This window comes from Mesorhizobium caraganae (genome assembly GCF_016836705.1).
Lineage (GTDB): Bacteria > Pseudomonadota > Alphaproteobacteria > Rhizobiales > Rhizobiaceae > Mesorhizobium > Mesorhizobium caraganae.
Genome location: NZ_JAFCGY010000003.1, coordinates 218,024 through 331,046 on the forward strand (window position 1 = coordinate 218,024; position 113,023 = coordinate 331,046).

A 113,023-nucleotide genomic window follows, 5' to 3' on the forward strand; every position below is an offset into this window, starting at 1 on the left:
GGCAGAAAGTCGACGTTTCCCTGCGCCGCGTGATTGAGCGCGCTTTGATCAGACGCGATGCAGCGGTCCGGATGCTCACGCAGAAACCTGATTGCCGACGACGCTATGGAATTCCACGCGTTTTTCGATGCATATATTACGCCTGAATTGAAATATGCAGTCGGACTGCAGCCCAAATCTCTCAGATGGGCTATGTCTTTCCCTTTAGACAGGCTCAATTCATCAATGTATATTCTCATGAAGTCCGGTACCGCCATCAGACCGTGCTCGGGCGGCGAAATTGCCAGCAGGCTGTCGAGCTCGTCATCCACCATGGTGTCGCCGTCGATGTACAGAAGACGCCCGATATCCTCTTCCAACAACGAGCCGATCCACAACCGTGCCAGCGCTATTGGGGGAACGACGTCGCGGTGAAATCGGGAGAGTTCAGCCAGCTGCGGGAAGCTCGCTGGCTTGATTGATATCTTCGTCCCGGCAACAGCCGCGCCGAATTGCTGCAACCACGCCTGTTCCGCATTGACGACGAATAGATAAATGGAGATGTCGCCGCCAGTATGGGCATCGGCGGACAATGCCGTTGCGAACGTCGGAAGAAAGTAGTTCTGGTCCGTGACCAGAACCACCGCCGCCTTTCCGGACGTTTTTGCGCTTTGGTCTTGTTCGGCAATTGGCAAGGTCACGATCCGATCCGACATCTATTGCCCAATCGATGTTGAGCGCTTTGCAAAATTCCGAGAAACAGCGCTAAGGGCGCGTCGCTCCAAGTACCTCCAAAATGACCCGTCTCGCACGTTTGAGGGAGCCGTCCGCCGTGAACAAGTGGCCGATGGGCGGCAGAAGCATTATGGAGGCCGGGTCAAGCCTCCGGCCGAATCTGAAAAGTTTGGCGCCGGCCGCGCGCTTGCCCCTTATCAGATGCGATAGTGCCGACCAGTAGGCGGCCGCCGCCAGATGGCGCCGGACCGTGCGATGAAGCGCCGGCGCGTTCGGCATGGTGCTGCCTTCATGAGCAAAGAAACTCTCCAGCACGGTTTCATATTCCTGCAGCCTACGGAGTCCGTCCTGCCACATGACTTGAGAGATGTTGGTCGTGTGTTCGCGCGTTATCGCCAGCGGCACGGAAAGCTCCGCAACGGATCCGAATCGGGCTAGGCGCAGAGCCATCTCCAGATCGTCGAGCAGCGGGACGGACGGCCGATAGTGGCCGACCGCCTTCTGCACGGATGTCCGCACGAGCATTGCATGGGCGGTCAGGTTGAATTTCATCTTCCGGCAGCAGGTCTCGATCAAACGGCTGCCATCCGTCAGTGTCCAGCCGTCGGCCTGCGCAGGCAGGGTGGGAAAGTCGTTCCCGACCCATGGCGCCATCTGCTTGCCCAGCACGAACGATACCTCCTGGAAGCGATCGAGGAGCGCCATCCCAAGGCGAAGGGCTCCCGGCATGAGCAAGTCATCGGCGCAGAGGATCATGAAATAATCGGCGCGGGCCAGATCCACGCCTTCGTTGAACGAGGCGTGGGAACCGACATTCACCGGATGGCAGATGACCTCGATCCTGTCATCCGTCGCCGCCAGCCGATGCGCCACCTCGACGCTGTTGTCGGTGGAGGCGTTGTCGATGATGACGATCCTGACATCCTCGACCCCCTGGGCAAGAACGCTTTGAACGCATTGCGGCAGGAAGTGCGCATAGTTGTAGCAAGGGATGACTATGTCGACGCTGGCCATCAATCAGAACCTCCGATGAGGACGAGGATTGCCAGGCTCGCTTGGCGTCCTCATGGGCTTATTCAGCATTGTTTCCATCGATGATGCTGCTCGCACGAGTGAGACCGCAACAGGCTAGCATTTCGACGTCATTGTTGACCTTCAGACGATGGATGTAGCCCCTACCCCTGGTCCGCAACTTTCGGATGAATGCCGGTTGCGCATTGCCTGGAGGCGCAATGCGGGCGATCAACACCATGCGCTTCAACCGATCACGCCGGAGAGGAGACAGGCGTCCTGTCTATCGACCTGCTCCCTGAACTCGACGAGCCGCTCGCCGATTGCCTGTTCGTGTTTTTCCCTGGCCGCCACCAGCTGCGAAAACTGCGCGATCAGCGTTTCGACATTGAAAGTCTCGACATGCTGGCAGTACTCGCCCAGGTCCATTTCTTCCATCAGCACATCGTTCTTCCTCGCGTAGCTCAGCGAGATGGTCGGCCTGCGCATCATCAATGCGCAGACGATGTTGTGGAACCGCGTGGCGACGACGATGTCGGTGAGCGCCATCTGCCCCATGACGTCGCCCAGCGAATGGACCTGTTCGTGTGCCAGCCTCGAGCCGGGCCGCAGGCCGCCCACGGCCGCCCGGAGCGCGTCGACGGCGATGCTGTCTTCCTCGTCGCCTATGAGAAGCCTGACATCATGGCCGCTGTCGAGCAGGTGGACGACGAAATGCGCCAGTTTGCCAATATAGCCGGAAAGGATCGACTGACCGCCTTCGGCAAAGCCGTACCAGCCGCGATAGGCCATGACGCCGACACCCACCGTCAGCGCCTCCGTCCGAGTCCGAGGAGACGGAATTGGCGCGGGTAGGCCGAAGGCGAGGTCTGGATAGATCGCGTCTCCACGGGTGTCTAAGCCGACACTTTCCATAAATTCCCTGGATTGCAGGTCGCGGTAGGACCGGTAGTGTGCCAGTCGGGCCGCCGACGTCATCAAAAAGCGGCTCAGACGGTTCCTGATCGGCCCGGCCCCGATGCTGACAAAGGCGATACGCGTCCCGACGAGGCGAGCGGCGAGGCACCATTTGAAGATGTCGTAAGGCATACCTGCCGGCCTTTCCCCGAAATCGTCCAGGATACCCGTGCCTGGAAAGATCATCACGTCAGACTTGCGGATGCGGCTTACTGTCTGCACGAAATCAGCAAGTTTTCCGGGGATTTTCAGGAGGAGGCGGTTGATACTTCCGGACAGGCCAGTCGCCGGGCCATTCCGGCGGATCGGCAAAGTATCGATCCCGAATGTCTGTTTGACCACCTCGGGTTCACCGCAAACACATGAAATTTCTGCTTCGGGCCTCTGTCTCCTCAGAAACCCAACCATTGCTTCGAGTGAACCTTCATTGCCGAGGTTGCCGGAGCCGAAGAGCCCGAACATTGTTATTCTTCGAGGCGCTCGGTGCACCTCGATACGGTGGCCGCTTGGGTGGCGGGATGCCGTCCCGATTGCGTCGGTAGTCAAGAGGCTGTCAAAGCTGTCTGCAGCCTCATTCCTGGCGGTCATTGGCTTTGTACCGGTTGCGCATGGAGTTCCAGTATCCAATCGGCATGATCGCCTTTTGGCGGCGCGAAATACCGAACATTCATGGAGAACGGTGACCCGGCCGCTGCCTCGCTCCCTCCGGTGGAAGGATCAACCCAGCGAGCCGAGACCTGCTGTCCGGCTAGCCCTGCAAGGTCAAGGGTAACCCCCCTCCCATTGGGAAGGTAAACGAGTGCGAGCGACCCATCCTTGGTCCGCGAAGACATTGTCCGGGCGTGATAGTTGCCCTGTCCTCCGATAAGGAAATCACTGCTCGTATCAGGTTCGAGCTCCCACCATCTGATCGACGAAAAAAATTGATGGAGAACCTGCATGCTCCTTGCCCCTGGACTGTCGAGCTCCTTTTGCCAGGTCATTTCGGCTGGCCAGAGGCCTGGGCCGCCGAAGTGCCAGATCGGGTTGTTGCCGAACACGTGTCCGGAAGCCCCTGAAAGAATCGCCTGGTAGGCCTGCACCCGCACACGATGCGCGTCCGCGCCGAACTCGTTTTCGTAGGCACTCTCCATAAGGAAAAAAGGCATGTCGCCTGAGGCGTGCTGGACAAGGGCCGCCGCGTGGACGGGTTCATAGGTGTAGACATTGTTCACGGAAAGCCACGGTTCGCCCCGCCAGTCGTCCAGAGCCGCCGTTTCGGGCGCGTTGTGCGCGGTTTGCAAGGCACCCGGATCGGTTTCCCGGATCCCTTCCGCGACCGCCCTGACCAGGCTCTTGTCCGGCGGATTGTAGTCGCCGCCCTCCACCCAGATGATGTTTCCGAGGCCGCCATAGCGCTGTCCGACGAATCGGCCGTAGGCTCGCAGGCTTTTCTCGCCGGCGGCGGCCATCTCCTGGTACCAGCCCTGGTCCCCGCCGCGATAGCCGAGATAGGAAGGGACGAGCAGCACCACGAAACCCAGGTCGCGCGCCCTGCGCAAGACCCAGTCGGCATGCCTGAAATAGGCTTCGTTGGGGGCGCTGAAGTCGCCATCGCGAAGGAAAGGGCGATCGCCATATGCATTGGCGGGAGCGTTGCGGGCAAAGCGATGCTCGATGAGGTTGATCAGCACCACGTTGAACCCGCGTGCCCGCCGGTCACGGAGGTAGACATCCGCATCCTCGCGAGTCAGATCGGCGATCAGCGACCACGCGGCGTCGCCATTGACCAGAAAGGCACAGCCGGCAGCGTCTTCCAGATATCGCTTGCCAGGTTCCACGCGCAGAGGGAACGGCTGCTGGGCCGCCATGGGCGGTTCGCAGGCTTGGCCGACCAGAGTCGTCGCAGCCAGCAGGCAAAATGCTAGACCACAGAAGCGCAGATCCATGACGGCCCAGCCCCCTATTCAGCCGCAGACTAGTTTGCCATTTCGGCGGCGGGGGCCGTTTTCGCGGTCGCGGCGAGATGGACAGCATACTTGTCGATGAATTCGCTGGAGGTGATCATGCCGCGGGCTATGGAATCCCTCGACATCGAGCCGTCCCGCAGCTGTTTGGAATAGACGTCCAGCCCGTACCCGTCGCCGTCCCTGTCCATGAGCAGCCGGTACAGGAAGGCGACATAGCCACGGTCGGTCAGGCCGATGATGGAATACTTCCTCAGGAATTCCCGCGAATGCATCAGGTCGATCATCATTTTGGGGACATCGGCCGAGCCGTCGTCAAGGGCCGCGGACCACCGTTCGATATCTTCGTCGTTCGCCTTGCGCCCCAGTATCAGGCAATGACTGAAACTCGCCTGGCGCATCGTGGCGGTCACGATCTTGTCGCTGTCCGCGAAATCGCAACCGCGCTCCGGCCTGGGCAACGGCCGCGGGCCGAGTATCAAGTCCCTCACCGCAATGTATGCGGCCTTAGGCCCTGCCGGGCTCCAGCCGCGGTCCGCGGAGCCGACAAGCCTGACCAACCCCATTGATGCTTCGAAGTCGGGCGCCCAATAGGTTTCGTCCAGAAGCTCATAGATGTGAGCGGCTTCCACGTTGTACTTGGTCTGCAGCTGGCGCAGCCGCAGCATTGACTGCATCAGTCCTTCGGCCTGCTGTCTTTCGCTTTGCCGGCTTCCGTAAGGATTGTTGAATTCGGTGACCCAGATCGGTTTCCCGTAGCTGGCGAGCACCTTGAAGGCGGGCTCGGGATTCTCGCCGTACATATGCCAGACCGAGATGTCCCATTTGATGCCGTCCTGCTTCATTCGTTCGAACGCCCCGGTGTGGCCCCACCCTGCAGTGCCGATCGCCTTGCGGATGCCCGGGTCGACTCCGCTCATGCCGTCGGACAATCCTTTCAGGACGGCGCTGACCTTGGCCCAGCGCGGGCCGAAATAGTCCAGCACTCCGGTGCCGCCGGCCGGACCCCATTCGCAGGGATACGTGGTGCCGTCGTCGCGCTTCTCGCAAGCTTTGATGATGGCGTAGTTTTCCATCTCGTTGCCCAGTTCCCAGGCACGGATGTCATCCTTGAACCGGGATCCGAATGCGACTGCTAGAGCGCGCGCCTTGCCGTAGAGCTCATCGGTGCTGTCTTTATCGAGGTCGACGTTGCCGGGCGTGATGACGGGCAGCACCTCGATGCCGTGCTTCTTGCCCTCTGCCACGAGTTCCGCCAGCCTGTCCGCTGAAGAAATGTCGGAAATGTTCACGCGGTAGGACTTCATCCCCAGGTCTTCGAGGTAGTCGAACTGACGCTCGATCGCGATGCCTGGATAGGCTGTAATCGGGTGGCCGTTAGCCCCCCAGAGAATGTCGCCGAAGGCCGACGAGGCCATGGCAAGCAGGCAAGCCGCCCCGATCAACGCACGTTTCAACATTTCAGTGCCCCGGTTTTCACCAGACTGCAACACTACCCTCGTCGCGGATCGCAACAATCTGTCTATATTGGGAGACCGCCCTCATCCGGCTACGTCTTTCGAATGCGGCCAATAGCCTTTGGGCGCTATGTGTGACGGCGCAACTCAGTACAGGGCGACCGCTTTCGAGACCTTCGCGGGATGCAGTGTTTTGCAGCCGGAGAAGCGAGTTCAGGCGCCCCTCCGGTCTCAACCGAATGTGGGACGGACCTACTTCCTTTTGGCTTCTACTTCGAACCGCCGGCCTATGTTCTTCTGCCTTGAGATCGGCGGGCGGACCCGGACGTCATCTTCGGCGCTTGTTCACTCGCAGCCGGCATCCAGGATCATCATGAGCGTCAAACGCGCACTTCTGCTGAGCACGGGCGATCGTTACATCGTAATCGGCTTGAACTTTGTCACCGTCGCGGCCGTTTCCCGCATCCTGACCCCCGAGGAGATCGGCATTTCGGTGATCAGCCTGGCAATCCTCGGCATCGCGCTGTCGGCGCGGGAATTCGCCAGTTCGAGTTTCATGATCCAACGTCCGGTTCTGAGCGGGGAGGACATTCGCGGGACCTTCAGCCTGATGCTCGCCCTCACGGCGGCAGTCGCAGCCTTTCTGGTTGTGGCCGCTCCGGCGCTCGCGTCCTCCTTCCATGAAGAAAAACTGGTGCCTTATCTTCGGCTGGTGTCTGTGTGCCTTTTCGTCGAATTGGTCTCTATCCAGATCGTCACCCTGATGCGCCGTGAAATGGCTTTCGGAAAGGTCGCCATGATCAACGTTGCCGGGGCGGCCACTGGAGGAGTTGTTACCGTCGCGCTGGCGCTGACGGGGTTCAGCTATATGAGCTTTGCCTGGGCTTGGCTGGCGAGCAGCGCGGTCACCGGCGTGTTGGCCCTGGCGCTGCGCCCGGATTTCTGGATGTTCAAGCCGACGTTCAAGCAATGGCGCGAGATAGCCGCCTTCGGCGGCTACAATGGCGCCATCGTGTTCCTCTACAGGGCCTACGAGGCCTTGCCCCTCCTGTTGCTCGGCCGTGTCCTGTCGCCCCATGCGGCGGCGCTCTTCAGCCGCGGGCTGACGGTGTGCCAGATACCCGACAAACTGATCCTCGGCGGAGCCATGGCGGTCGTGCTTCCGGTTTTTTCGGCCTCGGCCAGGCAGGGCGGAGACCTTAAACGATCCTATCTGCATGCCATTGAAATCATCACCGGACTTCACTGGCCGGCATTGCTGGCCGTCGCCGCGCTGTCCTATCCCGTCGTGGACATCGTGCTCGGCCACCAATGGCGGGCTGTTGCACCGTTGGTGCAAGTCATCGCGCTGGCGTCGCTTTTCACCTTCAGCTTCGAGCTGAACCATCCCGTGATGATGGCAATGGGCTCGATCAGGGACATGTTCGTGAGGTCGCTGATCGTCGTCCCCGTCTCGGCAGTCGTCATGACGGCCGCGGTCCTGCTTGCCGGACTTATGGGCGCCGCGCTGAGCCTGATGTTCATTGTACCGTTCCAGGCCTTTGTGTCCTTGAGTTTCGTGCGTCGCAGACTTTCGCTGCGGTGGGACGAGATAGCTGTCGCCGTCCGAAAGAGCGTCGTCGTCGCCATGTTGACCACACTCGGCCCGCTGGGCATGATCGTTGCCGGCGGCTTCAGCTTCGACCTGTCGTTGGGACAGGCAATATTCGCCGGGTGTCTTGCCGCGGCCGGCTGGCTGGCCGGAGTGTTCGTGACCAGCCACCCCTTGTTCGACGAAATCGTGAATGCCGGTCGAATATTCCGCAACGCAGTTGCTCCAGCATAATTGTCGGCGCCATTGCGACGGAAGGCCGTTTCACGCTTTTCCTGGAATTGCTCCGGCAGTCAGCAGTTCCCTCCATTGCTGCAGGAACCGATCCTTTGTTGCAGCTGACGCTGTCTCGCGCAGCGAGCGGCTTGTTTGCGCTTTCTCCGCGGCGCTTCGCGAAAGCGCTTTCCCCATAGCTTCCGCGATCGCGGCGGGACTATCCGGCTGCACCTGCGCGCAAACGCCTCCGACGGCCTCCACGAGGGCGCTGCCGGCGGACACCATCGGCAGCAGCCCCATATGGGCGGCCTCCAGTGCCGGCATGCCGAAACCCTCGAGAAGGCTCGGCAGCACGAATGCCTCGGCATTTGCGTAGAGCCAGCGCAACTGCGCGTCGGGAACGTATCCCATGAGCCTCACACCCGGAACGGTGCCTGCGAGTTCCGCTATCTCCGCATAGCCGTCGCCGCGCGATCCGCACAGCAGATATCCGACCCCCTGGCGATGGAAGCCGCCGTCTCGATACGCCTTCAGGGCCGCGACCTGGTTCTTGCGGGTTTCGAACGCGCCAACTGTGAGAAAGAACAGACCGTTGACGCCGGGGACCGCCTCCGCCGGACCATTGAACAGTTCGGTGCGCAGATAGAGCGGGATTGTCTTCAGGAACCGGAAAGCGGACCCGAAAAGGATCTCGAAGTGGTGCGCCGAGAAATTGCTGACGAAAACGACGCCGGGACCAACGCGTCGTATTTTCTCGTAGGCAAGACGATAGTTGGCGCAGGTCCGTTCGTCGTAGAGTTCGCCATGCGTCAGCGGGCCGACATCGTGGCAAAGGACAATATCGTTCTCCGTCAGGCGTGACCTCAGGACGTAGAGCGGGTCCAGGAACAGCCGGGTGCCGCGTTCGTCGACCTTGTCACGGATCAGGAAGATTTCGCTGTCCTGGAGCCAGTTGATCTCCAGCATCATGAGACGGGCGACAATCTTGCGGACCAGGCCCTCGGGGGCGAAGGAACCCAGCCGCCAATACCGGATCCCCGCCCTGCCGGGGACGAATTCCTGGGTCAGGTCCTTGGCGATGTGATAGGCTCCGGTCCTATTCAGGATCGACAGCGAGTTGTCGAAGAGAACCGTCTTGGAGGATGTCCCTCCGCTCGCGGCGTGTAATCTGTCCAGGTCGATCCGCTCGTTCATCGTGCTCTCCCGGAGATCAGTCGGGCCATTCGCGGGGCTGCGAAAGCCTCGCGCCGCAGAAACCCGAAATGAGGGGCCCTAAAGGTTCCTCATCAACGGTCATCATCTCTCTCCGCATCGACTTCCGCATATTTATGGAAGCCCTCACGCGGCTTCGAACAACTCGGTCAGTCCTATCCCTTCGGAAGGCCTCCTGCCGCAGACTCTCTTCCGATCAACTGTCTCTTCCGATCAACTGTCGAACTCCCCGAAGTCGGCGTCGACCTGTATCATGAGTTCGAGGTACTTCCAGGCGATCCACCGCCAGGAATAACTGTTCGCCCTGGCGGATCCCTTGGTTACCAGCCACTCGCGCAAGGCTGGGTTGAGCATCAGTTGGCGGACCTTTTCGGCCCAGCAATGGACGTCGTCGGGATCGGCATAGAGTGCCGAATCCCCGCAGATTTCCGGGAGGCACGGCGAGGTCGAGGCCACGACAGGGCAGCCCGACGCCATCGCTTCGATGGCGGGTAGCCCAAAACCCTCGATGCGTGACGGGAATAGGAAGCACAGGGCGCCTTCGAGCGCCTTCTTGAAATCGTCGTCCCCTATGCGGCCAAGGAGGACGATGTTGGCGGGCATTTCCGGGACGTGGCGCAGGATCGCGGTCTCGTCGACATCGCCTGGCATCCAGAGATCGAGACCCATCCCATCGAGAACCGGGGCCAGCTTGGCGAGAAGCCCCATATTCTTGTATTCCTGATCCCGCCTTCCAAGGCAGAGGACATATGGCCTGCCGCAGTCGACGGCCAGTGACGATCTCGCTGCATTCCATCTCTTCGTATGATCGCTGCCGTTGTAGGTGACGACGATGTTTTCGTCCGGCGCGACGCCGAACTCCACCAGATGGCTGCGCGAGAGTTGCGAGACGGTGGTGATGCGGGCGGCCCGCCTGCCGAGCGCCGGCAGGATCAGGCGGTGCGCCCAGCGGAAACCCCGCCCGTAGCTCGACGGCATCAACCTGGTGTGCATATCGTGGATGCACGCGATCTGGCGCCTCAGTGCGACGGGAGCGAGGTTGCAGAAGCTCAGCAATCCCCCAGGCACGTGCCAGGGCAACTGCGCCTGCACCCAGAACTGGGGGAGGCGCGGCCTCCTGAATTCAGGAACGACCCGGACGGGGATGGCATCGAGGCGGAAAGGTCCCGAAAGCGCACGCGGCACCACGAGATCGATCTCCAGGTCGCGACTAAGCGGATGCCCTTCCGAAATGAGAGCGTCGAGGGCCATGGTCACCTCGCGGGCGTAGCGGGCAACTCCGGTCTGCCCAAGAGTCGTGAAGTCTCCGTTTATCGTCCAGCGCCGTCTCGGCGCTTCCCGGTTCGCCCACGCCAAAGCGGAATGGCCGATCGCGGATTCGGCACCACCGGCGCTCGATCTCGCCGGCGGTGTCTCGGGGCGATGGCCATTCAACCGTCCGGCCGATCTTGGTAGTGGCGGCACTGTCGTTTCGAACTCAAATTCACCCATGTCTCCACCCCCGGTCCTTTCGGTACCTGGGCCAGACTAACATTCGCAGCCGCACTAAGGCCCTCAAACGTTTGAGGTAGGCGCATTGTTCGACCTCGCCTATCCGGATGCTTCCCGTTTACCCGGATGACCCCATGGCCATGGTGACCCGGCGCCTTCGCAGCGCCACACTCGGGGCGACAAAGGGGGCCGCCATGGCACGGCGCTGGACAATCAATGGGCGTTTTCTTTCCCAGCCGACAACGGGCGTCCAGCGTTATGCGCGCGAAGTCGTCCGCTCGCTCGACGCCTTGATCGCGGAACAGGACCCCCTCGCCCGCGGCCTCGAAGTCGGACTGCACTGTCCACCCGGCTCCGATGAGATCCCGTTGGCTTCCATCGAACGCCGCGAGACCGGTCGCACGGGCGGCCATATCTGGGAGCAGACGCAGCTCCCGTTGTCCCTCGATGGAGGCGGACTGCTCAGCCTCTGCAACACGGGACCACTGCTTTCTCGAAAGCATATCGTCTGCATCCATGATGCAAACGTTTGGAATGCGCCGCAGAGCTATTCGCGTGTCTTCAGGAGCTTCTACAGAACTTTGTTGCCGTGCCTCGGCAAGACGGCATGGCGTGTTTCGACGGTTTCCGAATACTCGCTGGGCGAACTGGTCCAACGGGGCGTTACCCCCGCGCAGCGGGCCTTTGTAGCCCCCAACGGCCATGAGCATGCTTTGCGATGGAGGCCTGAACACTCGGCAGGGATACGACTGGCGGGGTCGCGGGAAACCATCGTCATGATCGGCAGCACCGCACCCCACAAGAATGTGGGGCTTGTCCTGGACATGGCTGACCGCCTTGCCGAAGCCGGGCTCAGGATAGCGATTGTCGGCATGTCGGATTCTCGTGTTTTCAAGTCAGGACCAACCAGCGCAAAAGCCCGAAACGTCCACTGGCTCGGCCGCATTTCCGATGGCGAGTTGGTTGCTCTCCTCGCGGACTCACTATGCCTGGCTTTCCCCTCGCTCACCGAGGGCTTCGGCCTCCCCGCCCTCGAAGCGATGGCGGTCGGATGCCCGGTGGTGGTTTCCGACCGAGCCAGCCTGCCTGAAGTCTGCGGGAACGCAGCGCTCTTTGCTCCTCCGGACGACCCCGAGGCATGGTTCGACCGTTTCATGCAGTTGCGCAATTCTGAGGCCCTGCGGCTGCAGATGATAGGCAAGGGACGGGCGAGAGCGTCGGCATACAGCTGGAGAGCGACGGCCTTGCGCTATCTTGAGGCGATGGCCGCCGCCGACGGCGTCGACACGGAAACGAAGGTCGTCAGGGCTCGGGAGTTCACATGATCTCGTGGAGTGCCTGGACGGCCCCGAGCGATTCCAGGATGGCCCGGTCGAAGTTCTCTTCGGAAAAACGTTCTGCATTCCTGGCGCAGGCGCGGGGCGTTATGGCATAGCGGTTCTCTTCGAACCGCTCGACTGCCTCCTTGAGGTGATCGACGGTTTGAGCCTTGAACAGCACCCCAGTCGGTTCGGGCGATGACCCAAGGCGCCGCACAATGTCGACCGCTCCGCCGCGACCGAAGGCGATCAGCGGAGTTCCGCAAGCCTGCGCCTCGGCCAACGCTATGCCAAAGTCCTCGCAGCCCGCAAAGACCATCGCCTTTGCGCGTGCCAGGGTGCTCACATAGTCTTGCCGGGGCAGATAGCCCGAGAAGGTAATGTTCGGGCCGGCAAGCGCCCGCAGGCTGGTTGATTGCTGCCCTTCGCCAACGATGACCAACCGCCGCGACGGCATTTCGTTGAAGGCCCGGATGACGAGGTCGGTGCGCTTGTACGGCGCGAGGAAAGATGCCGAGACATAGTAGTCATCCTTGTCGTCGACACAGGGCAGTTCTGCGAGGGCAACCGGCGGGAAAACGACGCGGGCTTCGCGCCCGTAAATGTGCTGGATACGGGAGCGGACATAATTCGAATTCGCCAGCATCATGTCCGGACCGTGCGCGGTCCGCGTGTCCCACGTCCTCAAACGATGCAACATATACCGGTAGAGCATTCCCTTGGGGCCGAAGCCAAGGTGACCCTGCTGAAGATAGGAAAACTGCTCGTCCCAGGCGTAGCGGACCGGGCTGTGGACATAGCAAAGATGCGGCTGGTCGGGCCTGGTGATCACGCCACGCGAGAATGCGGCCGAAGACGAGATCACCGCATCATAGCCTGTCACGTCGAACTGCTCGATCAGGAAAGGACAGAAGAAGAAGAGGGAGCGATAGAATTTCTGGACCATCGGGATCCGGTTGGCCGCGGACGTGTGGAATTCCACGTCGCGGAAATATTGCTCCTTCACCTCTGCTGGCAGGAAATCGAAAAGCGTGAAGACTTCAGCATTGGGAAACTGCTTGCAGATTTGCGCCAGAACCCGTTCCCCTCCCCGGAAGTTCGGGCACCAGTCGTGAACGACCGCTATCCTCGCGTATCTGTCGACGCGAAGCTCCGGCGCGGCCGGCAACTCCTCGATGGGCACATCGAGCTTGGCCGCGATCGCCAAATCGGAAGAGCGTTCGTGGAGCATGGGTCCCCTCGCACCTGCAGACCCGGCAGTCTCCATTCCACGTCATGGTCCCGGCAAGTTGTCCGATCGGTTACAGTCCGCTCCCGGTGCATGCCTGCCTAATACTTATGGCTGTGTGCCGTCCGGCGGAATACTCCAAAGGCCTGTGCCCGGAGGTAGAGCAAGCTCATGTCGTCTCCTTTTATGCAGGCTGTTTCCCTCCGCCGCTCGGTCTAGCGTCGGCGGAAACCGAAGCGTGGATCGAGCATGAGACTCGCAGTGATCATCCCGACCCTTGGCCGCAGGGAACAGCTCTCGCGCCTGCTCAAGTACTTGGGCGACCAGACGAGACTTCCTGACGAGGTCATCTTGTCGGCGCCCGACGCCACGCATATCGAACTGCCGGAATGCTGTTCTTTCCCCGTCTCGCTCGTTTTCGGACCGAAGGGATCGTCTGCCCAGAGGAACACGGCTCTCGCGCCTTCCCTGCAGCGCTTCGACCTCATCACTTTCTTCGACGACGATTTCGTTCCGTCTGCCGAATACCTGGAGCAGGTCGAGAAAGCCTTTGCGGAAAATGACGGGTGGGCAGTGCTGATGGGCAGGGTCGTCAGAGACGGAGCCACGAACGCGGGCCTCAGCTGGGAGGATGCCGAAGCCGCCCTGAGGGAAGCCAAGGGAAAAACGCATGCTGGACCGTTGGTGGTCGACCATGTCGGGGCTTACGGCTGCAACATGTCCGTCCGTTCCTCGCTTGTAGGCGATGTGCGTTTCGACGAGCGCCTCGTCCTCTACGGCTGGCAGGAAGATATCGACTTCACCAGCCGATTGAGGTCCAGAGGCCGTGTGGTCTGCGTGAACTCGATCACGGGCGTCCATCTCGGCATCAAGTCGGGACGTACCAGTGGAACGCGGTTCGGGTACTCCCAGGTTGCCAATCCGATCTACCTGATCAAGAAAGGCTCGGTTCCGGCCTCTTTCGCGCTGCCCCTGATGTTCAGGAATATTGCGGCCAACCTGGCAAAGAGCCTGCGCCCCGAGCCATATGTCGACCGGAGGGGCAGACTGAGGGGCAACATGCTCGCGATCCTGCACGTTGCCATGGGACGGATCGAACCCGAATACATCCTGAAAATCTGAGGCGGAAAGACAATGCGGAAATGGCTTGTGACTGTGGCGGCTTCAATTGCGGCGGCGACCGCCTTCGCCTTACCGGCGGTGGCTGCCGAGTATCTCCTCGGACCTCAGGACAAAGTCAGGCTCAAGGTATACGAATGGCGCGCATCGCGCGACGTGATCTTCGAATGGACCGCTCTCAACGATGATTTCGTTGTCGGAGCCGACGGCACTCTCTTCCTGCCATTTGTCGGCCAGATACATGCGCAGGGCACCGCACCCGGCGACCTCGCCCGCGCGATCGGCGACCGCCTGATGCAGCAGATGGGCCTCGGCCGTGAGCCGGATGTCGCCGTCGAGATCGTCCAGTACAGACCGTTCTACATCGTCGGCTACGTCACGCAGTCCGGCGAGTTTCCCTACAGACCCGGACTGACGGTGCTGCAGGCGCTGGGAATTGCCGGCGGCTTGCGGACACGCGAGGATGACATCCCGAGGCTCGAGCGTGAAGTCATCGCCGGCCAGGGCGACGTGGGTTTGTTGGCGCTCAGCAGCGTCAGTCTGCTCGCGCGCAAAGCGCGGCTGGAAGCCGAACTGGCCGACAGCAACGATATCGCTTTCCCTACGGAATTGAAGGATAGGGCTTCGAACGCAACGGTCGCGGTGGCGATGGAGCAAGAGCGCAGGATCTTCGCCGTCCGCAAGGAAGCGATGACGACGCAACTGCGCTCCCTGAGCGAACTCAGAGATTTCCTGGAGAAGGAACTGGACTCGCTCCAGCAGCAGCTGACCTTCCGCGACAAGCAGATTGAACTCATCCAGAAGGAACTGGCCGGCGTTTCGGCCCTTGTCCAGAAGGGGCTTGCTGTTGCACCGCGGGAACTCAATCTGGAAGGGACGGTTGCCCAGATGCAGGGCGACAGATTGGCCGCCGAGACCTCGCTTTTGCGGGTCAGGCAGGAGATAAGCAAGACCGACATAGAGATCCTCAATCTCAATAACCAGCACGCCAACGAGATCGCCGACGCCTTGCGGGAAACGCAGTCGCAGCTCAATGAAGTTGTCAGCAAAGCCGACACCGCAGCGCAGTTGCTACACGAAACCGCGGTCACGGCTCCTGCGCTGCTCGCCCTCAAGGAACGCGCCGAGAGTGCCAAGCCGATCTTCAAGATCGTCAGGACGACGGGCAATGGTTCGGAAGAACTGACGGCTGAGGAAACAACACCGATCGAGCCAGGCGATACTGTGAAGATCGAGATACCCCCGCCGGCGTCCGCTTTGTCTGCCCTCCCTGTAGAGGGCGACATTCAGGGACAGGCGCTTCCGATTCAGAACACCAACTGATCAGGCCCGCATGAGTTCAGCGAGGACTGCTGCCTGCCGCCGTGCGTCAATCGATGCCTAGACCGCGTCTCTGAAAGGATTCGCGCTCTTTTAGGCTTTTGCATGCATTATCCCAAACCGCTGCACAGTTTTGGACATGCATTTTGGGAGGAAATCACCGTACTCGTCGGATCGCAAGCCGCCCCAACGCGATGCTGGCACGAGGGGCTGAGGGCGCACAGGCCGCGTCGATGCTGGAGTGAGCTGTGCATGCAGTGATGCTGGCCCTTGCTATGCTTTTTGAGGCCGCATATCAGTGATCATTCGACCGGCTTCCGCACCAACTGCATTCGCCAACTCAACAGGCGGGTCCTTCCATGCCGAAGCAGGCCGTTCTGTGCCTTGATATCGTAGCTGGAGATGTCGGTGCTCATGAGTGTAGTCGCTGTATCGGCGGCAGGCGTCCTGATGGGACTGCGGTTCAAGGCTCCCGCCCTGATCGCAGCGACTGCTCTGCTCATGATCGGCAGTCTTGCCTGGAATGACCTTGGCTTGCCGGGCTACGTGACGATCACCAAATTCCTCATCTTGGCATTCGCATTGGCCGTCGCCTACATCGTTGGTCTGTCGATTTCCGTTTATTGGAAACGGACCCAGGTATGAACAGCCTCGGCCTTCCGAGCGTTCACATTTGGTACAATGCACTCAACCAATCATAGAACCGCGAATTCCCGGGATCCTCCCCGCTCGCTCCCTATCCCAGACGTTGCGTAACCAGCGCGTCAGAGGGACCTCGAACCCCAAGTGAATTCCTACGGCGGCAACGACTGTAGTGAGCGCTGCGATCGGCATTACCAGATAGGCCATTCTTGGTTCTGGGACCATAACTTTGGCCGCCAAGTTTACGAACGGCTGTAACAGCAACGGATGAAACAGATACATCGAATAGCTCGCAGCGCCAACCAACAGCACGATTGAGCTACGCGTTGTCGCCCCACTCCGCTCAGCCAATAAGGCCCCAGCAACTATCAGAACAGCCGGAAATCCGTAGGTTGCAACCCTGTACCCGTTTGGAGAAATCTGTAAGTAATACTCGATTGAAAGCACGGCCAAACCTGTTGCAATGAACGCAACACTAACGGGCCGCCCGACCTTCCTTGGTTGAGATAGAAACCAGTAACCGAGCCAGCATCCAGCGACGAATTCTAGCATTATTGAATCCGTATAGACGCGTAGCGCATAAGGGCTATCTGGTCCGAACAACCGACCAACTCCCACTACAATGATGAGGACCGCCGAAATGGCCACCACCCTGTCGCGTATATTCCGAAGCCAGAGAAACGCGCCAAATATCAAGTAAAAGAAAATTTCGTAGATCAAAGTCCATCCAAGCGAGAGAATAGGCCCGTTCTCACCATCCAGTCGCACTTTAGGGTAAAACAAAAACGACGTGATTACGTCGGCCAGGTTGTAGCCCTGCAGTCCATTCGGTCGAAACCCGATCCCGAACAAGGCAACGAGCGCCAAGGTCGCCGTCCAATAGAGTGGGGCAATTCTGATCACCCTTTCGCCGTAGAACGCCCAGGCGGAACGTTCCTTTCGCGCGTACGCAAAAACCATCACGAACCCAGAAATGACGAAGAATATGTCGACACCTTCCGCACCTACATCGCTTTGAAAATCCGTACCAAAACGACGGTTTAACATGGGTTGAAGGTGGTAAAACAAAACCGCTATCGCGGCGACGCCCCGCAAGGTCTGTAAATTGGCAATCAATTTTGAACCCCCGCCCTCTTATTTAGCTTTATCTTTTTACTCGTTAGCCCTTCACCGATAATAGTTCGCCCATAAATATATTGTCCTGTCGCGCACCATGGTTGGCGTCGCTATGCAATGAAATAGTGCAGGATGTTTATTCTATCCAAATGCCCCCGTTCTAGGAAGCCCTGTCAAAGCGCATCACCGCGAAAACGGTCCTGAACAAGATCGCCATGTCGAGCCAGACCGACCAGTTCCGCACATACTGGCTGTCCAACGCCACGCGGCTGGCGTAGTCCATGCTGCTTCTTCCGCTCACCTGCCAGAGGCCGGTGAGTCCCGGCCTTGTCCGGAGGTATTCCCCCAGGTGGTCGCCGTAGCGGTTGAGTTCGTCCTTCACGATGGGTCTTGGGCCCACGCAGCTCATGTCACCGCGGATGATATTGAAGAGCTGGGGGAGTTCGTCGAGGCTCGACTTGCGGAGCATCCATCCAAGGAACGTGACGCGGGGGTCGTTCCTGAGCTTTTGGGTCTCCTCCCACTCCATGCCGACATGAGGATTGGCTTCGAGATATGCTTTCAGAACTTCCTCCGAATTGGCAACCATCGAGCGGAATTTGTAGCACTTGAATGGCTGTCCGCCGAAGCCGACTCGGCTGTGGGAGAACACCGCCGGACCTCCTGCCGTTATCCTGATCAGCAGGGCAACGACGACCATAACCGGCGCCGCCAGGACAAGGGCCGATATTGCCACGACTAGATCCATGATCCGCTTCGACATGCCTCCCAGAGGAGGGTTCGTCGTTCCTGCCCTGAGGGAAGTCGACAGGTCTGACAGCGCCGCCCCCGCGTTGCCGGGGTCGTGCGAGCCAACGACATGCAGGACTGTCGTTCGGCTGTCGGCCGACTCAGGGCGAAATGGCGGAATCCAGATCGGCGCTCCCTGATGCGGCTGCTTCTCGAAGGCGTCTGTTGTCATTGGACGGTTGCCGGTTCGAACTTGTTCTCGACACTCTTCCAAGGGCGGGGCTTGTGAGCAAGAAAGGCAAAGGAGGTAGCGTGGCGCTCCGGGGGTGCCCCCCTAATCCCAAGGAATGATCCCCTACATGCTTTTGCGACTTCCGAAGGAGGATTTCTCGATACCAGTTTCATGCCGTGCGGCGCTTGGGCGTCATCGCGCGGGCCTTCGTCAGGAGTACGCCAAGTATCGGCGTTCTGCTGGCCTGCAGCGTCCTGACGAGTTCTCGCAGCGTTTCGACGTGTGTCTTGCCCCAGTCGGCAACAATCACGACGCCATCCAGAACGGATCCCACAACCAGTTCGTCGGCACCCGAGGCGAGTGTCGGCAGGTTGACGATCACGATGTCGTAGGCGGCAAGCTGGCAGGCGGCAAGGTCACTGGTGGTAAGCTCCGCCAGGAGTGTCTTCATCCTGCCTGGCGCCAACAGCTGCTTATCGTCGACCACCGAACCTGGCAGAATATCGAATGGCCGTCCGGGGGCGCGGACGATATTGAGCCGGACAGGATCCTGGAACGGTTTGTCTAGGGCCCGTGACGGGCCGAGCAGCCGTGTGGTCATGGCGGCTCGGATGTCGGCGTCGATCACCAACGTCTTCAGGCCGGACATCGCGTAAAGCGAGGCAAGATTGCTGGCGACGGAACTTTTCGAACTGTGGTTGGAGACAGCGGTCAGCCCAAGAAACTTAATGGGGTGACTGGTTTCCGCAAGGCTTATTTCGGTTCGCGCTTTCCTGAGGCTGTGGCTGTATTGGGAGTGCGGATATCTCACCACTTCGTCGACGTGGCCGGATTCTCCTCTCCAACTGGTGGGTGGCAGTTCTCCAATGCATTCGACACCCAGATTGTCCCGGATGTGTCGTGGCGACCTTATGGTCGAGTCGAACGTATGCCTTGCAAACGAAAGTCCGATACCGAGAACGAGCCCGGCAGCAGCCGCGAAGGCCAGTATTAGTTTCGGCCTTGGAGCGCTCGGACGGAGTGGGGCCGTCGCAGCCGTGATCACCCTTGCGTCAGCTACCGGGTACGACTGCTGGCTTACCGAGTTGGTGTATGCCTGCAGGAAGCTCTCATACATTTTCTGATAGGTTTCGGCAGTCACCTCAAGCTCTTCGAGCGTCGGCACGGCGCTCGTCCCGCCACTGGCTTCCTGGCCGACACTGTAGTCGTGCCGTGACCGGAACTCCTGCGCTTTCGCCATGGCCTCGTTCATCTGGGTGCGTAGTTGTCCAAGACGCTGCTCGAGCCACGCGCCGCCCTCCTTTGCGGCGTCGGTCTTGGTTTCGATCTGTTCGCGCACGAAGGCATCAGCTGTGGCGTTCGTGATCCTGGCTGCGCCTTCGGGATCAAGAGAGGTGAAGGATATCTCAATAGCGTAGGAAACGCCGACCCTGCGGATGTCGAGGCTGTTGCGGAAAATCGACATGCTGCGTCGGGACTTCTGATACTCGGTCAGCGTCGCAGGCGATTCAGGTGCGCTTAGACCGAAATGCTCCCAAAGCGACGTGAACCAGGCGCTTTTCCGGAGCCCGAACGTATCAAGCAGCACCTCTCCAAACTTCCTGAATCTCTCCCGCAAAATCGGGGCTTGCGGACGGTTGAACGCGGGGTCATCGACGAGCCTCAACTGGTCGATGACCATCGCAGCGATCTTTTCCGACTGCATCACTGCGATCTGGCTTTCCACTTGGGCGGTATCCAATGACAGATTTACTTCGCCGCCCTCCTGCAGGTGTTGCGGCAATTTCGGCTCGATCAGGATCTGCGCGCTGGCGGTGAAAGTCGGGTCGGTGGTCAAATTGTAGAACCCGCCCACCAAGAGAGACGCGGCAAGACAGGCGATGATGGTTCCGATATAGCGCCGCAGAAATTCGGTTATGTCGGAGAGGCCGATAAACTCCTGGCCGGCGGAAGCCTGCTGGTCTGTTGTCGAGGGCCATTGATTGGGAAACATACGGTTCATTCAACGTCTCCTGCTGGCGTGCGGAAAATCCTGCGCGCACGCCGCCCCCAATGCAGACGGTCCATAGAATTCGGCCGATCCTTTCATTGAAAGCCGAGGCCCCGCGATCCCAGACTGCGGCAAAAGACTACGCCTGCGCCCCGGAAGGTAAACGCCACCAATTGGCGTATGGGCCCTATGCCCCATGGGAAGGAACAATGCGCAGCAGTCCTTCTCTCGTCCTGTCGACAAATGACATCTGCTCTTCCAGCGAGACCTGCCGTCCGCGGTTGAGCGCCAGGTTCCGCGCGAGGGTATCGATCCGCGCGGACATGCGTTCGGACCCCTCGCCATTTTCCATCGCCTCCGAAGAGAAGGCGGCGCACTCCGTCATCCTCTCCACGGACGGGCGGAGTTCCGCGGATTCCCTCTCGATTTCCACCTGAATGACCGTGAGAAGACGAGCCAGGCGACCGAACCGCCTTTCGTCGACATCCTCGCGGAACGAGAACCTGAATGCGGTCAGCGGCATCTTGCAGCCCACCCTTGTCGCCAGCGCCCGACCGGACGCACCTTCCTTCCCCAGAATACAAGCCCGCCATGCTTGGACGAGACATCCTTTCGGCCATCGGCAGGCATGCTCCTATTGGATGAGGGAGCGCGAACCCGGACGTTGGGGCTACTCGAATTCATGAAGGGGCCTGCGTCCGGCAGCGTGCTACGACTGTTCCCCGCAATTACAGAGTGGAAACCGCGACCGTGAACATAGTCGGCCAAGCCACGCCAAACACATTCACCTTCGAAACCAGTGCTCTCATCAAAGCCACTGGCTTCCGGGAATACGACGCGCGCTGGTGGTTCGGGCATCCCAGCTCGGACAAAGAACCCGAACTCAACCTGATGGGCGTGCAGGCGATCGGCATGGGGCTCGGCACCTTGATTCGCCGAATGGGTGTCGGCCCGGACATCGTCACCGGCCACGACTTCCGTAGTTATTCGATGGCCATCAAGATGGCACTGGTCTCCGGCCTGATGGCGGCCGGCGCGCGCGTCAAAGACATCGGTTTGGCACTTTCTCCCACAGCCTACTTCGCCCAGTTCGCGCTCGACGTACCGTCGGTGGCCATGGTGACGGCCTCCCACAACGAGAACGGCTGGACCGGAGTGAAGATGGGGGCGCAAAGGCCTCTGACATTCGGCCCAGAGGAGATGACAGCTTTGAAAGCGCTCGTGCTGGACGGCGATTTCGATCTCGTAGGCGGGGGAAGCTATGAACTCGTGCCGGGATTTCGCGAGAGATACATCGAAGACCTGACAGCCGGGAAGAACGTCGGCCGAAAGCTGAGGGTGGTGGCTGCCTGCGGCAACGGCACCGCGGGCGCTTTTGCGCCGCAGGTGCTGGAACGCATCGGCTGCGAAGTGATCCCGCTGGACGTAGAGCTCGACCACACCTTTCCGCACTACAACCCCAATCCCGAAGACATGCAGATGCTGCACGCGATCCGGGACAAGGTTCTGGAGACGGGTGCCGATCTCGGACTCGGCTTCGACGGCGACGGCGACCGCTGCGGCGTGGTCGACAACGAGGGTAACGAGATTTTCGCAGACAAGGTCGGCGTCATGCTGGCGCGAGACATTTCCGGGCTGCATCCGAAATCCGTCTTCGTGGTGGACGTCAAGTCGACGGGACTTTTCATGACGGATCCCGTTCTCGCACAAAACGGTGCAAGGACGGATTACTGGAAGACCGGGCATTCCTACATCAAGAGGCGCGTCGCCGAACTCAATGCCATAGCTGGTTTCGAGAAGTCGGGTCATTTCTTCTTCAACCCGCCGATCGGACGCGGCTACGACGACGGGCTGCTCACCGCGATCGCCGTCTGCGAGATGCTCGACCGCAACCCGGGCAAGACCCTCGCGGACCTTTACCGCGATCTGCCGCTGACCTTCGGCACCCCAACGATGTCGCCCCACTGCCCCGACGAGGTGAAATACGGGGTGGTCGCGAAAGTTGTCGGGGAATTCACGAAGATGAAGGGGGATGGGATCGAATTCGCCGGCCAGCCGCTGGCCAATCTCGTCACAGTGAATGGAGTGCGTGTCGTTGCCCAGGACGGCACGTGGGGTCTGGTGAGGGCCTCGTCGAACAAACCGGAAATTGTCGTCGTGGTGGAAAGCCCTGTCTCGTCGGAGCGACGTCGCGAGATGTTCGAGGCTCTCGATGCCGTGCTGCGCCACAATCCAGAGGTCGGAGTCTACAATCAGACATTCTGAGAGGAACTGGACCATGCCGGGCCGGATCGTAAGTTTTGTCATGAGTGGGGGCGTCGGCTCACGGCTGTGGCCGCTCTCGCGCGAAGACAATCCCAAGCAGTTCCATGACCTTTCGGGCGACGGCTCCATGCTCGCGAAGACTGTCCGACGCCTCAAGGCGCGGCCGGAAGGCGAAACGCCGATCTACCTGATCGCTTCCGAACGACACGCCGACCGCGTTATCTCGGACATCGGTTCGCTCGGCCTGCACGGCGGCAAGCCGATTTTCGAGCCCGTCGGCCGCAATACCGCCGCCGCGGTCGCCATAGCCACCTTGCAGACGATCTCTGAGCATGGTGGCGACGCGCTTGTGCTGGTGGTCCCCTCCGACCATGAGATATCGACCGAAACGCAATTCTGGGAAACCGTCGAGGCGGGCAGGCCTGCCGCCGATTCAGGAAGCATTGTCGTGTTCGGCATCAAGCCGACACATCCCGAAACCGGGTACGGTTACATCGAGGTTTCGGCGAATGGTGGTGGAGTTGCCGCCGTTTCGCGTTTTGTCGAAAAACCCAATGCCGAGACAGCCGGCCAATATGTGTCTTCGGGAAGATTCTACTGGAATGCCGGCATCTTCCTGTTTCGCGCCGACACGATGCGGCAAGCATTCCTCGACCTCCGACCCGACATCTGGGAAAGCGCGGAACGGGCCTACAAGACCGCACGGGCCGACGTCTCGGGTATTTACCTGCCCCAGGGCTTCTACTCGGCTGTCCCTTCAACATCGATCGACTACGCGGTCATGGAGCGTGCACGTGGTATCGCGATGGTTACGGCTTCCTTCCGCTGGAACGACCTCGGATCGTGGCAATCACTGCTCGAAGCCAGCCCGACGGACCGCAACGGCAATGTCGTAATGGGCGACGTCATCGCCATGGATTGCGGCAGCTCCTACCTCAGAAGCCAGGGCAGGCTACTGACCGTAGTCGGAATGAAGGATGTGGCTGTGGTGGCGACACCGGACGCGGTATTCGTCGCTCCCGTCAGCCACAGCCAGAATGTGAAGCAAGTCGTCGAACAGTTGGAGAAAAGCGGACGCCTCGAGACGAAGTTCACTGCGTCGGAAGACAGGGTCATCATCAGCGGGTCATGGCGCAAGCGTGTCGAGCACTGGCTCTTCGAGGAGACCCTGCCGCTGTGGTCCACTGCAGGTGTCGACGATGTGTACGGTGGCTTCCACGAGGCGCTCGGTTTCGATGCAAGGCCGTTAGGCAAACCCAAGCGCATGCGGACGATGGCTCGCCAGATCTACGCTTTCGCGGTGGCCAAGGAACGCGGCTGGGACGGACCTGCCGACAAGCTGATCGACCACGGCATCGACTTCATCGCGAAATACGGCCGGACCGACCGCGGCGGCTGGGTGCGCACGCTGAATGCAAACGGCAGCGTGGCTGACCGGGCGGAGGACGCTTACGACCATTCCTGCGTGCTCCTGGCACTTGCCCATGCTCACCGATGTGGCCATCAAGAAGCCCTGCGGCTTGCACAAGAGACATTCCAATTCATCGACGTCCATCTTGAAGACGACAGCCTGAACGGTTTCCTCGAGACCCCGGGCTGGAAGGGGGTGCGGTTCTCGAACCCGCACATGCATATGCTGGAATCCTTCCTTGCCTGGCATAGCGTCACCGGCGACCGTGCGTATCTCCGTCGAGCGGCACGCGTCATCGATCTCTTCCGGTGCCATTTCTTCGACCAGGAAAGCTGGACGCTTGGGGAACATTTTGACGTCGATTGGCTGCCATTGCCGGGTGACAAGGGACAGTGGACCGAACCGGGGCACCATTTCGAATGGGCCTCGCTTCTCGTCGATTTCGCGCGAGCGAGCGGGCAGAAGGACTTGGCAGCCTACGCAAGGAAGCTCTATTCGTCGGCGGTCGCCAGCGGCTTGAACCGGGCCACCGGTCTGGCATATGCGGCCGTGTCGCGGCAAGGATTGCCTCTCGACCGGCTCTCCCGCAGCTGGCCGCAATGCGAGGCGGTCAAGGCGGCAGTCGCCCTGGACGGCATTGGCGGACCGGATCTGAAACCCGAGATCGAAGCTCGTGTCGCCCGCCTCTTCCGATGGCATATCGATCCGGCACCGCTTGGCTTGTGGGTCGACAGGATTGACGAGCGCGGAAGGTCACTGGCGACGGAGGTCCCCGCGAGCATCTTCTACCACCTGGTGACGGCGTTGATGCAGTATCTGGACAAGACTGGAGGACAGGTCGAACCTTTCCCGCTGCCTGCTTTGGAAATGGGCGAGACGGTTCCGAAGCAGATTTACGGCTGACCGGAACAGGGGCTGCTTCCTTGACGTCGGAATTCTGCGCCGGCTGTGACCGCGGTGATGCCCCAGGGGTAGGGAAGTAGTAGCTACGGCGAATTCGGTATCCCCTGCCTCTGTGTCGCGGCTGCAAACGGGGATAGTATGCTCTTAAGAATGCCTAAAAGAGAGCATCGAACGCCCCCTATCCTGGAACTCCGGTCAACTCGTCGAGGCGTCGTAATTTTGGGCCTGTGAACCTTCTTGTCCGAACGGTTGAGACGCAACTATGGCAAAAAAAAAATCGCGTGCCAGACCCAGCGGTGATCTCCTGAAACTGCTTGCTACCAGGCCGAGAGCGGTTGCGCTTGCTGCCCTGCACGTGAGTGAATCCGTGCTGCTGGAACTCGAGGCATCCCAGCTGTTGTCAGCAGCAGAGATCAGAGGATTGCTCAAGGACGCATCAACGACGCTACGCAATGCCGCCGATCAAGTGGACAACCGCAGCTGTGCCGTTGCCAGCGAAATAGTCGAGTCCATGCGGGAAAATTTCAAGAGAAACAAAGCCTGACAGTGCCCGGAGGGATTTTCATATCGTGGCTTCGGCAAGCAAGCGCAACCTGTAAATTTCAACGAGAAGTGGCCGTCACCACACCATGCACCCGAAAGTTCCCGTTGACGGATACTCATCGCACCAAATTTGATGTACATACTATCCGAGGGAAGGGAAATTTGGGCGGGGTTATAGATGACGTATGCTTCACATCCCCCATTGCGCGGAAGTGAAAAACGCCCAACGTACGTCGGACTCAATGACGACGATATGGCACTCGTCAAGGCACTGGGGTTCACGCCGAAGCGCTATCCAGCGGAGACGGTCATCGTCAGTCAGGGCGAGGCCAGCGATCGCGTATTCATAGTCGAGTCGGGCTGGGGTTGCATTTCTCATGAGCTCGCGGGCGGGCAGCGGCAAATTCTGGATTTTGCCCTGAGAGGCGATATCGTCCTGCCTCAGTCATACCCGGGCAGCGCTCTTGAAACGTTTGTGGCTCAAACCGAGCTTTTGGTGTTGGTGGCTTCGACCAAGACATTTACCCTTGCTGCCATGAAGTCGCCCGACCTCTTCTCCCTTATTCTCGAAACCCTCGTGCGCCGCGGAGCGGTTATCGCTCAACATCTCACCAATGTAGGACGACGCAGCGCCTTGGCGCGGACGGCGCATCTGTTCCTCGAACTGAGGGCGCGTCTGGAACGAATCGGCTCTGTCACCCGCAACAGCTATGAATGCCCTCTCACCCAGTACGATCTCGCAGACGCTCTCGGCCTCACTCCGATTCATGTCAATCGGATGTTGCGGGAATTGCGCGAGCGCAAGTTGCTCGAATTCCGCCAAGGCCATGTTCGCGTGCTCGATCAACCGGGCCTGACGAAGTTTGCTGGATTCGAGCACGAATATATCGAAAGTTGAGGCATATCGACCTCGGCGCCTGAAGTTTCTCCTCTCCCGCATTGCAAGGTACCAAACCGCAAAACGCTGTGATTGTCCGTTTCATCTTTTCACTCCTTTTGGATGGGGTCGAAGGGCCCGGGGATTACTGACGTCGGAGCGCCCGCAGTTGGGAGATCGAAAGCGCGCCGTCACCATTCGTGTCCGCCCGCAGCAACCGATCGGGAATGAAGGCGGCAAACTCGTCGCGCGAAATCCTGCCGTCGCCATTGCGGTCGATGCGGCTGGCTTGTGCCTGGAAGCCGGCGAATTGCGCGGTCTGGAAGTCGCGCTTCGACTTCACCTGTTCCATCGCCGCGCGCACTTCGCCCGCGTCGAGCAGACCATTGTGGTTGGCATCCATCCGGTCGAACATCTGCACCCGCGCGGCCTGGATCTCGCTGAATTCGAGCTTGCGGTCGCCGTTGGTGTCGATGCGCCGGAAGAGTTCCCTGGCGCCGCTGCCGTCCGCAGCACTGGCGCTGCCCGCGCCAAGCAGTAGGCCGGCAAAGGCCATGACGATCTTGTTCATGCTGGTCTCCGCATTGGATCGGATGGTCCGCCGCGGACATTCCTTGCAGAGCCTTCTACGCAGAGCCTTCTACGCAGCGCCTCTCGTGCTCCTACGCGGGAAGGGTGATTTTTTCTCGGTACTGCCGGCGCAACGACCGATCCCTGCCGGTGGGGATTGGCAGGTCCAGCAAAGAATCTTGCGCGTCGGGCGTAGGAGCCGGGCTCTCGCTGCGTATCGGTCAGCAGTCGCCCCCGCGACGGGAGAACGAAAGGACATCATCATGAAACGCTCAGTACTGATTGCGGCCCTGCTCATCGGGCTCGTGCCGCTCGGCGCGGCCCAGGCGCGGGACCTGCAACGGATCGACACCAACGGCGACGGCGTCATCTCCATGGACGAGATGACAGCCGTCCGCGAGCGCGTGTTCAAGCGGCTCGACCGCAACGGCGACGGCATCATCGACGAGAAGGAAATCGCGAGTGCCCGCCAGGCGATCAAGGACCGTGCCGAGCTGGCGCAGGCGCGGCTCGGCAACCGCTGGCGGCGCATGGATGCCAATGGCGACGGCAAGGTCTCCGAGCAGGAATTCGCCAGCAGCATGCCTTTGTTCGACCTCGCGGATCGGGATGGCGACGACAAGCTGTCGGCCGACGAGATTGCCTCCGTCCGCAAGCTGATCGCCGAGCACGCCAACTGATGATCGGCAGCGATCATTCCCTTTACAAAACAAGGAGTACGACATGTTATCTTCGGTGAAGATCCCGATTTTCTGCCTCGGCGCAATGCTTGTCTGGTCGGCACCAGCCTCGGCCGAGGAGTGGCAGCGTCCGACCGCTCATGGCGGCGAGATCAGCCGCAGCGTCGGCAAGGACGGCAACGTCTTAAGCGGCTCGACCACCCGCACCGGTCCTAATGGCGGCACTTACACGTCGAGTTCCAAATGCGTGGGAGGCGTTGTTGACCGCTGTGCCCGCAACTATTCTGGCACCGGGCCGAATGGGCAGACCTTTTCGGGAAAACGGGTGTCGGCGCGCGGGCCGTTCCGGGGCCGCTCGGCCGGCAGCTTCACCGGCCCAAACGGCAACACGGTCCACGGTTTCCGCCGCTGGCGTCGCTGACATCTGGTGTGATGGATTTGAACCCGAAATTCGTTTCTGTGCTCCTCCTGATCGATGCGAATTTCGGATTCGCCGAACCAGCAGCCTCGTCCGTGGATGCCCGCCGCCGTGCGACATGAGGAGCCCCGTGGCGACGATGAGCTGCTGGCGCGCATCGCCACGGGCAGCCAAAGCGCGCTGTCCGAGCTCATCGCCCGCCATGGCCGTGGGCTGCGGATATTTGCCGCGCGCTATCTCGGCAATGTTGGCGACGCCGAGGATGTGGTGCAGGAGGTATTCGTGACTGTCTGGAAACAGGCCGCGCGGTTCGATCCGGCCAGAGGGCGGGCTTCGACCTGGCTCTACCGGATCACCGCCAACCGTTGCATCGACCAGCGTCGACGCAGGGCGCTACGCAGTTTCATCGGGCTGGACGACATAAGGGACGAGGTCGCGTCGCCGGAGGCGGATGCCGAAGCGACGACCGCGGCGCGGCAGGAACTGGCGATCGTGCGCGATGGGCTCTCGCGCCTGCCAGAACGGCAACGCATGGCAGTGCTGCTCAGGGCCGTAGGCGACTTCGATATCGCGGCAATCGCCGAGGTGATGGGCGGCAGCGCCGGCTCGGCCGAGCAATTGCTTGTTCGCGGACGGCGCGCACTCAGGGATCATTTGGCAATGGTGGCCGTGGGCCGCGAAAGGAAGTCCTCATGACACGGGACGAATTCGAACGAAACAGGCGTCGCTTCGGCGACATTGTCGAGGCGTGGCCGGCGCCCTTCCGCCAGCAGGCGCTGGCCTTGATGGCAGCGGAGCGGAAGGACGATCCCGATGCCGCGCTCGACCGCCTCGTGCTCGAGGCGGCGCTGACCGATAGCGACGACCAAGAACTGGCCAGCAAGGTGCTGGCCCGCATCGAAGCCGGATCGGCTGGCCCGTCCTTGTTGGCGCGCCTGCTCTGGAGTCCGGCCGGGTTTGCAGCCTGCGCCGCTGCCGCGCTCGTGGCGGTGATGCTGGCAGGCTACCAGGTGGCACGGCTGCAGGACGATCCGTCCGATACGGAGCTTCTGGCGCTGGCGTCGGGATCGTCGCTGGCCGATGGCGGTGTTGTCGCGGATGATCCGGCAGAGGAGGGCTCGCTTTGAAGCGCTCCTGGATATGGACGGCGACGCTGGTGCTGCTCGCCCTTTCGCTCGCCGTCAACTTCTTCCTCGTCGGCTATGCTGTGCATGGGCTGCGCCAGGGCGCGGCGGCGCGCGTGCTGTTGTCGGAAATCGCCAGCGGCTATCCGCCCGAGGTGAGGAAGGAGTTCCGCGGCGTGCTGCGCGACAACCGCGCACGCACCTTCCAGTCACTGCACGAACTGCGTGCCGCGCGCGCCAATCTGGCGGCGGCACAGAAAGCCACGCCTTTCGACGAAGCCGCGGTGAAGGATGCGATGATAGCAGTACGCACCGCCACGACCAGCCTTCAGGCGACGATGCAGGACTATCTCCTGATGGCGCTGAAGAATGTCAACGCCAAACCCGCTGTGGGAGGCTGAGCCGCCACGGTCCTACTGGCGGCACAATCGTCGCCGACCTATGTCGATATCCAACTGGCTTGCGAGGCCCGATCGCGAAGATGGAACAATGCGGCACGACAGGCTTGTCCTGACCTTGCTCCGGCGCGACCTCTCGGCTGGCTTGCGCTCGATGCGCCGCCGCGACCTTGCCTGGATCGGGCTTGGTGGCGGCGCCCTTTTTGCCTACGCCATGGCCGACATCGTTGTCGCGTTGCAGGCGGGCGGCCACGCGTCATGCAGGCGCTGCAAAGCAGTGGCTTCTCGGTTCCAAATGATTTTTCCGTTATCGGTCTCGACGATATCGCGGTCGCCCTTCATAGCCGCCCACCGTTGACGACCATCCGCATCGACCGCATCGAACTGGGTCGCGCCGGCATACAGATGCTGATGAAACGCATCGCGGATCCGGGCGCAAACATTGTGCGCGTCAACATCGGCGAGCGCTTGGTCGAACGCGCCACCGACCGCGGGAGGTCCGCAGGGGTCAAGCTTGTGTAGAAACGCCGTGCCTCGCTCGAATCAGACCCGTGGATGGTGTACTGTGACGAGACGTCGGGACCGAGGATCAGCAGATATGGACAAGGAGGGCTTGGCCGCGATCTCGGCTCGATATGTTCACTTCGCCGATACGGAAGCTCGCGGCCGCTCGCCGCTCTACGAAGCGTTGGCTCGTGCGGTCGCTGAGGACTGGGAGACGCTCGACTTCCTGTCGACCCTCCCGGACCTAAAGCGGCAACCGAACCTTCTGCTTGCCGCGGTGCGTCACCTGTTCGGCACTCCGACAGGGTGGGCCGAATTTCGCCAGGCGCTCCTGGCGCATCTCCACGCTGTCCGCTCTCTCATGCTGGAGCGCTCGACCCAGACCAATGAGCCGGGAAGGTGCGCCACGCTGCTCCCCGTCCTGTCGCGTTTGCCGCAGCCGCTGGCTCTCATCGAGGTCGGGACCTCCGCAGGGCTCTGCCTCATGCCCGACCTCTATGGCTATGACTATGGACGCAAGGCGATCCGCGCACCCACGATGGCCTCGGAGCCACCTGTCTTCCGATGCTTGGCCAGCGAGACGACGCCCTTGCCGGCTGCCTTGCCGCAAGTCGTTTGGCGAGCGGGATTGGACCTGAACCCGATCGATGCTTCGGACGATACGCAAGTCGCATGGCTTGAGACACTGGTCTGGCCGGAACAGACAGCACGGCTCGCCAATCTGCGGGCGGCGCTAAAGATTGCCGCCACAGTCAAACCTCGAGTGGTGAAGGGCGACCTGCGCGGGAGCGACCTCGTGCAACTCTGCAGCGAAGCGCCAAAGGACGCTACGCTCGTCATCTTTCACACAGCCGTCCTCGACTATGTCTCCGACCCTGCAGACAGAGAAGCTTTCGCCGAGCAGGCTATGCGTCTCGCTCCTTATTGGGTATCGAACGAGTTCCCACGCGTGTTCCCGTCCATCGCCACACGCGCCGGTACAAGCCGGCCACCAGGCCGCTTTCTCCTATCTGCGAACGGCTCCCCTGTAGCTTGGACCGATCCGCATGGCGCCTCGCTCGAGTGGATCACGGACGAGGCGTAGGCGGCTGATCGGGACCGGCTGCTACAAGCGGCCGGCAGCTGATGGTCACGTTCTTGCCGACAACGCCTTCGACAGCATAGCAATCAAAAGACCGAATGTTTCGCGCTCATCGGGCGCGTGATCGGGATTGACTTCGGTCACCGTCAGCGCGCGCCAGTTCGGAGCCGCGACCAACGGTGCAAGCGCCGTTGAAAGCGCGTCGAAGCTCAAGCCATCGCAGCGCCGAACATTCTCCGCGATCGGCAAATCGGTGAAGCTCAACACATCGACGTCGAGATGAATGAGAAGCCGGTCGTAGCGCGCGCCCCAAGCCACTGCGTCTCGGGCTGCTCCGATCGGATCTTCCTTGACCTTCGCGAGAGAGATCCTCGCCAGATCGAGCGAGCGCATAGTCTCCGCCTCGGCGGCTGTGATGTTGTCGGCGGCAAAGTATAGGATATCGGCCGGAGCGAGCATCGGCCGGCGTGGGCCGAGGCCGCTCAGCTCCGCCTCCGTGCCTGGCAGGTCGAGCAGATGCGCGACGCCGGTCCAATCGAGCGCGCCGTCGCTCGTCTCCGGGGTGTTCAGATCGACGTCGTGATCAATGTAGATGAGCCCGACCGAGCGTTCATCTCGCAGCGCCCCAGCCACAGTTCCAACCTCGACCGTGCAGTCTCCGCCGAGCACGAGCGACGCGGCGCCGCCAGCCAATGCTTCTTCCACCACGTCGGCCACGGCGGCTGCCACCCGACGGACAGCGTCGACATTCATGGCCTTGGGCCGTTGCGGGTCCAGTCGCCAGCGGAAGCCTGGTATGTCTCCACGGTCATCCACGCGCCGACCTGACTGCGTCAATGCCGGGACCAGCCCATGCCGCCGGAAGGTAGCCGGGGCCTTCTCCTGCCCCGGCGCGTAGGCGCCGGCGCTTGAAGGTGCGCCAATGAGGCAGAGGTTGCGGACCATCATCACAACTCCTGTGTTCAATGACGGTGTGCCTTATTCTACGAGATATGGCGCAACCAGTTCTCGGGACAAGCTTGCCCGTCAGCCCCAGCTCCGCGCCTGCGTGCAAGAGCAAATAGGCGCCTGCTGGACCTTATTCGAGAACGCCTCGACGGCAGCCCCACGGATTCGCTGCGTCGCAGCGAAATTCATGAACGTCCGGTTACGCCGTGGGACAGACTTGATCATGGAGGCGTCCGCTCACGATCGGGGGTTCGAGTCGGAAGAGGGATACCGCCAATCCGACAGACGGGAACGGCTCAATTCGAGCGTCTGTCGACATAGGTGTAGACGCCGGCCCCGATAGCGACCGCACCGACCGTGATCACGATCGATGGTGCGCTCATCAAACTGGCGAGGACCGCCCAGACAAGGGCGATGACGATAGCGCCGAGTGTTCCCAGGATCAGTCTCGGCAATGTCTCCCCTCCACGTGCGGACCGTCCGTGGATTGGACATCAACCACCGGTCACGCGCAGCATGAAAGCACAGTATAGCCCGTGAAGGGCCGGGGCGGGAATAGGCTGGTGCGAGAAACGGCGGCCCGAGCCACTACGGCGCAGGCGTTCAATCACAAAATGACCGGACCCTAACGTCTCAGCGCGTGGACTTCGGCCATGCTTTCGCCGCCCATTGGCAGCGCCATGTCGTCGTCGAGCAGGCGGGTGATACGGGCAAAACCGGTGAAGGCCTTCCTTGCCTCCTCAGGCGACATCCGGCCCGACAGGGCCGCGGAGCAACAATTCAGGGCACATTGATACACAGGCCCACGCCGACCCGACGGCCATTTCTGCAGAAAGACCATCGCTTCGGCAACGCTATCGACTTCCTCGACGGGGTGTCCCTGCCCGCGCGCAATGCGCACCGGCGTAAAGAACTGCAAGCGGTCCATTTTGTTCTCTCCCTGGTCGGCCGCAGTGCGAACCAACCTTATTCAATTCGCGAACGGCGAGTTGGTTCCCGCTTCTTGCAAAAAAATTTGCGCGGATTGACTTGGGATTGTTGGCGGCCGGATTTTATCCGGAACGTTACGCCCGCTGACGCATTTCGCTCTCGTGTTCGCCTTTGAGGGACAGTCCAAATCATGCGCATAGCCCACGTCGCCCCCCTGCACGAATCCGTGCCGCCCAGGCTCTATGGCGGCACCGAGCGGATCGTTTCCTATCTCACCGAAGAGCTGGTCGAACTCGGCCATGAGGTGACCTTGTTCGCCAGCGGCGACAGCCACACATCCGCCAGGCTGGTTCCGGGCCGCGAACGCGCGCTGCGCCTCGATCCGCGCCCGCTCAAGTCGGACACAGCGGCGCATCTCGCGATGCTGGCAGATGTGAGGAACCGAGCTCAGGACTTTGATATCATTCATTTTCACCTCAGCCACTTCCTGCATTTTTCGTTCTTCGACCATATGCCGGACAAAACGGTGACGACGCCACACGGCCGGCTCGACTATGTCGATCTGGCGCCGGCCTATGAGCGCTTTCCACGCTTTCCCCTGATTTCGATCTCGCGCAGCCAGAGAAGCGGGCTTGCCAACGCCAATTGGCTGGCGACCATCCATCACGGGCTGCCGATCGGCCTCTACCAGCCGACCTTCGAGCCGGCGGCCGACGAACCATATCTTGCCTTTCTCGGCCGGCTGTCGCGCGACAAGCGGCCGGACCGGGCGATCGACATCGCCTTGCGCTCGGGCATGAAGCTCAAGCTGGCGGCCAAGATCGGCGATGACGACCGGGCCTATTTCCACGAGACGATCGAACCGCTGATCGACGGCGACCGCATCGATTATGTCGGTGAGATCGCCGAGGACGAAAAGGCTGAATTCCTCGGCAATGCCGCCGGGCTCCTGTTTCCGATCGACTGGCCCGAGCCATTCGGCCTTGCCGCGATCGAGGCGATGGCCTGCGGTACGCCAACCATCGGCTGGAACTGCGGCGCATTGCCGGAAGTCATCGACCATGGCGTCACCGGCTTTATCATCGATTCGCTCGACGACGCAGTCGCCGCGGTGCCGGCCTTGCTGCAGCTCGACCGGGGAAAGGTGCGCGCCGTCTTCGAAAAGCGGTTCTCCGCCAACAGGATGGCCCGTGATTATCTCTCTGCTTATACGCGCCTGACCGGCAATTCAGCGGAAAAGAAAGCGTCTTGAACGACGGCCGACGCTCCGAGCCCGAAAACAGAGATCTGTGACTGATGACTGAACTTGACGAGCGCAAGCTCGACCCTGCCGTGGCCCTCGCCTCCCTCGACGAAACCGCGCCGCGCGAGCCGCACCGGCTGTTCGCCCTGAAACAAGGCGACTGTTTTGTGGTGGCCGATGCCTATGGCGACATCCGGGGCGCCGGTGACGGCTTCTTTCGCGACGACACGCGTGTGCTGTCGGAGTTTCGGCTGACCGTCGGCGGCCGGCAGACATCGCTCCTCGGCGCCTCGCTCAGTCAGGACAATGTGCTGTTCTCCAGCAATTTGACCAACCTGCCGATGCAAAGCGTCGGCGGCCGCGACATCCCGCAAGGCGCGATCCACATCGAACGCGTCAGATTGCTTTGGCAGGACCGGCTGTTCGAACGCATCACCCTGTCCAACTACAGCCAGGAGCATTCGGCAATCCGCATCTCGCTGCACTTCGCCGCCGATTTCCGCGACATGTTCGAGGTGCGCGGGTCGACCAGGCCAAAGCGCGGCACGGCGCATGCGGCCGAAATCGACGCGACGTCCGTGCTCTTGCGTTACGACGGGCTGGACGGTCTGGCGCGGCAGTCAGCGATCTCGTTTTCGCAGGCGCCGGACCAGCTGAGTGCCAAGCGCGCGGATTTCCTGATCGCGGTGACCAAGCGCAGCAGCAAGGTGTTCTATGTCGAGGTCGGTCCGGAACTGGCCGAGCCACCCGACCGCGACCGGTTTCGCGCGGCTGCGGCGCGCGCCCGCTTCGGCATGCGGGCCAAGCGCCGTCATGGCGCGACGGTGCACAGTTCAGGCCGCGTCTTCAACGACTGGGTCGAACGCGCCCGCGCCGATGTGGCCTTGCTGACCACCGAGCTTTCGACCGGCCCCTACCCTTATGCAGGCATTCCCTGGTTCTCGACTGCATTCGGCCGCGACGGCGTTATCTCGGCGCTGCAGATGCTGTGGCTCAACCCCGGCCTGGCGCGCGGCGTGCTTTCCTTCCTCGCTCAGCATCAGGCGACCGAGACCTCGCCGTTCAGCGACTCGCAGCCCGGCAAGATCATGCACGAGACGCGCAAGGGCGAGATGGTGGCGCTGCAGGAGCTTCCCTTCGGCCGCTACTACGGTGGCGTCGACACCACGCCGCTCTACATCCATCTCGCCTGCGCCTATGCAGAGCGCACCGGCGACATGGACTTCATCGCCAGCCTGTGGCCGTCTCTCTGCGCCGCCGCCGAGTGGACCGAGGAAGCCAGCCGCGCGACAGGCTTCGTCACCTATCAGCGCGCCGCTGAATCCGGCCTCGCCAACCAGGGCTGGAAGGACAGTTTCGACTCTGTGTTCCACGCCGATGGCCGCATTCCCAAAGGACCGATCGCGCTGGTGGAGGTGCAGGGCTATGTCTTTGCCGCCTTCAGGGGCCTGGCGGCACTTGCCCGCCGACGGGGCGAGTTCGCGCAAGCCGACCACTGGGAAAACCGCGCCGAAGAGATGCGGATCGCCGTTGAGCGCGATTTCTGGCTCGACGATCTGGGTTTCTATGCGCTCGCCATCGACGGCGCCGGCGAACCCTGCAAGGTGCGCACCTCCAATGCCGGTCACCTGCTCTATGTCGGGCTGCCCGAGCCGGCGCGGGCGCAGATGGTCGCCGACCAGCTGCTATCGGCGTCCTTCCAGTCGGGCTGGGGGGTGAGGACGCTTGCCGACGATGCGGTGTTGTTCAATCCGATGTCATACCACAACGGTTCGATCTGGCCGCACGACACGGCGATTTGCGGCGCCGGCCTGGCGCGGTTTGGCGAGCGTGACAATGTGGTGCGGCTGATGAGCGGCACGTTCGAATCGGCCGTGCATTTCAACATGCGGCTGCCGGAACTGTTCTGCGGTTTTACCCGCTCGGTCGGCGAAGCGCCGATCGCCTATCCCGTCGCCTGCCTGCCGCAGGCGTGGTCGGCGGGTTCGGCCTTCATGCTGATGCAGGCCTGCCTCGGTCTGGAAATCGACGGCTGGAATGGCGAAATCCACGTCACGCGGCCGAGGTTGCCGATCGGCATCGACACACTGACGCTCAGGCATCTGGGCGTCGGTGAAAAGAAAGTCGATCTCACTTTCCAGCGCGTCGGCGACCGTGTCGTCGCCTTTCTCGCCGACCGCCACGAAGGGTTGGTTCCGCTGATCGTGCGAAGCTGAACTGGTCATTTCTGTCGGAACCGATCGCGGTTTTGTGCGTTGCAAAATGACAGCTGCCGGCGACCAGGCTGCCAGCGATAGGTTCAAATTCGAAACAAGAAGAATGACCGCCAAAGGCGGAGATTGGCACTTCAATGACAAATTACGGCGTCGAGATGCTCTGGATCGTGATCCTGGCAAGCCTCGGCCTATCCGCCCTCGCCGTCCTGTTTTCGATATCCCGGCGCCGCGACAGCCACGCACCGGCCGTTGCCCGCGCGGCTGGCGACGATGTGGCGGCGGAAGCGGCGCGCAAGGTCATGCGCGAGTTCGAAAAGAACGGCCAGTCCGCCGATGCCGCACTGGTGACATGGTCACCCGAAACCTTGCGCAAGATCCTCGCCGACGACCTCCCGGACGCCCAGGTTATCGTCGTCTCCAACCGCGAACCTTACATCCACAACGTCAAGGATAATGGCGTCGAGCTTGTCGTGCCTGCCAGCGGGCTGGTGTCGGCGCTGGAGCCTATCACACGCGCCTGCGGCGGCACCTGGATCGCCTATGGCGGCGGGAGCGCGGACCGCCTCACTGTGGACGACAACGACCGGGTGCCAGTGCCGCCGGACAAGCCGTCCTACACGCTGCGCCGCGTATGGCTGAGCGAGGAGGAATATCAAGGTTATTATCTCGGATTTGCCAATGAAGGCCTATGGCCGCTCTGCCATATCGCCTTCACCCGGCCGATCTTCCGCGCCTCGGACTGGGAAGCCTACGAAGCCGTCAACCGCAAATTCGCCGATACGGTGGTGGCAGAGGCGCGCAACGAGCGGCCGATCGTTCTGGTCCAGGACTACCATTTCGCGCTGCTGCCACGCATGATCCGCGAGCGCCTGCCAGAGGCGATCGTCATCGCCTTCTGGCACATCCCGTGGCCGAATTCGGAAGTCTTCAGCATCTGCCCGTGGCGGGAGCGCATCCTGGAGGGGCTGCTCGGCAGCTCGATCATCGGCTTCCACACCCAGTTCCACGCCAACAATTTTACCGAAAGCGTCGATCGCTTCCTGGAAAGCCGTATCGAGCGCGCCGATGCGGCGATCTCCTACGGTGGCCAGACGACGCTGGTGCACGCCTACCCCATCTCCATCGAATGGCCGGCCGAGTTGCTGGCAAAGCTGCCCACAGTCGAGGAATGCCGAACCCGCCTGCGCGACAGGTTCGGCCTCAAGGCCGACGTCAAGCTCTGCATCGGCGTCGAACGACTGGACTACACCAAGGGCATTCTCGACCGCTTTCAGGCTTTGGACGAATTGTTCACGCGCCATCCCGAATGGATCGGCAGACTGGTCTTCCTGCAGATCGCGGCGCCCAGCCGCGGCACGCTGCCGGCGTATCAGCAACTGCATGACGAATGCATGCGCTATGCCGACGAGCTCAATCAGCGCTATGGCAGCAGCGACGGCTACAAGCCGGTTATCATGGTGGCCGAACATCACTCGCAGGAACAGGTCTACGAGATCTACCGCGCTGCCGATATCTGCATGGTCACCAGCCTGCATGACGGCATGAACCTCGTCGCCAAGGAATTCGTCGCTGCACGCAACGACGAACAGGGCGTGCTGTTGCTCAGCACATTTGCCGGTGCGTCCCGCGAACTGCTCGAGGCGCTGATCGTCAATCCCTACGATGCGGCGATGATGAGCGATGCGCTGCTGCAGGCGCTGACCATGTCGCCGGACGAGCAGCGCGAGCGCATGCGCCCGATGCGCGAAATGGTGCGCGACAACAATGTCTATCGCTGGGCCGGCAGCATGCTGCTGGACGCGGCGCGGCTGCGCAAACGCAGCGACCTCGACCGGGCGACAGGTGTCACCGAACGGCCTGCAAACACTGACAGCAACATCGTCTCGCTTTTCGATCGCATGCGGAGGGTGGCGTCATGAATAGTCTGCCGAAAGCATTGGGCCTGCCAGCAGCACCCGACCTGCCGGAAGGACAGTGGGCACTTTTCCTCGACATTGACGGCACCTTGCTCGAACACGCCGCCCACCCTGACGCGGTGTCCGTCAGTAACGAGTTGCGCAGTCTGCTCGGCGCCATCGAACAACGGCTGGACGGCGCCGTCGCCTTCATCACCGGCCGCTCGGTGGAAGTCGCCGACCGCCTGTTTCATCCGCTGAAGCTGCGCGTTGCTGGCCTCTATGGGCTGGAACACCGGCTGACGCCGGACGGCCCGGTCGTTGCCGCGGACGCTCCCGCCGATATGGCTGCCCTTGCCGACGCCATTGAAGCCGAATTGGACGACGGCCAGGTTCATATCGAGCGCAAGGGTCCGATCCTTGCCATTCACACCCGCGCGGCGCCGCATCTGCTGGCCAGGGCGACGGAACTTGTCGAGCAGGCCTTAGCCGAGCTCCCCAAGGGCTACCGCGTCATTCCGGGAAATGCCGGTGTCGAGCTGATGCCGCTCGAGGCGGCCAAGGGCGCTGCCGTGCGGCGTTTCATGGCGATCCCGCCCTTTACCGGAAGGCGGCCGGTTTTCCTCGGTGACGACACCGCTGATGAAAACGGTTTCGAGGCGATCAACGAAGCCGGCGGCATCTCGATCCGGGTCAGGCCGCGCGGCCCCACTGTAGCTCAGTACCAGCTCGATGACGTCACCCGTGCGATAGCCTGGCTTGCCGCCAATTTCGAAGCTTCACCGGCCCTCGCCCGCAAAGCATCCTGATCGCTGGCGCCAGCGGATCGAATCAAACCCACTGCGGTTGCGCCCCGTCTCCGACAAACGCCGATCGATAAGCGCGATTCTCGTTGAATATCTTTAAGGCCAAAGCCGGCAAATGGATTGCTTGCCGGTTCCCTTGCGTCAGGCTTAACCTGCGTGGCACCGCGTGGAGGCGCGTTCGGCTAGCAAGGGGAGGACATCGCAGTGACAATACAAGGCGCATCGCCTGGCCTTTACAATGAGGATCTCGCTCCGGCGAAGGTGCGGAACTGGGGGCCATTTTCGATCTTCAACGTGTGGACGTCGGACGTCCACAGCCTTTGGGGCTATTATCTCGCTGCCAGCCTGTTCTTGTTTTGCGGCGGCTTCGTCAATTTCATCATCGCCATCGGCATCGGTTCGCTGATCATCTACGCGCTGATGAACATGGTCGGCTATGCCGGCGTGAAGACCGGCGTGCCCTACCCCGTGCTGGCCCGCGCCTCGTTCGGCATCTGGGGCGCCAACATTCCGGCGCTGGTGCGCGCCATCGTCGCCTGCTTCTGGTACGGCGCGCAGACTGCCGCCGCTTCCGGCGCCATCGTGGCGCTCTTGATCCGCTCGCAATGGTTCGCCGATTTCAACGCCAACACGCATTTCCTCGGCCATACCGGCCTGGAAGTGATCTGTTTTGTGGTCATCTGGGCACTGCAATTGCTGATCATCCAAAATGGCATGGAGACGGTGCGCCGCTTCCAGGATTGGGCCGGCCCGGCAGTGTGGGTGATGATGTTGATCCTGGCGATCTATCTGTGTGTCAAATCCGGGAGATTTGCGTTCACCAGCGATATCCCGATGGATGTTCTGCTCGACAAGACCAAGGATGCGGGCGTACCAGGCACTCCTGGCTCCTGGACGTCGCTGTTTGCGGTGGCGGCGATCTGGGTCACCTATTTCTCGGCGCTCTATCTCAATTTCTGCGATTTCGCCCGCTATGCGCCAGACAAGGCATCGCTGCGCAAGGGCAACATCTGGGGCCTGCCGGTCAATTTGATCCTGTTCTCGCTGGTTGCCGGCGTCACCACCATTGCCGCCTATGACGTCTATCACGAAGTGCTGCTGCACCCCGACCAGATCTCGGCCAAGTTCGACAGCTGGTTCCTGGCCGCACTTGCCGCACTGACCTTCGCGGTGGCGACGCTCGGCATCAATGTGGTGGCGAACTTCGTCTCCCCAGCCTTCGACTTCTCCAACGTCTTTCCCCGGCAGATCGACTTCAAGAAGGGCGGCTACATCGCAGCCTTGATTGCGCTGGTGCTCTACCCCTTCGCGCCGTGGGAAGGCAGTGCCGCCTCCTTCGTCAACATCATCGGCGCGACGATGGGCCCGATCTTCGGGGTGATGATGGTCGACTACTATCTGATCCGCAAAGGCGAGGTCGACGTCGAGGCGCTCTACCGCGAGGACGGCGAGTTCCGCTTCCAGGGCGGCTGGCACGTCAGTGCCTTTATCGCCGCCGGCATCGGCGCCATCTTCTCGTCGATCCTGCCCAACTTCACCAGCTGGCTGCCGGCCTGGTGGGGCGTCTATGGCTGGTTCTTCGGCGTGGCGATTGCCGGCGCCATCTACTACGTGCTGCGCACGATGGCACTGGGTGCTGGAGCGAAGACGGCGAAGGCATGAAATGGAGGGAATAAGGCAGTAGGGCAGTAAGGGAGTAGGGGAATAGGAGCCCTACTGCCCTACTGCCCTACTGCCCTACTGCCCTACTGCCCTACTGCCCTACTGCCCTACTGCCCTACTGCCCTACTGCCCTACTGCCCTACTGCCCTACTGCCCTACTGCTTATTCTTCCCACCATCTCAGCCAACCTACGCACCGTGTTCCAGTTGCGTGCGGTGCCGATGCCCATGCGCTTGTGGTTCATCGCCGCAAGCAGGCGCGAGCTTGGCCGCTCGCGCGAAAAGACGACCCAGATGTCGCCGTCGACCGAAGCCACCTTCTCGTCCTCGGCGGCATAGGCCTGGAGCGCTGCTACACCGTCCATGGGCGCGGGCTTGCGCATCACCCGCACCGCCACCTGATCGCCAGTTTCAGCCGACTCGGTCGGAAACGGATTGCCGGCGGCGAGCTTCAGCCAGTCCTCGGCAGTGCGCACGATGATGACGACATGGCGGCCGAAGGTTTTTTCGAAAGCCGTTTCGAGCCGCTGTTCCAGCCTGGTGATATCCGCCGCGCGCGCCTCGAAGACCAGATTGCCGGTCGCTACCAGTGTGCGAGGATTCTTCAGTCCGAGGCCTTCGGCCATCGTCTTGAGGTCGGACATGACGACCCGGCGGCCTTCGCCGAGGATGATGCTGTAGAGCAGCGCGACATAGGTTTGCATCAGCTGCTAAACCCGCAGGCAGCTAGACCAGCCGCGACTGGTCCACCGCAGCCGAGATGAAGCTGGCAAACAGCGGATGCGGCTCAAGCGGCCGGCTCTTCAGTTCCGGGTGATACTGGACGCCGATGAACCAGGGATGGTCGGGGTATTCGACCGTTTCCGGCAGCACGCCGTCGGGCGACATGCCGGCAAACACCAGGCCGCAATCCTCCAGCCGCTCCTTGTAGTCGACATTGACCTCGTAGCGATGGCGGTGGCGCTCGGAAATCTGGGTGTCACCGTAGATCTCGGCGATCTTCGAACCCTTGGTGAGCTCGGCCTGATAGGCGCCGAGCCGCATGGTGCCGCCGAGATCGCCGGTCTCGCGGCGCTTTTCCAGCATGTTGCCTTTCAGCCATTCGGTCATCAGGCCGACCACCGGCTCGTCGGTCGGGCCGAATTCGGTCGACGAGGCATGCTCGACGCCGGCCAGCGACCGCGCCGCCTCGATGCAGGCCATCTGCATGCCGAAGCAGATGCCGAAATACGGCACCTTGCGCTCACGGGCGAATTTCGCCGCCAGGATCTTGCCTTCCGAGCCGCGCTCGCCGAAGCCACCGGGGACCAGGATGCCATGCACCTTTTCCAGCCACGGCGTCGGGTCTTCCTTTTCGAAGATCTCGCTTTCGATCCAGTCGAGCTTGACCTTGACGCGGTTGGCCATGCCGCCATGCGACAGCGCCTCGATCAGCGATTTGTAGGCGTCCTTGAGGCCGGTATATTTGCCGACGACGGCAATGGTGACCTCGCCTTCCGGATTGTGGATTCGGTTGGACACCGCCTGCCAGGGCTCCATGCGCGGTTTGGGCGCCGGGTCGATGCCGAAGGCGGCCAGCACTTCCGAATCGAGCCCTTCCTTGTGATAGGCCATCGGCACGTCATAGATGTGGGGCACGTCGAGCGCCTGAATGACGGCGCTTTCCCGGACATTGCAGAACAGCGACAGCTTTCTGCGCTCTTCCTTGGGGATGGCGCGGTCGGCGCGGACCAGCAGGATGTCGGGCGCAATGCCGATGCCGCGCAGTTCCTTGACCGAATGCTGGGTCGGCTTGGTCTTCAGTTCGCCGGCCGTCGGAATGTAGGGCATCAAGGTCAGATGGACATAGACGGCGTTGTTGCGCGGCAGGTCGTTGCCGAGCTGGCGGATCGCCTCCAGGAAAGGCATCGCCTCGATGTCGCCGACCGTGCCGCCGATCTCGCACAGCACGAAATCGTAGTCGTCATTGCCGTCGAGGACGAAATGCTTGATCTCGTCGGTGACGTGCGGAATGACCTGGACGGTCGCGCCGAGATAGTCACCGCGCCGCTCACGCTCGATGATGTTCTTGTATATGCGGCCGGTGGTGATGTTGTCCTGCTGGTTGGCCGAACGGCCGGTGAAACGCTCGTAATGGCCAAGATCGAGATCGGTCTCGGCACCGTCATCGGTGACGAAGACCTCGCCATGCTGGTAAGGCGACATCGTGCCGGGATCGACATTGAGATAGGGATCGAGCTTTTTGATGCGTGCGCGATAGCCTCGCGCCTGCAAGAGAGCCCCAAGGGCCGCTGCGGCAATGCCTTTTCCAAGTGAGGAAACCACGCCGCCTGTGATGAATACATATCGCGCCATGGGAGTCATCGCTTAACGCGGCCGAATTGATTCCGCCAGAGAAAAAACCGCCGCTGAGGCTTTTTCCAGAGAAGGCGCGATAGTCCCGAGGTTCGAGACTGTAGTTCTTGGTCAAAACAAAAGGGCCGGCAGAAGCCGGCCCTTTCGGCAGAATTGAAAGAATGTCAGATGATGACGACCTTGGTGCCGACCCGGACGCGGCTGTAGAGGTCCATGACGTGCTCGTTGATCATCCGGAAGCAGCCATTGGAGGCGCTGGTTCCGATCGACTGCGGCGCGATGGTGCCGTGGATACGCAGATGCGTGTCCTTCTTGCCGTCATAGAGATAGATGGCGCGGGCGCCGAGCGGGTTCTGACCGCCGCCGGGCATGCCGTCCTTGTACTGGCCATAGTGCTTGGGCTCGCGCTTCTGCATGTCCAGCGTCGGGATCCAGCGCGGCCATTCCTGCTTGTCGCCAACCGCAACCGTACCCTTGAATTGCAGGCCTTCGCGGCCGACCGCAATGGCATAGCGGCGGGCGGTGAAAGCCGATTCGACGAGGTAGAGACGGCGTGCGCTGGTATCGATGACGATGGTTCCCGGCTCATAACCGGTGAATTCGACGTCCTGCGGCACGAATTCCGGCTTCACCTTGAACTGCTTCTTGGCTTCGCGCTTGGCGAGCGCCTGATCGAGTGCCCGCGTCTCGGGAAGATAGGCAATCGAGGAGGCAGACGATGTGCCACCGAACAGGCCGGCGAAGAGCCCCCCGCTCCTCGGCTTCTGGCCCGGGGCCTCGCTGCGCAATTCGCCATTGTTGCCGGTCAGCGCGACGTTCATCGCTTCGGCCGGGAGTGGTTCGGCCGACTCGATCGGCGCGAGCGGCGCAATCGGGTCAACTGGCGAGATGATCTTGGTGGCCTTCTTGGCCGGCTTGGCGTCGGCGACCACGACCGGCTTGCCCTTGCTGGCCAGGAAGGCCTGGCGCTGGGCGTCGGCCTTGGCTTTCGCCGCCTCGCGCATGGCCAGCTTGCGGGCCTCGAGCGCCTTGGCGCCGGCTGCCGCCTTGTCGGCCGCGATCTTATCTTCGAGCTTGCTGATCTGAGCCAGATCATCCGAGCTCGGGTTTTTCTTCTTCTTGAGAAGCTTCAGCTGTGCCGCATCGCTCTTGGCGGCGACGTTGATGACAGCGGTTTTGCCACCCGCCTGCGGTGAGGTCATTGCCGGAGTTCCGGCGAAGGCCGCGGAGCTCATGCCGAATACGGCACAAAACCCCATGAAAATGAAGCTGCGAAGCTGCATAGCGAAGATCCGATCGTTCAATGCTTGTTGCCCACGGCGTCGCCCGGCGCCCCCCAAGGGCGCAGAAAGTGCCGCGCGCAATCTATAATCGAAGTGCCGGAGCGGCCTCAAGCGGAACGCATGGTCGAATCTTCGTGATCAAGTGCCATTTGCCGCGACTGTGTTGAAACAACAACAGATCGCGGCATGTACCCTATCCGACTATTGGTTCGGGACCTGTGGCGTGACCGGCAAGGTAACGCCATTGGCAGCCGGCGGCGTGGCCGAATCGGTCGCAGGCGGCGTCGCCGGAGCTGGAGCCGGAGCCGGAGCCGGGGCTGTGGCAGGAGCGGTCGCCAGCGGCGTCGTGGCGGCGCCATTGCCCGAAGGCGCAGGCGGTGCGGTGGTGCCGGCAGGTGGCGCCGGCGGCGTCGTGCCGGGCAGTTGGTTGAGCACGCCGTTGCCGCTGTCGGCCGGCACGCGGTCGAGAATGTCGATCGGCTTTTCGCCATAGCGGGCAACGATCGAGAGTGTCAGCGACGTGACGAAGAAAGCCGCGGCCAGGATCGCCGTCGCCCGCGTCAGTGCATTGGCCGCACCGCGCGCGGTCATGAAACCGGAACCGCCGCCAATGCCGAGACCACCGCCTTCGGAGCGCTGCAGCAGCACCACGCCGACAAGGGCGAGCACGACCATGAGGTGGATGACGATCAGTACGGTTTCCATATTTTATCCTGGCAAGCCCTGCCGCTCCCTGGCGATCAGGGCCGGTGATTTGGAGGCGGCTCCATACAATGCTTTAATGGCATTTCCAAGCCCGTGGCCGGAATATGGGAAGCAATGCGCCCTTTGCAACGATTTCGGCCGCGGCGCGGCGTTTCACAAGTCGGCGAGGGAGCGGCCGAGCCTACGCGATATTCTGGTAGGCTTCGGCGATGGCGAGAAAATCCGCCGCCTTCAGGCTTGCGCCGCCGACGAGCGCGCCGTCGACGTTTTTGACGCCGAGCAGTTCGACCGCATTGGACGGCTTGACCGAGCCGCCATAGAGGATGCGGATCTTGCCGGCCGCTGAGGCCCCGAGTCCCTCCGACAATTTTTCGCGGATATGCGCATGCGCCTCGGCCACGTCGTCGGCGGTCGGCGTCAGGCCGGTGCCGATCGCCCATACCGGTTCGTAGGCGATGACGGTGTTGGCGGCCGTCGCGCTGGGCGGCACCGAGCCGGCGACCTGGCGCGACAGCACGTCGAGCGTGGCGCCCGCTTCGCGCTCGGCCTTGGTCTCGCCGATGCAGATAATGGCCACAAGCCCGGCGCGCCATGCGGCAGACGCCTTCGCCTGGACAGTCGCATCGTCCTCGCCACGCTGTTCCCGGCACTCGGAGTGGCCGACGATGACGTGGCTGGCGCCGGCATCCTTCAGCATCTCGGCCGAGACACAGCCGGTGAAGGCGCCGCTTTCCTTGATGTGGCAATCTTCGCCACCGGCCCGCACCGGCGTGCGCGACAGGATTTCGGCCGCGCGCGACAGCAAGGTCGCCGGCACGCAGACCAATGCTTCGGTCTCGGCATCGAGCCCGCTCATAAAGCCGTTGCCGATCATCCTGAGCTCGCTCAGCGAGGCGCTGGTGCCGTTCATTTTCCAGTTGCCGGCAACGAGCGGTCGAATTCCTGGCGTCATGGGATCTGGTTCTCCGGGCGACATTGGGGTCTCGCCCTCCCTACCAAAATCAGGCCACAAAGCAATCGACAGTGAGCCGGAAGGGCGCTATTGCGCTTGTTTCAGACTCGGGCGCACACGAAAGTGCGGAAAAATCGGAAGTAACAATGCTTGGTATATTGAGAAGCGCGGCGGGGACCTGGGTCGCGAAGACCCTGCTGTTACTGCTGGTGGCGAGCTTTGCCGCCTGGGGCGTTACCACCCGCTTGGCGGGCGGCTTCCTGGCCGGCCATCACGCGGTCATAACCGCCGGCAGCACCACCGTATCGATCACCGAATACCGCCTCGCCTACGATCGCCAGATCAACATGCTGCAGCAGCAGATCGGCCAGCGCATCAGCCGCGAGCAGGCCAAGGCCTATGGCATCGACAACCAGGTGCTGGCGCAGCTTGTGTCGGGCGCCGTCCTCGACGAACAGGCGCGCAAGCTCGGACTTGGCTTCTCCAAGGACAGGCTGGCCGAACTGACGCGCCAGGAACCTGCCTTCCAGGGCCCGAATGGCCAGTTCGACCGCCGGCTGTTCGAGTCCCGGCTGCGCGAACTCGGCATGCGGCCGGAGGACTATCTGAAGAACCGGGCTCAGGTGGCGGTGCGCCAGCAGATCGTCGAGGCGGTTTCGGACGGCCTCAAGGCTCCGGACACCTTCTTCAAGGCGGTCGCGCTCTATCGCGGCGAAGACCGCACCATCGACTATTTGACCTTGCCGAAGGCGCTGGTCGAGCCGATCCAGGCACCATCCGACAGCGTGCTTCAGGCCTATTTCGAGACCAACAAGAAAACCTACGCGGCGCCGGAATACCGCAAATTCTCCTATGTCCGGCTCGAGCCTGAAGACATCATGGATATCAGCGCCGTGACCGACCAGCAGGTCAGCGACGACTACAACAAGAACAAGGGGCGCTACACCACGCCGGAAATGCGCACCATCGAACAGCTGGTGTTTCCGACGCTGGACGCCGCCAAGGCCGCGTCCGATTCGCTGAAGACGGGCGCCACCTTCGACAAGATCGTCACCGCGCAAGGAAAGACCCAGGCCGATACGCTGCTTGGCACGCTCTCCAAGGACAAGATCAGCGACAAGGCGGTCGCCGATGCCGCATTCGCGCTTGCCGTCAACGAAATCAGCCCGGTCGTCCAGGGCACGTTCGGCCCGGTGCTTTTGCGCGTTACCGAGATCAAGCCGGAAGTGGTGAAGCCGCTGGCCGAAGTGTCTGACCAGATCCGCAAGGATCTGGCGCTGGGCGAAGCAAGCCGCATCCTGCTCGACGTGCACGACAACTACGAAGACACCCGCGCCGCCGGCAGCACGCTCGCCGAAGCTGCCGCCAAACTGAAGCTCAAGGACGTCACCGTCGAGGCCATCGACCGCACCGGCCTCAAGCCGGACGGGACCATCATCAAGGACCTGCCGGCATCGCCTGACCTGATCAAGGCGGTGTTCGAGGCTGAGCCCAACACCGAGAATGAAGCCCTGACCACGACCAACAATGGCTTCGTGTTCTACGAGCTGACATCGATCACGCCGGCTCGCGACCGCACGCTCGACGAGGTCCGCCAGAGGGTGGTGGCCGACTGGACGACCGAGGAAACGACCAAGCGGCTGACCGCAAAGGCAGACGAACTCGACAAACGCCTCAAGGCCGGCACCACACTCGATGTCATCGCCGGCGAACTGAAGCTCGAAAAGCAGACCAAGCGCGGCGTGAAGCGCGAGGCCGACGACGTCGATTTCGGCAAGGACGGCGCTACAGCGATGTTCGGCGTCGGCGAAGGCGGCACCGGGCTGATCCCCTCGCCCACCGGCGAAGGCCAGATTCTGTTCAAGGTGGCCGAAGTGTTCGAGCCGGCCGGAGCCGACGCCAGTTCGGTGCCGGACGACGCGCAGAAATCCTTCACGCAAGGCATGTCCGACGATCTGCTCGACCAGTTGGTGGCGCAATTGCAGACGCAATACGCCGTCAGCATCGACCAGGCCGCCGTTGCCCAAGCCGTAGCCCAATGAACGTTTTGGCCCCATGAGCGCCCTCAAGATCCATATCGCCAAGGTCGCCAGCGGGACCGCGCTTACCTTCGAGGAAGCGCGCGAAGCCTTCGACATCATCATGTCGGGCGACGCGACGCCGGGCCAGATCGGCGGCTTCCTGATGGCGCTGCGCGTGCGCGGCGAGACGGTGAGCGAGATCTCCGGCGCCGTTGCCACCATGCGCGCCAAGATGCTGCGCGTCGAAGCGCCTAAAGGCGCCATCGACATCGTCGGCACTGGCGGCGACAACTCCCATTCGGTCAACATCTCGACGGCTTCGGCCTTCGTCATCGCCGGTTGCGGCGTGCCGGTGGCAAAGCATGGCAATCGCGGCCTGTCGTCGCTGACGGGCGCCGCCGACGTGCTGGTTGCGCTCGGCGTCAAGATCGATATCCCGCCGGAGACGATCGGCCGCTGCATCCATGAGGCGGGCGTCGGCTTCATGTTCGCGCCGGCGCATCATCCGGCGATGAAGCATGTCGGCCCGACGCGCGTCGAGCTTGGCACCCGCACCATCTTCAACCTGCTCGGACCGCTGTCCAATCCGGCCGGCGTAAGCCGCCAGATGGTCGGCGTGTTCCTGCCGGAATGGATCGTGCCGGTGGCCGAGACATTGAAGGCGCTGGGTACAGAGCATGCCTGGGTCGTCCATGGCGACGGCTATGACGAGATCACCACCACCGGCGAAACGCAGGTTGCCGAACTGGCCGGTGGCGAGATCCGCCACTTTACGCTGACCCCGGAAGCAGTCGGTTTGCAGCGCCACACCAAGGACGAGTTGCGCGGCGGAGACGCCGCCTACAACGCCCAGGCATTGCGCGACATGCTGGGCGGCGCTGCCGGCGCCTATCGCGACACGGTGCTGATGAATGCCGGCGCCGGCATGGTGGTGGCGGGCAAGGCAACAACGCTTGCCGACGGCATGGCGGCGGCGGCACAAGCCATCGACAGCGGCCGGGCGCTAGGCGTGCTCGACAGGCTGGTCGAGATTTCGAACGGATAGAGCCGTGGCTGACATTCTGCGCAAGATCGAGGCCTACAAGCGCGACGAGATCGCGGCGGCAAAGGCGCTGATACCGCTGGCCGAGATCAAGGCACGGGCGAAGGATGCCGCCGCGCCGCGCGGCTTTCTCGCGGCGCTCGAGGCGAAGCGCAGATCGGGCAACTTTGCCCTGATAGCCGAGATCAAGAAGGCGAGCCCTTCCAAAGGGTTGATCCGTGCCGATTTCGACCCACCGACGCTGGCGCAGGCCTATGAAAAAGGCGGCGCCGCCTGTCTTTCGGTGCTGACCGATGCGCCGTCCTTCCAGGGCGCGCCGGAATTTCTAACCAACGCCCGCAAGGCGGTGTCGCTGCCCGCGCTGCGCAAGGATTTCCTGTTCGATCCCTACCAGGTCTACGAGGCGCGCGCCTGGGGCGCCGACGCCATCCTGATCATCATGGCCAGCGTCGACGATGCCTTGGCGAGCGAATTGGAAGCGACCGCATTCGAACTCGGCATGGATGCGCTGATCGAGGTGCATGACGAAGCCGAGACCGAGCGCGCGCTAAAGCTGTCGTCGCGGCTGATCGGCATCAACAACCGCAATCTGAGGACGTTCGAGACCAGTCTTGAAACCTCCGAGCGGCTGGCGTCCATGGTGCCGGGCGGCCGCTTGCTGGTCAGCGAGAGCGGTATTTTCACCCATGACGATTGCCTCAGGATGCAAAAGGTCGGCATCGAAACCTTCCTTGTCGGCGAGAGCCTGATGCGGCAACAGGATGTGGCGGCGGCAACGCGCCTGCTTCTGACGGGCAAGACGCCGGCAGAGGCCGTCTGAGGATGCCAGCCGCCCTCACCCACCTCGGCGCCAAGGGCGAGGCCAACATGGTCGATGTCGGCGACAAGGCGGAGACGACGCGCACGGCAGTCGCTGAGGGCTTTGTCTCGATGCGGCCTGAAACCCTGAAAATGATCCTCGACGGCGACGCCAAGAAGGGCGATGTGCTGGGCACAGCGCGCATCGCCGGCATCATGGCAGCCAAGAAGACGCATGAGCTGATCCCGCTCTGCCATCCGCTGCTGTTGACCAAGGTGTCGGTCGATATCGAGCCGGACGCGGCGCTGCCCGGCCTCAGGGTCACCGCGCTCGCCCGCGTCACCGGCAAGACCGGGGTCGAAATGGAGGCGCTGACCGCGGCCTCGGTGGCATGCCTGACTATTTACGACATGGCCAAGGCGGCCGATCGCGCCATGGTGATTTCCGGCATAAGGCTGGTGGAAAAGACCGGCGGCAAGTCCGGCGACTACAAGGCGGGCGCCTGATGGCGCTGCTTCCGGTGGCCGAGGCGCTGGAGCGCCTGCTGGAAGGCGCTGCGGCGCTGCCGGGTGAAAGCATCGCCCTGGCGGATGCGGCCGGCCGGGTGCTGGCGGAACCTGTCGTGGCGCTGCGTACTCAGCCGCCCTTCAACGCGTCCGCCATGGACGGCTATGCCGCGAGGGCGCAGGATGTGGCATCCGCCCCGGCGCGGCTTTCGGTGATCGGCATGGCGCCGGCCGGACGCGGCTTTGACGGCTCGGTCGGCAGGGCGGAGGCTGTCCGCATTTTCACCGGCGCGCCTCTGCCCGAAGGTGCCGACACGATCGTCATCCAGGAGAATGTCCGCGACCTTGGCAATGGCCATATCGAGGTCACCGAGCCGACCGCAAAAGACCGTAACATCCGCCGCCGTGGACTGGATTTCTCGCAAGGCGACCTGCTCCTGCAAAAAGGTCGCGTGCTCGATCCGGCCGCATTGTCGCTTGCGGCGTCGGCCAATCATCCGATGCTCAACGTCGTGCGCCGGCCTCTGGTCGCGATCATCGCCACCGGCGACGAATTGCTGCCGCCGGGGCGTGACCCCGGTCCGGATCAGATCATCTCTTCCAACGCTTACGGCGTTGCGGCCGCCGCGCAGTCTGTCGGCGCCAAAGCGCTTGATCTCGGCATCGCGGCAGATCGCAAGGCCGACATAGCGGCGCTGGTGCGCAAGGCTGTCGCGGCAAAAGCCGACGTCATCGTCACGCTCGGCGGCGCTTCGGTCGGCGACCACGACCTCGTGCACGATGTACTGACCAGCGAAGGCATGAAGCTCGATTTCTGGAAGCTCGCCATGCGCCCGGGCAAGCCGCTGATGTTCGGGCGTCTCGGCGACATTAGATGCATCGGCCTGCCCGGCAATCCGGTGGCGAGCCTGGTCTGTTCGCAGCTGTTTTTGAAGCCGCTTTTGGCGCAGCTCGGCGGCCGCACGCACCGGCAGGACATCCGCCCGGCGCAGCTTGGCGCCGCGATGCCGGCCAATGATCTGAGGCAAGACTATGTGCGCGCCGTGGTGAGCGAAGAAACCGGCGCATTGGTGGCGACGCCGTTCGGCATCCAGGATTCCTCGATGCTGAGAATGCTGGCCGACGCCAACGGCTTGATCGTGCGCGAGCCCTTCGCTCCGGCCGCCGCCGCGGGTGCCGCCTGCAGCGTCCTGATGTTACGCTGAACAAAACGTCAACACATTCATTAAACTTTAAAAGGTTGCGGAACACAACTGGAACAGATAGTGTTTGTTCTGGGTTTGTTTTTTCCGATTCTGGTTTCAGAACCCGTGGGGGCCGCGATGCTGACGCGCAAACAACATGAACTTCTGATGTTCATCCATGAACGCCTGAAGGAGAGCGGAATCCCGCCGTCTTTCGACGAGATGAAGGAGGCGCTCGACCTCGCGTCCAAGTCCGGCATTCACCGCCTGATCACGGCGCTTGAGGAGCGCGGCTTCATTCGCCGGCTGCCAAACCGGGCGCGCGCGCTGGAAGTGCTGCGGCTGCCCGACTCGATCGCACCCGGCCTCAATGCGGCGAAGAAGTTCTCGCCAAGCGTCATCCAGGGCAGTCTCGGTCAAGGCGGTCAGGGGCAAGGCGGTATCGGCCGCCAGATCAAGCCGGCCTCCTCGTCTCGTTCGATGTCGGCCGGCAATGACGACGCCGTTTCCGCGGTGTCGATCCCGGTGATGGGCCGCATCGCCGCCGGTGTGCCGATCGACGCCATCCAGCACCAGACGCATTCGATCTCGGTGCCGCCCGACATGATCATGGGCGGCGAACACTACGCGCTCGAGGTCAAGGGTGACTCGATGATCGAGGCCGGCATTTTCGACGGCGACACGGTCATCATCCGCAATGCCGATACGGCGAGCCCCGGCGAGATCGTGGTGGCGCTGGTCGACGAGGAGGAAGCGACGTTGAAGCGCTTCCGCCGCAAGGGCGCCTCGATCGCGCTGGAAGCCGCCAACCCGGCCTACGAAACCCGCATCTTCGGGCCGGACAGGGTCAAGGTGCAGGGCAAGCTGGTCGGCCTGATCCGGCGCTACTGAGCCGGCTTGGGTTTGTACTTTTCGGGCTGCTTGTAAGGCGGCATTCCACGCGCTTCGCGTGAGAAGCGGCGTTGCTCGTGCCAGGGACGATAGGGCTTGTCGACGGCGAAACGGATCATTGGCGCTGTCGCGGCCGATTGTGGGTCGAAGAAGACGGCGGCACTGCCATCGCGGGCAAGTTGCTTCTTGGTCACGACCAGCACCAGCGGGTCGCGGCACGGATTGTAGGCGGTGGCGTCGTCGATGACGATCAGGCTCGCGAAAGCGCAGGCTGGCCGCGCTGTGTTGCGGTCTTTTGCCAGCGCGATGATGGCTCCGGTCGGGTGCCGGGCAATGCAGAGATTGCCTGTGCAGTAGAAGGGCGAGCCTGGCGGCAGGTCGAGCGGGTCTAGATCGAACCGCGTGTCCGTTGCCTCGAAAATCTCAGGCGGGATTATGGCTTCGGCCCTCAGCGCGCGTTTCCAGTTGTCTGTGGTGAATTCGTTGGAGCGTTCGCGATTGAGCGCGAGTTCGCCGCCGCCGATCGGCAATGCCACCAGATGCGCATCCTCCGAGATAAGCACATCGGGCGTGCGCACCTGTGGCACAGTCAACAGGCCGGCCAGCGCGAAAGGCACGGCCACCAGCCTCAGCCAGGTGGTGGCCATGGTGGCGATGACGAGGGCGACCGCCACCAGCAGCACCGAGCGGATAGAGATCAGGCCGACGGCATCGACCGGCGAACGTTCGGAAATCCAGGCAGAGATGGCGATCATCGCCGTCAGACCCTTGCCCATCACATAAAGGAACGGTCCATCGGCGCCGAACGGCATGGCCAGCGCGCTGAGCACGGCGAAGGGCATGACGATCAACGACACAATCGGCATCACGGCCAGATTTGCGAGCAGGCTGAGTGGCGACACGCGCTGGAAATGCCAGATGGCGAACAGCGCGGTGGCACTTCCGGCAATGATCGAGGTCATGGCGAGGCCGCCCATGGCCAGCAGGAATTTTCGCGACAGGAAGCCGACGAAAGAGCGCCTTGCAGGCGGCGTTCTCACTCTATCGGCGCGGTAGTCGGCCCAGCCGGCATAGGCGCCGACAAGGGCGGCGGTGGCCGCAAACGACATCTGGAAACTCGGGCCGACAACCTCATGCGGCGACACCAGGATGACGGCGATGGCCGAGATCGCCAGATTGCGCATGGTCAGGGCTGCGCGATCAAACAGCACCGCGACCAGCATGACCGCCAGCATGATGAAGCTGCGCTCGGCGGCAACCACGATGCCTGAAATGACGAGATAGGCGGCGATGGAAACAAGCGCCGCGGCAGCGGCATATTTCTTGACAGGCCGGCGCGAGGAGAAATCGGGAAACAGCGCGAAGGCGCCGCGCAACAATGCCATGATGGTGCCGGCGACCAGCGCCATGTGCAGGCCGGAAATGGAGATGATGTGGTAGATGCCAGTGCGCCGCATAGCCTCGTTGACCTCGTCCGGAATGCCGGCGCGCACGCCGACAATGAGCGCCGCGGCAATCTCGCCTTCGGCGCCGCCGATTTTGCCCCTGATATGGTCGGCGATGTTTTCGCGCGCATTCTCGATCGCCGAAGAAAGCCGTGCGGTCAGCGGCGGCGGGCCCTGCGAAGCAATGGTTTTTGGATTGCCGAGAAAGAAGCCGCTGCCGCCGATACCGGCGAAATAGCTGTCGAAGGAGAAATCGTAGCTCTCCGGCCGCACCGGACCCGTCGGCGGCAACAGCCTGGCATAGCCGGTGATGAGGGAGCCGGCGGTCATATCGGCCGGAATCCCACGCGCCGAGAGCCTGACCCGCTCCGGCGCGTAGCGCAGCTTGGGGTGAGCGGTGGAAATAATGTCGAGCGACAGCCTGACGCGGCCGTTTTCCATCTCCTCAAGGCTGACGACGCGTCCGGTCAGCCGTGTCTGGATCTCGGAGCCCAGCATTTGCGTTCCGGCGCGCCAGGTCTCGACCTTGGCGGCGACCACCCCAAGCGCGCACAGCATCGCGGCCACGCAGAGGAGATGCGTCTTCGGCCAGGACCGCGCGACGGCTGCGCAACAGGCCATGAGCAGCACAATCGCGATTGGTTGGGCAAAGCCCGGCTCGCTGGCCAGCGAGAAATAAATGATGACGCCGGCCGCCAGGAAAACCGGCATAAGCAGGAAGGCGACGCCGCGGTCGAGTTCGGTGCCGGCGGCCACGGCCAGGCTGCGACGGATTGCTGGCCATGTCGAACGGCGCAGCAGCCTACGCAAACGGATGGAGGATCCAGGCACGGCGACCGGCACCGACGCAGTGTCATCCGGAGACAAGGGCCGGAGGCCAGGTCGCGTCTCGGGCAGCGCGACGAGCATCGGCTCGGCATAGGGACTATCGGCAAACAGGGAGCGTTCGTTGACGCTTGTCGCAGCGCCCTCGCCTTGATCCTCGCCCCGGCCACGTCCAGCCATCGGGTCTGCCCCTTGCGCCCCAGACCCCCTATGCTACATGAACGCGCAAAGCGCGAAAGTCCGCGCGATCACGCCCCCGCTTTCTAGCCTTGCCCCGAGAATTGCCATGTCCAACAAAATTGCCATGTCCAACAGGGTGGTCACCCGTTTTGCCCCCTCGCCCACGGGCTACCTGCATATCGGTGGCGCGCGCACCGCATTGTTCAATTGGCTGTATGCCAAGCACACCGACGGCACGATGCTGCTGCGCATCGAGGACACCGATCGCGAGCGTTCCACCGAAGCGGCAACCCAGGCAATTCTCGATGGGTTGACCTGGCTCGGCCTGTCCTGGGATGGCGGGGCCGTCTCGCAGTTCGAGCGTGCGCCGCGCCACCGCGAGGTGGCCGAGGAGCTGGTGCGCCTGGGCAAGGCCTACTACGCCTATGAGACACCTGCCGAGCTCGAGGCGATGCGCGAGGCGGCGCGCGCCAAGAGCCTGCCGCCGCGCTATAATGGTGCGTGGCGCGACCGCGACCCCTCCGAGGCGCCCGCCGGAGTCAAAGGCGCCATCCGCATCAAGGCGCCGACCGAGGGCGAGACCGTGGTGCATGACCGCGTGCAGGGCGAGGTGCGCTTCCCCAACAAGGATCTCGACGATTTCATCATCCTGCGTTCGGATGGTGTCCCGACCTACATGCATGCCGTCGTCGTCGACGACCACGACATGGGCGTCACCCACATCATTCGTGGCGACGACCATCTGACCAACGCCGCGCGCCAGACGGTGATCTACAAGGCCATGGGCTGGGAGGTGCCGTCCATGTCGCACATCCCGCTGATCCATGGCGCCGACGGCGCCAAGCTGTCGAAGCGGCATGGCGCGCTCGGCGTCGAGGCCTACCGCGCCTTGGGTTATCTGCCCGAGGCGCTGCTCAATTATCTCGCCCGCCTCGGCTGGAGCCATGGCGACGACGAGGTGATGTCGATCAAGGACATGATCTCCTGGTTCGACATCGGCGACGTCAACAAGGGTGCGGCGCGCTTCGACTTCGCCAAGCTCGACGCGCTGAACGGCGTGCACATGCGCAAGATGGATGACAAGGCGCTGCTCGACATCTTCGTCGCCACTCTTCCCTATCTCGAAGGCGGCCCGGCGCTGGCCGCCCGCCTCGACGACACCAGGAAGGCGCAGCTGCTGGCCGCCCTGCCCGGCCTGAAGGAGCGTGCCAAGACACTGGTCGAGCTGGCCGACGGCGCCGGCTTCCTGTTCGTCGAGCGGCCGCTGCCGATCGACGAGAAGGCGGCCGCACTGCTCAATGCCGATGCGCGCACGATCCTGCGTGGCGCCCATGCGGCATTGCAGACGGTTTCGGGCGAGTGGACGGCCGCTGCGGCGGAAGCCGCAGTGCGCGAGTACGCGACGGCCGGCGGCCACAAGCTTGGCGCCGTGGCCCAACCGCTGAGGGCAGCCCTTACCGGCCGCAGCACCTCGCCCGGCGTGTTCGACGTGCTTGCCGTGCTCGGCCGCGACGAAAGCCTGGCCCGGATTGCGGATCAAATCGATTAGGAGCGAACTGGCCCAAGAAGATTGGCATTGAAAGGCGCGTTTCGCAGTGCAACATTAGGCCCTGGCCCAATCTGGCACGCACCTCCCAAAATGCGGTGGCGAGTTCGCGCATTCCGGTGATTTCGACGTGTCGTTAGCAGGAATTGCCTTGCCGGCATGAGGAACATGAAGGAGTTTGAGAATGAGCGAAGCTGCGACAAAACTGGAAACCGGCAGCAAGACGACGCACCCGTCGACTGCCACGCTCGAACTGGCCGGCAAGACGCACGAATTCAAGGTGCGAAGCGGCTCGGTCGGGCCTGACGTCATCGACATCGGTGCGCTCTACAATACCACCGGCGCCTTTACCTACGACCCTGGCTTCACCTCGACGGCGAGCTGCGAGTCGGCGATCACCTTCATCGACGGCGATGCCGGCATCCTGCTGCACCGCGGCTATCCGATCGACCAGCTGGCCGAGCATGGCGACTTCCTCGAAGTCTGCTACCTGCTGCTCTACGGTGAACTGCCGACCAAGGCGCAGAAGGACGATTTCGACTACCGGGTGACGCGCCACACCATGGTGCATGAGCAGATGTCGCGCTTCTTCACCGGCTTCCGCCGCGACGCGCACCCAATGGCTGTGATGTGCGGCGTGGTCGGCGCGCTGTCGGCCTTCTATCACGACTCCACCGACATTTCGGACCCGTATCAGCGCATGGTCGCCTCGATGCGGCTGATCGCCAAGATGCCGACGATCGCGGCCATGGCCTACAAATACCATATCGGCCAGCCCTTCATTTACCCGAAGAACGAGCTGAACTTCGCCGCCAACTTCCTGCATATGTGCTTTGCCGTGCCGTGCGAGGAATACAAGATCAACCCGGTGCTGGCGCGCGCCATGGAACGTATCTTCATCCTGCATGCCGACCACGAGCAGAACGCCTCGACCTCGACGGTGCGTCTTGCCGGCTCGTCGGGCGCCAACCCGTTCGCCTGCATCGCCGCCGGCATCGCGTGCCTGTGGGGCCCTGCGCATGGCGGCGCCAACGAGGCCGCGCTCAACATGCTGGGCGAGATCGGCCATGTCGACCACATCCCGGAATTCATCGCCCGCGCCAAGGACAAGAACGATCCGTTCCGGCTGATGGGCTTTGGCCACCGCGTCTACAAGAACTACGATCCTCGCGCCAAAATCATGCAGAAGACGGCGCATGAAGTGCTGGGCGAGCTCGGCATCAAGGACGATCCGCTGCTCGACATCGCCATGGAGCTGGAAAAGATCGCGCTGACCGATTCCTACTTCATCGAGAAGAAGCTCTATCCGAACGTCGACTTCTATTCCGGCATCACGCTGAAGGCGCTGGGCTTCCCCACCACCATGTTCACCGTGCTGTTCGCGGTCGCCCGCACCGTCGGCTGGATCGCGCAGTGGAAGGAAATGATCGAGGATCCGCACCAGAAGATCGGCCGCCCGCGCCAACTCTATACCGGCGCCCCAGAACGCGACTACGTGCCGATCGCAAAGCGGTAATCGAAGCCGCATGCGGCTTCGCCATGACACTGCAAAAAGCGCCCGCAAGGGCGCTTTTTAGTTGGAGTGACGAAGCTTGATGTGGCGAAGAACGACTTCCGCCGCGATATCGCCGGAGGGCTTGTCAGTGGCCATGCGCCTGGCAACCTCGGCAAAGCCGTCCTTTTGCCAGGTGCGGTAGGCTGTGTCTGAAAACAGACCCTCGAGCTGCCGCGCCAGATAGCGCGGCCGCACGTACTGGTTGTAGTGCTCCGGCACGATCGCCTGGTCGGCGATCAGATTGGGCAAGGCGGCGCTCCACACCGTGACCAGCCCCTGGACCATGCGCATCACCGGATCGAGCCGGTAGCATGAGATCATCGGCACACCAGACAGCGCCAGTTCGAGCGATACCGTTCCCGAGGCGATCAGCGCCGCATCGGCCTTGCCGAAGGCCTGCCATTTGCGCTCGGCATCGAGGATGATCTCGGGCTTCTCATCCCAGCGCGCGACCGATGTTTTGACCAGGTCGGCGACATGCGGCACCGTGGGCAACAGCAGGCGCAGGCGGTGTCCGCGCGCGCGCAGCGCCGAGACCGTCTTGCCGAACGGATCGATAAGCCGGCTTACCTCGCCGCGCCGCGATCCGGGCAGCACCAGCAGTGTCTTGACGCGGTCCCCCGAGAGATCGCGTGGCTGGCCTTGCGCCCTTGCCGCGCCAAGCACGCCCGGATCATGCGTGAGGCGGTGTCCGACATAGGTGCCGGGCGGGCCGCCGAGCCGGCTGAGCTCCTTCACCTCGAAAGGCAGGATGCACAGTATATGGTCGACATAGGGCTTCATCGCCACCGCCCTGCCCGGCCGCCATGCCCAGACACTCGGGCAGACATAATGGACGATCGGGATGGAAGGATCGGCAGCGCGGACCTTTTTGGCCACGCGCAAAGAAAAGTCAGGGCTGTCGATGGTGATGAGACAGTCAGGTTTCTCAGCAGCGACCGCACCTGCCGTCTGGCCGATGCGCCGCATCAGGCGCGGCAGGTCGCGCAGAATGGCGCTGAGCCCCATCAGCGCGATCTCGGCCCCGTCGAACAGCGGCACCAGCCCGAGCGCCTGCAGATGCCGCCCGCCAATGCCGACCAGCCTGACATCGCGCCCGGTCACGCGTTTCAGCGACTGGACGATGTCGGCGCCCAACAAGTCACCGGACTCTTCGCCGGCAACGATGGCGATTTTCAGCGGCTTCTCAGCTGCCATGGCCAGGCTCCACGGCCGGCAGGCCATACACGAACAGCCCAAGCGCATTGGCGCGCGCGAGAACGACGGGACCTTCGAGGATCAGCGAACGGCCGGCCTCGACGGCAATGCCGGCAAGCCCAGCGGCGTGTGCTGCCTCGACCGTCTGCGGGCCAATGGACGGCAGATCGGCGCGCAGTTCCTGGCCGGGTTTGGCGCATTTTACCAGAACGCCGCGCGTCTTGCCGGCGAGCCTGCCATGGCCGCGCAGCTGCTGCGTACGCTCGATCAGCCCATGGGTGCCCTCGACGCCTTCCAGGGCAATAGTGCGACCACCGATGGCGATGGCCGCCTGACCAATGTCGAGCGCGCCGATGGCCTTTGCCGCCGCATGCGCCGCCTCGATATCGCGCCAGTCAGACTTTCGCGGCACTGCCTTGGTCAGCGGCCCTTCGGCCGCGACAAGCCGGGGCACGACCTCATGCGCGCCGACAACTTTGACGCCGCGGGATTCCAGGCCGCGGGTCAATATCTTCAAGAGGCCGTCATCGCCGCGCGCAAGGGCCATGGCGACCGAAGGTATCAGCGCCACCAGCCCAAGGCTCGGGCGCATGTCGACGAGCCGCGGCCTGCGCCTGATCTCGCCGGCGAGCACAAGATGGGTGATCCGTCGTCGCCTCAGCAACGCAACCAGCGAGCCAATGTCTTCCAGGGCGAGGCTTTCATGCTCATAGACGGTGAGCTCGGACTGACGGTCGGCCTGACCCTCTACCAGGATGATGACGGGCAGATGTCCGGCCTCTGCCAGGCCGGCGGCAACTTCGACCGGCAGGCTGCCGCCGCCGGCAATGATGCCGACCCTGGCTTCCGGCGCGAGATCGAGGCCCGTTGAGCTGGCCTCAGTCTTCGTCATCGGCATCGTCGCCGGCGCCACCTTTAAGCGACGGGACGGCATAGTGCCGCTTGCCGCGACTGGTGATGAAATCGATGATTTTCATTGCGGTCGGCGACGAGGCGAACTCGGCCTTGGCGAATTCGATGTTTTCACCCACGGTGCGGGAGCGGTCGAAGATCGTCTTGTAAGTCTTGCGCAGCACCTGGATTTCGGCGCGCGCCAGGCCGGAGCGCTTCAGGCCGATGATGTTGAGGCCGCGCAGGCTGGCGCGGTTGCCGACGGCAATGGCGTAGGGGATGACATCGCCGACAATCGCCGAGCAGCCGCCGAGAAAGGCGTTGTCGCCGATACGGACAAACTGATGAACGGCCGTCAGGCCGCCGATATAGACATTGTTGCCGACCTCGCAATGGCCGCCCAGCGTGGCCCCATTGGCGAAGGTAGCGTTGTTGCCGACGACGCAGTCATGGGCAATGTGGGCATAGGCAAGGAAATTGCCATTGTCGCCGACGGTCGTCTCGCCACGGCTGGAATCGGTGCCGAGATGCATGGTCACGCCTTCGCGGATCGTGCAGTTCTGGCCGATAACCAACGTGGTGCGGCCGCCCTTGTGCTTGGTGTTTTGTGGCGGCCCACCCAGTGTCGCCATCGGATAAACCTTGGTCCCGGCGCCGATGGTGGTCGCACCCAGCACCGAAACATGGCTGACCAGTTCGACCCGGTCACCGATCACGGCGTCAGCGCCGACAAAGCAGAAAGGTCCGATAGAGGCGCCTTCGCCGATTTGGGCACCGGCCTCGATAACGGCCGAGGGATGAATTGAAGTATGTATTTTCATAAGCATGTCGAACCGTCAGCCGGTAACCATCATTGCCGAGATCTCGGCTTCGGCGGCCTTTGCGCCTTCCACCATGGCCTCGCAGGCGAATTTGAGTAGGTTGCCGCGCATCTTGATTTTCTTGACGTGGATTTTCAGCTGGTCGCCCGGAACGACCGGTTTGCGGAATTTCGCGTTGTCGATGGTCAGGAAATAGACCAGTGACGGCTTTTCCGTGTTGAGACTGCGAATGCAGATTGCGCCGGCCGTCTGTGCCATGGCCTCGACGATCAGCACACCCGGCATCACCGGCTGGTCCGGGAAATGGCCCTGGAAATGCGGCTCATTGATGGTCACGTTCTTGATGCCGATGGCTGAGTTGTTGCCATCGATCTCGACAATTCGATCGATCATCAGGAAGGGATAGCGATGCGGCAAAAGCTTCATCAACCCCAATATATCGACCGCCTCGAGCGTCGCCGGCACCATCTCAGCTACTTCCCCCCTCGCCCTGCTTGCGCGTCCTGGCGAGCTTGCGCAGCATGGCGATCTCGCGCATGGCTTCCGCCATCGGCTGCGCCGGATAGCCTCCCCAGATCTCGCCCGCCGGCACGTTGCTCATGAACCCGCTTCTCGCCGCAAGCTTGGCCCCCGATCCTATGGTCAAATGATCGGCAAGGCCAACGCCGCCGCCCATGGTGACACCATCGCCGACGACGACGGAGCCGGAGATACCCGAAAGCCCTGCTATAATGCAATTGCGGCCGATGCGAACGTTATGGGCGATCTGCACCAGATTGTCGATCTTGGTGCCCTGGCCGATGATTGTATCCGACATGGCGCCGCGATCGACTGTCGTGTTCGAGCCGATCTCGACATCGTCCTGGATGATGACGCGGCCGATCTGCGGCACACGCTCGGGCCCTTTGGCGCCGCCGACGAAGCCAAACCCGTCCTGGCCAATACGGGCGCCACCGTGGATGATGACGCGGTTGCCGATCAGGGCATACTGGACGCTCACGCCTGGACCAATATAGCCATCGCGGCCGATCTGGCAGGAGGGGCCGATAACGGCGTGGGGCGCAATGACCGTTCCGCTGCCGATGGAAGCGCGTGGGCCGATGACCGCTCCGGCTTCGATGATCGCGCCGGCCTCGATATGCGCCGAGGCATCGACATGAGCCTGCGGCGAGACCCCGGTTTCGCTGGTCATCGGTCCCGGAGTGGCCGCCGTCGGGAACAACAGCCGGCCGATCATGGCGAAAGCCTGTTGCGGCCGAGGATGGACCAGAACCGCAATGCCGGCCGGCGCCTTGGCGGCGAATTCGGTGGGACAAAGCACTGCCGCCGCCTTCAGCGACTGCATCAGCGCGAAATTTCGCTTGCCGTCGACGAAGACGAGCGCACCCTCGCCGCCTTCACTGGCTGGCGCCAAGGCGTCAATCGATATGTGGGCAAGGTCGGAATCGACTAGCGCCGCGCCGGTCAGATTCGCGACTTCGCCGGCCGTATACCGGCGTGATGGCGCGAAGAACACCGGATCGGTCATTCCAGAAGCAATATCCAGCTAGGTCGGATCAGTTTCTTCCGGACCCAACGGCCCGGAAGCATCGTTACCCGAACGTCAGAAGCGGCTCGACATGCCGAAGTTGAATTCCTGCACGTCGTCGGTCGACTCTTTCTTGACCGGGATCGCGTAGTCGATGCGGATCGGGCCGAAAGGCGACGACCACAACAAGCCGACACCAACCGAGGCGCGCAGCTTCATGTCAGTTGAGGTTTGGGTGACACCAGCGGTGTCAATATTGCTGCCATACAGTGTGGCGGCATCTGCAAACACTGCGCCACGCAGGCCGAAGCTTTCCGGAATGACCGGTACCGGGAACTGGGCTTCCGCCGACGCATTGAAATAGGTGGTGCCGCCGAGATGGTCACGCGTATTGATGTCCGCAGGGCCAATGCCACCATACTCGAAACCGCGGATCATGCGGTCGCTGCTCTGGAACTGATCGAAGATACGCAGGCCGTTGTCGCCGTAGCCCGCTATATGGCCGGCGCCGCCTGAAATCAGGCCGACCAGGTCCAGCTGTTCGGACAAGGTCTGGTAGACAGTGCCTCGACCGGTAACCTTGACGAACTTGGCATCACCACCAAGGCCCGCCACTTCCACGGTCGTCGTGGCGTAGATGCCTTCATGCGGGCTCTTCATGTCGTCGATGGTGTTGTAAACCAGCCCAAGGCTGACCGACGACTTGATCCAAGGGCTTTCGTCAATTCCCTCGACGATCGCCGGAGATATGTTGCAGTCGGCATCCGGAATCCCGTCGCCAGGTGCGTTACCCGGGACAGCAGGATTGTTATCGCAACCGTCGTCGAGCTTGTACTTCTCCTGGGCGATATTGTACGCCAGCTGCGTTGAGATGTTGTCAGTGATCGGCAGGCCGAAGCGGACCGTCGCACCGAGCGTCTCGGCGTCATAGTGGTCGTAGTTGCGCGTCTGCTGGTAGATATCGAAGCCCGCTGCGATGCGCCGCCCGAGGAAATAGGGCTCGGTGAAGGAGAGGCTGTAGTCGCGCGAATTCTTGCCGCCACCGGCCGAGACCTTGATGTACTGGCCGCGACCGAGGAAGTTGCGCTCCGCGATCGAACCTTCGACGGACGGACCTGCAGTCTCGCCACCGGTCGAATAGCCGGCGCCGACCGAGAACTCGCCGGTCGACTTCTCGACCACGTCGACCACCAGCACGACCTGATCAGGTTCGGAGCCCGGAACAGTCGAAATGTCGACTTTTTCAAAATAATCCAGCGCTTCCAGTCGCTTCTTCGCGCGCTGGATCAAAACCTGGTTGAAGGCATCACCTTCGCTGACGTCGAACTCGCGGCGAATGACATAGTCGCGCGTGCGATCGTTGCCGCGGATCTCGATGCGCTCGATATAGGCCTTGGTACCCTGGTCGATCGTATAAACGACCGAAATGGTGTGGTTTTCGAAGTTGCGATCGCCGCGCGGCGTGACCTGGGCGAAGGCATAGCCCGAACCCGCGACCTTCTCGGTCAGCGCGATGATCGTGTCCTCGACATCCTTGGCGTTGTAGACGTCGCCCTTGTGGGTCTGAACCACCGATTCCAGCGACTTCGAATCGACTTCCGGAATGGTGCTCTCGACGCTGACATCGCCGAACGTATAGCGATCGCCTTCCTGCACGGTGATGGTAACGGTGTACTGGTTGGTGGTGTCGTCGAGCTCACCGACAGCGGAAACCACCTGGAAGTCAGCATAGCCGTGATTGTAGTAGAAGCGACGCAGCGTCTCCTGGTCGGCGCGCAGCTTGTCCTCGTCATAGACGTCATCACGCAGCACGAAGGACAGGAAGCTCGAGCGCTTGGTGGCGATGACATCGGACAGGCGGCGGCTCGAATAAGCGCTGTTGCCGACGAAATTGACCGCAGCGATCTTGGTGCGGCCGCCTTCGTTGATGTTGAAGACCACGTTCACGCGGTTGTCGCCGAGATCCATGATCTGCGTGGTCACGGCGGCATCGTCACGGCCGATGCGCCTGTAGGCGGCCTTTACCGCCTCGACGTCGGAATCCAGCGTTGCCTGCGAGAAGGTGCTGCGCGGCTTCAACTGCACCGCAATTGCCAGCGCGTTGTCCTTGAGCTTCTTGTTGCCCTGGAACAGGACCTGGTTGACCACCTGATATTCAGACACCTTGACGACCAGCGCCGAGCCGACCTGGTTGATCTGGACGTCCGAGAACAGCCCGGTGCCGAACAGCGCCTTGACCGCATCGTCGATATCGGCGCTGGAAAACGCCTTGCCGGGCTTGATCGAGATGTAATTACGGATGGTGTCGGCGTCGACACGCTGGTTGCCGCTGACCTCGACTCTCGAAACAACGGCCGCTTGCGCCGCAGATGTGGCAACGAACTGCACGGCGAGCGCGCCTGGCACAACCAGAGCGGCGGACATAGCCACCGCGGACGCGGCGCTCAAAAACTTGGATGCTGCCTTCATCGGGCTTTTGTACCTTTTCTCGAAGTCCCCACGGCGAGAAAACCGGACGTGCGGTAATTTCCCCTACCGTATTAACCGGATTTTCCCTACACGCAAGGCTTCTGGTTAATTTGTAATTACTTAACCCTGATGCGTGGCTTTCGCGTCACGCATACCCCCGTGCATGGTAAACGGCGTCTCAACATTGCCGGTGCCGAGGCCGAATTTCTTCATGATTTCAGCACCCAAACAGATCGTTCCAGAAAACGAAGCCCATAAATCCCAGCACCAGAAAGAGGCCGGCCCGGTACCCCATTTCCATCATCCGCTCCGATACCGGACGTCGGAAAACGGCTTCGATGGCGTAGAACAGGAGATGGCCGCCGTCGAGGGGGGGAATCGGCAAAAGGTTCAGAATTCCGATCCCGACTGACAGTAATGCAACAAGTTGCACCAGCCATTCGAAGCCGAGTTTGGCCGCCTGGCCCGACATCTTGGCGATCTTGATCGGACCGCCCAGCTGGCATTTGTCCTCGCGGCCGACAACGAAACGTTGCAGGAAGTGGCCAGTGCCCTGAATGGCCTGCCCCGTCTGCTCTACCGCCGCTCCGAGCGCGCCAATTGGACTGTAGGTGATCACTCTCGGCTGACCGAGCTCCTTGTTGTTGACGACGCCGATGACGGCCACCTTGGTTTTGTTGCCCAGCGCGTCCTGCTGTTCCATCAACTCCGGCGTCGCGGTGACGGTGATCTCCTTGCCATCGCGCAGCATGGTGAAGGTAAGCGAGTCGCCGGCGCGGCCCTGCACAAGGCGCTGGACGTCGGCGAAGGTCTCAACCTTGCTGCCGTTGACGGCGACGAATCGATCGCCGGGCAAAATGCCGGCCTTTTCCGCCGGACTACCGGCGGTGACTTGAGCCACCATCGGCTCCAGCACCGGGCGGCCATAGAGAGAAAACATCACAGTGAAGACGGCGATGGTCAAAAGGAAGTTGAACAGCGGCCCGGCAACCACCGTGGCCGCGCGCTTCCAGATCGGCCGTGTGTGGAAGGCAACTTCGCGTTCGGCATCGGTCAGCTTCTCCAGCTCTTCCGTGCCGGGCTGGCTCGATGTGACGCTCATGTCACCGACGAATTTGACATAGCCGCCAAGCGGTATTGCGCAAAGCTTCCAGCGCGTTCCGTGGCTGTCGTTGAAGCCGAAAAGCTCGGGGCCGAAGCCGATCGAGAAGGCTTTTACGCCGATGCCGCACCAGCGGCCGACGAGGTAGTGGCCCATTTCGTGAACGAAGACGACGACGGTCAGCACGAACAGAAACGGCACCAGCGTGCCGAGGACAAAGCCTTGCGTGCTGAAAAACGCGTGAAGTATCTCGTTCAAGTCGTGCCCTCAAATTCACCCACGGCGAAAAGGTGACGCCGCGACTGTGACATCAATCCAGGCGAATCCGTGGCACGCGCCATTTCTTCGCCGTCAAATGCCGCTCAAGCCGGAAAAAGCCCCTGCGCCGGATGATCGGCGCCCGCCGAAATCCAACCGATGACGTATAGGGCAAAAGCCGCCGCGACAAGCCCATCCACCCTGTCCATGACGCCGCCGTGCCCTGGTATCAACGCGCTGGAATCCTTGCGGCCGTGCCGGCGCTTGACCCAGGATTCGAAGAGGTCGCCAGCCTGGGCGACAATAGACAACACCAACGCGACCAAAGCGAGGACACCAAGATTGCTGGCTCCGGCGGCGGCGGCCAGAAGCACGCCGGCGACCACGCCGCCGACAGCACCGCCAAGCGCGCCGCTCTGCGTCTTGCCGGGTGAAATCGATGGCGCGAGCTTAGGCCCGCCGACGGCGCGGCCGACGAAATACGCAAAGATGTCGGTCGCCCAGACCACGGCGAACAAAAACAGGATCGCGACCAGGCCGGAACGGTCGCCGTCGCGCAATAGCGCCAGCGACAGGCCGGACAGCGCTGCGTAGGCAAGGCCGGCGGCATCCCATTGCGCGGCTCCGCGCATGCGTGCGCCTACCGCCGCAACGACAACAATGGCCAGGACAAGAGACAGCAGCCACGACGCCGGCACGCCGGCGATCAGGGCGCCGACGAAAACCAGAAGCAACGCCTCTGGAACGAATCCGAGGGCCGCACCGGCCGCAGGGCGCGACATGCGCGCCCATTCATAGAAGATGACCGCCGCCATGCCGGCGCAAAGCAGGCGGAACCACAGCCCGCCCAACCAGGTCAGGCCAAGTGCCATTGCAGCCAGCACCAGCGCCGAGACGATGCGAAGCTGAAGGTTGTTCATCCCGCCGCCGGTCACGAGGCGGCGACATCTTGGGCGGCGAGCCCGCCGAAGCGGCGCTCGCGGCCGGCGAAGTCGCGCAGTGCGTCGGCCAGGTGTTCACGGCTGAAATCGGGCCAATAGCAGGGCAGGAAGACCAGTTCGCTGTAGGCTGCCTGCCACAAAAGGAAATTCGACAGCCGAAGCTCGCCGCTGGTGCGGATGACCAGCTCCGGGTCGGGAATGCCCGCGGTATCGAGGGCGCCGGCAAACGATTCCGCCGTGATCGCCTCGCTGTCGATCTCGCCGCGCGCCACGGCGGCTGCGAGCTTGCGCGCCGTGCGCACGATCTCGTCGCGCCCGCCATAGTTGAAGGCGATGATAAGCGTCAGCGCTTCATTGCGGGCGGTCAGCGATTCGGCCTCTTCGAGCAGGCCTCTGATGTCCGGCTGCAGCCCTGCCCTGTCGCCGATGATCCTGACGCGCACGCCGCTCTGGTGCAGTTCGGCCAGATCGCGGCGGATGAACAGCTTCAACAGCCCCATCAGGTCGCTGACTTCGGATTTTGGACGCGACCAGTTCTCCGACGAAAAGGCGTAGACGGTCAGGAAGGAAATGCCGAGACCGGGCGCTGCGCGCACCGTCTTGCGCAGCGCCTCGACGCCGGCGCGATGGCCGGCAAGCCGCGGCAAGCCGCGCGCCTTGGCCCAGCGTCCGTTTCCATCCATGATGATCGCGACATGCGCGGGCGTTGCCATGGTCTCGCTTTCGAGCCGGTGTGGGCCGACCCTAAACCTGCATGATTTCAGCTTCCTTATCGGAAAGCAGGTGATCGATCGTACTGATCGTTTCGTCGGTCAGCTTCTGGACCTGATCGGAGCGCTTGCGATGATCGTCCTCGCTGATATCGCCGTCCTTTTCCGCCTTCTTCAAGAAGTCCATGCCATCGCGGCGGACATGGCGCGCCGCAACGCGGGCGTTCTCGGCGTAGCCGTGCGAAATCTTGACCAGTTCCTTGCGGCGCTGCTCGTTGAGCTCGGGCAGCGGAATCCTGAGATTGGTGCCATCGACGATCGGATTGAAGCCGAGATTGGATTCTCTGATAGCGCGGTCGACGGCGCCGACCATCGACTTATCCCAGACTGAGACCGAAATCATGCGCGGCTCCGGCACCGACACGTTCGCCACCTGGTTGATCGGCATGGTGGTGCCATAGGCCTGGACCTGGATGGCGTCGAGCAGATTGCTGGAGGCGCGGCCGGTGCGCAGCGAGGCCAGGTCGTGCTTGAAGGCTGCGATCGCGCCGTCCATGCGCCGCTTGAGGTCGTCGAACTCACCACTCATCTTAGTCTCCTCGACCCGTTTGACCCGGGTTCACTGCTTAGGGCCCGAATAGCCCGCTTTCGAAAAACTGATCCCCTTTCCGGAGAGTATACTCCGGATCACTCGTCGGCGACGATCGTGCAACGGCCGCCGCCCCTCAGAATATCGCCGAAACCACCTTTTTCGTGGATCGAATAGACGATTATCGGGATGTTGTTTTCGCGCGCAAGTGCAATTGCGGCGGTATCCATGATCGAAAGGCCCTTGTTGATGACTTCGGCGTGGCTGATGCGCTCGAAGCGGGTCGCATTCGGATCCTTCTTGGGATCGGCGGAATAAACACCGTCGACCTGGGTGCCCTTGAACAGAGCGTCGGCGCCGATCTCCGCGGCGCGCAAGGCTGCGGCCGAATCGGTGGTGAAAAACGGATTGCCGGTACCGCCGGCGAAAATGACGACCTTGCCCTGGTTCATATAGGCGGTGGCCTGGCGCTGGGAAAAACTCTCGCACAGTTCTGGCATGGCGATCGCCGACAGCACGACGGCTTCGACGCCGATCTTGTTCAGCGAGGTGCGCAGCGCCAGCGAGTTGATGACCGTGGCTAGCATGCCCATATGGTCGCCGGTGACGCGGTCGCCCCCCTTGGACGCTACCGCCACGCCGCGAAAAATGTTGCCGCCACCGATGACGACGCCGACCTCGATGCCGAGCGCGCGAGCTTCGGCGATGTCGGCGGCGATGCGGTCGACGACCGAGACATCGATGCCGAAATGCTGCTCGCCCATCAACGCTTCGCCCGACGCTTTCAACAAGACACGTCGATAGAGGGGCTTTGCCGTCATCTGGACCTCGTCATTATTGCGTGTGGCGCGCCTGAGCAGGCCGCCCTCGCACGGGCGCCGCCGCTGGCGCGATGCCGAGTTCCGATACACGAAGGGCGCCGCGATGTCACGCGGCGCCCCTCGCCAATTCCGCCCGTATCGTCGCGGCCTGTCAGTTGCTGGTGATGCTGACGGCGGCGCCTTCGACCACCAACGGCGGCGCATAGCCAAACGGCTTATCGCCGGTCACCGCGCCGCCGGTAACCCGGGCCTGAATCTCGGAACCGAAAAAGGAATAGGGGAATGGCGGCGGCGTCTTGCTGACCGTATCCAGTCGCGCGCGCAACTCGGCGGGGATCTCGAAATCCAACGCCGCCAGATTGTCCTGCAACTGCCCCAGTTTGGTGGCGCCAAGGATCACGGTGGCAATGCCCGGTTGCGTTGCCGCCCAGTTGACAGCGACCTGGGGCATGCTGCGCCCGAGCTCGGCGGCGACCTTTTCGAGTTCCGCCACGATCGCCCAGTTTCGGTCGGTGAATTTCTGGAACCCCGGATGGGTGGTGTTGCGAAAGCCGTCGAGCCGGCCGGCATTGCCATCCTGCGTCGGTCGATATTTGCCGCTGAGCAGGCCGCTGGCCAGCGGGCTCCACACCATGATGCCGGCGCCATGGCGAGTGCCGAAGGGCACGAACTCATTTTCAATCGAGCGTTCGGCCAGCGAATATTCGAGCTGCAGGGCCGACACCGGTTCATAGCCGCGCAATTCAGCGATCGTTTGCGCGCGGGCAGCATACCAGGCCGGCACGTCGGACAGGCCGACATGGCGAATTTTGCCTGCACGCACGAGATCGTCCATCGTGCGCATGACCTCTTCGGCCGGCGTCAGGCCGTCCCAGACATGCATGAGATAAAGGTCGATATAGTCGGTGCCTAGCCGCTTCAGCGAAGCATCGATAGCGCGCAAAATGTTCTTGCGCCCATTGCCGCCTGCGTTCGGGTTGCCGGGTTCCGCGTTGAAGGTGAATTTTGTGGCGATCACCGCCCTGTCGCGCAAGCCTCGTTCGGCGATGAATTCACCGAGCCAGGTTTCGGCGGTGCCCCCGGTATAAAGGTCGGCGGTGTCGAAGAAATTGCCGCCGGCCTCGACATAGGCGTCGACCATGGCGCGCGCCGTTTCCCTGTCCGCCCCCCAGCCCCATTCGGTGCCGAAGGTCATGGTGCCCAGCGCCAGTCGGCTGACGCGCAGGCCGCTGTTGCCGAGCGTGTAATAGGTCATGGTCATGATATTTCTTCCGATGCTGATCTGAATGACGCCGACTTACTGGCCGGGGGTTGCCTTGACCCAGGGATTGCCGCGCTCATGCGTGGCGCGGAAAATGAAGCCGTCAACTTTCCAGCCGGTGCCGGAGCGGACCAGATGATGCTCGTAGGTGCCCCAGACTTCCCACAGCGGGTCGCCATTGCCTTCCATCCGGTTCCAGGCATAGCCGTTTGAGGAGACGCTGGCCGCATCCGCCTCGAGAACCACCTGGTGGTTGGTGCGCATATGCAGGCTGGTCTTGCTGCCGCGGAGGTTGCCGGCCCAGGTGCCGATCAGATCGTCGGAGGCGATGGTGGCCGCGGGCTGCCCCGACAGGCTGCTGAAGTCGACAGTGACGCGGTCGGCGAAATAGGAACGGGCAAGCTTCCAGTCCTGCGCATCGACGGCACGGTCAATGGCGTCGGCGATGCGGATGACGGCGCGTTCGTCGGCGAGCGCGCGCCAGCCGGACGGCTCGGCGCCGCCGGCATCGGCCGGCGCCAAAGCAAGGCCTGCGGCGAAGGTCATGTGTTTCAGGGCGTTCATGCTTCTTCTCCTTGGTGTATCGGCCACCGCCGACCTGTTGGCGACAATGTGGGCCGCGCAGCCGACACCGAGAAGATTGAATTGTTCGCAAGGACTATGCGATATCATTCATGAATGGACCGCGACCTGCTCACTCATCTGCCTGTCATCGTCGCCGTTGCCCGGCGCGGCGGCTTCGCGCTTGCTGCGGCCGAACTCGGCATGTCCCCATCCGCGGTCAGTCATGCCGTGCGCCTGGTGGAGGAGCGCATCGGTCAGCCGTTGTTTGCACGCACGACGCGCAGCGTTTCATTGACGGAAGCCGGCAAGGCGCTGGTGGAGACGGCGGCCCCTGCCCTTCAGGACATTGCTGAACGGATGGACCGCATCCGCGCCATCAAGGGCCGACCCTCGGGTCTGCTCAGGCTCAACGTTCCCAACATCGCTATTCCGCTTGCCGTCACACCTGTGGTCGCTGCGATGGCGGAGCGCTATCCGGATGTGACTGTCGAATTGCTCACCGACCAGGGACTCATCGACATTGTCGGCGAAGGTTTCGATGCCGGCATCCGGCTGGGCGAAATGATCGCGCAAGACATGGTAACGGTCCGGCTGACGCCACCATTCAGGGCCGTCATCGTTGCCTCTCCCGCCTATGTCGGCCGGCATGGCCGCCCGCGCAGCGTGGCCGATCTCGCCAATCACAATTGCGTCGGCTACCGGCTCGTTCGCTCCGGCGCGCTCTACCGCTGGGACCTGACCGAGGACGGCAAGGATGTCGTGGTTGAGACGAAGGGCAATGTCATCGTTACGGATTCGCTCGCCGCGATCGACCTTGCGCTTGCCGGCGTCGGGCTGACCTATGTGTTCGAGCCGCTGGTGCGCGCAGACTTGGCCGCTGGGCGCCTCGTGCAGATCCTGCCGCAAACGGCGATCGAAGAGCCCGGCCTCTTCCTTTACTTCCCGCGCCGGGCGTCGATGGCGCCGAAGCTCAGGGCCTTCATCGATACCGCGCAAGAAATCGGCCGAGCATCCTTGCGGACACCCGGCCGAGTTGCCTGAGCTGAGAAGCCCCTTTTCAGGGGCTATTTCCAAGGATTATTTCTTCACCGCAGCCGCGACTTCCGCCGCGAAATCGGTCTCTTCCTTTTCGATGCCTTCGCCCAACGCAAAGCGCAGATAGGCGGAGATCTTGGCCGGAGCGCCGATTTCCTTCTCGGCATCCTTGAGCGCCTTCTCGACAGTGATGTCGGGATTGAGCACGAAGGCCTGCTTCAAGAGCACGACTTCCTCGTAGAACTTGCGCAGGCGGCCCTCGACCATCTTTTCGATAATCGCTTCCGGCTTGCCGGACTGGCGTGCCTGGTCGGAGAAGATCGCCTTTTCGCGTTCCACCGCAGCCGGATCGATCTGCTCGGCCGTCAGCGCCATTGGGTTGGTGGCGGCGACATGCATGGCGACCTGACGGCCAAAAGCGTTGGCGGCATGCTCATTGCCCGTGGTTTCGATCGCAACCAGCACGCCGAGCTTGCCAAGGCCGTCGGCGACCGCGTTGTGGACATAGGTCGCGACAGCGCCATGCGGAACGGTCAGCTTGGCCGAGCGGCGGAAGCCCATGTTCTCGCCGATCGTGCCGACAGCGTCCTTGATGGTGTCAGCAACCGACTTGTCCGAACCCGGGTACTTTGCGGCAGCCACGGCTTCGGTCGTGCCATAGGCGAGTGCAACCTTGGCGACGTTGGCGACGATTTCCTGGAAAGCAGCGTTGCGGGCGACGAAGTCGGTTTCGGAATTGACTTCGACGACAGCAGCCTCGCGCACGCCATTGTCGACACCGATCAGGCCCTCTGCCGCAGTACGGCCGGCCTTCTTGTCGGCCTTGGAGATGCCCTTCTTGCGCAGCCAGTCGACGGCCTCTTCCATGTTGCCATTGGTCTCGGTCAACGCCGCCTTGCAGTCCATCATGCCCGCGCCCGTCAAGTCGCGGAGTTCTTTGACCTGTGCAGCCGAAATGCTCATTGTCGCCTCTTTGTTTTAAATGCACCGACGCACCACCGGTACTCGGTGATGCGTCCGTTTAGCGTGCCAAAATATTAGAAAGATGAAGGCCGGGGCCGGCCTCCGCTATCAGGCTTCCGGGGTCTCGGCCGCCGGGGTCGAATCCAGCGCCGGTTCGACCGGAGCTTCGACCGAGGCACCGATGTCGACGCCGAGCGCGCCCTGCTGGCGAGCGATGCCGTCGATGGCAGCCTTGGCGATCAGGTCGCAATAGAGCTGGATGGCGCGCGCCGCGTCGTCATTGCCGGGGATCGGGAAGTCGATCTTGTCCGGATCGCAGTTCGAATCGATGATGGCGACGACCGGGATACCGAGGCGCTTGGCCTCGAGGATGGCGATCGCTTCCTTGTTGGTGTCGATGACGAACATCAGGTCGGGCGTCGAGCCCATGTCCTTGATGCCGCCCAGCGCCTTGTCGAGCTTCTCGCGCTCGCGGTCGAGGTTGAGGCGCTCCTTCTTGGTCAGGCCCTGGGCTTCGCCGGCCAGCATCTCATCGAGCTTGCGCAGGCGCTGGATCGAGTTCGAGATCGTCTTCCAGTTGGTCAGCATGCCGCCGAGCCAACGCGAGTTGACGTAGTACTGAGCCGAACGCTGCGCCGCGTCGGCGACGATGTCCGACGCCTGACGCTTGGTGCCGACGAACAGCACGCGGCCGCCCTTGGCGACGGTGTCCGAAACCTGCTTCAGCGCCTGGTGCAGCAAAGGCACCGTCTGCGAGAGGTCGATGATGTGGATGTTGTTGCGGGCGCCGTAGATGTAGGGCGCCATCTTCGGGTTCCAGCGGTGGGTCTGGTGGCCGAAGTGAATGCCAGCTTCCAAAAGCTGGCGCATGCTGAAATCAGGCAGTGCCATTCTTAGTTCCTTTCCGGTTAGCCTCCACGGACACAGGCATTTTTGGACTTTGTCCTCGAACGCCACCGGAGGTTTCAGCCGGATTTCTCCCGGGCAGACACCAAAGTCCGTGTGTGGAATGAGCGCGCATATAGAGGGGAAGTGCTACAAACGCAAGCGGTGAGGCGCTTTACCGCTCAGCGTGCGGCAATCAGTGCTCCGGTGCCGATCATGGCGCTACCGGCGAACCGGTTCATCAGCCGCATGCGTTTGGGCGTCCTGAACCAGCCGGATGCCCTGCCCGCCAGCGCGGCGTAGGTGCCCATGGTGAGGATGTTGACGCTGACGACGACGGCCACCACCAGCAGGCCATCGGCAAATGTCATGGTGTCGAGGTTGAGGATCAGCGGCATGATCGAAGCATGGAACAGAATCGCCTTCGGATTGCCGAGCGCAACGGAGGCGCCAAGCAGGAACGACCGCGACAATCTGGTTTGAGGCATCCGCTGCGCAGTCGATTGCGCGGCCGCGGCCCGCCACATCTTGACGCCGAGAAAGATCAAGTAAGCCGCACCGGCATATTTCAAGGCGAGAAACACCCATTCGAAAGTCTGGGCCAGCGCCACCAGTCCGAGCAGGGCCAGGGTGACCAACACGGCGTCCCCGGCAGCGATACCAACTCCGGCGACGAAGGCCCGCAGGAACCCACGCGAAACGCCGTTGGTGATAACCGTGAACATCGCCGGACCCGGCGTTGCGGCGGCAAGCGTGATGGCAAGGCAGTAGGCCAGGAATGCCGTTAAAGTCACGATCGGCCCTTTCCGTTGGGTACCCGCACGCGCCGGAAGATCGCGACGATCTCCTCGCGGCTGCATTCGATGGCGCCGAGCCGCACCGCGCGGTCGCGCTCGAAGCCGGTTATGTCATAGTGCGGCGCCGATGTCCTGGGCGGACCCTGGTAGGACGAACGCTTGACGCCAAGCACGGCAGCGAAACGATGCAGCTCGTCGGTATCGTCTGCCATCAGGTGGCACCAGCGATGGCCGGCCCACTTCCAGATCGCCGCATCGACATACACCGCCATCAAGCCTGCCGTGGACAGCTCCGCACTGTTGTTATTTCGAGACCGGGCAAGGCTTTGTCTGGGAGAACAGCGACAGGTTGACCAGCTTGCCGGTCATCGAGAACTCGCCATAGTCCATGGTGAGGTCGCGAGTGATGCCGTTCTCATGCAGCTTGAAGCTGATGCGGTATTCCGGCACTTCTTCGCCGGATTTGTCAGTCTCGTCGAAATAGGCGATGTCGACCGGCCAGTATTTGTCGCCGGCAAGCTTGGCCAGCGCCGGCGCTTCGGGATCGGCCTTGTCGCCCTCGGTTTTCTTGCCGACGATGACGGTGGTGGTCATCACCTTGTTGGCGTCCTCCGAACCGTCGAACAGGCTGGTTTCGTAGAAATTCTCGCCCTTCTCGGCCTTGCCGATCAGTTCGACCAGATGCTGGGTCGGGAACTGGGTGGCGGCGAGTTCGAGGCTGTTCTTCTCGGGCTTGTCGATGTCGACCTTGAGGCCCTTGGTCTCTTTCGTGGCGATGCCCTTGACCTCCTTGTCGAGATTCTGGTCGACGAAGGATTTGGTCACGAACGAGAAGGTCTTGCCTTCCGCATCCTCGAACGTGGTGGTCTGCTGGTCGGTCAGCCGGGTGTTGTCGCCGGTGACGATCTGGGTGACGAAACGGAATTTTACCGTATAGCCCTCGCAGGGCGAGCCATTGAACTCATAGACCATGCGGCCGGAGATGCCGGTGATCCCCGAACGGTCCGACGCCTTGCTGAGCGTAAGATCGTAGACGGCGCGATGCGCCTGCAATGCCGGCACGGCAAAGGCGGGAGCCATCGAAAACAGCGCCGGGACAAGAACAGCGTGGAAGGCAAGGCGCGTTGCGCGCATAGGGGGCTCCGATCGTCGCGGCTGGTGGCAGGCCGCAGGGAAAGATGGTCCAGCTTAAAAAAAGTCGTGGCGGAAGCGAGGCAAAAATAGCAATTTCGGCCCCGGCCAGCGCAGCGTCTCCAAGCAATAGGGAAATACGATGAGTGAAACAATCGAAAAGCGGCTAAGCGATCTCGGCGTGACGTTACCGGCCGCCGCAGCACCCGCCGCGAACTATGTGCCCTATTGCAGGTCTGGCAATCTCTTGTTCACCGCCGGGCAGTTGCCGCTCAAGGACGGCAAGCTGCAGGCAAGCGGCCTGCTCGGCCGCGACATCGACACGGCAGCCGGCAAGGAAGGTGCAAAATACTGCGCAGTCAACATCTTGGCGCAGGCCAAGGCGGCGCTTGGCGATCTCGAAAAGATCCAGCGTCTGGTCAAGATCACCGTCTTCGTCGCATCAGCGCCGGATTTCGTCGAGCAGCATCTGGTCGCCAACGGCGCCTCCGATTTCCTGGTCGCCGTCCTTGGCGCACGCGGCAAGCATGCCCGCTCTGCCGTCGGCACCGCCTCGCTGCCGCTTAATGCCGCAGTGGAAATCGAAGCCGTCTTCGAAGTCGCATGAGCAGAGCCACGACCATGACCGACCTTTCCTGGCTGACCGCCCGCCCCGTCGCGCATCGCGGCCTCCACGACATGAACAAGACGCGCTGGGAGAACACGCTGTCGGCCTTCGCGGCGGCCGCCGAGCGCGGTTATGCGATCGAATGCGACGTGCACCTGTCGTCCGACCGCGTTCCCGTCATCATGCATGACGGGGACCTGAAGCGGCTGACCGGTCAGGACGGCTTCGTCTGGCAACGCACGGCGGCGGAACTGGCGGCACTCAGGATCGGCGGCACCAAGGACCATGTGCCGACGTTGCAGGAAGTGCTCGACCTAGTCGACGGTCGCGTGCCGCTGGTCGTCGAACTGAAGGGCGTGCCCGGCTATGACGAGGGACTGGTGGCCAGCGTCGGCAAGATGCTCAAACGCTACAGGGGCAAGGCGGCGATCATGTCGTTCGACCATTGGCTCGTCCGCGATTTCCCCAAAGATGCCCCGGGCATTCCGGGCGGGCTCACGGCCTATGGAAGGGACAACCAGCTGATCGAGGCGCATTTCGCCATGCTGGCGCACGACCTTGCCTTCACCTCCTATGCCGCGGGCGATTTGCCGAACCCGTTTGTCAGCTTCGTGCGCGAAAAGCTGAAAATGCCTGTGATCACCTGGACGGTGCATGACCAGCCGGCGGTCGATCTCACCTTCAAATATGCCGACCAAATGACCTTCGAAGGGTTCGAACCCGATCTGGTCAAAGTCGCTTGAGCCAAGTACCTCAAACGTGACTTGTAGCGGCCCGCACAGAGCTTAAATAAGTCTCATGGATCAGGGTGACGAAGGCGATGGACAAACGGCGAATGCGGAGTTTTCCATCCGCATCGCCGCTGGAATTAATGCCTTCACCTGCGATGAGTGGAGCGGCTTTGCCGGCACCACGCGCGGCGGCACAGAAAACGGCTACAACCCTCTGATTTCATACGCTTTTCTGAGCGCGCTTGAGGATTCCGGCTGCGCCGTGCGGCGCACCGGCTGGCAGGGCCATCATCTCAGGCTGGAAAATGCGCAAGGCCGGCTGCTGGGCGCGGTGCCTTGCTATCTCAAATCGCACAGCCAGGGCGAATATGTCTTCGACCATGGCTGGTCGGATGCATTCGAGCGCGCCGGGGGCCGCTACTATCCAAAATTGCAGTGCGCCGTGCCGTTCTCCCCTGTCACCGGCCCCCGCCTGCTGGTCAGCAGGGGCGAGGATAGCGCGACTGTTAAAGCTGGTCTCGCGGCGGGCCTGAAGGCGGTGACGGAAAAGCTCGGTGTGTCCTCAGCGCATGTCACCTTTGCACAGGAAAGCGACGTCGCGACGCTCGAAGCAGCCGGTTTCCTGCACCGCACCGACCAGCAGTTCCATTTCTTCAACGAAGGTTTTTCGACCTATGACGATTTCCTCGCCACGCTGGCATCGCGCAAGCGCAAAGCGATGAAGAAGGAACGCCGCGAGGCGCTCGCCAACGACATCTCGATCGACCGGCTGACCGGCAAGGACCTGACCGAAAAGGCCTGGGACGATTTCTTTGCCTTCTACATGGACACCGGCAGCCGCAAATGGGGCCGGCCCTATCTCAACCGCAAGTTCTTCTCGCTGATCGGCGAGCGGATGGCCGACGACATCCTGCTGGTGATGGCCAAACGCAATGGCCGCTATATCGCCGGCGCCATCAACTTCATCGGCTCCGATGCGCTCTACGGGCGCAATTGGGGTTGCATCGAGGACCACCCCTTCCTGCATTTCGAGGTCTGCTACCACCAGGCCATCGACTTCGCCATCGAGCGCAAGCTGAAGGTGGTTGAGGCGGGTGCGCAGGGCGAGCACAAGCTGGCGCGCGGCTACCGTCCCGTGACCATGCATTCGGCGCATTACATTGCGCATCCCGGCCTGCGCAACGCAGTGGCCGATTATCTCCGGCGTGAGCGGCGCGAAGTCGAGCGAATGGGCGAAATTCTGGAAGAGCACACGCCTTTCCGCAAGGACCTTGAGGAATAGCGGTCTCGATCCGGTCTCGCCACCCGTGCAGCTTTGCTTAACGACGACCCGGCCGTCTATTTCGACCTCACCTCGACGAAAAAACGGCGTTTCCACCGCGCCCTGGTCCAAGCCGGGATCGTCGATCTCGCCTGACCATCTTGCCGGTCTGGGGCGCCTTCGCTACACCGGGAGCATACTCCCGGAGCGCCGCCATGACCTACGACCCTAGCAATATCTTCGCAAAGATCCTGCGCGGCGAAATCCCCTCGCACCGCGTCTACGAGGATGATGCGGTGGTGGCCTTCATGGATGTGATGCCGCAAGGGCCTGGGCACACGTTGGTTGTGCCGAAGGCGCCGTCGCGCAATCTGCTCGATGCCGATCCGTCGACGCTCGGCCCGCTGTTCACGGTCGTTAAGCAGGTGGCGCTGGCGGTCAAAAAAGCATTCGGCGCCGACGGCGTCACCGTCCTGCAGTTCAACGAACCGGCCTCTGGCCAGACCGTCTATCACCTGCATGTCCATGTCATCCCGCGATTCGAAGGCATCGCGCTCAAGCCGCACACGGGACAGATGGAGAAGCCCGAAGTGCTGGCTGAGAACGCGGCCAAGATCCGGGCAGTGCTGAACGGTTGAAGCCGGGGTGCCTCAAGACGGTGCGCTTGGGCAAATTCCACCGCGTCGGTTAGGAAAGTATCAAACCACGCCATGGTAACTAGCCGTACCGTGGTGCGTTTGGGTTTTCAAAAATCGTGGAAAATTCGGTTGCGACATCAGAACCGTTGGCAAAAGCAGGTGCCGGGCGGGTCTTTCTGAGTATCTTGGCGGACGCATACCGGCGACACCGGCTGCTGCACGTGATGGCCATCGCTGCCTTGCTCTTGGCAGCCGCGGTCGGCCTGCGTACCGGAAACATGCCGGATTTCAGCGTGCTGGAAGACTACGCCCTATACCTTCTCTTCGCTTTCTGGATAGGCGGCTGCGCCTTCGCGCTCGGCAGTTTTTTTCACCTTGCGCTCATCAAGCGGGACCGCGAACCGCTCGGCACTTTTCTGAGATCGATGGGTGACTTCTTCGGCGACGCCGAGCGCAACGCCAACAGCCTCAATGGTCTGGCTGCGAGCATTGCGCTCATATCCGCTTTCGGTGTGTTGAAAGGCGCGGTCGCGATCCTTTCGCCATTCGCATGGGACCACGCATTGGCCCAGGCCGACCGGGCGCTGCATTTCGGTCGAGCTCCCCATGAATGGCTGTGGTTTATCGTCCAGTCGCCGCTGGCCGTAAGACTGTTCAACCTGGCTTACAATTCCTGGTTCGTCGTCCTTATCGCCTCGGTCTTCATCGCTTGCATCACGCGCAAGGACACGAAGCTGCGCCACCAGTTCCTGATGAGCTTCATGCTCGTATGGATACTGGGGGGGTTCTTCCTGGCAATGGGCATGTCTTCAGCAGGGCCGTGCTTTTACGAGCGACTGGGGCTGGGCAGCGACTACCATCCCCTGATGCAAGCGCTCGCTGCTGCCGATCGCATCTATCCGATCTGGGCGCTGAGCACGCAGGACATTTTGTGGAGCGGCTACATCGGGGCGACCCCAGGCAGTCTCGGTATATCCGCCTTCCCGTCCATGCATGTGGCGATGGCGGTGCTTTTCGCTCTTTATGCAGCACGCCGCTCACGGTTGGTTGGCGTGTTGATGTGGGCATTCGCCGCAATCATCATGGTCGGCTCGGTTGTCCTTGGTTGGCACTATGCTGTCGACGGCTATGCGAGCGTGCTGATCTCGATTGCCATCTGGAAGGCGTGCGGTCATTTCCTGGCCCGCTTCGCACCCGACGGCGTCGCCGCCTGACCTGACAGCATATGACCTGAACGCATCTGACCTGAAAGCAGGGGCGCTGTTTCGGCAAACCGGCCAGCCATGAAAAAAGGCCCCGTCACCGGGGCCTTTTCATTGGCGAATTTTTAGCCCTTGCGTGGCAGTTGCGGCACCAGGCTGCGCTTGCCGCCGTCCTTGCCCTTAGGCTCAGGCTCGTCCTTGCCCTTGGGCTTTTGCGCCACCGCCTTCTTGGCGACGGGCTTCTTGGCCACCGCCTTGCGGGATTTCGGCGCCTCTTCCGGCTCCTGCTTCGGCTGCACTGGGGCTTCGTCGGCCAGCGATTCGAGCTTCAGGCCGGTTTCGCCGGTTTCCTTCTTCTCGACGGTGACGCGCACCGTGCCGCCCTTCTTGAGCTTGCCGAACAGCACCTCGTCGGCCAACGGCTTCTTGATGTGCTCCTGGATGACCCGGCCGAGCGGCCGCGCACCCATGCGCTCGTCATAGCCCTTGTCGGCGAGCCAGGCGATCGCGTCCGGCGACAGGTCGAAGGTGACACCACGCTCGGAGAGCTGAGCCTCGAGCTGCATGACGAACTTCTGCACCACCTGATGGATGACGGGCACCGGCAGCGAGCCGAACGGGATGATCGCATCGAGACGGTTGCGGAATTCCGGCGTGAACAGCCGGTTGATCGCCTCGACATCGTCGCCTTCACGCTTGGTCGAACCGAAACCGATCGCCGCGCGCTGCGCATCGGATGCGCCGGCATTGGTGGTCATGATCAGGATGACATTGCGGAAGTCGATCTGCTTGCCGTTGTGGTCGGTCAGCTTGCCGTGGTCCATGACCTGCAACAAGATGTTGAACAGGTCGGGATGCGCCTTCTCCACCTCGTCAAGCAGCAGCACGCAGTGCGGATGCTGGTCGACGCCGTCGGTCAAAAGGCCGCCCTGGTCGAAGCCGACATAGCCGGGAGGCGCGCCGATCAGCCGCGAAACGGTGTGGCGTTCCATATATTCCGACATGTCGAAGCGGATCAGTTCGACGCCGAGCGAGGCAGCCAACTGCTTGGCCACTTCGGTCTTGCCGACGCCGGTCGGACCCGAGAACAGGTAAGAGCCGATCGGCTTTTCCGGTTCGCGCAGGCCGGCACGCGCTAACTTGATCGCCGAGGTCAGCGCGGTGATCGCGGTATCCTGACCATAGACGACGCGCTTCAGCTCGATATCGAGACCCTGCAGCACCTTCTCGTCGTCGGCCGAGACCGTCTTCGGCGGGATGCGGGCCATGGTGGCGATCGTGGCTTCGATCTCCTTGATGCCGATCGTCTTCTTGCGTTTGGCCTCCGGCACCAGCATCTGCGAGGCGCCTGTCTCGTCGATCACGTCGATCGCCTTGTCAGGCAGCTTGCGGTCGTTGATGTAGCGGGCCGACAGTTCCACCGAAGCCTTGATCGCCTCGTTGGTGAACTTCACCTTGTGGAACTCCTCATAATAGGGCTTGAGGCCCTTCATGATTTCGATGGCATCCTCGATGGTCGGCTCGTTGACGTCGATCTTCTGGAAGCGCCGCACCAGAGCGCGGTCCTTCTCGAAGAACTGGCGGAACTCCTTGTAGGTGGTCGAGCCGATGCAACGGATCGCACCCGAAGACAGCGCCGGCTTCAACAGGTTCGACGCATCCATGGCGCCGCCCGAGGTAGCGCCGGCACCGATCACGGTGTGGATCTCGTCGATGAACAGCACGGCGCCCGGATAATCCTCGAGCTCCTTGACGACCTGCTTCAGCCGCTCCTCGAAATCGCCGCGATAGCGGGTGCCGGCCAAAAGCGTGCCCATGTCGAGCGCGAAGATGGTGGCGTCCTGCAGCACTTCGGGAACGTCGCCTTCGACGATGCGCTTGGCCAGACCTTCGGCGATCGCCGTCTTGCCCACGCCGGGGTCGCCGACATAGAGCGGGTTGTTCTTGGAGCGGCGGCACAGCACCTGGATGGTGCGGTTGATCTCGCTCTCGCGGCCGATCAGCGGATCGATCTTGCCGGCCTTGGCCTTGTTGTTGAGGTTGACGCAATAAGCGGTCAGCGCATCCTGCTGCTGCTTCTTCTTGCCGCCTTCCTCCTGCGGCTCGGCGCCGTTCTGGCCGCCCTGCTCGTCATCGGCGCCGCGCGGCGAGCGCGTCTCCGAAGCGCCGGGGCGCTTGGCGATGCCGTGCGAGATGTAATTGACCGCGTCGTAGCGGGTCATCTGCTGTTCCTGCAGGAAATAGGCGGCATGGCTCTCGCGCTCGGCAAAGATGGCAACGAGCACGTTGGCGCCGGACACTTCCTCGCGGCCGGATGACTGCACATGGATCACGGCGCGCTGGATGACACGCTGGAAGCCGGCGGTCGGCTTGGAATCCTCATCGTAACCGGTGACGAGATTGTCGAGCTCGGTGTCGATATAGGTGAGAACGGTGTGCTTCAGCTCGTCGAGATCGACGTTGCAGGCGCGCATGACTGCGGCCGCCTCGGTGTCGTCGATGAGCGCGAGTAGCAGATGTTCAAGGGTTGCATATTCATGGTGCCGCTCATTGGCGAGCGTCAGCGCCTGGTGAAGCGCCTTTTCCAGGCCTTGGGAGAAAGCCGGCATGTTACCTCACTTCTTCTCCATCACGCATTGCAGCGGATGCTGATTCTGTCGGGCGAAATCCATGACCTGGGACACTTTGGTCTCGGCCACCTCGAATGTATAGACCCCGCACTCGCCCACTCCATGATTGTGAACATGAAGCATGATGCGTGTGGCGGCTTCGCGGTCCTTTTGAAAAAAACGCTCCAGGACGTGAACCACGAACTCCATGGGCGTGTAGTCGTCGTTGAGGATAAGGACCCGATAAAGGCTGGGCTTCTTGGTCTTGGTTTTCGTGCGCGTGATGACGGCCGTGCCGCGACCGGCCTCATTGCCGTCGCCGTCACTTTGCATCCGCACCACGCTTGCCGTGGCAGTCAAACCGATCGTCACGTAATCCTGCCTCTTTCGAATCCCCATGCGAGTTCGACATGTAGGTGTTCGATGGACGATTTTAAGCCCTTCTTGTTAGCTGACAATATGGCTAGGTGGGCAAACCGAGGCGATTTTCAAAATCGTGAACCGCCAAAGCCCCGGAATTGAAACCGGCATGAAAAAACCCGGCCGCGCATCCGCGACCGGGTCTGTTTTGCAAGCCCGAAAGGCCGTGCCTGGTATTTTGGAGCGAAATTACTTCGCTTTGGCGACAATCGATTCGAAGGGCTTGTAGGCCTCCTTGGCGAGCTCGGCATAGAGATCGCCGAACTTGGTGGCCTCGGCAACGAAGCTCTCATAGCTCTGCTTGGCGAAGTCGGACTGGATTTCGATCGCCTTTTCCAGCGACTTGGCGGAGATCAGCTTTTCGACCGCGGCGCTGCCGGCTTCGAAGCTCTTCTTGGTGTATTCGCCAGCTTCGGTGGCGATCGCCTGGGCGCCCTTGGAGAGCGAAGCGAAGCTCTTCAATCCGGTGTCGGCAAACTCTTTGCCGTATTTCGAGAAGTCCTCATAGGTCTGGGTCATTTCACGTTTCCCTTGACGGTTTTGAAGCGCCCTTGCCTGAGCGCCGTTGTGCAATGCAGGAGAGTATATTGTGCGCTGCACAAAAGTCAAGATTTGGCCCGCAAACGCCGCGCGCTGCCCGACAACAGCTAAAATTCGAATAAAGAAAGGCTCAAGCCCGAGGAAAATGGTGAACGCGCCGGTTACCATAAACGGATTGGTAACGCAGGCCGCGATAGGTTGACGGGAAGTGAGGTCGGATCCCTTTGCCGCCTCCAGGGCAATGAGTTTCAAAGGAACTATCAGTGCGTCAGGCGTTGTCGGTCTTCGGTTCAAAATCCGCATCTCCCCTCAAAACGATCATGATCCTCGCCTTGGCGATGTCATTCGTCGTTGCGGACGCCGCATCGTCGATGGCCGCCAGGTCGTCGGCGATCGTCGTCGATGCCAAGACCGGCAAGGTGCTCTATTCGTCCGATGCCAATGGCCGGCGCTACCCGGCGTCGCTGACCAAGATGATGACGCTCTATCTGACCTTCGAAGCCATGGCGAAGGGGCGGATCAGCAAGAACACACCGGTGCCGTTTTCGGCAAAAGCGGCGGCCGAGCCGCCGACCAAACTCGGCGTCAAGGCCGGCGGAGCGGTTTCGGTAGAGACCGCCATCCTGTCGATGGTGACCAAGTCGGCCAATGATTCGGCGACCGCGCTCGGCGAACTGCTCGGCGGCAGCGAGAGCAATTTCGCCCGCATGATGACGGCCAAGGCGCGGCAGCTCGGCATGGACGGCACCGTGTTTCGCAATGCCAACGGCCTGCCCGATCCCGGCCAGTTCACCACCGCCCACGACATGGCGATGCTCGGCATCGCGCTGCGGGAACATTACCCACAGTATTACGGCTATTTCTCGCAGCGCTCTTTTCTCTACGGACGCCAGCGTATCAACGGCCACAACCGCCTGCTAGGGCGCATCAAGGGCGTCGACGGCATCAAGACCGGCTATACCCGCGCCTCCGGATTCAACCTCGTCTCATCGGTTTCGGACGGCAACCGCCGCCTCGTTGCCGTCGTCATGGGCGGGACCTCGGGCCGCAGCCGCGACAACCAGATGGCCGGGCTGATCAACGCCTATATGCCGCGCGCCTCCACCCGCGGCGGCGGCGCCCTGATCGCCAAGGCTGGTGGCGACAATCCGATCAAAGCGTTGGCCAACGTGCTGTTGCCCAAGCATGACGCGCCGACGCCCGACGACAAGCCGATGGTTGAAGACGATGCGGTAGCGTCCAACGACGATCCGACATCTGCTGACGAGCAGTCTGCTGACGAACAAACGGTGGCTGCGGTCGAAGAACCCGCACCCGTCGTCAAGACCAGGAAGGTAAAGACCGTCATCGTGGCGGCGCCCAAGGTCGAAACGGCACAAATGGTCGCGGCCTACGCCGAGCCCACGCCAGCATCGCCTCCGGCGGTCGATCCGGTCAACACCGCCTCGGTGCCGTCCGGTTGGGCGGTACAGGTGGCGTCTTCGCCCAAACAGTCCGAAGCCCAGGCTTTCCTCGACAAGACCGCCAAGCAGGCGCCGAAGATCCTTGCATCTGCCTCCGGTTTTACGGTCGCTTTCGACAAGGATGGCGAAACCTATTACCGCGCCCGCTTCGGCGGTTTCGGTTCGAAGGATGCGGCCTGGAATGCCTGCAACGCTTTGAAGAAGAAGAAAATTACCTGCTACGCCGTCCAACAGTAGGGCGGCGTCGAGGACCATCTCCCGGAAATTTACTGCGTCGAAGGAGAACTAGTTGTGATTGGAGAGCAAGACGTCCTTGGCTTCGTTGATCCGCGCCGCCAGGAAAGACGTGCCGCCGATGTCGGGGTGCAGGCGCTGCATCAGGCGGCGGTGCGCCTTGCGGACATCCGCCGCGGCGGCCCCCGCTTCAAGACCAAGGACCTTGTAGGCCTCCTCCTTAGTCATGGCGCCCGCACCTGGCGCAACACCCAGCCCTTCGCCACCGTTCGCCTCAGCGTCTTTGCGCCAGACGGGAAAACGGCCGTCAAGATACGTCTCTAGCAACTGACGGCTCTCCGGATCGCCGGGGAGCTCGCGGTAAAGCTGCTGCAGTTCGGGCAGACCCATCGCGCCCAACATCTTGCCTTCATGGCGGCCCGCCAGAACCAGGCCTTCAAGCCCGCCCGTATCGTGATCAAGTTCCATCTCCAGCGCCGCTGTGCGCACCGTCGAGCGCTTGCCGGGCGCCGGCTTGACCGTGGGCCGCTTCATCCGCACCGAACCATACCAGGCAAGGGCCCCGGCCAGGATGAGGCCGGCTATGCCTTCGCGGCCGACCACCAGTATGGCGAGGCCAACCAGCGCCAGAAGCACCGGGCCGAGCGTGCGCATGCCGCTCGCCAGTTTTTGCGGGTCGGCGCGGACGAAGATCGTCGCCGCGCCAAGCAGCACCAGAAACAGTGCAACAATTGCAATGATAGCGCCCATCAATTCCTGCCGCCCCGCAGATGCTCGATTAACAGCCGGTCTCCCGGCCGGTCCCTTGCCTCGAGCGCCTTCAATCCACCGGTCGCATAGACGGCAACGGCTGAAAGCAGTCCGGCCAGGGTCGCGGCAGCCCGCCGGTCGAACCGGAACCAGGCCCCTTTGGACAGCCGCGCGATCTCCTTGAACGCCTTTTCTGCGCCGGAATCATGACCTTCCTGGAAGACGAAGACGGGAACGCCGTGCAGGCCTAGGCTGCCGGCCTTCTGCGCCAGGTCGTCGATATTCTCTTCCATGGCGTCGCCGATATAGACCAGCGCACTGACCTTCGCCTTCGCCGTCTCCTTCAGCGCATGGGTGAGGACCTTGCCGATCTGGGTGGTGCCGCTGCGGCACACGATGCGCGTCATCAGCGTCTTCAAGGCATCGGTGTCGGCAACGAAGGCCGATGACCGGCATTCGCCCAGCCCGCGAAAATAGGCAAGTTGGACGCTGAGGGTTCCGGCCTTGCCGGCGGCATCGAACATTTCGCCTTGCAGCTTGGTGGCGAGATCCCAGGTCGGCTGGCGGCTCATCGTCGCGTCGAGCGCCAGGATCAGCCGCCCGGAGCCGGTCGCGGACGCGGCAAGCGACCGCGCCTGACGGATAAAGGCGTCGATCTCGCCGGCATTGGATTGAGGCTTGACCGGCGCAGAACTGGCCTTTGCGGGCACTGGCTGCTTCTTGTCGCTCATAAGAAGCAAGATGTGGCGTTGCCCGGCCGCTTGCAAGTCCAGTCTGGGACAAGATAAAGGGCCAGCGATCGCACAGTGGGCAGGACGCCCGGCCCAGGCGCTAGAGCAGACCGAGATCTGCGAGCTCGCGCTTCAGCTTCGGCGGCATCTCGACCATTCCGGCCTTGCCCTTTCCGATATCGGCCGGCGCATCCGACGGTTTCAGGTAGCGCCAGCCCTGGAAGGCGCGGCGAGGCTGCCAGTCGGTGCGAACCACTTCGAGGCCGAGCATCAGGCGGCAGCGACCAATGCCTTCGTCATCGGTGAAGGGCCTGATATCAGTGATCAGCTGGCGGCACTGGACGCTACCCTTGATCACCCAATAGAGCGAGCCGCCATCGGTGACCTCGGCGCCGCGCGTCGGCACCATGCGGGTCGTGTGCCAGTGTTCGGCCGGCTCGCCGGCCCGCCGCCGCTCGTCGAGGCGGAAGGCGATCCACTCTTCGAGATCCTCGACGCTGTCGCAACCGACGCACAGTTTTAGGAGATTGAGTGCCATCGCTTAAGGTTTAGTCCGGCGCGCGGTTGCGTCAACGGCCCTGCCCGACTTCTCCACAGTGCCAGTGGCGTTGAGCCTTCAACATTCCACGACATTGACGGCGAGGCCGCCAAGGCTGGTTTCCTTGTACTTCTCGTTCATGTCGAGGCCGGTCTGACGCATGGTTTCGATCGCGGCGTCGAGCGGCACGAAATGGATGCCGTCGCCCTTGATGGCCAACGAGGCAGCCGTCACCGCCTTGACAGCGCCAAGCGCATTGCGCTCGATGCAGGGCACCTGGACCAGGCCGCCGACCGGATCGCAGGTCATGCCGAGATGGTGTTCGAGCGCGATCTCGGCGGCGTTCTCGACCTGCTCGGGCGTCCCGCCCATGACGGCGCAGAGGCCAGCCGCGGCCATTGCCGAGGCCGAACCCACCTCGCCCTGGCAGCCGACTTCGGCGCCGGAGATCGAAGCGTTGGTCTTGATGATGCCGCCGACGGCTGCGGCGGTCAGCAGGAAGTCGCGGATGCTCGGCTGGTCGGCCTCGGGATGGAAATGCAGCCAGTAGCGCAGCACGGCCGGCAGCGTACCGGCCGCGCCATTGGTCGGCGCGGTGACGACGCGGCCGCCAGCGGCATTCTCCTCGTTCACCGCCATGGCGTAGATCGACAGCCAGTCATTGGCGAGCAAGGGGTTGGGCTTGTTCTGTTGCCACTGCTCCTGCAGCTTGTCGTGCAGCATGCGGGCGCGGCGGCGCACTTTCAAGCCGCCCGGCATGATGCCGTCCCGCGACAGGCCGCGGTCGATACAGCCCTTCATGGCGCCCCAGATGGCGTCGAGGCCGCTGTCGAGCTCCTCGCGCGACATATGCGCCTCTTCGTTGACGCGCTTCATATCGGCAATCGACAGCCCGCTTTTGCCGGCCATCTTCAGCATCTCGACAGCGTTCTTGAAGGGGTAAGGCACCTTTTTGCCTTCGGTCGTCACCGAGCCCTTCACCTTCATCCGCTGCAGCTCTTCTTCCGAGACCACGAAGCCGCCGCCGATCGAATAATAGATGCGCTTGAGCAGCAACCGGTCGCCGGCATCGTAGGCGTAGAACGCCATGCCGTTGGCATGGCCGGTGAGCGGCGTCTTCCTGTCGAGCACCAGATCCGTCGCCGGATCGAAGCGATAAGAGGGATGGCCGGGCGGCGAAATCCGCTTCTCGGCGGCGATGCGCGTGGCGATGGTATCGGCCTGATCGGGGTCGACTGTCTGCGGTGTCAGGCCGGCAAGGCCGAGAACAACGGCGCGGTCCGAGCCATGGCCGATGCCGGTATAGGCGAGCGAGCCGTGCAGGCTGGCGCCGATCCGATCGACCTTGACGCCGGCCGGGCGTGGCCAGTCATCGCCGGCGATCTCGTCGAGAAACCGCCGCGCCGCCGTCATCGGCCCCATCGTGTGCGAACTCGACGGCCCGATGCCGATCTTGAACAGGTCGAAAACCGAAAGGAACACGCTGCGCCGTCTCCGGGAATGGGATCAAGACCTACATATAGGACTTCCATGATGTTTGTGCTGTTTTGACAAATGCCGCGCTGCACCCGCCGACCTTGTTTGCTCCGGCAGCGACATTGATTGCTCGACCGTGACGGCGCGGCTATTCTGCCTATCGCAGGCCCGCCGCGTTTGGCCTCGCTTCTCATTTGCAAGGGAGGAAGCCGTGCTTACGTTGAATGCCAGGCCGCAGCCGGTGCGCATCGCGCCTGCCGAGACCGCTGTCGTCGTGGTGGACATGCAGAACGCCTTTGCCTCGAAAGGGGGCATGTTCGACCTCGCCGGCTTCGACATATCCGGCGCCGCGCCGGCAATCGACGCCAACAGGCGCCTGCTCAAGGCGGCACGCGAGGCCGGCGTCGGCGTCATTTACCTGCAGATGTCGTACAAGCCCGATCTCAGCGATGCGGGAGGTCCCTCGTCTCCGAACCATCACAAGGAACTGGGGATGGTCATGATGCGCGAGCGTCCCGAGCTTGCCGGCAGGCTGTTGATCGACAACAGCTGGGACTGGCAGATCGTCGACGCGCTGAAGCCCGAGCCGGGCGACCAAATCATCCGCAAATCGCGCTACAGCGGCTTTTGCAACACTGGCCTCGAAGCGTATCTGCGCGCCCGCAAGATCCGAAATCTGCTGTTCACCGGCGTCGCCACCAACGTCTGCGTCGATGCCACCGCGCGCGACGCCTACATGCTGGAATTCTGGCCGATCCTGGTCGAGGACGCGATGAACCATTCGGGTCCCGACTTCAACCGCCAGTCGACGCTGTGGAACTTCGAACACGCTTTCGGATGGATCACCAGGACTGACAGCGTCATCGAGGCGTTGCACATGGCTGCGCCTTTGCCGGCCTGAGCCAGCCGTCGAAACGGGCGCCTAGCCTGTGGTAAAAGGACTGCATGGGCGATTCCTTCCATCTTTCGACGGCCGATCTCGCGGCGCTGGCCTTCTTCCTCCTTGCATGGGTGCTGCATACGCTGGCGTCCGACGGGAAGCTTGTCAGCCGGGTGTCGCTGACGATGGCGATGAATGTGCAGCGCGAGGCCTGGATGCGCACCATGGCCGAGCGCGAGATCCGCATCGTCGACACCGCCATCATGAGCGGCCTGCAGCAAGGCACCGCCTTTTTCGCCTCGAGTTCGCTGATTGCGCTCGGCGGCTGTTTTGCGCTGCTCGGCGCCTCGGATCAGGTGCTTGCCGTGCTGAACGACCTACCGCTGAACGCGACCTCATCGCGCTCGGCCTTTCAGATCAAGGTCTTCGGCCTGGTGCTGATCCTGGCCTTCGCCTTCTTCAAGTTCGGCTGGGCCTATCGTCTCTTCAATTACTGCACGATCCTGATCGGCGCGGTGCCGATCGCGCATGGCGAGGCCTCGCGCAACCCGGTCAGCGAAACGGCGGTGTGGCGCGCGGCGCGCATGAACATGTTGGCCGGCAAGCATTTCAACTCAGGCCTGCGCGCCGTGTTCTTCTCGATCGGCTATCTCGGCTGGTTCGTCGACCCGGTCGTGTTCGTTTTGTCAACGCTGCTGCTTCTGGCGGTTCTGGTGCGGCGCCAGTTCTTCTCGGCCGCCAGAGAAGCAGTCATCGGTCAGCCGCCCGGGCCAGGGAAAAGCTGGTCGATCCGGCCCGACAGCCAATAGGCGGCAAGCCCGATCCACTCGCGGATCGCCGTGGTGGTGGTCTGCAGCGAATCCGGTGCGTTGTCGCGAAACAGGCCAAAGCCTTCCTTTCCCGAGGTGCGATAGTCGACAGGCCACGGGATCGTCGGAAAGTCGGCCTTGTCGAACAGCGCCTTGGAGCGCGGCATATGGAAGGCCGAGGTCACCAGCAGCCAGGTCTCGCCCGGCTTCGGCGTCACCAATTCCTTGCTGAAGACTGCATTCTCATAGGTGTTGCGGGATTTGTTCTCGAGCACCAGCCGATCGGCGCTGACGCCGAGCGCGTCGAGCAGGCGTGGTGCGGTGGCCGCATCGCCCTCGCCTTCCAGCAACAATTCGCCGGTGCCACCGGAGACAACCACCTTTGCCTCAGGAAAGCGCCGGGCGAGGATCGCTGTCTCGACCATGCGGTCGCCGCCGGAATTCAGCTCATAGCCGCCGCGCACCAGATTGATGGCGCCCTCGAAACCGCCACCGAGCACGACGATGCCATCGACCTTCTGCGGCAGCGGTGGCTTGGGAAAGCGCTCTTCGAGCGGATTGAGCATCATGGCCCCAAGCGACGTCCAGCCTGACAGCGCTAGAATGAGGAAGGCGAGCACACTGCCGGTGGCCGCGAGCCGCCGACGGCCGATCAGCGCCGCGAGCAAACCAGCCAGCAGCAGGAAGATCGCCAGATTGAGCGGCTGGACGAAGAACCAGAAGATCTTGGAGAGATAGAAGAACATTGCCTGCCTATCGCCAGCTCGAATTTTGACGGCCGATGAAGTGCTCGACCGCACTCGCCACAGCCTCGGCCTCGGGACGGCTCAACTCCCTGCCGAAAACAAGGACGCCATCCGCGTTGGTCAATCTGATGACTTCCGACAGTCCCGTTTCATCCGTCGGATAGGTATGGTCGAGGATTTCGACCTTAAGGTGCCCTTTCAAAGGCAATGACGAACGATTTTGCAAAGAACCCCTGATGTCGCGCACGGCTGCGGCGTTGGTCAGCCGCAGCGTTTCCTTGCCGAACACCAGCCAGATAAAATCCTTGCCGAGGAAATAGGTGAACAGGGCAATGATCGCCACGAACGACAGCAGGCCGAGAGTGCCGCTGGTGAGCGTTGCGGGCGACGTGTCTCTCAATCCCATATAGCCGGTGTAGGCTACGATCGCGGCCCCGATCAGGACAAAGCCTGTCCTAAAATCCGAGGTGCGTGGTGGGTTTGTGATCAGCAATTCGTCTCCCGTCTCGACGATGGAAATGCGAGACGGGGGCGGCATGCTACCACCACTTCTCCGGCTGGAAGGTTCCCGCCGCCTGCTCGATGACGGCAGCCGTCTGGAACAGGGTTTCCTCATCGAAGGGACGGCCGATCAGCTGCAAGCCGAGCGGCAGGCCCTTGGCGTCGAGGCCGGCTGGTACCGCGATGCCCGGCAGGCCGGCCATGTTCACGGTCACCGTGAAAATGTCGTTGAGATACATCTTCACCGGATCGGCGGCCATGTCCTCGTCGGCGATGCCAAAGGCGGCGGACGGCGTCGCTGGTGTCAGGATGACGTCGACGCCGGCGGCAAAGACGGTCTCGAAGTCGCGCTTGATCAGATTGCGCACCTTCTGCGCTTGCAAATAGTATGCGTCGTAATAGCCGGCCGACAGCACATAGGTGCCGATCATGATGCGGCGCTTGACCTCGCGGCCGAAACCGGCGGCGCGGGTCTTTTCATACATGTCGACGATGTCCTTGGCTGGCACGCGCAGGCCGTAGCGGACACCGTCGTAGCGGGCGAGGTTGGACGACGCTTCGGCCGGCGCGACGATATAATAAGCCGGCAAAGCATATTTGGTGTGCGGCAGTGAAATGTCGACGATCTCGGCGCCGGCATCCTTCAGCCAGGCAATGCCCTTCTGCCACAGCGCCTCGATCTCTTCCGGCATGCCGTCGACGCGGTATTCCCTGGGAATGCCGACCTTCATGCCCTTGATCGGCTTGCCGATCGCCGCCTCGTAATCCGGTACCGGACGGTCGACCGAAGTGGTATCCTTGGCATCGACCGAGGCCATCGACTTCAACAGGATCGCGGCGTCGCGCACGTCGCGGGCGATCGGGCCGGCCTGGTCGAGCGAGGAGGCGAAAGCGACGATGCCCCAGCGCGAGCAGCGGCCATAGGTCGGCTTGATGCCGACGGTGCCGGTGAAGGCGGCGGGCTGACGGATCGAGCCGCCCGTGTCGGTGGCCGTAGCGCCGGCGCACAGGAAAGCCGAAACGGCCGAAGCCGAGCCGCCCGACGAACCGCCCGGCACCAGCTGCGCGTTGTCCAAAATGCGTGCGGTCTTGGTGCCGCCGGCCGAAACGAAACCGCCATCGCCCTGATGCGTGGTCGGCATCACCACCGTGTCGAGGCGCGAGCGCCGCCACGGATTGACGACCGGGCCGTAATAGGAGGTCTCGTTGGACGAGCCCATGGCGAACTCGTCCATGTTGAGCTTGCCCAGCATGACGGCGCCGTCGGCCCAAAGGTTGGCGGTGACGGTCGATTCGTAGCGCGGCTTGAAGCCATCCAGCACATGGCTGCAGGCCTGGGTGTGGACGCCCTCGGTGCCGAACAGGTCCTTGATGCCGAGCGGAATGCCTTCCAGCGCACCGCCCTCGCCCTTCGCCAGCTTGGCATCCGAGGCCTTAGCCATGTCGCGCGCCTTGTCGCCGGTGACGACGATGTAGGCGTTGAGCACCGGATTGGCGCGCTCGATGGCCGAAAGATATGCCTCGGTGATCTCGGCGGCGGAAATCTCCTTGCCGCGCAGCTTGGCGCGGGCCTGCGAAATCGTCAGATGGGTCAGTTCGCTCATCAAAGGCTCTTTTCGTAAAACACCGACCACTCGGAATCGGGATAATCCAGCACCGGACCGCAGCGCGAGAAGCCGGCGCGTTCGTAGACGGCCCATGCCGCGGGATGGCGGTCGCCGGTTTCCAGCACCAGGCGCTTCAATCCTTCTTGACGCGCCAGCGTCTCGACCCGCTCGACGATTTTGGCGCCGATCTTCCTGCCGCGATGCGAGGGCCGCGTATACATGCGCTTCACCTCGCCGACGGTCGCATCATGGCGCTTCAGCGCGCCACAGCCGATGGCCTGCCCGTCGTCGCGGGCTATGAAGACGGTGGTGTCTGCGCCGGCCATCTGCTCAACCGTCAGGTGATAACAGTGCTCCGGCGGCGTCAGTTCGAGCAGCGTCGCGTTGAGCTCCTCGACCAAAGCGCGGACATCGTCCTGCAACGGCGTTTCGATGGCGATCTCGATTGCCATCGGCCGCCTACTCCACGACCTTCGGCACGAGGAAGAAATTCTCTTCGGTGGCCGGCGCGTTGGCGACGATGTCGGCGGCTTTGTTGCCGTCGGTGACGATGTCTTCGCGCTTCTTCATCTCCATCGGCGTCACCGAGGTCATTGGCTCGACGCCGGAGACATCGACCTCGTTCAGCTGCTCGACGAAGCCCAGAATGGTGTTCAACTCGCCGGTCATGCGCTCGGCATCCTCCTCGCTCACCGCAATGCGGGCGAGACGCGCGACGCGCTTCACTGTCTGCAGATCAACGGACATGTCTTTAGCCTTTGGGAAAACCAGATGGCGCTATAGCGGCGCGGCGCGTGCCGCGCAACATCGATCGTGCTCAGGGCCGCGCTGCAGTGCCGGCCCGGGCCTTCCTCTGACGCAGCGGAAGCGGCAATTCGAACAGCCGCTCCTTCACCGAACACATACCGCAGGCGTCCTCATCCTCGAGCGCGGCAAAGTCTTTCAGCTCGGCGTTGGAGCAATCCGGTTCGAGCGGGCGATAGGCGAGATAGCCATCCCATTTGTCGGAAAGCCGGTATTTTGCCTTCTGCATCGGCAGATAGGCCAAGGGAGCACATTTCCAGATGCGCCCATCGAGAAGCTGCTTGCAGTGACGAGCCGGACAGGCCTCCCAGCTGGCGCGCGGGTCGCCATCCTCGAACGGCAGCATAGTGTCGCCAAAACCTTCGTAGCGCCGGGTCCAGTTCTTGTGCGCTGGACGCACTCTGGCGACGAATCCGTATTCCTGCCGCCATTGCTCCAGCAAGGCGAAGACCGGTTTCAACCGGTCGCGGTACTCTTCGGAATCATGATGCACGGATATGACAAGGCGGGCATCCGAGTCCGCCGCAAGGATGGTTGGCAGCGTCGGGTGGCGATGCAGGAAGAAGCCGTTCGAGACGATCTCGATCTGTGTGTGCGGCCAATGCCGCCGCACCAGACCGACAAATTGCGGCAAGTGCGGATGGATGGTGGGTTCGCCGCCAAGCAGGGAAAACCGGGTGACCGAGACGCGCCGGCTCCACAGCCCCATCCAGCGGTCGGCATCCTTGAGCGACACCGTGCCGGAATGGGCATGGTTGGAATAGTGCGAACAGCTTTCGCAGGCCAGGTTGCAGCCATGCGCGACATGCAGTTCGAGCTTCCGGAACACCGGCCGCTCTCCCTGCAAACCCATCCGTTTCAGCATCCCCATAGGTTCACGCTAGCATGCGGATGTGTGCGGTGCATCATCTCGCCGGAAGCAAATTTCAGCCTTCTTGTTTTACGCAATTCCCAAGGGAAAGCGCTATGCGCTTTTCCCGGGAAAACCGCTCCACACTTTTCCTGGAATTGCTCTAAGGCAGGGACACGCCATCGCACAGGTAATAGCTGCCGCCATTGCCGGCCTGCTCGCCTTCGTCGGCGGTCGGGCGCACCGAGACGATGTCGATTTGCGTCGCGTTCATCTGCGTGATCGAAAGCACGTCGGGAAAAAGAAAGCCCGGCTCCTGGCAGATGGCGGTGACCGCCCAACTCGGCGAGCCCGTCGCCTTGGTGACCTGGACGAACTCGCAATTGTACTCGACGCTTTGCAGTCCGTCCGCCGACAAGATGACATTGCCGGCGTCGATCAGCGTCTGCAGCCTATCCTTTTTTGCTTGCGCACAAAGCTCCTGGGTTTGGAGATAGACGCCCTTGATGAAGTCCTCGGCGGCCGATGCGGGTGACGCCGCAACCAGCATCGACACACAAAGAGTCCTTCTCAAACCCATGGTTTCATTCCCTTTTGCGACAAGGGATCGTCCAAACGATCGCTCTACAGTGTGATCGTTTGGCCGATTGCTGGCAAGGCCACGTCAACACCTGATCCTTCGAGGCCCGCAACGAACTTTTCCGCCGTTGCGTCGATGATCGGGAACGTGCCGAAGTGACAGGGTACGACCGTGTCGAAGTGGAAGAAGCGCCGGCAGGCAAGGGCCGCCACCGCACCGCCCATGGTGAAGCGGTCGCCGACCGGCACGATGCCAATCTTCGGCTCGTGCAATTCGTTGATCAGCGCCATGTCGGAGAAGATGTCGGTGTCGCCCATGTGGTAGAGCGTCTTGTCTTCCGGAAAATGCAGGACCAGCCCGCCCGGATTGCCGAGATAGACGTTCTGGCCGCCATCGAGGCCAAACGACGAGGAATGCAGCGCCTGGACAAAGGTCGTGGTGAAGGCGCCACAATCGACGGTGCCGCCGAGATTGCCGGGATTGATCTTGTTGCCGTCGACCCCCTTGCCGACCAGGTACATGCAGATCTCGTAGTTGGCGACCAGCTGGGCACCGCTCTTCTTCAGCACCTCCACCGCGCCGCTGACATGGTCATTGTGGCCGTGGGTCAAAAGCACATGGGTGACACCCTCCGCAGGCCCCTCCCAGCCGCCCGTCCATGACGGATTGCCGATGAGATAAGGGTCGATCAGGATGGTCGCGCCTGATGTCTCGATGCGAAAGGCCGAATGTCCGTACCAGGTCAATTTCATCAATCGTTTTCCTCGATTTTGGTTGCGCCGGAAGATAGAACGCCGGCTGCGAAATTAAAGTGACATAGTGTGCTGCTGGTTCAAAAGAACGTGTCAGGTGCTTTGTCACGGTAAAACTGGTTTTTGGGGAAAGCCGTTGGGCATCATAGCAATCGAGGATCTGCCGGCACGCCTGGAAGGCGGCAGGACGCTGGCCGGGCTAGATCTAGGTGACAAGACGATCGGCGTCGCCGTTTCCGACCGGGGCCTGTCCTTCGCCCATCCGCGCCCGGTGATCCTGCGCAAGAAGTTTTCGCTGGATGCGGCGGCGCTGCTTGCCCAACTGCAGAAGGACAATATCGGCGCGTTCGTGCTCGGCCTTCCCATCAACATGGACGGGTCGGAAGGTCCCCGCGCCCAGAAATCGCGCGCCTTCGTGCGCAACATGGCAGGCGTGACCGACCTGCCCTTCGTGCTGTGGGACGAGCGGCTGTCGACGGTCGCCGCCGAGCGGACGTTGATCGAAATGGATTTCTCGCGCGCCAAGCGCGCCGGCAAGATCGATTCGGCGGCCGCCGCCTTTATTCTGCAGGGAGCTTTAGATCGACTCCAGTCGCTTGGCTCATCCGATCGGACGGAACCGGACTTCCCGTCTGGCGCCTGATCCAGGCGGCGATGTTGCGGCGGCGCCGGAACGCCCACAATGCCATCAACAGGAATCCGTCAAAGACGCAGGCTCTTGCCACCATGCCCGGAATGATTGCCGGGTCGATGCCCAGCATCTGGCCGTAGAGCTGGAACACGACGTCGTGGAGCTGCCGGCTGAGCATGACGTAGCCGAAATTGATATCGTTGAGCGACAGGAAGAACCAGCCCCAGAACAGAGCAAGTGGGGCGGCCCACAATGCGAACAGCGTGCGCATCAGTGACCGTCCCTGCGGCTGGAGCCGCCTCTATGGCCACCATCTCTGGGACTGCCATCCCTGGGACCGCCATCCCTGGGACCAATGTCCGGCCGGCCGGAAATGCGCGACAGCAAGGAGCCGTGCGCGGCGCCTTGTGCCATAGCGTGCGCAGTGGCGCGGCTCTCGACCTCGCGCGAAACTGCGACGGCCAAAACCGACCTCCGCTCGGCATGCATGGCGACGTAAGAGGCCAGAAGTGCCGCCAGTTGCACGGCCACAACCATGAACAGGCCGTTGATGCCTTGCGCGGCGCCGCCGATCAGGATCAGCGACAGGACGGCGGATGCGGAAATAAAGGCAGTCCGCGCCACGCTGTCGGCTCCGTCGGGGCTCGCTGCGGCGTTAACCAAACTCTCGATGAAGACCCAACAAAACAACACCGCGACGACCAGCAAGGCGATGGCCAGCGGCGCCACGACGGCAGCGTTGTCGAGATCGACCAGACGGGTGTTTTCCACGACGACGCCGAGCACCCCCAGAGCGCCCGCAACGCCGCGGTTTCCATCCATACAGATGAACGCCAGCAGGGCGAAAACTACCGCCCAGTGCAAGGCCAGAAAAGAGGTCAAAATGGGCCGCATGGCATCCCTGCTTTGGTGACAAAGACAGTGGGCTTTGCGGCCCGCCGCTGCAATGGAAACCATTTGTTAAGGTTAACGTCCATCCACAGGCTGCGGTAAATTCGCGGTGATAGGCTGTGCAGCCGGCCTCAGTTGACCGGCGGATAGAGCGTGTCGATGATCATGCGCGCGTCATGGCGTGAATCGAGCATGCCATAAGTGTTGCGCCATTGGCCGGCGAGCCGCGTCTCGACAAAGGCATCCGCAATCCGCCCTGCCCCCAGCCGGCGCAATTCCGCCGCTGCCGCCGACAGCGCCAGCTGTTCGGTGAGCAGGCGGGCCGACCCCTCATCCGTGCCGGCGACCTGCATGGCCGCCTTCAACACGCCGATGGTGCCGCGTCCGCCGGCGCCGAGATCGCGATCGATGCCGGCCAGCACCTCCTCGAACAGGCCGGGCGCGCGGCCAAGCACGCGCAGCACGTCGAGCGCCATGACATTGCCGGAGCCCTCCCAGATCGCGTTGACCGGGGCTTCGCGATAGTAGCGCGCGAGCGGCGCTTCCTCGACATAACCATTGCCGCCGAGGCATTCCATCGCCTCATAGAGCAGTGGCGGCGCGATCTTGCAGACCCAGTATTTGACCACCGGCGTCATGGCGCGGGCAAAGGCCGCCTCGCCGCGGTCGCTGGCCGCCTCGTCGAAAGAACGGGCCAGCCGGAACGAGAGCGCTGTGGCGGCGGCGACATCGAGCGCCATGTCGGCCAGCACGCGCTGCATCAGCGGCTGTTCGATCAGCGTCGAACCGAACACCTGGCGGTGGCGGGTATGATGGACGGCCTCGGCCAAGCCGGCACGCATGATCGCCGACGAGGCGACGGCGCAGTCGAGCCGGGTCAAGGTGACCATGTCCATGATCGTCTTCACCCCGGCGCCGGGCTCGCCGACCATCTCGCCGATGGCATTGACGAATTCCACCTCTGACGAGGCGTTGGAACGGTTGCCGAGTTTGTCCTTCAGCCGCTGGAAGCGGAAACCGTTGCCGGATCCATCACCGAGAATGCGCGGCACGAGAAAGCAGGAAAGCCCTTCCGGCGCCTGTCCAAGCACGAGAAAAGCGTCCGACATCGGCGCCGACATGAACCATTTGTGGCCGGTGAGGCGATAAAAACCGCTGCCGGCGCGCTCGGCCCGTGTGGTGTTGGCGCGCACGTCGGTGCCACCCTGCTTCTCGGTCATGCCCATGCCGAGCGTCAGCCCGGTCTTTTCGACCGGCGGCTTCTGGCTCTGGTCGTATTTGCGCGTCGTCACGCGCGGCGCCCATTCGCGAAACAGCTTTGGGCTGGCCATCAACGCGGCCAGCGAAGCGCTGGTCATGGTGATGGGGCACAGGTGCCCGGTTTCGAGCTCGGCTGTCAGGTAGAAACGCGCGGCGCGCACCTGATGGCGGCGGCCGATCTCGCTGTCGCCATTCTCCCAGATCGAGGAATGCAGCCCGCCGGCGACCGAGCGCCGCATCAGCGCATGATAGGCCGGATGGAATTCGACCTGGTCGATCCGCCGGCCCTGGCGGTCATGCGTGCGGAGCTTGGGCGTCTCGACATTGGCAAGACGCGCCAGCTCCTGCGCTTCCTGTGTCAGGACGAAGCGGCCAAGCCCGTCGAGATCCTTGCGCACCGGATCGGAAAAGCGTTCGGCGAGCTGGATCAGCAACGGATCGCCCCGCCAGGCGTTGCCGCCCGTCAGCGGCGGCGGCTGGTTGGTCACGTCGTCGGTCACGGACAGTCCTTACGTTACGAAGGCTTCGAATCCGAAGCCATCGGCTAGATATAGCCCAAGCTTGCCGGAGCGCGCGACGAAAATACCGGGGAGAAAGGCCGCAATCCCAAGCTGGCGCTTGCGGCAAGGAATTCTCCCCCCTATAGCAGCGCCTTGAGATGACCGACGCTTCGTCCCTGCCGCTTTATCCTCATCGCCATCTTCTGGGCATCCGCGATCTTTCCCCCGCCGATATCGAGCTTTTGCTCGACCGGGCCGATCGCGCCGTCGCCATTTCCCGGCAATCCGAGAAAAAGACCTCGACGCTGCGCGGCCGCACCCAGATCAACCTTTTCTACGAAGCATCGACCCGCACGCAATCGTCGTTCGAGCTGGCCGGTAAACGGCTTGGCGCCGACGTCATGAACATGTCGGTGGCGAGTTCTTCGGTGAAGAAGGGCGAAACGCTGATCGACACGGCGATGACGCTTAATGCCATGCGCCCTGACATCCTCATCATCCGCCACCAGTCGGCGGGCGCCGCCGCGCTTCTGGCACAGAAAGTCGGCTGCTCGGTGGTCAACGCGGGCGACGGCGCACATGAGCACCCGACGCAGGCGCTGCTCGACGCGCTGACCATCCGCCGCGCCAAGGGACCGCTGTCGAAGCTGATCGTGGCGATCTGCGGCGACATCCTGCATTCGCGCGTGGCGCGCTCCAACATCATGCTCTTGAACGCGCTCGGCGCGCAGGTGCGGGTCGTCGCGCCATCCACGCTGTTGCCGTCCGGCATCGAGAAAATGGGTGTCATCGTCTCGCGCTCGATGGCTGAAGGGCTGAAAGGCGCCGACGTGGTGATGATGCTGCGCCTGCAGCGCGAGCGCATGGAAGGCGCCTTCGTGCCGTCGGTGCGTGAATATTTCCGCTATTTCGGCCTCGATGCCGAAAAGCTGAAGGCGGCCAAGGATGGCGCTCTGGTCATGCATCCCGGACCGATGAACCGCGGTGTCGAGATCGCGTCCGAAATCGCTGACGGCCCGCAAAGTGTCATCCAGGAACAGGTCGAAATGGGTGTCGCCGTGCGCATGGCGGTGATGGAAGCGCTGCTGGATCCCCGCCGCAACGCAGAGGGCCGTGGCGCATGAGCACGACGGTCTTTGAGCGCGCTCGTATCGTCGACCCGTCGCGGGGCATCGATGAAGTCGGCACCGTCGTCGTCGAGGGCCGCAAGATCGTTGCTGCCGGCAAGGCTGCCCTGAACCAGGGGGTGCCGGCGGGAGCCACAGTCGTCGACTGCGCCGGCAAGACGATTATCCCCGGCCTGATCGATGCGCGCGTCTTTATCGGCGAGCCCGGTGGCGAACACCGCGAGACGATTGCATCGGCAAGCGTTGCGGCGGCGGCCGGGGGCGTCACCTCCGTCGTCATGATGCCCGACACCGACCCGGTGATCGACAATGTCGCGCTGGTCGAATTCGTGCTGCGCACCGCCAGGGACACCGCAATCGTCAATATCTTCCCGGCTGCGGCGATCACCAAGGGCCTTGCCGGTCGCGAAATGACCGAGTTCGGCCTGCTGCGCGAGGCCGGCGCGGTCGCCTTCACCGACGGCCGGCATACAATATCCAGCGCGCTGGTGATGCGCCGGGCCCTGACCTATGCCCGCGATTTCGGCGGCGTCATCGCGCATGAGACGCAGGATGGCGATCTCGCCTCGGCAGGCGTGATGAATGAAGGCCTCTATGCCAGCTGGCTCGGCCTCGCCGGCATTCCACGCGAGGCCGAGTCCATCCCGCTGGAGCGCGACCTGGCCCTGGCGCGGTTGACACGCGGCACCTACCACGCGGCCAAGATTTCGACGGAAATGGCAGCGCAAGCCGTGAGGCGGGCGAAAGCCGACCAAGCCAATGTCACGGCAGGCGTCACGATCCACAATCTGTCACTCAACGAGAACGATGTCGGGGAATACCGCACCTTCTTCCGGCTGACGCCGCCGCTGCGCGCCGAGGAGGACCGGCTGGCGATGATCGAAGCGGTCAAGGACGGCACGATCGACATCATCGTCTCGTCGCACGACCCGCAGGATGTCGACACCAAGCGCCTGCCCTTCGCCGATGCCGCTGCCGGCGCCATCGGGCTGGAGACGTTGCTGGGCGCAGCACTGCGGCTCTACCACAATGGCGATGTGCCGCTGCTCAGGCTGGTCGAGACGCTGTCCACGGCACCGGCCAAACTGTTCGGCCTGCCCGGCGGCACGCTGAAGCCTGGCGCGCCGGCTGATCTTGCAGTCGTCGATCTGGAAGAACCCTGGATCGTCAGCGAAAGCGGTATCCGTTCGCGCTCGAAAAACACCTGTTTCGAAGGCGCGCGGCTGCAGGGCATGGTCTTGCAAACGCTGGTAGCGGGCCGCACAGTGTTTTCGACCTAGAGTGATCGCGGCACGTCGCGCGTCGATCTGCTGCCAGGGAAATGCGGGGGGAAACAATGAGTTACAACGTCATCCTGGCATTGCTGTTCGGCTATCTCCTGGGTTCGATTCCCTTTGGCCTGCTGATCACCCGCGCCGCCGGTCTCGGCGACGTGCGCAAGATAGGCTCCGGCAATATCGGCGCCACCAATGTGCTGCGCACCGGCAATAAGGGCCTGGCCGCCGCGACGCTGGTGCTCGACGCGCTGAAGGGCACGGCGGCGGTGATGATCGCGCGCCATTATGGGCACGACTTCGGACCGTGGGCCGGCCTTGGACTCTGGGCAGGCCTCGGCGCCTTCCTTGGCCATCTGTTTCCCGTCTGGCTTGGTTTCAAGGGCGGCAAGGGCGTGGCGACCTATCTCGGCGTGCTGATCGCGCTCGGCTGGCATGTGGCGTTGATCTTCATCGTCGTCTGGCTGGCGATGGCTTTCGTCTTCCGCTACTCGTCGCTGGCGGCGCTGACGGCAGCGGTCATCGTGCCGATTGCGCTGTATTTCCTGAGCACGCCTGAGGTCGCCGGGCTGTTCGTGGTGATGAGCCTGATCGTCATTGTAAAACACCGCGCCAACATTTCGCGCCTGCTTGCCGGCACCGAGGGTAAGATTGGAGCCAAGGGATGAGCAAGCCTGCCGCCGGGCCGCGCCTCAGCGACCGGCAGCGGCTGAGCTGGCTGCGGCTGATCCGCACGCAAAATGTCGGCCCGGCCTCTTTTCGCGAATTGATCAACCGCTTCGGCTCGGCCGAGACAGCGCTCGAGATGCTGCCCGAGCTGATGATTTCGGGCGGCGCCAGAAAAATCGTCCGCATTCCCTCCATCGCCGAGGCCGAAGCGGAACTGGAGGCGGCCGGCGAGAACGGCGCCCGCTTCGTCGGCATCGGCGAGGCCGACTACCCGCCGATGCTCAAGAATATGGACAATCCGCCGCCGCTGATTGCCATGAAAGGCGAGGCCGCGGTGTTCCGCCTGCCGGCCGTTGCCATTGTCGGCGCCCGCAACGCGTCGCTCGCCGGGATCAAGATGGCGCGCATGCTGGCGACGGATCTTGGCCGCGACGGCTATGCCATTGTGTCAGGCCTGGCGCGCGGCATCGACACGGCGGCACATCAGGGCAGTCTCTCGACAGGCACGATTGGGGTGCTGGCAGGCGGGCTCGACGTCCCCTACCCGCCCGAAAATGCCGGCTTGTGCGACGACATAGCCGAACGTGGCGGCGCCGTTATTTCGGAGATGCCGTTCGGCTGGCAGCCGCGGGCGCAGGATTTTCCGCGCCGCAACCGGCTTGTCGCGGGTGCGGCCCTCGGACTGGTGGTGATTGAGGCGGCGCAACGCTCCGGCTCGCTGATTAGCGCGCGCCTGGCCGGCGAAATGGGCCGGCTGGTCTTTGCCGTGCCAGGTTCACCGCTCGATCCGCGTTGCGCCGGCTCAAACGGCCTGCTCAAGGATGGCGCCACTCTCGTCACCGAGGCGGCCGATGTTTCGGGCGCGATCGCGCCTTTGGCCGGCACGCGGTCGCCCATGGCGGCGTCCTCGGAAAAGGCGCCCGACTTTTCGGCAACGCCGCCGCCCGGCGAGGACGAGCGCAGCGGCGTCCTCGAAGTGTTGGGGCCGACTCCGGTGGCGGTGGATGAAATCATCCGCCACACCGGCCTCAACGCCGCCCAGGTGTCGATGGTGCTGCTTGAACTCGACCTTGCCGGCCGCATCGAGCGCCACGCCGGCGGCAATGTCTCGCTGGTGTTCGGCGGCTCCTGACGGCTAGCGGAACAGATACCGCGACACCTCCGGATTGCCACGGCGCCACATCACATTGTCCAGAAAATAATGATGCACGTTGATGAAGATCAGCACGATGAAGAAGAACAGCGATGATCCCAGGACTTGCCTGTCATAGGGGATCAAAGCCGTCAGCGCGGACGGGATCAGCCAGAAACCGAGATAGCCAAGGGCGGTGCCGCCGACGATAAAGCCGAGGAGCCGGAACCTGTAGAGAGGGCCGAGAAAGGACAGGACCTTCGGCTGCGGATCGCTTTCGGCATCGGAGCTGTCACGCTCGACGTTTGTCTGGTAGCGCCAGACCACGGCGAGATACTGCAGCGAGTGGAGCGCAGGCACGATGAGCAGCCAGAGCGGGTTTATTCTGGCAATCAGGATCCAGAGATAGAGCGACGCGACGTAGGCCACCAGGCCGTTATAGGGCAGACCGCCGCCGTTCTTTCGCCAGCGATTGACCAACATCCAAAGCGTGGCCGCCGTCGACGCAACGGCCGCCAGCAGGGCAATGTCGGCAATCCAGGAAGGGGCGGCGAATGTGTAATAGTCCAGCCCGTAATATTTACCCTGGGTGACCGCGGTGTTGGTCTGCAGCCACGCCAGGATCCACACGGCATAGGAGTTGACAAGCAGCACCTTCTTGTCGCGGTCGTCGAAGAATTTGCGCTTGAGCACCGCGTCCACCATCAGCATGCCGTAGCCCTGCTTGACGTAGTGCCAGCCGACGAAAAAGAACATGGCGTTGGTTGCATAGCCGAGCAGCCGCGTGTTCGCCGCCGCCGCGCCATAGGCAAAGAACCCGGCCATGACCAGGGGCACGACAATGCCCGCAAAGATGTAGCGGAGTTGCAGGCTCCTGTCGTAGCCGTCGCCGGACACCTTGCGCGTGAAATTGCGATAGAAAAGCTGGTAGGAGTGGGCGAAGTGGGGATAGTTCACGAGATAGGCCACGAAGACCATCGTTGCGGCTACCGGACCCTCATACTCGAGCGGAACGAGAAACAGCACCGGCAGGATGAGAAAAGCGCTGCCGCCCAGCATGAGGAAATCGGCGACCGGGCCGAAGAGATACTTCTGAGGTGTCGCCGCCTTAGGAGCTACAGCATCCGCCGAAAGCTGAAGTGCCATGTTCGAACCCTCCCCTGGAAGGCCCGAGTTTAGCCAGCGGCGGGTGTGGCGACAAGGTTGGAAGCTGCGCTCTGGGCCGATGCAGGCGCGAGGTTCGTCTGGTCATTTTGCGAGTAGAAATGGCGAGCGTGAGGGGGTTCGAACCCATGACCTGCTGATTAAAAGTCAGGGCTCAACACTAAAACGAATGCAAGCACTACGACGCGACGCCGCGAGCGGCAAGGCGATCACTCGCCTGCCATCGGCCAGTGCTGTGACGATATCCAGGAGCCAAAGGCAGGGCTCAAGCGGCTCGCAGCAGACGAGAGGGACGCTGCCAACACATTCAGGCGGGGTTGAAGGTGCCCGACCGAGCGCTCGCGTATCCTCAACACCAGCAGGCGCGTGGCTGCGAATGGCGCCAAGACGACAAACGCCATCGTGACACTGACGAAAACCGACAAGAAACAAATCCCGCCGGGGACGGAGCAAACTGTTTCCATGACGTACCCCTTTCCACCGTTGACCTGGCGGCCCCCCTCCGCGCGCCTGCAAAGGATGATCTCACTTCAGGGGAAATACAAGCATGTTCTAATAGACCGAGCCGCAAGAGGTTCTCAGGAGATCAGATGAGCCTTCTTCGTCCCGGATCAAAGCCAAAAAAGCGCACCCAACAGCGGCTGCTTCGAGGCTGTGAGGCGCAGCAGCCGACTCATACGGTGCGAACAGCGGTCATGGCATCGCTCTGGCGGGCTAAAGGAACCTAATTCTACGCTCAATCGTTCAATCAGGGTATGGCGCCAATCGGGTGTGCGCATGAACCCTCGTGACAAGGCTATTTCTCCGTTTGAGGAGGAACAACACCAGGTCCAACTCGCAAAGAGCGCGCGCCTCCGAGAGCTTCGATCTCATGCGTCTTGGCTGGCCTTCGACCCTCATGCCCAGTTTCATGATGAGATAGACCTCTCAGCCATTTTTGAGGAAAACGCGTCGCGCCCACGCTTATAGGGCGACGTACGTCCCAGGGACTTCAGTCGTAATTGAGTCATTCCTAATATGCCTATAGCTTAGGCAGTGCGGGGGACCCCCGAATTCCAAACCCGCAATGGCCGGTGCGCCTGCTTGCCCAAGCAACCCCCCGCACCGGCCATTCCTACTGGGGTTGAGGAGCTATCGCCTCGAGGCGATGGAAGGAGACGGAGGGAAGGTCCTGCGGCTGAGCAGCGCCGAAAACGATCTGGGTTAACGTCACATGTCGATTGGTGAAATGCGGAATGTCCAATCGACGATTTCGGAACCAAAACGGTAACGTCAGACCTTAATCCAACAGCAGAAGCCCGCTACTGGGTGCTCAGCACGGGCTATGTACCCCGCAATGGAACCGACCCTTGTATCGATAAAACTGAATATTCGGCAGATCACCAGGTCTGCCGATTATCGAGGGAGGATGTCATATGCCAACGTTCATAGTCACAGGGTCCTATTCAGCCGCCGCAGCGAGTGGAATGATTGACAATCCGTCGAACCGAGAAAAGGCGGCCCGTGCCATCTTTGAAGCAGCAGGCGGGAAACTGCATTCTTTCTACGTCACGACGGGTGAAACTGACTGGATGGCAATCACGGAATTCGGCGACGGTGCTGACCTGATCCCCGCACTTCTCGTCGTCGGCGCATCGGGAGCAGTATCGAATATCAAAACCGTGCGAGCATACACGGGCGCAGAGTTCAAGGCGGCCCAAGAGAAGGCGGGAAAAATCGCTTCTTCCTACAAATCCCCGGCAAAATAAGCAGACCACACTGGCGCGCCATCACGGGCCGGCAAGGCCTGTAATTTATCACGCTGCTAAGTCTGGCCCGCTGCTTCGGTGGCGGGCTTTTTAAGGCTCGAAGGGCAGCTCATACCCACATTGACGGCACTTGAACGCGCCACCGCTCGCTTGATCGGCCATGGGCTCCTGCTTTGCTCGCGATATCCAACAGCGCGAGCATTGTGGCGTCTCGTCAATGATGGGCTGATATCGATGTACGCGGGCACCGGCAGAGGCACTGCTATCCAGATCTGATTTCAGTTTTGCCCGAGTTTCATCGCGTGAAGGGCGACCTTGCGCCGTAGGACAGGCGCCCAAAGGTCTGTGCGTGGCTCCCTGAGGGCGGCAGCGATGTCGTCGAACGTGTGTTCCATGCCAAGATTCTAGATCGAAACCGCGAATCTGTGAATCCCCATCCTCTGGTGTGAAGACACCAGTTCTTCAACTGCTGAAAAGAAGGATCGCCGGGCGAGGAACCCCAAATCCTCAAGCCCGGCCAAGTTACTTCCTGATCCCCATCAGGAGTCCGGTGGAGGAGTGAACTGCAGACAGGCCGCCGGCTCAAAAAAATGGCTCGCCTTTTCCGAAGAGCGAGCCATTAGAGGAAGCCGCTTTTGCCGGTGCGCGATCGGCGGCACTCACCATCATGGGACGCGGCCAACCGGCACGCCGCAGCGGCAGAGAGGGCAGCGGCCATCACGGGTCTGGACATAGGCCGGCATCGGCATCTGCGGCCAGTCGCACTCATTGCCGAATTGACGGACATAGCGGTCGTAAGTGTTCGGCCCGGTGCTCAGCACCACCGCATGCTGGCTCTGGATCATCTGTTGAAGCTCTTCGCAACTCATCTTGCGCGTGTCCGACCGGGCGTCGGCTAAGCCGGTCGCGGCAAATAAGATCGCTGCCGTCATCGAAATAGTTCGGTGCCTGTAAATTCGGTGCATAAGCATTGGCGTCACCCTCGAACTGATATGCCACGCGAAACTTGCACCCCGGCCTGCGGTTCGGCAACAACCAGCCGGCCACATTTTGCGGCGCAAGGTGATTGTATATTTGTGAGCCAAGAGCCGACCGTAGCCACCCGTTTCCTGCTAACAGTGTCCGCGCGGCGGCATTAAGTGCGCAACCAGCACGCCTGACGTGGCCGGTCAATTCCATGTGCTGCCCGATCACTGCCTTCGAAGTCGAATCGACAACCGAATGCGGGAAGGCATAGGAGGGGATCGTCACGCTGATGCGGTCGGGTGTCACCCGACCGCGCACAACCGCGGTGACGGCGACCTCATCGCCTACTTTGATATTACCCCTAGCCATGACCAGATTCTGGCGCGGTGGGCGCTGGCGTCAAGATAAGGGCGAGCTAATAAGCGCGGTATCCCTTGCACCTCAGCCGTAGGAGAATAGCCGGTGCAGGTTAACCCCAGACCCGCACTGCACCGGCTAAGCGAGCCCAGAAAACCTCGCTCTGAAACGTATTTTATCGCATATTAGCAATCTCTCAATGAGACTGAATGCCCAAAGTCGCTGGGCACAAAGACGCAAGGCATGCCAGCGCTACCCAAGGGGAATGGCCGGCGCAGCTGGGGTGCTCGGGTTGCGGACCGCACCGGCCACTGCGGGAAGGTATTAAGCCCACCCACGTCGCTGACGCTAACGGCATATTAGCAATCACGCAATAAAGCCGATCGGTCTACCCAGACGTAGGCGGCTGCGCTGGCCCTGTCCCGTTCGGCTGGATGAACGGCGCCCTCTTGCCTGTGATGATCTCAATCGACTTCAGCAGCGGTCCGTGGACCTCACGAAGCGCTTGGTAGTGCTCGCTGTGGTATGCCAGGAGGGACCGATGATGCTCTTGTGCAGCGCCTCTGCTGCCGCGAGGAAGCGCTCGATCTCATCCTGCGATAGCTGCTTGGAAGGTTTGGTTCTGGCCATTGGCGATCTCCGTTGAAGGGGTTCGCCGCAAGGATAATAATCCTACATGTCGGCTCGGCTGACAAGCGGGCTCGCTGGCCATGACCTCACAGGAAGCAGTAGGGCCAAGACGGTCAAGGACATCACCGACCAGAATGGCCGCAATAAAACGAAAATAGGACCAAGAGCGCATCACCTCAGCACGGCGCTTGCGCAATTACTAATTTAGTGAAACCTTAAATGCTTCTGGGGAGCAGACGCGAGAGACCGGTCGGTCCAGTTATGGGGCGGCATTGAACATAAATGTTTTTTCCGCGATTCCTGATCGGGATGTTCGCCACGTCGACCGTGGTGGCGATCTGGATTTATCTAGCAACGGATTCGTTCTGGAAGTCGCTTGCGTGGACATTGCTGATTTTGATCATTTTCCAGGTTGGATATTTCCTATTGTCATTCGCGCTTTTCTATAAGTTTTGGACGAAGAGAACCGAAGAAAAACCTAACACTGCCGAGCCTACCCGTCGGGACGGTGGTGTCTCATCTGAAGGCGGCCGATGATGCCCGACAAGCCTTGCCAGGCAGTTGTCGTCAAGGGCCAAGGAGGCCCGGCGCCCTCCTTTTGACGCTGAACAAACCAGAGGGCGCCGAACCTTATAGCGACAGCGCTTTGAGGGAAGCGCGCCGAGTAGTGAGTGTACCGCTCTCGCTAGAGTTGTGGGAATACAGCCTTTTGGACGATGGTCGGCAGCGAACGCTGGTGAAGATGGCCGGCGCCGCAAGGCCTTAGGCGGGGGCGCCGGCCATGGCGGAAAATGGGTCCGCCGCCAAGATACACTAACAGACGGGCCGCGAGCTGCCTGATCAGCGCCGGCCGGACGGGTAATCAGGTCCGCCGCAACTCAAGCGATACCTGATTCTTGACGTAACGTCAGGGGCGGGTCAACCGCCAAGCTCGCTTATACCCTGCTACCGTACTGGCAGCAGAAGGACGGTGACCGGCTGCCATTTACGAAGCACGAGGCCATGCCGATCATGTCGCGCTGCCGGTAGCGCCAGACCGCGGCGGCGAGCGCGCGCTGGCGAGACTACTAGCGGCCCAGCGGTCAAGGCGGGGGGCTTGGGGGTTTTGACCACCGGGCCTAACCGGCAAATAGGTGCCGGCTGGCGAGAGATCATACGCCGATATAACCTATTGTAGAATGGGGCTCCCTCCGTTCCCGAATCGTGCAAGACACGTTCTTACATTAGGGAGTCCTAAACAAACGCGAGCGTCGCCTGGCGATGCTCAAGTGCCGCGCCGCCGGCCACCAGCAGTCCGCCGCGTGCCCCCACGCGACGGACCTCTGATGGGAGCGGCTACATCCCTAAAGGAATCGACCGCTTGTAGTTGTATTTTGAACTGCCGGGATCGCGTTAGCCTATGGTGTGATCGCGGAAGCCCGAGGAGATCGGCGACCAAGTGCAGATCGAGGAGATCACGCCGAAGAAGAAGCGCTAGCGGTCCTTGTTGGCCTCGAAATACTTCAGGACCATCTTGGCGGTGAAATCCGAGTCCACTATCCCCTGGCGCATTCGATTCATAAGCGCGTCGGAGACCGCCGGCTTAGGCGTGAAGTACCAGCCATCGACGCATTTTGTGATCTGCTCGCAGCGCAGAATTCGGGACAAATGATATTCGACATAGCTGGGCTTAGTGATGAAGCCATGCTCGCCTGGTTCGATCGTGCAGGCAGGCGGCAAGTATCGCGTTCAGATTGATCACTTGCTCGGCTCGTCATCGTGGTGCAGTCATGAACGCGCACACGCCCACCTTAAAGCCCCTTGGCATACCGCCGGGGATGAACCCGAGCGATTGGCGGCAGTCGGTCGAGAATCGGCTGAACGATCTCCTAGACCGTGCTAGGAGCCTGATAACGGCACTCGACCTCATGGAAGCCGATTGCGATCTGGAGGAGACGGCCGACGACGAGCCGTCACTTGGATGGACGGAGCGGGACGGACATGGCTTAGCGTCATACCTTGCGCCGAACCTTCCGGCTGGTGACGCGCTCGACCTCGAAATGGACAACAGCGACGACGAGGAAGGTGGCGACGAGGAGCCCATGATGGGCGCTATCGAACGCCATCCAACGTCGCGGGAAAGCCCATGGGGCCGCAGCGGCGAATTAACGGTCGCGCACTACGGCAGCAACTCGCAAGAGGATTGGGCGGGCTCCCGCGCCACGCTCCCAGGCCATGACGAACGCGAGGCCGAAAACGAGCATGGGGGCGACGTGCTGGACGAGCCGCACCACAGGGAGGAAGGCGAGCCGTCGCTCGGCTGGACGAACCATATTGACCAGCGGCTCTCGGGGAAAGTTGACCCATCGGTCTGGTTCGAAGACGGCGAGTTCGACAGCGGCGACCCGCCGGAACAGCCAGACCACAACTGAAGTAAATTGGTGCACTCGGCAGGGCTCGAACCTGCATCTGCCTCCGGGAGGTCCCGCTCTTTCCTAGATTGAGCTACGAGCGCTAATTTTGGCAGGGTACAAGGCAAGCGTCGTTTGATCGATCTGGAGATTAGCGGTAACCGCCGCCTGCAATAGAAGTAGGCAAGATGCTAGATGCCTAAGCCCGCTGCCTCACGGTGGCGGGCCTTTCGCTTTTGCACCGCTCTGTTTAGCTTTGGTGAGCCAAGATTGGATGGGGGAGCTTCTAATGGCAGATGGTGTCGCTAGAATTGAGGTTCAGCATCAAGACGCCAATCACGCGCTGTTCCTCGTGCTGTTCGAGTGTTGCCTTATGATCAGCGAAGCCAGCGACACGGAATCGGACGCAGCCGTCACCTATGCCAAAAACATTCAGAGCTCAGGCAAGTCGAAGATGGCCAACAAAGAGATAGCCGACTGCGCCTACCACCTTACACTCCACCTAAAATCGTGGCCCGATCCGAGGGCTGACACGATCAGGAGGGTCCTCGCGCATCTTATGCAAGCCGATCGGTGGGAATCAAAGCTTAGGTAGCCCGCTGCCTCACGGTAGCGGGCTTTTTCGTTGCTCAGCCCCTACGTCTCGATGCCGAGCTGCGGAACGCAAACGTCGTGATGTCGTCACGGGAAATCCCGATGTCGCTGAGCATGTCGTCTGGTGACTCGCTCAACTCGTCCGTTGCCTTCAACAGCGCCTTCTGCCCGGCTCGATGACGGAGCCAATAGGCGAGCGGACCAACTGCGACAAGAGGAAGATTCACAAGCATAGGAAGGTTCACAAGCATCGGAGCACTCCCTTCACCGCTGCAGGAAACTGCACGTAGCCTACGCCGATTAGCTCGATGCGTCTGTGACAAAATTCACAGATGCCTCACGGCGGCGGGCAAATCATCTACCAGCGGAGCTAGGGTTTTTCCGCTCAATAACATCGGTTGAGTCTTGGACATCGTTTCCCCCTCCCGTGAACCTCAATACTCGCAGGAAAGACTTGGTACCGGCACCGGATGCCGAGGGGCTGCCTCAGGCGGGCTTTCCTGTGGCAGAAAAGTCACGCAGCTTGAATATGCAGAGCTTCAACCGGCGCGAGCTTATTATCCAGCTAAGCGAGGCGTACCGTTGTTTTTGCGGGCAAAGGGGCTGCCCGACCTCCCGAACTAGCGCCCGCTGCCTCACGGTGGCGGGCTTTTTGTCAGCTCCGCAGGCTTACTGCGAGTGTTTTGGGTGGTCCCCACATACCGCCTGTAAAACTGTCAGAATCGGCGATCTGCAAGACGTTCACCTCTCTTGGATATTTTTTTCCGAACCAACTTTCATATTCGATCTCAATCGGAAACTCCGCCTGCGCGATCCAAAAGCTTTGACGCGGATCTCTATGGGTTAGACCAAAAGAGCATGACGTCCGAGCACCGTTGTGGAGGAGTCGGATCACCCTGGAAGGCTCGAAACAAGCCAACCAAAGGCCCTTGTTCTCGTCGTTGGC

109 protein-coding genes and 1 tRNA gene (2 of these 110 cut by a window edge) are annotated in these 113,023 nt (G+C 62.1%); 47 read left to right on the plus strand and 63 right to left on the minus strand.

Annotation, left to right across the window (positions count from 1 at the left end; all coding sequences use genetic code 11):
• The 5 genes from JQK88_RS11005 to JQK88_RS11025 form a co-directional block, all read right to left on the minus strand.
• Positions 1-680 carry the 5' portion of a glycosyltransferase family 8 protein gene (locus tag JQK88_RS11005; RefSeq protein ID WP_312037261.1) on the minus strand. It extends 322 nt beyond the left edge of the window, so 680 of the gene's 1,002 nt are visible here — the first part of the coding sequence; it begins with the start codon at positions 678-680; its stop codon lies beyond the left edge, outside the window.
• A 64-nt stretch (positions 681-744) separates the two neighbouring features.
• The gene (locus tag JQK88_RS11010; protein ID WP_203278311.1) at positions 745-1,728 is read right to left on the minus strand and encodes a glycosyltransferase family 2 protein; all 984 of its coding nucleotides are present in this window, start codon (positions 1,726-1,728) and stop codon (positions 745-747) included.
• A gap of 243 nt (positions 1,729-1,971) precedes the next feature.
• Positions 1,972-3,144: a polysaccharide pyruvyl transferase family protein gene (locus JQK88_RS11015; protein WP_246749801.1), complete on the minus strand. Its 1,173-nt coding sequence runs from the start codon at positions 3,142-3,144 to the stop codon at positions 1,972-1,974.
• Positions 3,145-3,266: 122 nt separating this feature from the next.
• Positions 3,267-4,610, minus strand: a complete 1,344-nt coding sequence (locus JQK88_RS11020) for a glycoside hydrolase family 140 protein (RefSeq protein WP_192253974.1) — start codon at positions 4,608-4,610, stop codon at positions 3,267-3,269.
• A 29-nt stretch (positions 4,611-4,639) separates the two neighbouring features.
• Entirely contained in the window at positions 4,640-6,088 is a 1,449-nt protein-coding gene (locus tag JQK88_RS11025; RefSeq protein WP_192253972.1) for a DUF4214 domain-containing protein, read from the minus strand.
• Between the two features lie 370 nt (positions 6,089-6,458).
• On the opposite strand from JQK88_RS11025, the gene JQK88_RS11030 reads away from it, so the two are divergent.
• Positions 6,459-7,910, plus strand: coding sequence for an oligosaccharide flippase family protein (locus JQK88_RS11030; protein WP_246749803.1), 1,452 nt, complete (start codon positions 6,459-6,461; stop codon positions 7,908-7,910).
• A gap of 30 nt (positions 7,911-7,940) precedes the next feature.
• On the opposite strand, the gene JQK88_RS11035 is transcribed toward JQK88_RS11030, so the two are convergent.
• Together JQK88_RS11035 and JQK88_RS11040 are read right to left on the minus strand one after the other, a co-directional pair.
• Positions 7,941-9,086: a glycosyltransferase gene (locus tag JQK88_RS11035; RefSeq protein WP_192253970.1), complete on the minus strand. Its 1,146-nt coding sequence runs from the start codon at positions 9,084-9,086 to the stop codon at positions 7,941-7,943.
• Between the two features lie 231 nt (positions 9,087-9,317).
• Entirely contained in the window at positions 9,318-10,595 is a 1,278-nt protein-coding gene (locus tag JQK88_RS11040; RefSeq protein WP_192253968.1) for a glycosyltransferase family 4 protein, read from the minus strand.
• 134 nt (positions 10,596-10,729) lie between these two features.
• Between JQK88_RS11040 and JQK88_RS11045 the strand changes: the two genes are divergently transcribed.
• A complete protein-coding gene (locus JQK88_RS11045) occupies positions 10,730-11,920 on the plus strand; it encodes a glycosyltransferase family 4 protein (RefSeq protein ID WP_312037262.1) in 1,191 nt (396 codons plus the stop codon).
• On the opposite strand, the gene JQK88_RS11050 is transcribed toward JQK88_RS11045, so the two are convergent.
• A complete protein-coding gene (locus tag JQK88_RS11050; RefSeq protein ID WP_203278313.1) occupies positions 11,913-13,145 on the minus strand; it encodes a glycosyltransferase in 1,233 nt (410 codons plus the stop codon). The genes JQK88_RS11045 and JQK88_RS11050 overlap by 8 nt on opposite strands.
• Positions 13,146-13,391: 246 nt before the next feature.
• Here JQK88_RS11050 and JQK88_RS11055 point away from each other — a divergent pair, with 246 nt between their 5' ends.
• The 3 genes from JQK88_RS11055 (at position 13,392) to JQK88_RS11065 (ending at position 16,226) form a co-directional block, all read left to right on the plus strand.
• Complete coding sequence (locus JQK88_RS11055) at positions 13,392-14,264, plus strand: glycosyltransferase family 2 protein (protein ID WP_192253964.1); 873 nt, start codon at positions 13,392-13,394, stop codon at positions 14,262-14,264.
• Positions 14,265-14,342: 78 nt separating this feature from the next.
• Positions 14,343-15,584 carry a polysaccharide biosynthesis/export family protein gene (locus JQK88_RS11060; RefSeq protein WP_312037263.1) on the plus strand — a complete coding sequence of 414 codons (1,242 nt, stop codon included), beginning with the start codon at positions 14,343-14,345 and terminating at the stop codon, positions 15,582-15,584.
• Between the two features lie 411 nt (positions 15,585-15,995).
• The gene (locus JQK88_RS11065; protein WP_192253960.1) at positions 15,996-16,226 is read left to right on the plus strand and encodes a hypothetical protein; all 231 of its coding nucleotides are present in this window, start codon (positions 15,996-15,998) and stop codon (positions 16,224-16,226) included.
• A 42-nt stretch (positions 16,227-16,268) separates the two neighbouring features.
• On the opposite strand, the gene JQK88_RS11070 is transcribed toward JQK88_RS11065, so the two are convergent.
• The 4 genes from JQK88_RS11070 to JQK88_RS11085 all read right to left on the minus strand — a co-directional run bounded on the left by JQK88_RS11070 (position 16,269) and on the right by JQK88_RS11085 (position 20,813).
• Positions 16,269-17,339 (minus strand): acyltransferase family protein, encoded by a 1,071-nt coding sequence (locus tag JQK88_RS11070; RefSeq protein WP_192253958.1) that lies wholly within the window; start codon positions 17,337-17,339, stop codon positions 16,269-16,271.
• Between the two features lie 160 nt (positions 17,340-17,499).
• Positions 17,500-18,300: a sugar transferase gene (locus tag JQK88_RS11075; protein ID WP_192253956.1), complete on the minus strand. Its 801-nt coding sequence runs from the start codon at positions 18,298-18,300 to the stop codon at positions 17,500-17,502.
• A gap of 169 nt (positions 18,301-18,469) precedes the next feature.
• Positions 18,470-20,302 (minus strand): GumC family protein, encoded by a 1,833-nt coding sequence (locus JQK88_RS11080; protein ID WP_192253954.1) that lies wholly within the window; start codon positions 20,300-20,302, stop codon positions 18,470-18,472.
• Between the two features lie 175 nt (positions 20,303-20,477).
• Positions 20,478-20,813, minus strand: coding sequence for a hypothetical protein (locus JQK88_RS11085; protein WP_192253952.1), 336 nt, complete (start codon positions 20,811-20,813; stop codon positions 20,478-20,480).
• Between the two features lie 227 nt (positions 20,814-21,040).
• Here JQK88_RS11085 and JQK88_RS11090 point away from each other — a divergent pair, with 227 nt between their 5' ends.
• From JQK88_RS11090 to JQK88_RS11105, 4 genes are all read left to right on the plus strand, one after another.
• Positions 21,041-22,555 (plus strand): phosphomannomutase/phosphoglucomutase, encoded by a 1,515-nt coding sequence (locus JQK88_RS11090; RefSeq protein ID WP_192253950.1) that lies wholly within the window; start codon positions 21,041-21,043, stop codon positions 22,553-22,555.
• Positions 22,556-22,568: 13 nt separating this feature from the next.
• Positions 22,569-24,869 carry an AGE family epimerase/isomerase gene (locus JQK88_RS11095; protein ID WP_203278315.1) on the plus strand — a complete coding sequence of 767 codons (2,301 nt, stop codon included), beginning with the start codon at positions 22,569-22,571 and terminating at the stop codon, positions 24,867-24,869.
• A gap of 262 nt (positions 24,870-25,131) precedes the next feature.
• Positions 25,132-25,413: a hypothetical protein gene (locus JQK88_RS11100; protein WP_192253946.1), complete on the plus strand. Its 282-nt coding sequence runs from the start codon at positions 25,132-25,134 to the stop codon at positions 25,411-25,413.
• 252 nt (positions 25,414-25,665) lie between these two features.
• Positions 25,666-26,310: a Crp/Fnr family transcriptional regulator gene (locus JQK88_RS11105; RefSeq protein ID WP_246501619.1), complete on the plus strand. Its 645-nt coding sequence runs from the start codon at positions 25,666-25,668 to the stop codon at positions 26,308-26,310.
• A gap of 124 nt (positions 26,311-26,434) precedes the next feature.
• On the opposite strand, the gene JQK88_RS11110 is transcribed toward JQK88_RS11105, so the two are convergent.
• Complete coding sequence (locus JQK88_RS11110) at positions 26,435-26,860, minus strand: EF-hand domain-containing protein (protein WP_203278316.1); 426 nt, start codon at positions 26,858-26,860, stop codon at positions 26,435-26,437.
• A gap of 262 nt (positions 26,861-27,122) precedes the next feature.
• On the opposite strand from JQK88_RS11110, the gene JQK88_RS11115 reads away from it, so the two are divergent.
• The 7 genes from JQK88_RS11115 (at position 27,123) to JQK88_RS11145 (ending at position 31,067) form a co-directional block, all read left to right on the plus strand.
• A complete protein-coding gene (locus JQK88_RS11115; RefSeq protein WP_203278317.1) occupies positions 27,123-27,539 on the plus strand; it encodes an EF-hand domain-containing protein in 417 nt (138 codons plus the stop codon).
• Between the two features lie 43 nt (positions 27,540-27,582).
• Positions 27,583-27,960 (plus strand): hypothetical protein, encoded by a 378-nt coding sequence (locus tag JQK88_RS11120; RefSeq protein WP_192253942.1) that lies wholly within the window; start codon positions 27,583-27,585, stop codon positions 27,958-27,960.
• Positions 27,961-28,056: 96 nt separating this feature from the next.
• Complete coding sequence (locus JQK88_RS11125; RefSeq protein WP_192253941.1) at positions 28,057-28,653, plus strand: RNA polymerase sigma factor; 597 nt, start codon at positions 28,057-28,059, stop codon at positions 28,651-28,653.
• Positions 28,650-29,084, plus strand: coding sequence for a hypothetical protein (locus JQK88_RS11130; RefSeq protein WP_192253939.1), 435 nt, complete (start codon positions 28,650-28,652; stop codon positions 29,082-29,084). Before JQK88_RS11125 ends, JQK88_RS11130 begins: the two co-directional genes overlap by 4 nt.
• Complete coding sequence (locus tag JQK88_RS11135; protein WP_203278318.1) at positions 29,081-29,482, plus strand: periplasmic heavy metal sensor; 402 nt, start codon at positions 29,081-29,083, stop codon at positions 29,480-29,482. The genes JQK88_RS11130 and JQK88_RS11135 overlap by 4 nt, the downstream gene beginning before the upstream one ends.
• A gap of 255 nt (positions 29,483-29,737) precedes the next feature.
• The gene (locus JQK88_RS11140) at positions 29,738-30,001 is read left to right on the plus strand and encodes a substrate-binding domain-containing protein (RefSeq protein WP_203278319.1); all 264 of its coding nucleotides are present in this window, start codon (positions 29,738-29,740) and stop codon (positions 29,999-30,001) included.
• Between the two features lie 76 nt (positions 30,002-30,077).
• The gene (locus JQK88_RS11145; protein ID WP_203278320.1) at positions 30,078-31,067 is read left to right on the plus strand and encodes a DUF2332 domain-containing protein; all 990 of its coding nucleotides are present in this window, start codon (positions 30,078-30,080) and stop codon (positions 31,065-31,067) included.
• 45 nt (positions 31,068-31,112) lie between these two features.
• Here the strand turns inward: JQK88_RS11145 and JQK88_RS11150 are convergent, their stop codons facing one another.
• From JQK88_RS11150 to JQK88_RS11160, 3 genes are all read right to left on the minus strand, one after another.
• The gene (locus JQK88_RS11150) at positions 31,113-32,012 is read right to left on the minus strand and encodes an arginase family protein (protein ID WP_203278321.1); all 900 of its coding nucleotides are present in this window, start codon (positions 32,010-32,012) and stop codon (positions 31,113-31,115) included.
• 296 nt (positions 32,013-32,308) lie between these two features.
• Positions 32,309-32,467: a hypothetical protein gene (locus JQK88_RS11155; RefSeq protein ID WP_203278322.1), complete on the minus strand. Its 159-nt coding sequence runs from the start codon at positions 32,465-32,467 to the stop codon at positions 32,309-32,311.
• A gap of 170 nt (positions 32,468-32,637) precedes the next feature.
• Complete coding sequence (locus tag JQK88_RS11160) at positions 32,638-32,940, minus strand: DUF982 domain-containing protein (protein ID WP_203278323.1); 303 nt, start codon at positions 32,938-32,940, stop codon at positions 32,638-32,640.
• Positions 32,941-33,132: 192 nt separating this feature from the next.
• On the opposite strand from JQK88_RS11160, the gene JQK88_RS11165 reads away from it, so the two are divergent.
• The 5 genes from JQK88_RS11165 (at position 33,133) to JQK88_RS11185 (ending at position 40,764) form a co-directional block, all read left to right on the plus strand.
• Positions 33,133-34,194: a glycosyltransferase family 4 protein gene (locus tag JQK88_RS11165; protein ID WP_203278324.1), complete on the plus strand. Its 1,062-nt coding sequence runs from the start codon at positions 33,133-33,135 to the stop codon at positions 34,192-34,194.
• 44 nt (positions 34,195-34,238) lie between these two features.
• Positions 34,239-36,401 carry an amylo-alpha-1,6-glucosidase gene (locus tag JQK88_RS11170; protein ID WP_203278325.1) on the plus strand — a complete coding sequence of 721 codons (2,163 nt, stop codon included), beginning with the start codon at positions 34,239-34,241 and terminating at the stop codon, positions 36,399-36,401.
• 134 nt (positions 36,402-36,535) lie between these two features.
• Positions 36,536-38,320, plus strand: coding sequence for an alpha,alpha-trehalose-phosphate synthase (UDP-forming) (locus JQK88_RS11175; RefSeq protein ID WP_203278326.1), 1,785 nt, complete (start codon positions 36,536-36,538; stop codon positions 38,318-38,320).
• A complete protein-coding gene (gene otsB / locus JQK88_RS11180; RefSeq protein WP_203278327.1) occupies positions 38,317-39,105 on the plus strand; it encodes a trehalose-phosphatase in 789 nt (262 codons plus the stop codon). The genes JQK88_RS11175 and otsB overlap by 4 nt, the downstream gene beginning before the upstream one ends.
• 201 nt (positions 39,106-39,306) lie before the next feature.
• Positions 39,307-40,764, plus strand: a complete 1,458-nt coding sequence (locus JQK88_RS11185) for an NCS1 family nucleobase:cation symporter-1 (RefSeq protein ID WP_192253919.1) — start codon at positions 39,307-39,309, stop codon at positions 40,762-40,764.
• Between the two features lie 139 nt (positions 40,765-40,903).
• On the opposite strand, the gene JQK88_RS11190 is transcribed toward JQK88_RS11185, so the two are convergent.
• The 5 genes from JQK88_RS11190 to tpiA form a co-directional block, all read right to left on the minus strand.
• Positions 40,904-41,467 (minus strand): DUF1697 domain-containing protein, encoded by a 564-nt coding sequence (locus JQK88_RS11190; RefSeq protein WP_203278328.1) that lies wholly within the window; start codon positions 41,465-41,467, stop codon positions 40,904-40,906.
• Positions 41,468-41,489: 22 nt separating this feature from the next.
• A complete protein-coding gene (gene pyrG, locus JQK88_RS11195; protein ID WP_112561656.1) occupies positions 41,490-43,127 on the minus strand; it encodes a CTP synthase in 1,638 nt (545 codons plus the stop codon).
• A gap of 155 nt (positions 43,128-43,282) precedes the next feature.
• Positions 43,283-44,401, minus strand: coding sequence for a L,D-transpeptidase (locus JQK88_RS11200; protein WP_203278329.1), 1,119 nt, complete (start codon positions 44,399-44,401; stop codon positions 43,283-43,285).
• A gap of 201 nt (positions 44,402-44,602) precedes the next feature.
• Positions 44,603-45,106, minus strand: a complete 504-nt coding sequence (secG, locus tag JQK88_RS11205) for a preprotein translocase subunit SecG (RefSeq protein ID WP_203278330.1) — start codon at positions 45,104-45,106, stop codon at positions 44,603-44,605.
• A 181-nt stretch (positions 45,107-45,287) separates the two neighbouring features.
• On the minus strand, positions 45,288-46,058 hold the full coding sequence (gene tpiA / locus JQK88_RS11210) for a triose-phosphate isomerase (RefSeq protein ID WP_203278331.1): 771 nt from the start codon (positions 46,056-46,058) through the stop codon (positions 45,288-45,290).
• A 146-nt stretch (positions 46,059-46,204) separates the two neighbouring features.
• Between tpiA and JQK88_RS11215 the strand changes: the two genes are divergently transcribed.
• From JQK88_RS11215 to lexA, 6 genes are all read left to right on the plus strand, one after another.
• Complete coding sequence (locus tag JQK88_RS11215; protein ID WP_203278332.1) at positions 46,205-48,100, plus strand: peptidyl-prolyl cis-trans isomerase; 1,896 nt, start codon at positions 46,205-46,207, stop codon at positions 48,098-48,100.
• Positions 48,101-48,113: 13 nt separating this feature from the next.
• Complete coding sequence (trpD, locus tag JQK88_RS11220) at positions 48,114-49,124, plus strand: anthranilate phosphoribosyltransferase (RefSeq protein ID WP_203278333.1); 1,011 nt, start codon at positions 48,114-48,116, stop codon at positions 49,122-49,124.
• A gap of 4 nt (positions 49,125-49,128) precedes the next feature.
• On the plus strand, positions 49,129-49,941 hold the full coding sequence (gene trpC, locus JQK88_RS11225; protein ID WP_203278334.1) for an indole-3-glycerol phosphate synthase TrpC: 813 nt from the start codon (positions 49,129-49,131) through the stop codon (positions 49,939-49,941).
• Positions 49,942-49,943: 2 nt separating this feature from the next.
• Positions 49,944-50,426 carry a cyclic pyranopterin monophosphate synthase MoaC gene (gene moaC, locus JQK88_RS11230; protein ID WP_192253893.1) on the plus strand — a complete coding sequence of 161 codons (483 nt, stop codon included), beginning with the start codon at positions 49,944-49,946 and terminating at the stop codon, positions 50,424-50,426.
• On the plus strand, positions 50,426-51,631 hold the full coding sequence (locus tag JQK88_RS11235; RefSeq protein WP_203278335.1) for a molybdopterin molybdotransferase MoeA: 1,206 nt from the start codon (positions 50,426-50,428) through the stop codon (positions 51,629-51,631). The genes moaC and JQK88_RS11235 overlap by 1 nt, the downstream gene beginning before the upstream one ends.
• A gap of 117 nt (positions 51,632-51,748) precedes the next feature.
• Positions 51,749-52,501: a transcriptional repressor LexA gene (lexA, locus tag JQK88_RS11240; RefSeq protein ID WP_192253888.1), complete on the plus strand. Its 753-nt coding sequence runs from the start codon at positions 51,749-51,751 to the stop codon at positions 52,499-52,501.
• On the opposite strand, the gene JQK88_RS11245 is transcribed toward lexA, so the two are convergent.
• Positions 52,495-54,951, minus strand: coding sequence for a ComEC/Rec2 family competence protein (locus JQK88_RS11245; RefSeq protein ID WP_203278336.1), 2,457 nt, complete (start codon positions 54,949-54,951; stop codon positions 52,495-52,497). The two genes, lexA and JQK88_RS11245, sit on opposite strands and share 7 nt — an antisense overlap.
• Positions 54,952-55,075: 124 nt before the next feature.
• Between JQK88_RS11245 and gltX the strand changes: the two genes are divergently transcribed.
• Positions 55,076-56,500 carry a glutamate--tRNA ligase gene (gene gltX / locus JQK88_RS11250; protein ID WP_203278395.1) on the plus strand — a complete coding sequence of 475 codons (1,425 nt, stop codon included), beginning with the start codon at positions 55,076-55,078 and terminating at the stop codon, positions 56,498-56,500.
• Positions 56,501-56,681: 181 nt separating this feature from the next.
• Positions 56,682-58,013, plus strand: coding sequence for a citrate synthase (gene gltA / locus JQK88_RS11255; RefSeq protein ID WP_142865733.1), 1,332 nt, complete (start codon positions 56,682-56,684; stop codon positions 58,011-58,013).
• A 57-nt stretch (positions 58,014-58,070) separates the two neighbouring features.
• Here gltA and lpxB read toward each other — a convergent pair whose 3' ends face one another.
• The 13 genes from lpxB to JQK88_RS11320 all read right to left on the minus strand — a co-directional run bounded on the left by lpxB (position 58,071) and on the right by JQK88_RS11320 (position 71,204).
• Complete coding sequence (lpxB, locus tag JQK88_RS11260) at positions 58,071-59,249, minus strand: lipid-A-disaccharide synthase (protein WP_203278337.1); 1,179 nt, start codon at positions 59,247-59,249, stop codon at positions 58,071-58,073.
• The gene (locus JQK88_RS11265; RefSeq protein WP_203278338.1) at positions 59,239-60,141 is read right to left on the minus strand and encodes an LpxI family protein; all 903 of its coding nucleotides are present in this window, start codon (positions 60,139-60,141) and stop codon (positions 59,239-59,241) included. Before JQK88_RS11265 ends, lpxB begins: the two co-directional genes overlap by 11 nt.
• Positions 60,128-60,961 (minus strand): acyl-ACP--UDP-N-acetylglucosamine O-acyltransferase, encoded by an 834-nt coding sequence (gene lpxA, locus JQK88_RS11270; protein WP_203278339.1) that lies wholly within the window; start codon positions 60,959-60,961, stop codon positions 60,128-60,130. The genes JQK88_RS11265 and lpxA overlap by 14 nt, the downstream gene beginning before the upstream one ends.
• 15 nt (positions 60,962-60,976) lie before the next feature.
• The gene (fabZ, locus tag JQK88_RS11275; RefSeq protein ID WP_112561643.1) at positions 60,977-61,429 is read right to left on the minus strand and encodes a 3-hydroxyacyl-ACP dehydratase FabZ; all 453 of its coding nucleotides are present in this window, start codon (positions 61,427-61,429) and stop codon (positions 60,977-60,979) included.
• Position 61,430: 1 nt separating this feature from the next.
• Positions 61,431-62,489, minus strand: a complete 1,059-nt coding sequence (lpxD, locus tag JQK88_RS11280) for a UDP-3-O-(3-hydroxymyristoyl)glucosamine N-acyltransferase (RefSeq protein WP_203278340.1) — start codon at positions 62,487-62,489, stop codon at positions 61,431-61,433.
• 75 nt (positions 62,490-62,564) lie between these two features.
• A complete protein-coding gene (gene bamA, locus JQK88_RS11285; protein WP_203278341.1) occupies positions 62,565-64,958 on the minus strand; it encodes an outer membrane protein assembly factor BamA in 2,394 nt (797 codons plus the stop codon).
• Between the two features lie 217 nt (positions 64,959-65,175).
• Positions 65,176-66,318 (minus strand): RIP metalloprotease RseP, encoded by a 1,143-nt coding sequence (rseP, locus tag JQK88_RS11290; RefSeq protein WP_192253874.1) that lies wholly within the window; start codon positions 66,316-66,318, stop codon positions 65,176-65,178.
• Between the two features lie 104 nt (positions 66,319-66,422).
• Positions 66,423-67,238, minus strand: coding sequence for a phosphatidate cytidylyltransferase (locus JQK88_RS11295; RefSeq protein ID WP_203278342.1), 816 nt, complete (start codon positions 67,236-67,238; stop codon positions 66,423-66,425).
• A gap of 11 nt (positions 67,239-67,249) precedes the next feature.
• Positions 67,250-67,972, minus strand: coding sequence for an isoprenyl transferase (locus JQK88_RS11300; protein WP_192253870.1), 723 nt, complete (start codon positions 67,970-67,972; stop codon positions 67,250-67,252).
• A 31-nt stretch (positions 67,973-68,003) separates the two neighbouring features.
• Positions 68,004-68,558, minus strand: coding sequence for a ribosome recycling factor (frr, locus tag JQK88_RS11305; RefSeq protein WP_192253868.1), 555 nt, complete (start codon positions 68,556-68,558; stop codon positions 68,004-68,006).
• Between the two features lie 98 nt (positions 68,559-68,656).
• Positions 68,657-69,379 carry a UMP kinase gene (gene pyrH, locus JQK88_RS11310; RefSeq protein ID WP_192253866.1) on the minus strand — a complete coding sequence of 241 codons (723 nt, stop codon included), beginning with the start codon at positions 69,377-69,379 and terminating at the stop codon, positions 68,657-68,659.
• A gap of 151 nt (positions 69,380-69,530) precedes the next feature.
• Positions 69,531-70,640: an aldo/keto reductase gene (locus JQK88_RS11315; protein ID WP_192253864.1), complete on the minus strand. Its 1,110-nt coding sequence runs from the start codon at positions 70,638-70,640 to the stop codon at positions 69,531-69,533.
• Between the two features lie 36 nt (positions 70,641-70,676).
• On the minus strand, positions 70,677-71,204 hold the full coding sequence (locus JQK88_RS11320; RefSeq protein WP_203278343.1) for a nuclear transport factor 2 family protein: 528 nt from the start codon (positions 71,202-71,204) through the stop codon (positions 70,677-70,679).
• Positions 71,205-71,318: 114 nt separating this feature from the next.
• Here JQK88_RS11320 and JQK88_RS11325 point away from each other — a divergent pair, with 114 nt between their 5' ends.
• The gene (locus JQK88_RS11325; RefSeq protein WP_203278344.1) at positions 71,319-72,245 is read left to right on the plus strand and encodes a LysR family transcriptional regulator; all 927 of its coding nucleotides are present in this window, start codon (positions 71,319-71,321) and stop codon (positions 72,243-72,245) included.
• A gap of 36 nt (positions 72,246-72,281) precedes the next feature.
• On the opposite strand, the gene tsf is transcribed toward JQK88_RS11325, so the two are convergent.
• The 5 genes from tsf to JQK88_RS11350 all read right to left on the minus strand — a co-directional run bounded on the left by tsf (position 72,282) and on the right by JQK88_RS11350 (position 76,018).
• A complete protein-coding gene (gene tsf / locus JQK88_RS11330) occupies positions 72,282-73,202 on the minus strand; it encodes a translation elongation factor Ts (protein ID WP_181057059.1) in 921 nt (306 codons plus the stop codon).
• Between the two features lie 108 nt (positions 73,203-73,310).
• Positions 73,311-74,093: a 30S ribosomal protein S2 gene (gene rpsB, locus JQK88_RS11335; RefSeq protein ID WP_203278345.1), complete on the minus strand. Its 783-nt coding sequence runs from the start codon at positions 74,091-74,093 to the stop codon at positions 73,311-73,313.
• Positions 74,094-74,269: 176 nt separating this feature from the next.
• Positions 74,270-74,881, minus strand: a complete 612-nt coding sequence (locus tag JQK88_RS11340; protein WP_203278346.1) for a LysE family translocator — start codon at positions 74,879-74,881, stop codon at positions 74,270-74,272.
• Positions 74,878-75,156, minus strand: a complete 279-nt coding sequence (locus JQK88_RS11345; RefSeq protein ID WP_192253858.1) for a DUF4031 domain-containing protein — start codon at positions 75,154-75,156, stop codon at positions 74,878-74,880. The genes JQK88_RS11340 and JQK88_RS11345 overlap by 4 nt, the downstream gene beginning before the upstream one ends.
• 31 nt (positions 75,157-75,187) lie before the next feature.
• Entirely contained in the window at positions 75,188-76,018 is an 831-nt protein-coding gene (locus JQK88_RS11350) for a cell envelope integrity EipB family protein (protein WP_192253857.1), read from the minus strand.
• Between the two features lie 139 nt (positions 76,019-76,157).
• Between JQK88_RS11350 and JQK88_RS11355 the strand changes: the two genes are divergently transcribed.
• From JQK88_RS11355 to JQK88_RS11375, 5 genes are all read left to right on the plus strand, one after another.
• The gene (locus tag JQK88_RS11355; protein WP_203278347.1) at positions 76,158-76,622 is read left to right on the plus strand and encodes a RidA family protein; all 465 of its coding nucleotides are present in this window, start codon (positions 76,158-76,160) and stop codon (positions 76,620-76,622) included.
• A 14-nt stretch (positions 76,623-76,636) separates the two neighbouring features.
• A complete protein-coding gene (locus tag JQK88_RS11360) occupies positions 76,637-77,365 on the plus strand; it encodes a glycerophosphodiester phosphodiesterase (RefSeq protein WP_192254346.1) in 729 nt (242 codons plus the stop codon).
• A 55-nt stretch (positions 77,366-77,420) separates the two neighbouring features.
• On the plus strand, positions 77,421-78,635 hold the full coding sequence (locus tag JQK88_RS11365) for a GNAT family N-acetyltransferase (RefSeq protein WP_203278348.1): 1,215 nt from the start codon (positions 77,421-77,423) through the stop codon (positions 78,633-78,635).
• Between the two features lie 194 nt (positions 78,636-78,829).
• Positions 78,830-79,252 (plus strand): HIT family protein, encoded by a 423-nt coding sequence (locus JQK88_RS11370; protein WP_203278349.1) that lies wholly within the window; start codon positions 78,830-78,832, stop codon positions 79,250-79,252.
• A 224-nt stretch (positions 79,253-79,476) separates the two neighbouring features.
• Positions 79,477-80,466: a phosphatase PAP2 family protein gene (locus JQK88_RS11375; protein WP_246749804.1), complete on the plus strand. Its 990-nt coding sequence runs from the start codon at positions 79,477-79,479 to the stop codon at positions 80,464-80,466.
• A gap of 113 nt (positions 80,467-80,579) precedes the next feature.
• Here the strand turns inward: JQK88_RS11375 and clpA are convergent, their stop codons facing one another.
• The 3 genes from clpA to JQK88_RS11390 all read right to left on the minus strand — a co-directional run bounded on the left by clpA (position 80,580) and on the right by JQK88_RS11390 (position 84,002).
• Entirely contained in the window at positions 80,580-83,063 is a 2,484-nt protein-coding gene (gene clpA / locus JQK88_RS11380) for an ATP-dependent Clp protease ATP-binding subunit ClpA (protein WP_203278350.1), read from the minus strand.
• Between the two features lie 6 nt (positions 83,064-83,069).
• On the minus strand, positions 83,070-83,396 hold the full coding sequence (clpS, locus tag JQK88_RS11385; protein WP_023671012.1) for an ATP-dependent Clp protease adapter ClpS: 327 nt from the start codon (positions 83,394-83,396) through the stop codon (positions 83,070-83,072).
• Between the two features lie 276 nt (positions 83,397-83,672).
• Complete coding sequence (locus tag JQK88_RS11390) at positions 83,673-84,002, minus strand: phasin family protein (RefSeq protein WP_112561625.1); 330 nt, start codon at positions 84,000-84,002, stop codon at positions 83,673-83,675.
• 341 nt (positions 84,003-84,343) lie between these two features.
• Here JQK88_RS11390 and JQK88_RS11395 point away from each other — a divergent pair, with 341 nt between their 5' ends.
• A complete protein-coding gene (locus JQK88_RS11395; RefSeq protein WP_210328164.1) occupies positions 84,344-85,723 on the plus strand; it encodes an SPOR domain-containing protein in 1,380 nt (459 codons plus the stop codon).
• A gap of 48 nt (positions 85,724-85,771) precedes the next feature.
• Here the strand turns inward: JQK88_RS11395 and JQK88_RS11400 are convergent, their stop codons facing one another.
• From JQK88_RS11400 to JQK88_RS11415, 4 genes are all read right to left on the minus strand, one after another.
• A complete protein-coding gene (locus JQK88_RS11400; protein WP_203278351.1) occupies positions 85,772-86,470 on the minus strand; it encodes a DnaJ domain-containing protein in 699 nt (232 codons plus the stop codon).
• Positions 86,470-87,201 carry a VWA domain-containing protein gene (locus JQK88_RS11405; RefSeq protein WP_203278397.1) on the minus strand — a complete coding sequence of 244 codons (732 nt, stop codon included), beginning with the start codon at positions 87,199-87,201 and terminating at the stop codon, positions 86,470-86,472. Before JQK88_RS11405 ends, JQK88_RS11400 begins: the two co-directional genes overlap by 1 nt.
• Before the next feature lie 100 nt (positions 87,202-87,301).
• A complete protein-coding gene (locus tag JQK88_RS11410) occupies positions 87,302-87,739 on the minus strand; it encodes a DUF1489 family protein (RefSeq protein ID WP_203278352.1) in 438 nt (145 codons plus the stop codon).
• A 78-nt stretch (positions 87,740-87,817) separates the two neighbouring features.
• Positions 87,818-89,221: an L-serine ammonia-lyase gene (locus JQK88_RS11415; protein WP_203278353.1), complete on the minus strand. Its 1,404-nt coding sequence runs from the start codon at positions 89,219-89,221 to the stop codon at positions 87,818-87,820.
• A 205-nt stretch (positions 89,222-89,426) separates the two neighbouring features.
• Between JQK88_RS11415 and JQK88_RS11420 the strand changes: the two genes are divergently transcribed.
• Both JQK88_RS11420 and JQK88_RS11425 read left to right on the plus strand, forming a co-directional pair.
• A complete protein-coding gene (locus tag JQK88_RS11420) occupies positions 89,427-90,116 on the plus strand; it encodes a cysteine hydrolase family protein (RefSeq protein WP_192253840.1) in 690 nt (229 codons plus the stop codon).
• A gap of 44 nt (positions 90,117-90,160) precedes the next feature.
• Positions 90,161-90,904, plus strand: a complete 744-nt coding sequence (locus tag JQK88_RS11425; RefSeq protein ID WP_203278354.1) for a DUF599 domain-containing protein — start codon at positions 90,161-90,163, stop codon at positions 90,902-90,904.
• Here JQK88_RS11425 and JQK88_RS11430 read toward each other — a convergent pair.
• The 8 genes from JQK88_RS11430 to JQK88_RS11465 form a co-directional block, all read right to left on the minus strand.
• On the minus strand, positions 90,853-91,650 hold the full coding sequence (locus JQK88_RS11430) for a YdcF family protein (RefSeq protein WP_192253838.1): 798 nt from the start codon (positions 91,648-91,650) through the stop codon (positions 90,853-90,855). The two genes, JQK88_RS11425 and JQK88_RS11430, sit on opposite strands and share 52 nt — an antisense overlap.
• A 7-nt stretch (positions 91,651-91,657) precedes the next feature.
• Positions 91,658-92,143 carry a hypothetical protein gene (locus JQK88_RS11435; RefSeq protein ID WP_246501617.1) on the minus strand — a complete coding sequence of 162 codons (486 nt, stop codon included), beginning with the start codon at positions 92,141-92,143 and terminating at the stop codon, positions 91,658-91,660.
• 46 nt (positions 92,144-92,189) lie between these two features.
• A complete protein-coding gene (locus tag JQK88_RS11440) occupies positions 92,190-93,755 on the minus strand; it encodes an amidase (RefSeq protein ID WP_192253834.1) in 1,566 nt (521 codons plus the stop codon).
• Entirely contained in the window at positions 93,755-94,210 is a 456-nt protein-coding gene (locus tag JQK88_RS11445) for a GNAT family N-acetyltransferase (RefSeq protein WP_192253832.1), read from the minus strand. Before JQK88_RS11445 ends, JQK88_RS11440 begins: the two co-directional genes overlap by 1 nt.
• Positions 94,211-94,217: 7 nt before the next feature.
• Complete coding sequence (gene gatC, locus JQK88_RS11450) at positions 94,218-94,505, minus strand: Asp-tRNA(Asn)/Glu-tRNA(Gln) amidotransferase subunit GatC (protein WP_192253830.1); 288 nt, start codon at positions 94,503-94,505, stop codon at positions 94,218-94,220.
• A 70-nt stretch (positions 94,506-94,575) separates the two neighbouring features.
• The gene (locus JQK88_RS11455) at positions 94,576-95,415 is read right to left on the minus strand and encodes a radical SAM protein (RefSeq protein ID WP_246501616.1); all 840 of its coding nucleotides are present in this window, start codon (positions 95,413-95,415) and stop codon (positions 94,576-94,578) included.
• Between the two features lie 160 nt (positions 95,416-95,575).
• Positions 95,576-95,962 carry a hypothetical protein gene (locus JQK88_RS11460; RefSeq protein ID WP_246749813.1) on the minus strand — a complete coding sequence of 129 codons (387 nt, stop codon included), beginning with the start codon at positions 95,960-95,962 and terminating at the stop codon, positions 95,576-95,578.
• 74 nt (positions 95,963-96,036) lie between these two features.
• The gene (locus JQK88_RS11465; RefSeq protein WP_203278355.1) at positions 96,037-96,744 is read right to left on the minus strand and encodes a metal-dependent hydrolase; all 708 of its coding nucleotides are present in this window, start codon (positions 96,742-96,744) and stop codon (positions 96,037-96,039) included.
• A gap of 136 nt (positions 96,745-96,880) precedes the next feature.
• Here JQK88_RS11465 and ruvX point away from each other — a divergent pair, with 136 nt between their 5' ends.
• Positions 96,881-97,387 carry a Holliday junction resolvase RuvX gene (gene ruvX, locus JQK88_RS11470; RefSeq protein ID WP_112561609.1) on the plus strand — a complete coding sequence of 169 codons (507 nt, stop codon included), beginning with the start codon at positions 96,881-96,883 and terminating at the stop codon, positions 97,385-97,387.
• On the opposite strand, the gene JQK88_RS11475 is transcribed toward ruvX, so the two are convergent.
• The 3 genes from JQK88_RS11475 to JQK88_RS11485 form a co-directional block, all read right to left on the minus strand.
• Entirely contained in the window at positions 97,305-97,646 is a 342-nt protein-coding gene (locus tag JQK88_RS11475; protein ID WP_112561608.1) for a DUF6105 family protein, read from the minus strand. The two genes, ruvX and JQK88_RS11475, sit on opposite strands and share 83 nt — an antisense overlap.
• Complete coding sequence (locus JQK88_RS11480; RefSeq protein WP_203278356.1) at positions 97,646-98,269, minus strand: hypothetical protein; 624 nt, start codon at positions 98,267-98,269, stop codon at positions 97,646-97,648. The genes JQK88_RS11475 and JQK88_RS11480 overlap by 1 nt, the downstream gene beginning before the upstream one ends.
• 128 nt (positions 98,270-98,397) lie before the next feature.
• Complete coding sequence (locus tag JQK88_RS11485; protein WP_203278357.1) at positions 98,398-100,026, minus strand: DNA alkylation response protein; 1,629 nt, start codon at positions 100,024-100,026, stop codon at positions 98,398-98,400.
• A 158-nt stretch (positions 100,027-100,184) separates the two neighbouring features.
• Here JQK88_RS11485 and JQK88_RS11490 point away from each other — a divergent pair, with 158 nt between their 5' ends.
• The 4 genes from JQK88_RS11490 to dprA are packed head-to-tail and all read left to right on the plus strand — an operon-like array spanning position 100,185 to position 104,228.
• A complete protein-coding gene (locus JQK88_RS11490) occupies positions 100,185-101,150 on the plus strand; it encodes an aspartate carbamoyltransferase catalytic subunit (RefSeq protein WP_112395347.1) in 966 nt (321 codons plus the stop codon).
• Positions 101,147-102,433, plus strand: coding sequence for a dihydroorotase (locus JQK88_RS11495; RefSeq protein ID WP_203278358.1), 1,287 nt, complete (start codon positions 101,147-101,149; stop codon positions 102,431-102,433). Before JQK88_RS11490 ends, JQK88_RS11495 begins: the two co-directional genes overlap by 4 nt.
• A gap of 56 nt (positions 102,434-102,489) precedes the next feature.
• Positions 102,490-103,095 carry a glycerol-3-phosphate 1-O-acyltransferase PlsY gene (plsY, locus tag JQK88_RS11500; RefSeq protein WP_192253815.1) on the plus strand — a complete coding sequence of 202 codons (606 nt, stop codon included), beginning with the start codon at positions 102,490-102,492 and terminating at the stop codon, positions 103,093-103,095.
• Complete coding sequence (dprA, locus tag JQK88_RS11505) at positions 103,092-104,228, plus strand: DNA-processing protein DprA (protein ID WP_192253813.1); 1,137 nt, start codon at positions 103,092-103,094, stop codon at positions 104,226-104,228. The genes plsY and dprA overlap by 4 nt, the downstream gene beginning before the upstream one ends.
• A gap of 3 nt (positions 104,229-104,231) precedes the next feature.
• Here the strand turns inward: dprA and JQK88_RS11510 are convergent, their stop codons facing one another.
• Positions 104,232-105,374 (minus strand): hypothetical protein, encoded by a 1,143-nt coding sequence (locus JQK88_RS11510; RefSeq protein ID WP_203278359.1) that lies wholly within the window; start codon positions 105,372-105,374, stop codon positions 104,232-104,234.
• Positions 105,375-106,858: 1,484 nt separating this feature from the next.
• On the opposite strand from JQK88_RS11510, the gene JQK88_RS11515 reads away from it, so the two are divergent.
• Complete coding sequence (locus JQK88_RS11515; RefSeq protein ID WP_246501615.1) at positions 106,859-107,140, plus strand: GYD domain-containing protein; 282 nt, start codon at positions 106,859-106,861, stop codon at positions 107,138-107,140.
• Between the two features lie 665 nt (positions 107,141-107,805).
• Here the strand turns inward: JQK88_RS11515 and JQK88_RS11520 are convergent.
• Together JQK88_RS11520 and JQK88_RS37150 are read right to left on the minus strand one after the other, a co-directional pair.
• Positions 107,806-108,072 (minus strand): hypothetical protein, encoded by a 267-nt coding sequence (locus JQK88_RS11520; protein ID WP_203278361.1) that lies wholly within the window; start codon positions 108,070-108,072, stop codon positions 107,806-107,808.
• An 865-nt stretch (positions 108,073-108,937) separates the two neighbouring features.
• Positions 108,938-109,093 (minus strand): hypothetical protein, encoded by a 156-nt coding sequence (locus tag JQK88_RS37150; RefSeq protein ID WP_312037264.1) that lies wholly within the window; start codon positions 109,091-109,093, stop codon positions 108,938-108,940.
• A 309-nt stretch (positions 109,094-109,402) separates the two neighbouring features.
• Between JQK88_RS37150 and JQK88_RS37905 the strand changes: the two genes are divergently transcribed.
• Both JQK88_RS37905 and JQK88_RS11535 read left to right on the plus strand, forming a co-directional pair.
• Positions 109,403-109,630: an exopolysaccharide production repressor protein gene (locus JQK88_RS37905; RefSeq protein WP_512699809.1), complete on the plus strand. Its 228-nt coding sequence runs from the start codon at positions 109,403-109,405 to the stop codon at positions 109,628-109,630.
• A gap of 1,232 nt (positions 109,631-110,862) precedes the next feature.
• Positions 110,863-111,504: a hypothetical protein gene (locus JQK88_RS11535; protein ID WP_203278362.1), complete on the plus strand. Its 642-nt coding sequence runs from the start codon at positions 110,863-110,865 to the stop codon at positions 111,502-111,504.
• A gap of 7 nt (positions 111,505-111,511) precedes the next feature.
• On the opposite strand, the gene JQK88_RS11540 is transcribed toward JQK88_RS11535, so the two are convergent.
• Positions 111,512-111,587: transfer RNA gene (locus JQK88_RS11540), tRNA-Arg, on the minus strand.
• Between the two features lie 185 nt (positions 111,588-111,772).
• Here JQK88_RS11540 and JQK88_RS11545 point away from each other — a divergent pair.
• Positions 111,773-112,078 carry a hypothetical protein gene (locus JQK88_RS11545; RefSeq protein WP_203278363.1) on the plus strand — a complete coding sequence of 102 codons (306 nt, stop codon included), beginning with the start codon at positions 111,773-111,775 and terminating at the stop codon, positions 112,076-112,078.
• A gap of 654 nt (positions 112,079-112,732) precedes the next feature.
• Here JQK88_RS11545 and JQK88_RS11550 read toward each other — a convergent pair.
• A protein-coding gene (locus JQK88_RS11550; protein ID WP_203278364.1) for a hypothetical protein crosses the window boundary here: on the minus strand, positions 112,733-113,023 show its 3' portion. It continues 93 nt past the right edge of the window; the window shows 291 of its 384 coding nt (coding positions 94-384); its start codon lies off the right edge, out of view — the gene reads right to left on this strand; it ends in the stop codon at positions 112,733-112,735.

Bases quoted from the DNA above. Each gene is read 5' to 3' on its own strand.
- JQK88_RS11010 (WP_203278311.1), bottom strand. From the start codon at position 1,728: ATGGCCAGCGTCGACATAGTCATCCCTTGCTACAACTATGCGCACTTC.
- JQK88_RS11015 (WP_246749801.1), bottom strand. From the start codon at position 3,144: ATGTTCGGGCTCTTCGGCTCCGGCAACCTCGGCAATGAAGGTTCACTC.
- JQK88_RS11020 (WP_192253974.1), bottom strand. From the start codon at position 4,610: ATGGATCTGCGCTTCTGTGGTCTAGCATTTTGCCTGCTGGCTGCGACG.
- JQK88_RS11025 (WP_192253972.1), bottom strand. From the start codon at position 6,088: ATGTTGAAACGTGCGTTGATCGGGGCGGCTTGCCTGCTTGCCATGGCC.
- JQK88_RS11030 (WP_246749803.1), top strand. From the start codon at position 6,459: ATGAGCGTCAAACGCGCACTTCTGCTGAGCACGGGCGATCGTTACATC.
- JQK88_RS11035 (WP_192253970.1), bottom strand. From the start codon at position 9,086: ATGAACGAGCGGATCGACCTGGACAGATTACACGCCGCGAGCGGAGGG.
- JQK88_RS11040 (WP_192253968.1), bottom strand. From the start codon at position 10,595: ATGGGTGAATTTGAGTTCGAAACGACAGTGCCGCCACTACCAAGATCG.
- JQK88_RS11045 (WP_312037262.1), top strand. From the start codon at position 10,730: ATGGCCATGGTGACCCGGCGCCTTCGCAGCGCCACACTCGGGGCGACA.
- JQK88_RS11050 (WP_203278313.1), bottom strand. From the start codon at position 13,145: ATGCTCCACGAACGCTCTTCCGATTTGGCGATCGCGGCCAAGCTCGAT.
- JQK88_RS11055 (WP_192253964.1), top strand. From the start codon at position 13,392: ATGAGACTCGCAGTGATCATCCCGACCCTTGGCCGCAGGGAACAGCTC.
- JQK88_RS11065 (WP_192253960.1), top strand. From the start codon at position 15,996: ATGAGTGTAGTCGCTGTATCGGCGGCAGGCGTCCTGATGGGACTGCGG.
- JQK88_RS11075 (WP_192253956.1), bottom strand. From the start codon at position 18,300: ATGACAACAGACGCCTTCGAGAAGCAGCCGCATCAGGGAGCGCCGATC.
- JQK88_RS11080 (WP_192253954.1), bottom strand. From the start codon at position 20,302: ATGAACCGTATGTTTCCCAATCAATGGCCCTCGACAACAGACCAGCAG.
- JQK88_RS11085 (WP_192253952.1), bottom strand. From the start codon at position 20,813: ATGCCGCTGACCGCATTCAGGTTCTCGTTCCGCGAGGATGTCGACGAA.
- JQK88_RS11095 (WP_203278315.1), top strand. From the start codon at position 22,569: ATGCCGGGCCGGATCGTAAGTTTTGTCATGAGTGGGGGCGTCGGCTCA.
- JQK88_RS11100 (WP_192253946.1), top strand. From the start codon at position 25,132: ATGGCAAAAAAAAAATCGCGTGCCAGACCCAGCGGTGATCTCCTGAAA.
- JQK88_RS11105 (WP_246501619.1), top strand. From the start codon at position 25,666: ATGGCACTCGTCAAGGCACTGGGGTTCACGCCGAAGCGCTATCCAGCG.
- JQK88_RS11110 (WP_203278316.1), bottom strand. From the start codon at position 26,860: ATGAACAAGATCGTCATGGCCTTTGCCGGCCTACTGCTTGGCGCGGGC.
- JQK88_RS11115 (WP_203278317.1), top strand. From the start codon at position 27,123: ATGAAACGCTCAGTACTGATTGCGGCCCTGCTCATCGGGCTCGTGCCG.
- JQK88_RS11120 (WP_192253942.1), top strand. From the start codon at position 27,583: ATGTTATCTTCGGTGAAGATCCCGATTTTCTGCCTCGGCGCAATGCTT.
- JQK88_RS11125 (WP_192253941.1), top strand. From the start codon at position 28,057: ATGCCCGCCGCCGTGCGACATGAGGAGCCCCGTGGCGACGATGAGCTG.
- JQK88_RS11130 (WP_192253939.1), top strand. From the start codon at position 28,650: ATGACACGGGACGAATTCGAACGAAACAGGCGTCGCTTCGGCGACATT.
- JQK88_RS11140 (WP_203278319.1), top strand. From the start codon at position 29,738: ATGCAGGCGCTGCAAAGCAGTGGCTTCTCGGTTCCAAATGATTTTTCC.
- JQK88_RS11145 (WP_203278320.1), top strand. From the start codon at position 30,078: ATGGACAAGGAGGGCTTGGCCGCGATCTCGGCTCGATATGTTCACTTC.
- JQK88_RS11150 (WP_203278321.1), bottom strand. From the start codon at position 32,012: ATGATGGTCCGCAACCTCTGCCTCATTGGCGCACCTTCAAGCGCCGGC.
- JQK88_RS11160 (WP_203278323.1), bottom strand. From the start codon at position 32,940: ATGGACCGCTTGCAGTTCTTTACGCCGGTGCGCATTGCGCGCGGGCAG.
- JQK88_RS11165 (WP_203278324.1), top strand. From the start codon at position 33,133: ATGCGCATAGCCCACGTCGCCCCCCTGCACGAATCCGTGCCGCCCAGG.
- JQK88_RS11170 (WP_203278325.1), top strand. From the start codon at position 34,239: ATGACTGAACTTGACGAGCGCAAGCTCGACCCTGCCGTGGCCCTCGCC.
- JQK88_RS11175 (WP_203278326.1), top strand. From the start codon at position 36,536: ATGACAAATTACGGCGTCGAGATGCTCTGGATCGTGATCCTGGCAAGC.
- otsB (WP_203278327.1), top strand. From the start codon at position 38,317: ATGAATAGTCTGCCGAAAGCATTGGGCCTGCCAGCAGCACCCGACCTG.
- JQK88_RS11190 (WP_203278328.1), bottom strand. From the start codon at position 41,467: ATGCAAACCTATGTCGCGCTGCTCTACAGCATCATCCTCGGCGAAGGC.
- pyrG (WP_112561656.1), bottom strand. From the start codon at position 43,127: ATGACTCCCATGGCGCGATATGTATTCATCACAGGCGGCGTGGTTTCC.
- JQK88_RS11200 (WP_203278329.1), bottom strand. From the start codon at position 44,401: ATGCAGCTTCGCAGCTTCATTTTCATGGGGTTTTGTGCCGTATTCGGC.
- secG (WP_203278330.1), bottom strand. From the start codon at position 45,106: ATGGAAACCGTACTGATCGTCATCCACCTCATGGTCGTGCTCGCCCTT.
- tpiA (WP_203278331.1), bottom strand. From the start codon at position 46,058: ATGACGCCAGGAATTCGACCGCTCGTTGCCGGCAACTGGAAAATGAAC.
- JQK88_RS11215 (WP_203278332.1), top strand. From the start codon at position 46,205: ATGCTTGGTATATTGAGAAGCGCGGCGGGGACCTGGGTCGCGAAGACC.
- trpD (WP_203278333.1), top strand. From the start codon at position 48,114: ATGAGCGCCCTCAAGATCCATATCGCCAAGGTCGCCAGCGGGACCGCG.
- moaC (WP_192253893.1), top strand. From the start codon at position 49,944: ATGCCAGCCGCCCTCACCCACCTCGGCGCCAAGGGCGAGGCCAACATG.
- JQK88_RS11235 (WP_203278335.1), top strand. From the start codon at position 50,426: ATGGCGCTGCTTCCGGTGGCCGAGGCGCTGGAGCGCCTGCTGGAAGGC.
- lexA (WP_192253888.1), top strand. From the start codon at position 51,749: ATGCTGACGCGCAAACAACATGAACTTCTGATGTTCATCCATGAACGC.
- JQK88_RS11245 (WP_203278336.1), bottom strand. From the start codon at position 54,951: ATGGCTGGACGTGGCCGGGGCGAGGATCAAGGCGAGGGCGCTGCGACA.
- gltX (WP_203278395.1), top strand. From the start codon at position 55,076: ATGTCCAACAGGGTGGTCACCCGTTTTGCCCCCTCGCCCACGGGCTAC.
- gltA (WP_142865733.1), top strand. From the start codon at position 56,682: ATGAGCGAAGCTGCGACAAAACTGGAAACCGGCAGCAAGACGACGCAC.
- lpxB (WP_203278337.1), bottom strand. From the start codon at position 59,249: ATGGCAGCTGAGAAGCCGCTGAAAATCGCCATCGTTGCCGGCGAAGAG.
- JQK88_RS11265 (WP_203278338.1), bottom strand. From the start codon at position 60,141: ATGACGAAGACTGAGGCCAGCTCAACGGGCCTCGATCTCGCGCCGGAA.
- lpxA (WP_203278339.1), bottom strand. From the start codon at position 60,961: ATGAAAATACATACTTCAATTCATCCCTCGGCCGTTATCGAGGCCGGT.
- fabZ (WP_112561643.1), bottom strand. From the start codon at position 61,429: ATGGTGCCGGCGACGCTCGAGGCGGTCGATATATTGGGGTTGATGAAG.
- lpxD (WP_203278340.1), bottom strand. From the start codon at position 62,489: ATGACCGATCCGGTGTTCTTCGCGCCATCACGCCGGTATACGGCCGGC.
- bamA (WP_203278341.1), bottom strand. From the start codon at position 64,958: ATGAAGGCAGCATCCAAGTTTTTGAGCGCCGCGTCCGCGGTGGCTATG.
- JQK88_RS11295 (WP_203278342.1), bottom strand. From the start codon at position 67,238: ATGAACAACCTTCAGCTTCGCATCGTCTCGGCGCTGGTGCTGGCTGCA.
- JQK88_RS11300 (WP_192253870.1), bottom strand. From the start codon at position 67,972: ATGGCAACGCCCGCGCATGTCGCGATCATCATGGATGGAAACGGACGC.
- frr (WP_192253868.1), bottom strand. From the start codon at position 68,558: ATGAGTGGTGAGTTCGACGACCTCAAGCGGCGCATGGACGGCGCGATC.
- pyrH (WP_192253866.1), bottom strand. From the start codon at position 69,379: ATGACGGCAAAGCCCCTCTATCGACGTGTCTTGTTGAAAGCGTCGGGC.
- JQK88_RS11315 (WP_192253864.1), bottom strand. From the start codon at position 70,640: ATGACCATGACCTATTACACGCTCGGCAACAGCGGCCTGCGCGTCAGC.
- JQK88_RS11320 (WP_203278343.1), bottom strand. From the start codon at position 71,204: ATGAACGCCCTGAAACACATGACCTTCGCCGCAGGCCTTGCTTTGGCG.
- JQK88_RS11325 (WP_203278344.1), top strand. From the start codon at position 71,319: ATGGACCGCGACCTGCTCACTCATCTGCCTGTCATCGTCGCCGTTGCC.
- tsf (WP_181057059.1), bottom strand. From the start codon at position 73,202: ATGAGCATTTCGGCTGCACAGGTCAAAGAACTCCGCGACTTGACGGGC.
- rpsB (WP_203278345.1), bottom strand. From the start codon at position 74,093: ATGGCACTGCCTGATTTCAGCATGCGCCAGCTTTTGGAAGCTGGCATT.
- JQK88_RS11345 (WP_192253858.1), bottom strand. From the start codon at position 75,156: ATGGCGGTGTATGTCGATGCGGCGATCTGGAAGTGGGCCGGCCATCGC.
- JQK88_RS11350 (WP_192253857.1), bottom strand. From the start codon at position 76,018: ATGCGCGCAACGCGCCTTGCCTTCCACGCTGTTCTTGTCCCGGCGCTG.
- JQK88_RS11355 (WP_203278347.1), top strand. From the start codon at position 76,158: ATGAGTGAAACAATCGAAAAGCGGCTAAGCGATCTCGGCGTGACGTTA.
- JQK88_RS11360 (WP_192254346.1), top strand. From the start codon at position 76,637: ATGACCGACCTTTCCTGGCTGACCGCCCGCCCCGTCGCGCATCGCGGC.
- JQK88_RS11365 (WP_203278348.1), top strand. From the start codon at position 77,421: ATGGATCAGGGTGACGAAGGCGATGGACAAACGGCGAATGCGGAGTTT.
- JQK88_RS11370 (WP_203278349.1), top strand. From the start codon at position 78,830: ATGACCTACGACCCTAGCAATATCTTCGCAAAGATCCTGCGCGGCGAA.
- JQK88_RS11375 (WP_246749804.1), top strand. From the start codon at position 79,477: ATGGCCATCGCTGCCTTGCTCTTGGCAGCCGCGGTCGGCCTGCGTACC.
- clpA (WP_203278350.1), bottom strand. From the start codon at position 83,063: ATGCCGGCTTTCTCCCAAGGCCTGGAAAAGGCGCTTCACCAGGCGCTG.
- clpS (WP_023671012.1), bottom strand. From the start codon at position 83,396: ATGCAAAGTGACGGCGACGGCAATGAGGCCGGTCGCGGCACGGCCGTC.
- JQK88_RS11390 (WP_112561625.1), bottom strand. From the start codon at position 84,002: ATGACCCAGACCTATGAGGACTTCTCGAAATACGGCAAAGAGTTTGCC.
- JQK88_RS11395 (WP_210328164.1), top strand. From the start codon at position 84,344: ATGATCCTCGCCTTGGCGATGTCATTCGTCGTTGCGGACGCCGCATCG.
- JQK88_RS11400 (WP_203278351.1), bottom strand. From the start codon at position 86,470: ATGGGCGCTATCATTGCAATTGTTGCACTGTTTCTGGTGCTGCTTGGC.
- JQK88_RS11405 (WP_203278397.1), bottom strand. From the start codon at position 87,201: ATGAGCGACAAGAAGCAGCCAGTGCCCGCAAAGGCCAGTTCTGCGCCG.
- JQK88_RS11410 (WP_203278352.1), bottom strand. From the start codon at position 87,739: ATGGCACTCAATCTCCTAAAACTGTGCGTCGGTTGCGACAGCGTCGAG.
- JQK88_RS11425 (WP_203278354.1), top strand. From the start codon at position 90,161: ATGGGCGATTCCTTCCATCTTTCGACGGCCGATCTCGCGGCGCTGGCC.
- JQK88_RS11430 (WP_192253838.1), bottom strand. From the start codon at position 91,650: ATGTTCTTCTATCTCTCCAAGATCTTCTGGTTCTTCGTCCAGCCGCTC.
- JQK88_RS11440 (WP_192253834.1), bottom strand. From the start codon at position 93,755: ATGAGCGAACTGACCCATCTGACGATTTCGCAGGCCCGCGCCAAGCTG.
- JQK88_RS11445 (WP_192253832.1), bottom strand. From the start codon at position 94,210: ATGGCAATCGAGATCGCCATCGAAACGCCGTTGCAGGACGATGTCCGC.
- gatC (WP_192253830.1), bottom strand. From the start codon at position 94,505: ATGTCCGTTGATCTGCAGACAGTGAAGCGCGTCGCGCGTCTCGCCCGC.
- JQK88_RS11455 (WP_246501616.1), bottom strand. From the start codon at position 95,415: ATGGGTTTGCAGGGAGAGCGGCCGGTGTTCCGGAAGCTCGAACTGCAT.
- JQK88_RS11460 (WP_246749813.1), bottom strand. From the start codon at position 95,962: ATGCTGGTTGCGGCGTCACCCGCATCGGCCGCCGAGGACTTCATCAAG.
- JQK88_RS11465 (WP_203278355.1), bottom strand. From the start codon at position 96,744: ATGAAATTGACCTGGTACGGACATTCGGCCTTTCGCATCGAGACATCA.
- JQK88_RS11475 (WP_112561608.1), bottom strand. From the start codon at position 97,646: ATGCGCACGCTGTTCGCATTGTGGGCCGCCCCACTTGCTCTGTTCTGG.
- JQK88_RS11480 (WP_203278356.1), bottom strand. From the start codon at position 98,269: ATGCGGCCCATTTTGACCTCTTTTCTGGCCTTGCACTGGGCGGTAGTT.
- JQK88_RS11490 (WP_112395347.1), top strand. From the start codon at position 100,185: ATGACCGACGCTTCGTCCCTGCCGCTTTATCCTCATCGCCATCTTCTG.
- JQK88_RS11495 (WP_203278358.1), top strand. From the start codon at position 101,147: ATGAGCACGACGGTCTTTGAGCGCGCTCGTATCGTCGACCCGTCGCGG.
- plsY (WP_192253815.1), top strand. From the start codon at position 102,490: ATGAGTTACAACGTCATCCTGGCATTGCTGTTCGGCTATCTCCTGGGT.
- dprA (WP_192253813.1), top strand. From the start codon at position 103,092: ATGAGCAAGCCTGCCGCCGGGCCGCGCCTCAGCGACCGGCAGCGGCTG.
- JQK88_RS11510 (WP_203278359.1), bottom strand. From the start codon at position 105,374: ATGGCACTTCAGCTTTCGGCGGATGCTGTAGCTCCTAAGGCGGCGACA.
- JQK88_RS11515 (WP_246501615.1), top strand. From the start codon at position 106,859: ATGATTGACAATCCGTCGAACCGAGAAAAGGCGGCCCGTGCCATCTTT.
- JQK88_RS11520 (WP_203278361.1), bottom strand. From the start codon at position 108,072: ATGACGGCAGCGATCTTATTTGCCGCGACCGGCTTAGCCGACGCCCGG.
- JQK88_RS37150 (WP_312037264.1), bottom strand. From the start codon at position 109,093: ATGGCCAGAACCAAACCTTCCAAGCAGCTATCGCAGGATGAGATCGAG.
- JQK88_RS37905 (WP_512699809.1), top strand. From the start codon at position 109,403: ATGTTCGCCACGTCGACCGTGGTGGCGATCTGGATTTATCTAGCAACG.
- JQK88_RS11535 (WP_203278362.1), top strand. From the start codon at position 110,863: ATGAACGCGCACACGCCCACCTTAAAGCCCCTTGGCATACCGCCGGGG.
- JQK88_RS11545 (WP_203278363.1), top strand. From the start codon at position 111,773: ATGGCAGATGGTGTCGCTAGAATTGAGGTTCAGCATCAAGACGCCAAT.